Annotated in this window: 103 protein-coding genes and 1 CRISPR repeat array (1 of these 104 running past the window's edge); of the genes, 63 read left to right on the forward strand and 40 right to left on the reverse strand. The window is 42.6% G+C overall.

Annotation, left to right across the window (positions count from 1 at the left end):
- Positions 1-36 precede the first annotated feature (36 nt).
- From H6G32_RS08960 to H6G32_RS08970, 3 genes are all read left to right on the forward strand, one after another.
- Positions 37-147, forward strand: a complete 111-nt coding sequence (locus H6G32_RS08960) for a hypothetical protein (protein ID WP_242046538.1) — start codon at positions 37-39, stop codon at positions 145-147.
- Positions 148-367: 220 nt separating this feature from the next.
- Positions 368-1,114, forward strand: a complete 747-nt coding sequence (locus tag H6G32_RS08965; protein ID WP_190457265.1) for a Uma2 family endonuclease — start codon at positions 368-370, stop codon at positions 1,112-1,114.
- 240 nt (positions 1,115-1,354) lie between these two features.
- Positions 1,355-2,164 (forward strand): Uma2 family endonuclease, encoded by an 810-nt coding sequence (locus H6G32_RS08970; protein WP_190457266.1) that lies wholly within the window; start codon positions 1,355-1,357, stop codon positions 2,162-2,164.
- A 186-nt stretch (positions 2,165-2,350) separates the two neighbouring features.
- Here the strand turns inward: H6G32_RS08970 and H6G32_RS08975 are convergent, their stop codons facing one another.
- The 3 genes from H6G32_RS08975 to H6G32_RS08985 form a co-directional block, all read right to left on the reverse strand.
- The gene (locus tag H6G32_RS08975; protein ID WP_190457268.1) at positions 2,351-3,481 is read right to left on the reverse strand and encodes a CO2 hydration protein; all 1,131 of its coding nucleotides are present in this window, start codon (positions 3,479-3,481) and stop codon (positions 2,351-2,353) included.
- Positions 3,482-3,630: 149 nt separating this feature from the next.
- Entirely contained in the window at positions 3,631-5,133 is a 1,503-nt protein-coding gene (locus H6G32_RS08980; RefSeq protein ID WP_190457270.1) for an NADH-quinone oxidoreductase subunit M, read from the reverse strand.
- Positions 5,134-5,196: 63 nt separating this feature from the next.
- Positions 5,197-7,053 carry an NAD(P)H-quinone oxidoreductase subunit F gene (locus H6G32_RS08985; protein ID WP_190457272.1) on the reverse strand — a complete coding sequence of 619 codons (1,857 nt, stop codon included), beginning with the start codon at positions 7,051-7,053 and terminating at the stop codon, positions 5,197-5,199.
- A gap of 666 nt (positions 7,054-7,719) precedes the next feature.
- Between H6G32_RS08985 and H6G32_RS08990 the strand changes: the two genes are divergently transcribed.
- From H6G32_RS08990 to H6G32_RS09035, 10 genes are all read left to right on the forward strand, one after another.
- Positions 7,720-8,028 carry a carbon dioxide-concentrating mechanism protein CcmK gene (locus tag H6G32_RS08990; RefSeq protein WP_015209255.1) on the forward strand — a complete coding sequence of 103 codons (309 nt, stop codon included), beginning with the start codon at positions 7,720-7,722 and terminating at the stop codon, positions 8,026-8,028.
- Between the two features lie 91 nt (positions 8,029-8,119).
- On the forward strand, positions 8,120-8,464 hold the full coding sequence (locus H6G32_RS08995) for a carbon dioxide-concentrating mechanism protein CcmK (RefSeq protein WP_190457274.1): 345 nt from the start codon (positions 8,120-8,122) through the stop codon (positions 8,462-8,464).
- A 6-nt stretch (positions 8,465-8,470) separates the two neighbouring features.
- Positions 8,471-8,773, forward strand: coding sequence for a EutN/CcmL family microcompartment protein (locus H6G32_RS09000; RefSeq protein ID WP_190457276.1), 303 nt, complete (start codon positions 8,471-8,473; stop codon positions 8,771-8,773).
- A gap of 140 nt (positions 8,774-8,913) precedes the next feature.
- Positions 8,914-10,557 (forward strand): ribulose bisphosphate carboxylase small subunit, encoded by a 1,644-nt coding sequence (locus H6G32_RS09005; RefSeq protein WP_190457279.1) that lies wholly within the window; start codon positions 8,914-8,916, stop codon positions 10,555-10,557.
- Positions 10,558-10,656: 99 nt separating this feature from the next.
- Positions 10,657-11,421: a transferase gene (locus tag H6G32_RS09010; RefSeq protein WP_190457281.1), complete on the forward strand. Its 765-nt coding sequence runs from the start codon at positions 10,657-10,659 to the stop codon at positions 11,419-11,421.
- A 180-nt stretch (positions 11,422-11,601) separates the two neighbouring features.
- Positions 11,602-12,390: a BMC domain-containing protein gene (locus H6G32_RS09015; RefSeq protein WP_190457283.1), complete on the forward strand. Its 789-nt coding sequence runs from the start codon at positions 11,602-11,604 to the stop codon at positions 12,388-12,390.
- 295 nt (positions 12,391-12,685) lie between these two features.
- Positions 12,686-13,627, forward strand: a complete 942-nt coding sequence (locus tag H6G32_RS09020) for a LysR family transcriptional regulator (protein ID WP_190457285.1) — start codon at positions 12,686-12,688, stop codon at positions 13,625-13,627.
- A 153-nt stretch (positions 13,628-13,780) separates the two neighbouring features.
- On the forward strand, positions 13,781-15,406 hold the full coding sequence (locus H6G32_RS09025) for a mucoidy inhibitor MuiA family protein (protein WP_190457287.1): 1,626 nt from the start codon (positions 13,781-13,783) through the stop codon (positions 15,404-15,406).
- Between the two features lie 76 nt (positions 15,407-15,482).
- Positions 15,483-16,223 carry a hypothetical protein gene (locus tag H6G32_RS09030; protein ID WP_190457288.1) on the forward strand — a complete coding sequence of 247 codons (741 nt, stop codon included), beginning with the start codon at positions 15,483-15,485 and terminating at the stop codon, positions 16,221-16,223.
- A 118-nt stretch (positions 16,224-16,341) separates the two neighbouring features.
- A complete protein-coding gene (locus H6G32_RS09035) occupies positions 16,342-17,010 on the forward strand; it encodes a Uma2 family endonuclease (protein ID WP_190457290.1) in 669 nt (222 codons plus the stop codon).
- Here the strand turns inward: H6G32_RS09035 and H6G32_RS09040 are convergent.
- On the reverse strand, positions 17,007-17,207 hold the full coding sequence (locus tag H6G32_RS09040) for a hypothetical protein (protein ID WP_190457292.1): 201 nt from the start codon (positions 17,205-17,207) through the stop codon (positions 17,007-17,009). The genes H6G32_RS09035 and H6G32_RS09040 overlap by 4 nt on opposite strands.
- Positions 17,208-17,497: 290 nt before the next feature.
- On the opposite strand from H6G32_RS09040, the gene H6G32_RS09045 reads away from it, so the two are divergent.
- Complete coding sequence (locus tag H6G32_RS09045; protein WP_190457294.1) at positions 17,498-18,286, forward strand: hypothetical protein; 789 nt, start codon at positions 17,498-17,500, stop codon at positions 18,284-18,286.
- A gap of 38 nt (positions 18,287-18,324) precedes the next feature.
- Complete coding sequence (gene mnmE / locus H6G32_RS09050) at positions 18,325-19,716, forward strand: tRNA uridine-5-carboxymethylaminomethyl(34) synthesis GTPase MnmE (RefSeq protein ID WP_190457296.1); 1,392 nt, start codon at positions 18,325-18,327, stop codon at positions 19,714-19,716.
- Between the two features lie 280 nt (positions 19,717-19,996).
- Here the strand turns inward: mnmE and H6G32_RS09055 are convergent, their stop codons facing one another.
- Positions 19,997-20,161, reverse strand: a complete 165-nt coding sequence (locus H6G32_RS09055) for a hypothetical protein (protein ID WP_190457298.1) — start codon at positions 20,159-20,161, stop codon at positions 19,997-19,999.
- Between the two features lie 477 nt (positions 20,162-20,638).
- Between H6G32_RS09055 and H6G32_RS09060 the strand changes: the two genes are divergently transcribed.
- From H6G32_RS09060 to H6G32_RS09100, 9 genes are all read left to right on the forward strand, one after another.
- Positions 20,639-21,982 (forward strand): aspartate aminotransferase family protein, encoded by a 1,344-nt coding sequence (locus H6G32_RS09060; RefSeq protein WP_190457300.1) that lies wholly within the window; start codon positions 20,639-20,641, stop codon positions 21,980-21,982.
- Between the two features lie 261 nt (positions 21,983-22,243).
- A complete protein-coding gene (glk, locus tag H6G32_RS09065) occupies positions 22,244-23,215 on the forward strand; it encodes a glucokinase (protein WP_190457302.1) in 972 nt (323 codons plus the stop codon).
- Positions 23,216-23,343: 128 nt separating this feature from the next.
- Positions 23,344-24,006, forward strand: coding sequence for a hexitol phosphatase HxpB (hxpB, locus tag H6G32_RS09070; protein WP_190457304.1), 663 nt, complete (start codon positions 23,344-23,346; stop codon positions 24,004-24,006).
- 415 nt (positions 24,007-24,421) lie between these two features.
- Positions 24,422-25,444: a DMT family transporter gene (locus tag H6G32_RS09075; protein ID WP_190457306.1), complete on the forward strand. Its 1,023-nt coding sequence runs from the start codon at positions 24,422-24,424 to the stop codon at positions 25,442-25,444.
- 45 nt (positions 25,445-25,489) lie between these two features.
- Positions 25,490-27,190 carry an alkaline phosphatase D family protein gene (locus H6G32_RS09080; protein ID WP_242046535.1) on the forward strand — a complete coding sequence of 567 codons (1,701 nt, stop codon included), beginning with the start codon at positions 25,490-25,492 and terminating at the stop codon, positions 27,188-27,190.
- A 34-nt stretch (positions 27,191-27,224) separates the two neighbouring features.
- Entirely contained in the window at positions 27,225-28,232 is a 1,008-nt protein-coding gene (locus tag H6G32_RS09085) for a zinc-dependent alcohol dehydrogenase family protein (protein ID WP_190457308.1), read from the forward strand.
- A 104-nt stretch (positions 28,233-28,336) separates the two neighbouring features.
- On the forward strand, positions 28,337-29,050 hold the full coding sequence (locus tag H6G32_RS09090; RefSeq protein ID WP_190457309.1) for an SDR family oxidoreductase: 714 nt from the start codon (positions 28,337-28,339) through the stop codon (positions 29,048-29,050).
- Between the two features lie 56 nt (positions 29,051-29,106).
- Positions 29,107-30,150 carry a tagatose 1,6-diphosphate aldolase gene (locus H6G32_RS09095; protein ID WP_190457312.1) on the forward strand — a complete coding sequence of 348 codons (1,044 nt, stop codon included), beginning with the start codon at positions 29,107-29,109 and terminating at the stop codon, positions 30,148-30,150.
- Complete coding sequence (locus H6G32_RS09100; protein WP_190457314.1) at positions 30,147-30,689, forward strand: DUF1349 domain-containing protein; 543 nt, start codon at positions 30,147-30,149, stop codon at positions 30,687-30,689. The genes H6G32_RS09095 and H6G32_RS09100 overlap by 4 nt, the downstream gene beginning before the upstream one ends.
- A 183-nt stretch (positions 30,690-30,872) precedes the next feature.
- On the opposite strand, the gene H6G32_RS09105 is transcribed toward H6G32_RS09100, so the two are convergent.
- Positions 30,873-31,760: an alpha/beta hydrolase gene (locus tag H6G32_RS09105; protein WP_190457316.1), complete on the reverse strand. Its 888-nt coding sequence runs from the start codon at positions 31,758-31,760 to the stop codon at positions 30,873-30,875.
- Positions 31,761-32,125: 365 nt separating this feature from the next.
- On the opposite strand from H6G32_RS09105, the gene H6G32_RS09110 reads away from it, so the two are divergent.
- On the forward strand, positions 32,126-33,022 hold the full coding sequence (locus H6G32_RS09110) for a lysophospholipid acyltransferase family protein (RefSeq protein WP_199328048.1): 897 nt from the start codon (positions 32,126-32,128) through the stop codon (positions 33,020-33,022).
- 195 nt (positions 33,023-33,217) lie between these two features.
- Here the strand turns inward: H6G32_RS09110 and H6G32_RS09115 are convergent, their stop codons facing one another.
- Entirely contained in the window at positions 33,218-34,855 is a 1,638-nt protein-coding gene (locus tag H6G32_RS09115; protein ID WP_190457318.1) for a hypothetical protein, read from the reverse strand.
- A 105-nt stretch (positions 34,856-34,960) separates the two neighbouring features.
- On the opposite strand from H6G32_RS09115, the gene H6G32_RS09120 reads away from it, so the two are divergent.
- The gene (locus H6G32_RS09120) at positions 34,961-38,116 is read left to right on the forward strand and encodes an alpha-mannosidase (protein WP_190457320.1); all 3,156 of its coding nucleotides are present in this window, start codon (positions 34,961-34,963) and stop codon (positions 38,114-38,116) included.
- A gap of 198 nt (positions 38,117-38,314) precedes the next feature.
- On the opposite strand, the gene H6G32_RS09130 is transcribed toward H6G32_RS09120, so the two are convergent.
- Together H6G32_RS09130 and psbN are read right to left on the reverse strand one after the other, a co-directional pair.
- Positions 38,315-38,548 (reverse strand): hypothetical protein, encoded by a 234-nt coding sequence (locus H6G32_RS09130; RefSeq protein WP_190457322.1) that lies wholly within the window; start codon positions 38,546-38,548, stop codon positions 38,315-38,317.
- 611 nt (positions 38,549-39,159) lie between these two features.
- Positions 39,160-39,557: direct repeats of the CRISPR family, unit length 36 nt; unit sequence CTTTACATCACCACTTCCCCTAACGGGGATGGAAAC.
- A 320-nt stretch (positions 39,558-39,877) separates the two neighbouring features.
- A complete protein-coding gene (gene psbN, locus H6G32_RS09135; protein ID WP_015209230.1) occupies positions 39,878-40,009 on the reverse strand; it encodes a photosystem II reaction center protein PsbN in 132 nt (43 codons plus the stop codon).
- A 286-nt stretch (positions 40,010-40,295) separates the two neighbouring features.
- Between psbN and psbH the strand changes: the two genes are divergently transcribed.
- The 3 genes from psbH to pth all read left to right on the forward strand — a co-directional run bounded on the left by psbH (position 40,296) and on the right by pth (position 41,602).
- On the forward strand, positions 40,296-40,499 hold the full coding sequence (gene psbH / locus H6G32_RS09140; protein ID WP_190457324.1) for a photosystem II reaction center phosphoprotein PsbH: 204 nt from the start codon (positions 40,296-40,298) through the stop codon (positions 40,497-40,499).
- 155 nt (positions 40,500-40,654) lie between these two features.
- On the forward strand, positions 40,655-40,927 hold the full coding sequence (locus H6G32_RS09145) for a TatA/E family twin arginine-targeting protein translocase (protein WP_190457326.1): 273 nt from the start codon (positions 40,655-40,657) through the stop codon (positions 40,925-40,927).
- A gap of 33 nt (positions 40,928-40,960) precedes the next feature.
- On the forward strand, positions 40,961-41,602 hold the full coding sequence (pth, locus tag H6G32_RS09150; protein WP_190457328.1) for an aminoacyl-tRNA hydrolase: 642 nt from the start codon (positions 40,961-40,963) through the stop codon (positions 41,600-41,602).
- A gap of 214 nt (positions 41,603-41,816) precedes the next feature.
- Here pth and rpsU (H6G32_RS09155) read toward each other — a convergent pair whose 3' ends face one another.
- The 4 genes from rpsU (H6G32_RS09155) to H6G32_RS09170 all read right to left on the reverse strand — a co-directional run bounded on the left by rpsU (H6G32_RS09155) (position 41,817) and on the right by H6G32_RS09170 (position 44,074).
- The gene (gene rpsU / locus H6G32_RS09155) at positions 41,817-41,996 is read right to left on the reverse strand and encodes a 30S ribosomal protein S21 (RefSeq protein ID WP_190457330.1); all 180 of its coding nucleotides are present in this window, start codon (positions 41,994-41,996) and stop codon (positions 41,817-41,819) included.
- A 235-nt stretch (positions 41,997-42,231) separates the two neighbouring features.
- Positions 42,232-42,576 (reverse strand): hypothetical protein, encoded by a 345-nt coding sequence (locus H6G32_RS09160; RefSeq protein WP_190457332.1) that lies wholly within the window; start codon positions 42,574-42,576, stop codon positions 42,232-42,234.
- A gap of 184 nt (positions 42,577-42,760) precedes the next feature.
- Positions 42,761-43,618: a 16S rRNA (cytidine(1402)-2'-O)-methyltransferase gene (rsmI, locus tag H6G32_RS09165; RefSeq protein WP_190457334.1), complete on the reverse strand. Its 858-nt coding sequence runs from the start codon at positions 43,616-43,618 to the stop codon at positions 42,761-42,763.
- A 12-nt stretch (positions 43,619-43,630) separates the two neighbouring features.
- Positions 43,631-44,074, reverse strand: coding sequence for a DUF29 domain-containing protein (locus tag H6G32_RS09170; protein ID WP_190457336.1), 444 nt, complete (start codon positions 44,072-44,074; stop codon positions 43,631-43,633).
- 50 nt (positions 44,075-44,124) lie between these two features.
- Here H6G32_RS09170 and H6G32_RS09175 point away from each other — a divergent pair, with 50 nt between their 5' ends.
- The 4 genes from H6G32_RS09175 to rpsU (H6G32_RS09190) all read left to right on the forward strand — a co-directional run bounded on the left by H6G32_RS09175 (position 44,125) and on the right by rpsU (H6G32_RS09190) (position 46,922).
- Positions 44,125-44,985, forward strand: coding sequence for a sugar kinase (locus H6G32_RS09175; protein WP_190457338.1), 861 nt, complete (start codon positions 44,125-44,127; stop codon positions 44,983-44,985).
- A gap of 68 nt (positions 44,986-45,053) precedes the next feature.
- Positions 45,054-45,914, forward strand: a complete 861-nt coding sequence (locus H6G32_RS09180; RefSeq protein ID WP_190457341.1) for a 3'(2'),5'-bisphosphate nucleotidase CysQ family protein — start codon at positions 45,054-45,056, stop codon at positions 45,912-45,914.
- 384 nt (positions 45,915-46,298) lie between these two features.
- Positions 46,299-46,604, forward strand: coding sequence for an RNA recognition motif domain-containing protein (locus H6G32_RS09185; protein WP_190457343.1), 306 nt, complete (start codon positions 46,299-46,301; stop codon positions 46,602-46,604).
- A gap of 123 nt (positions 46,605-46,727) precedes the next feature.
- Complete coding sequence (gene rpsU, locus H6G32_RS09190) at positions 46,728-46,922, forward strand: 30S ribosomal protein S21 (protein ID WP_190457345.1); 195 nt, start codon at positions 46,728-46,730, stop codon at positions 46,920-46,922.
- Between the two features lie 157 nt (positions 46,923-47,079).
- On the opposite strand, the gene H6G32_RS09195 is transcribed toward rpsU (H6G32_RS09190), so the two are convergent.
- The 3 genes from H6G32_RS09195 to H6G32_RS09205 form a co-directional block, all read right to left on the reverse strand.
- The gene (locus tag H6G32_RS09195; protein ID WP_190457347.1) at positions 47,080-47,967 is read right to left on the reverse strand and encodes a hypothetical protein; all 888 of its coding nucleotides are present in this window, start codon (positions 47,965-47,967) and stop codon (positions 47,080-47,082) included.
- Positions 47,968-48,020: 53 nt separating this feature from the next.
- Positions 48,021-48,533, reverse strand: coding sequence for a hypothetical protein (locus H6G32_RS09200; protein ID WP_190457349.1), 513 nt, complete (start codon positions 48,531-48,533; stop codon positions 48,021-48,023).
- A 130-nt stretch (positions 48,534-48,663) separates the two neighbouring features.
- The gene (locus H6G32_RS09205; protein WP_190457351.1) at positions 48,664-49,317 is read right to left on the reverse strand and encodes a class I SAM-dependent methyltransferase; all 654 of its coding nucleotides are present in this window, start codon (positions 49,315-49,317) and stop codon (positions 48,664-48,666) included.
- A gap of 139 nt (positions 49,318-49,456) precedes the next feature.
- Here H6G32_RS09205 and H6G32_RS09210 point away from each other — a divergent pair, with 139 nt between their 5' ends.
- The 4 genes from H6G32_RS09210 to H6G32_RS09225 all read left to right on the forward strand — a co-directional run bounded on the left by H6G32_RS09210 (position 49,457) and on the right by H6G32_RS09225 (position 54,133).
- A complete protein-coding gene (locus H6G32_RS09210; RefSeq protein ID WP_190457353.1) occupies positions 49,457-51,115 on the forward strand; it encodes an ArnT family glycosyltransferase in 1,659 nt (552 codons plus the stop codon).
- A gap of 78 nt (positions 51,116-51,193) precedes the next feature.
- Positions 51,194-51,661, forward strand: coding sequence for a MarR family winged helix-turn-helix transcriptional regulator (locus H6G32_RS09215; protein WP_190457356.1), 468 nt, complete (start codon positions 51,194-51,196; stop codon positions 51,659-51,661).
- 150 nt (positions 51,662-51,811) lie between these two features.
- On the forward strand, positions 51,812-53,095 hold the full coding sequence (locus tag H6G32_RS09220; RefSeq protein ID WP_190457358.1) for an MFS transporter: 1,284 nt from the start codon (positions 51,812-51,814) through the stop codon (positions 53,093-53,095).
- Between the two features lie 186 nt (positions 53,096-53,281).
- On the forward strand, positions 53,282-54,133 hold the full coding sequence (locus H6G32_RS09225) for an SDR family oxidoreductase (RefSeq protein WP_190457359.1): 852 nt from the start codon (positions 53,282-53,284) through the stop codon (positions 54,131-54,133).
- Positions 54,134-54,234: 101 nt separating this feature from the next.
- Here the strand turns inward: H6G32_RS09225 and H6G32_RS09230 are convergent, their stop codons facing one another.
- Together H6G32_RS09230 and acs are read right to left on the reverse strand one after the other, a co-directional pair.
- Positions 54,235-55,032, reverse strand: a complete 798-nt coding sequence (locus H6G32_RS09230; protein WP_190457363.1) for a hypothetical protein — start codon at positions 55,030-55,032, stop codon at positions 54,235-54,237.
- Positions 55,033-55,232: 200 nt separating this feature from the next.
- On the reverse strand, positions 55,233-57,203 hold the full coding sequence (gene acs / locus H6G32_RS09235) for an acetate--CoA ligase (protein ID WP_190457366.1): 1,971 nt from the start codon (positions 57,201-57,203) through the stop codon (positions 55,233-55,235).
- Positions 57,204-57,485: 282 nt separating this feature from the next.
- Here acs and H6G32_RS09240 point away from each other — a divergent pair, with 282 nt between their 5' ends.
- Positions 57,486-58,181, forward strand: a complete 696-nt coding sequence (locus tag H6G32_RS09240) for a hypothetical protein (RefSeq protein ID WP_190457368.1) — start codon at positions 57,486-57,488, stop codon at positions 58,179-58,181.
- A 68-nt stretch (positions 58,182-58,249) separates the two neighbouring features.
- Positions 58,250-58,702 carry a hypothetical protein gene (locus H6G32_RS09245; protein ID WP_190457370.1) on the forward strand — a complete coding sequence of 151 codons (453 nt, stop codon included), beginning with the start codon at positions 58,250-58,252 and terminating at the stop codon, positions 58,700-58,702.
- Between the two features lie 155 nt (positions 58,703-58,857).
- On the opposite strand, the gene H6G32_RS09250 is transcribed toward H6G32_RS09245, so the two are convergent.
- The 3 genes from H6G32_RS09250 to H6G32_RS09265 all read right to left on the reverse strand — a co-directional run bounded on the left by H6G32_RS09250 (position 58,858) and on the right by H6G32_RS09265 (position 60,933).
- Entirely contained in the window at positions 58,858-59,298 is a 441-nt protein-coding gene (locus H6G32_RS09250) for a GNAT family N-acetyltransferase (protein ID WP_190457372.1), read from the reverse strand.
- A 253-nt stretch (positions 59,299-59,551) separates the two neighbouring features.
- A complete protein-coding gene (locus H6G32_RS09255) occupies positions 59,552-59,980 on the reverse strand; it encodes a hypothetical protein (protein ID WP_190457374.1) in 429 nt (142 codons plus the stop codon).
- Positions 59,981-60,381: 401 nt separating this feature from the next.
- On the reverse strand, positions 60,382-60,933 hold the full coding sequence (locus tag H6G32_RS09265) for a glycosyltransferase family 39 protein (RefSeq protein WP_190457378.1): 552 nt from the start codon (positions 60,931-60,933) through the stop codon (positions 60,382-60,384).
- A 942-nt stretch (positions 60,934-61,875) separates the two neighbouring features.
- Here H6G32_RS09265 and H6G32_RS09270 point away from each other — a divergent pair.
- On the forward strand, positions 61,876-62,598 hold the full coding sequence (locus H6G32_RS09270; protein WP_190457380.1) for a TerC family protein: 723 nt from the start codon (positions 61,876-61,878) through the stop codon (positions 62,596-62,598).
- Positions 62,599-62,687: 89 nt separating this feature from the next.
- Here H6G32_RS09270 and ndk read toward each other — a convergent pair whose 3' ends face one another.
- Entirely contained in the window at positions 62,688-63,137 is a 450-nt protein-coding gene (gene ndk, locus H6G32_RS09275) for a nucleoside-diphosphate kinase (RefSeq protein ID WP_190457382.1), read from the reverse strand.
- A 217-nt stretch (positions 63,138-63,354) separates the two neighbouring features.
- On the opposite strand from ndk, the gene speA reads away from it, so the two are divergent.
- Positions 63,355-65,373, forward strand: coding sequence for a biosynthetic arginine decarboxylase (gene speA / locus H6G32_RS09280; protein WP_190457473.1), 2,019 nt, complete (start codon positions 63,355-63,357; stop codon positions 65,371-65,373).
- A 93-nt stretch (positions 65,374-65,466) separates the two neighbouring features.
- On the opposite strand, the gene H6G32_RS09285 is transcribed toward speA, so the two are convergent.
- The 3 genes from H6G32_RS09285 to H6G32_RS09295 all read right to left on the reverse strand — a co-directional run bounded on the left by H6G32_RS09285 (position 65,467) and on the right by H6G32_RS09295 (position 68,809).
- Entirely contained in the window at positions 65,467-66,636 is a 1,170-nt protein-coding gene (locus H6G32_RS09285; RefSeq protein ID WP_190457384.1) for a sugar phosphate nucleotidyltransferase, read from the reverse strand.
- Between the two features lie 237 nt (positions 66,637-66,873).
- On the reverse strand, positions 66,874-67,701 hold the full coding sequence (locus H6G32_RS09290; RefSeq protein ID WP_190457386.1) for a segregation/condensation protein A: 828 nt from the start codon (positions 67,699-67,701) through the stop codon (positions 66,874-66,876).
- Between the two features lie 34 nt (positions 67,702-67,735).
- Positions 67,736-68,809: an AI-2E family transporter gene (locus H6G32_RS09295; RefSeq protein WP_190457387.1), complete on the reverse strand. Its 1,074-nt coding sequence runs from the start codon at positions 68,807-68,809 to the stop codon at positions 67,736-67,738.
- Between the two features lie 111 nt (positions 68,810-68,920).
- On the opposite strand from H6G32_RS09295, the gene pdxH reads away from it, so the two are divergent.
- Positions 68,921-69,565: a pyridoxamine 5'-phosphate oxidase gene (gene pdxH / locus H6G32_RS09300; protein ID WP_190457389.1), complete on the forward strand. Its 645-nt coding sequence runs from the start codon at positions 68,921-68,923 to the stop codon at positions 69,563-69,565.
- 48 nt (positions 69,566-69,613) lie between these two features.
- On the opposite strand, the gene H6G32_RS09305 is transcribed toward pdxH, so the two are convergent.
- From H6G32_RS09305 to H6G32_RS09330, 6 genes are all read right to left on the reverse strand, one after another.
- Positions 69,614-70,429 carry an Rpn family recombination-promoting nuclease/putative transposase gene (locus H6G32_RS09305; protein WP_190457391.1) on the reverse strand — a complete coding sequence of 272 codons (816 nt, stop codon included), beginning with the start codon at positions 70,427-70,429 and terminating at the stop codon, positions 69,614-69,616.
- A gap of 266 nt (positions 70,430-70,695) precedes the next feature.
- The gene (locus H6G32_RS09310) at positions 70,696-71,562 is read right to left on the reverse strand and encodes a DUF3153 domain-containing protein (protein WP_190457393.1); all 867 of its coding nucleotides are present in this window, start codon (positions 71,560-71,562) and stop codon (positions 70,696-70,698) included.
- 45 nt (positions 71,563-71,607) lie between these two features.
- Positions 71,608-72,129, reverse strand: coding sequence for a tetratricopeptide repeat protein (locus H6G32_RS09315; RefSeq protein WP_190457395.1), 522 nt, complete (start codon positions 72,127-72,129; stop codon positions 71,608-71,610).
- Positions 72,130-72,262: 133 nt separating this feature from the next.
- A complete protein-coding gene (argB, locus tag H6G32_RS09320; RefSeq protein ID WP_190457397.1) occupies positions 72,263-73,159 on the reverse strand; it encodes an acetylglutamate kinase in 897 nt (298 codons plus the stop codon).
- Between the two features lie 371 nt (positions 73,160-73,530).
- Entirely contained in the window at positions 73,531-74,085 is a 555-nt protein-coding gene (locus H6G32_RS09325) for a shikimate kinase (protein ID WP_190457399.1), read from the reverse strand.
- A 6-nt stretch (positions 74,086-74,091) separates the two neighbouring features.
- On the reverse strand, positions 74,092-75,723 hold the full coding sequence (locus H6G32_RS09330) for an NB-ARC domain-containing protein (protein WP_190457400.1): 1,632 nt from the start codon (positions 75,721-75,723) through the stop codon (positions 74,092-74,094).
- A gap of 423 nt (positions 75,724-76,146) precedes the next feature.
- Between H6G32_RS09330 and H6G32_RS09335 the strand changes: the two genes are divergently transcribed.
- Entirely contained in the window at positions 76,147-76,341 is a 195-nt protein-coding gene (locus H6G32_RS09335; protein ID WP_190457402.1) for a hypothetical protein, read from the forward strand.
- Positions 76,342-76,349: 8 nt separating this feature from the next.
- Here the strand turns inward: H6G32_RS09335 and H6G32_RS09340 are convergent, their stop codons facing one another.
- From H6G32_RS09340 to H6G32_RS09350, 3 genes are all read right to left on the reverse strand, one after another.
- Complete coding sequence (locus H6G32_RS09340) at positions 76,350-77,012, reverse strand: LapA family protein (protein WP_190457404.1); 663 nt, start codon at positions 77,010-77,012, stop codon at positions 76,350-76,352.
- 156 nt (positions 77,013-77,168) lie between these two features.
- On the reverse strand, positions 77,169-77,789 hold the full coding sequence (locus H6G32_RS09345; protein WP_190457406.1) for a flavin prenyltransferase UbiX: 621 nt from the start codon (positions 77,787-77,789) through the stop codon (positions 77,169-77,171).
- A gap of 17 nt (positions 77,790-77,806) precedes the next feature.
- Positions 77,807-80,158 (reverse strand): ribonuclease R family protein, encoded by a 2,352-nt coding sequence (locus tag H6G32_RS09350; RefSeq protein WP_190457408.1) that lies wholly within the window; start codon positions 80,156-80,158, stop codon positions 77,807-77,809.
- Positions 80,159-81,161: 1,003 nt separating this feature from the next.
- Here H6G32_RS09350 and H6G32_RS09355 point away from each other — a divergent pair.
- Positions 81,162-82,025, forward strand: a complete 864-nt coding sequence (locus H6G32_RS09355) for a hypothetical protein (protein WP_190457410.1) — start codon at positions 81,162-81,164, stop codon at positions 82,023-82,025.
- Between the two features lie 63 nt (positions 82,026-82,088).
- Here the strand turns inward: H6G32_RS09355 and clpP are convergent, their stop codons facing one another.
- Entirely contained in the window at positions 82,089-82,694 is a 606-nt protein-coding gene (clpP, locus tag H6G32_RS09360; RefSeq protein ID WP_190457412.1) for an ATP-dependent Clp endopeptidase proteolytic subunit ClpP, read from the reverse strand.
- A gap of 1,015 nt (positions 82,695-83,709) precedes the next feature.
- Here clpP and H6G32_RS09365 point away from each other — a divergent pair.
- Both H6G32_RS09365 and H6G32_RS26695 read left to right on the forward strand, forming a co-directional pair.
- Positions 83,710-85,800 (forward strand): thioredoxin domain-containing protein, encoded by a 2,091-nt coding sequence (locus tag H6G32_RS09365; RefSeq protein ID WP_190457414.1) that lies wholly within the window; start codon positions 83,710-83,712, stop codon positions 85,798-85,800.
- A 720-nt stretch (positions 85,801-86,520) separates the two neighbouring features.
- Positions 86,521-91,053: a HEAT repeat domain-containing protein gene (locus tag H6G32_RS26695; protein WP_242046536.1), complete on the forward strand. Its 4,533-nt coding sequence runs from the start codon at positions 86,521-86,523 to the stop codon at positions 91,051-91,053.
- Between the two features lie 165 nt (positions 91,054-91,218).
- Here H6G32_RS26695 and H6G32_RS09385 read toward each other — a convergent pair whose 3' ends face one another.
- Positions 91,219-91,884, reverse strand: a complete 666-nt coding sequence (locus H6G32_RS09385) for a hypothetical protein (protein WP_242046537.1) — start codon at positions 91,882-91,884, stop codon at positions 91,219-91,221.
- Between the two features lie 185 nt (positions 91,885-92,069).
- On the opposite strand from H6G32_RS09385, the gene H6G32_RS09390 reads away from it, so the two are divergent.
- Positions 92,070-92,666 (forward strand): molybdenum cofactor guanylyltransferase, encoded by a 597-nt coding sequence (locus tag H6G32_RS09390; RefSeq protein WP_190457416.1) that lies wholly within the window; start codon positions 92,070-92,072, stop codon positions 92,664-92,666.
- Positions 92,667-92,888: 222 nt separating this feature from the next.
- Complete coding sequence (locus H6G32_RS09395) at positions 92,889-93,809, forward strand: ABC transporter substrate-binding protein (RefSeq protein WP_190457419.1); 921 nt, start codon at positions 92,889-92,891, stop codon at positions 93,807-93,809.
- 96 nt (positions 93,810-93,905) lie between these two features.
- Here the strand turns inward: H6G32_RS09395 and H6G32_RS09400 are convergent, their stop codons facing one another.
- The 4 genes from H6G32_RS09400 to H6G32_RS09415 form a co-directional block, all read right to left on the reverse strand.
- Positions 93,906-94,874 (reverse strand): FTR1 family iron permease, encoded by a 969-nt coding sequence (locus H6G32_RS09400; RefSeq protein WP_190457421.1) that lies wholly within the window; start codon positions 94,872-94,874, stop codon positions 93,906-93,908.
- A gap of 87 nt (positions 94,875-94,961) precedes the next feature.
- Positions 94,962-95,396: a ferritin-like domain-containing protein gene (locus H6G32_RS09405; protein WP_015209168.1), complete on the reverse strand. Its 435-nt coding sequence runs from the start codon at positions 95,394-95,396 to the stop codon at positions 94,962-94,964.
- A gap of 180 nt (positions 95,397-95,576) precedes the next feature.
- Entirely contained in the window at positions 95,577-96,620 is a 1,044-nt protein-coding gene (locus H6G32_RS09410) for a ComEA family DNA-binding protein (protein WP_190457422.1), read from the reverse strand.
- Between the two features lie 309 nt (positions 96,621-96,929).
- Positions 96,930-97,955: a multicopper oxidase domain-containing protein gene (locus H6G32_RS09415; RefSeq protein ID WP_190457424.1), complete on the reverse strand. Its 1,026-nt coding sequence runs from the start codon at positions 97,953-97,955 to the stop codon at positions 96,930-96,932.
- 328 nt (positions 97,956-98,283) lie between these two features.
- Here H6G32_RS09415 and H6G32_RS09420 point away from each other — a divergent pair, with 328 nt between their 5' ends.
- The 15 genes from H6G32_RS09420 to H6G32_RS09490 form a co-directional block, all read left to right on the forward strand.
- Positions 98,284-98,970 (forward strand): energy-coupling factor ABC transporter permease, encoded by a 687-nt coding sequence (locus H6G32_RS09420; protein ID WP_199328055.1) that lies wholly within the window; start codon positions 98,284-98,286, stop codon positions 98,968-98,970.
- Positions 98,957-99,268: an energy-coupling factor ABC transporter substrate-binding protein gene (locus H6G32_RS09425; protein ID WP_190457428.1), complete on the forward strand. Its 312-nt coding sequence runs from the start codon at positions 98,957-98,959 to the stop codon at positions 99,266-99,268. Before H6G32_RS09420 ends, H6G32_RS09425 begins: the two co-directional genes overlap by 14 nt.
- Positions 99,252-100,070, forward strand: coding sequence for a cobalt ECF transporter T component CbiQ (cbiQ, locus tag H6G32_RS09430; RefSeq protein WP_190457430.1), 819 nt, complete (start codon positions 99,252-99,254; stop codon positions 100,068-100,070). Before H6G32_RS09425 ends, cbiQ begins: the two co-directional genes overlap by 17 nt.
- A 142-nt stretch (positions 100,071-100,212) precedes the next feature.
- Complete coding sequence (locus H6G32_RS09435; RefSeq protein ID WP_190457433.1) at positions 100,213-101,040, forward strand: energy-coupling factor ABC transporter ATP-binding protein; 828 nt, start codon at positions 100,213-100,215, stop codon at positions 101,038-101,040.
- 407 nt (positions 101,041-101,447) lie between these two features.
- Positions 101,448-102,371 carry an energy-coupling factor ABC transporter permease gene (locus H6G32_RS09440; protein ID WP_190457434.1) on the forward strand — a complete coding sequence of 308 codons (924 nt, stop codon included), beginning with the start codon at positions 101,448-101,450 and terminating at the stop codon, positions 102,369-102,371.
- A complete protein-coding gene (locus H6G32_RS09445; protein ID WP_190457436.1) occupies positions 102,364-103,032 on the forward strand; it encodes an energy-coupling factor transporter transmembrane component T family protein in 669 nt (222 codons plus the stop codon). The genes H6G32_RS09440 and H6G32_RS09445 overlap by 8 nt, the downstream gene beginning before the upstream one ends.
- 23 nt (positions 103,033-103,055) lie before the next feature.
- Entirely contained in the window at positions 103,056-103,820 is a 765-nt protein-coding gene (locus H6G32_RS09450; protein WP_190457438.1) for an energy-coupling factor ABC transporter ATP-binding protein, read from the forward strand.
- Between the two features lie 348 nt (positions 103,821-104,168).
- A complete protein-coding gene (locus H6G32_RS09455) occupies positions 104,169-104,894 on the forward strand; it encodes a DUF305 domain-containing protein (protein WP_190457440.1) in 726 nt (241 codons plus the stop codon).
- A 234-nt stretch (positions 104,895-105,128) separates the two neighbouring features.
- Complete coding sequence (locus tag H6G32_RS09460) at positions 105,129-106,802, forward strand: efflux RND transporter periplasmic adaptor subunit (RefSeq protein ID WP_190457442.1); 1,674 nt, start codon at positions 105,129-105,131, stop codon at positions 106,800-106,802.
- 2 nt (positions 106,803-106,804) lie between these two features.
- Entirely contained in the window at positions 106,805-109,930 is a 3,126-nt protein-coding gene (locus tag H6G32_RS09465) for an efflux RND transporter permease subunit (protein WP_190457445.1), read from the forward strand.
- A 45-nt stretch (positions 109,931-109,975) separates the two neighbouring features.
- Complete coding sequence (locus tag H6G32_RS09470; protein WP_190457447.1) at positions 109,976-110,470, forward strand: hypothetical protein; 495 nt, start codon at positions 109,976-109,978, stop codon at positions 110,468-110,470.
- 292 nt (positions 110,471-110,762) lie between these two features.
- Positions 110,763-111,458: a two-component system response regulator RppA gene (rppA, locus tag H6G32_RS09475; RefSeq protein ID WP_190457449.1), complete on the forward strand. Its 696-nt coding sequence runs from the start codon at positions 110,763-110,765 to the stop codon at positions 111,456-111,458.
- Positions 111,455-112,846 carry a two-component system sensor histidine kinase RppB gene (rppB, locus tag H6G32_RS09480; protein ID WP_190457451.1) on the forward strand — a complete coding sequence of 464 codons (1,392 nt, stop codon included), beginning with the start codon at positions 111,455-111,457 and terminating at the stop codon, positions 112,844-112,846. The genes rppA and rppB overlap by 4 nt, the downstream gene beginning before the upstream one ends.
- Positions 112,847-113,035: 189 nt before the next feature.
- A complete protein-coding gene (locus tag H6G32_RS09485; RefSeq protein WP_190457453.1) occupies positions 113,036-113,515 on the forward strand; it encodes a hypothetical protein in 480 nt (159 codons plus the stop codon).
- Between the two features lie 63 nt (positions 113,516-113,578).
- Positions 113,579-115,343, forward strand: the 5' end (the start) of a protein-coding gene (locus H6G32_RS09490; protein ID WP_190457455.1) for a HAMP domain-containing protein. 3,974 nt of this gene lie beyond the right edge of the window; the window shows 1,765 of its 5,739 coding nt (coding positions 1-1,765); the start codon lies at positions 113,579-113,581; its stop codon lies beyond the right edge, outside the window.

Here is a 115,343-nt window from a genome sequence, read left to right on the forward strand (position 1 = left end):
GGTGGTCACAAAGTTAAAAAGCCGCTATCTCAAAGAATGCACAACTGCCCTGTATGTCATGCGAGTTTGTGCAGGGATTTGAACGCGGCTATAAATATCAAGAACCGTGGGACACACGGTCTTAAAGCTCAATTAATGTCCTCATAGAGGAGTCGTTGAGAAGCCCACACTCACCTGGAAGGGAGTGTGTGGAGTATGTCACAGAATTTACGGTCATTAGGAATGTATCTCTCCGACCGTGTAATCAATCAAGCACTGGCGTTGGTTGGGGAATAATGTGCGATCGCTCTTTGAGCGGGCGCTCCGCGCCATCGCCTTTCCCCCTATATTGCTAAACTAAAACAAACCTCACAAAACGCGAGGGTATATGACCTCTGCAAGCAACCGCCCCTACTCAGAAACCACCCTCCCAGATCATACCCAGCTTCCAGAGTCTGACGGAACCTTTGTAAGCCAGTCGCTTGCGGGGGTTCCCCCCGTTGTGCGAACTGGCGCGAAAAATTGGCAAGAACATCCCCAAAGCATTCTCCTCACAGACTCAATCCAGCCTGTACTACAAAAACTTTATCCTGATAGTCAATATTTTATTGGACAAGATTTAGGTATTTATTGGCGCATCACTGAACCACCGGAAAAAGGTGCAGAAGCCCCCGATTGGTTTTATGTTCCCAATGTACCACCTGCTTTGAATGGGCAACCGCGACGTTCCTATGTACTTTGGCAAGAATATATTTCGCCATTAATTGTTTTAGAATTTGTCTCTGGAAATGGCGCAGAAGAGCGAGACAAAACCCCTTGGAAAGGTACATTTTGGATTTATGAACAGGTAATTAAACCCGCTTTTTATGGCATCTATGAAGTGAATAAATCCAGTGTGGAAATATATCACGTAATTGAAGGCAAATATCAGTTATTACCAGCAAATGAACGCGGACATTATCCGATTACGCCTATGGGTGTTGAGTTAGGTTTATGGCAGGGAGAATATCAAAATGCAGAATTACCCTGGCTGCGTTGGTGGGATTTGCAAGGTAATTTGTTGTTGACTGGTGAAGAAAGAGCAAATCGCTTGGCTGCACAGTTGCGTGCTTTGGGGGTTGAACCGGAAGCGTAATATTATTTTAATTTTGCACTGGTTAGCAGTAGCATCAAGTTTCTCTTGCAAGTCATCATCAAGCCGAAAACTCGTGGTACTCATGAAATCACCTATAATAATGCACATTAATATATTGTATTATTTTCAAGATAATTCACTATTCATCAACTTTCAATAGAAAGAGTTTCAGGTAAAGCATAATTCTCTGAAGCGACTCTATTGCTAAACTAAAACAAACCTCATCTAGCGCGAGGGTATATGACCTTTACCACCAATCCCCCCACCTCTGGAACCACCCTCCCAGACCATACGCAACTTCCAGAGTCAGACGGAACCTTTGTAAGCCAGTCGCTTGCGGGGGTTCCCCCCGTTGTGCGAACTGGCGCGAAAAACTGGCAAGAACATCCCCAAAGCATCTTATTGACTGACTCAATTACACCCATCCTCAAGCAATTAAATCCTGATGGTCAATATTGTATTGGTCAGGACTTAGGTATCTACTGGCGCATTACCGACCCCCCAGAACGCGGTGCAGAAGCGCCCGATGGGTTTTATGTCCCCAATGTACCGCCTACCTTAAATGGGCAAATACGCCGCTCTTATGTGCTTTGGCAAGAGTACATTGCTCCATTAATTGTCTTAGAATTTGTTTCTGGGGATGGTTCAGAAGAGCGAGATAAAACCCCTTGGAAAGGTAAATTTTGGATTTATGAACAGGTAATTCGTACTCCCTTTTACGGGATTTATGAAGTGAATAAAGCCAGTGTAGAAGTTTATGAGTTAATTGGTGGAGAATATCAGTTATTACCAGCAAATGAACGGGGACATTATCCCATTGCACCTTTAGGCATTGAGTTAGGCTTATGGCAGGGAGAATATCAGAACGCAGAATTACCCTGGTTGCGGTGGTGGGATTTGCAAGGTAATTTGTTGTTGACTGGTGAAGAAAGAGCCGAACAGGAACGCCAAAGGGCAGAATTAGAAAGCCAAAGGGCGGAAATGGAACGCCAAAAAAGCGATCGCCTAACTGCCCAATTAAGGGCGCTTGGTATTGAACCAGAAGCTTAATATTGCTGGATTTTCGACGGCATCCCTTACTGTGCCCTATTTTTAATATAAAAATTACATTCTCAATGCGTAAATATCGCACAACATAAAGTTTAAGCACATTCTCAAACTCCGGGAAGGGGAGTGTAGAGACTTATCATGCTTAGTCTCTACATTTATAGGGGAGATGAATGTAAGCGAAGTCAGCTATTTATTAACTTCCAATATTCGCGAAGTTTTTAATCTTTCCATCCACTTTTGTAAATAGACTAAATTAGTTTTTTGCTCATCTATATCTTGAGTATCTAAAGCATAAGGCATCAGTCCCAAAATCGTCGCTGTCGTCACGCAAAACATCGATTTTTGGAAACTCATACAAATTTGTACCCGCAAATCATCTTCACCGCGAGGACTGCGACGATAGATTTCGTGCAAATACTCTGGTAGATAATGACGCATATCCTGCATTAACAATGTCGGAGGAATGCCGGCGCTACCAATGGGTAAAGGATCAGCATATAATGCACCATATTGGAAACGAGATTGATCTGGGGAAACTTGATAAGCTTGGGCGTTGAGAGAAACTGTTCCCAAAAAAGGAGTTCCCCGGAAAAATACCGCTTCTACATAAGGAATTGCGGTATCTGCTAAAAAGGTTAAACCAACTGATTTAGGAATGAGTTCATATACTTTTTCGCCAATTTTGACATCGTAGGTAATGGGATTGGCAGCATTTGCCACTAAACCCGTTTTAATATGTTCTACAACTTGGCGAATCGTTTTAATTTCACCTTGATCATAGCGGTCTGATAAGCTGAGAAACATATCAGCCATAACTCGCCAAAATTGACCCAAACCTGTGTAGTAAGCAGAGACGCGTAAAAGTTCAATTAAAAAATCGGGAAATAGTTGATTAAGTCCCAGAACTAAGGGATTATTTTTAAATTTAGCAGCAATAACGGCTTGCGCTCTTTCTTGAAATTCCTTAGTATTCAAATATGTATCTAGTCCGCCGCCACCGTGCCACATCATGGTTTTCATGCAATATTCGGCATATTCAAAATTAATTCGGTCATGCCATAAATGACGGAATAATTTTTGGAAAGAAATTTCACCATTGAAGTATTTAAAGAAGGGGAAAAATACTAAAAATTGTTCTTCAGCAATATAGTTGAGATTTATTGAATAAGCATCTAAAACTACGCCATAGCTTTTGAGAATTCCCACTACTTCTAACACATTTTCTGGTGTGTCAGAAAGTAATGCTCCTCCTGTTTGCAGGCGTTTAATATATTCAGATAAAGTATTATTAGCTTTCTTCTTTTTAGTGGTTGGCATGACCTTGTCTCCAAACATTCTAGAAATTGTTGATTGGGTATTAGGAATAGGTAATTGGTGATTGATGAAGCAGGTTATGGAACTTCTGATTACCCATTACCGATTACCCATTGCCGATTACCCATTACCGATTACCGATTACCCATCATTTAGGTTTTGCTTTTTGCCTTATCTAAAGAGACTGTTGCTACTACATTTTGGATACTAACCATTGCTGTGATGGTGGGTTCAGTCCAATAGACTAACCAAGTGGGTTGGATGCCGAAAATGACAATCAGCACTGCTAAAATAATTGCTGGAGCGCGATCGCTTGCATATACCCGTGGTAAGTTGGTGACTTGTGCCGACAAACGCCCAAAAAAGGCACGGTTGACGAGAATTAAAAAATAAACTGCCGTTAAGCCTGTACCAATCATCGAGAGCAGGGTTTGCACTGGAAAAACGGCAAAACTGCCCCGAAAAACAATGAATTCGGAAATAAATCCGACCATTCCCGGTATGCCAGCGCTGGCCATGACTCCCAAAACCATCAAGCTGCCAATTACAGGTAAACCCCGTTCTGGGTTCAGCAGTCCTTGGATCACATTTAAATCGCGGCTACCGGCTTTTTTATACACAACCCCAACTAACAAAAACAGCATTGCAGAAATCAAGCCGTGGCTAATCATCTGCATCACAGCGCCCAAAACGCTTAAAGGTGTAGCTGCTGCTGCTGCTAACAAAATGTAGCCCATGTGCCCAATGGAACTGTATGCTACCATTTTCTTCATATCGGTTTGAGCGATCGCGCAAGATGCACCATACAATACGCTCACTACAGCCCAAGTTGCCAACCACGGCGCTAAATATGCCCAAGCTTCTGGCAATAAGTTCATCCCAAACCGCAGTAAGCCGTAGGTTCCCAACTTCAACAGTACCCCAGCTAAGAGGACAGAAATGGGTGTAGAGGCCTCAACGTGGGCATCTGGTAACCAAGTATGGAAGGGAACCAAAGGAACTTTTATCCCAAAACCGACCAAAATCCCCCCTAGCAGTAAAATTTGTGTCGCTAAAGGTAGAGAAGTTGTATGCAATGTTGCTAAGGCAAAATTATTAGCACCACTCAGCCAAACTATACCCAGGAAACTGGCTAAAAGCAGGATTCCGGAAATAGCAGTATAAATGAGAAATTTCGTAGCGGCATAACCCCGTTTTGCACCACCCCAAATGGCTATCAACAAATACAGGGGAATCAATTCCAACTCGTAAAACAGGAAAAATAGCAGTAAGTCCTGTGCCAGAAAAGCTCCTGTCACCCCAGCACTTAACAGTAGGATTAAAGAGTAATAAAATCTAGGACGTTGAAGGGCTTGATCGCTGCTATAAATGGCTATGCAAGTCAACAGTCCATTCAAAAGCAATAATGGCAAAGATAAGCCATCTACCCCCAGATTGTAATTCAAGCCTAGGGCATCGATCCAAGGGAGAGACTCGGCAAATTGTTGACTGGCTGACGCTGGATTGAACTGAATTGCTAGGACAATTGTCAATAAGAAAATGATACTGGCAAATGCCAAAGCTATCCCACGGGAGAGTTTTCCATTGATGTCAGAGGGCCAGAAACCGATTAAAGCCGCACCAAGCAACGGCAGCAAAATCAAGGTACTCAGCATAAGCACAAATCGTGAAAGGGAAGGGGGAATACATTTTAGAGGGCAGTGACTAACTCAGCACTACTAGAAAGGCAATTTATCTAGAAGTCCCAATGACCAGCTAATGAAAAAACCCAGGACGCTAATTACCACGAGGATAGTTAACATATAGCCTTGGGATTGACCAGAAATGCTGTATTTTAAAGTTTGCCCACCGAAGATAGCGGCAAATCCTACCAAGTTCACCAGACCATCAACCAAATAGCGATCGCACCAAGCCGAAATCTTAGACAGCAGCGCTACGGCGCTTACAATGGTTACTCGATATACTCGGTCAATGTAGAAATCATAACCTAACAAGTCTTGAAAAAATCTCCAGGCTAGAATTCTGGATCTCGACCAAGCTTTATGCAGATAAATTGTGGAACCAATACCAACCCCCAGCAAAGTAGAAGCCAGCAACGATAACAGCACATACCAATCAATGCTTTCCCAACCCGGTAGCAAGTACCATTGTTGTAGCATTAGGGGTAATAGCAGGGTCAGCACCGTCAGAGAAACCATTGGAAATGCCATTTGCCAACCAACTTCCGGGGCGCGGCGGGTCTTCGGTTGGGGGTCACCCCAGAAAACTAATCGGAATACTCTGGTTAAATTCAGTGCTGTTAAGCCATTGACTAATATTAAAACCACAATCACCCAAGGGCTAATTTTCACCAATCCATCAGCCCAAGCCAGCATGGCCCAAAAGCTTCCCAGTGGTAACAGTGTTACCATCCCCGCCGAACCAACAATAAAGGCGGTGGTAGTGGCTGGCATCCGTGACCACAAACCGCCCATTTCTGTGATGTCTTGGCTTTGAGTAGTGTAGATAATTGAGCCAGAACTCATGAATAACAGCGCTTTAGCGATCGCATGGGTTAACAATAACATCAGAGCCACACCCCCTTGCTGCAATCCCATTGCCAAAAACACTAATCCCATGTATGCGCTGGTGGAATGAGAGAGCGATCGCTTAATATCAATTTGGGCGATCGATACCAATGTTGCTCCTACCGCCGTCACTGTACCCATAACTACCAAAGCATTCAACGCTATGGGCGACAACGCTAACAATGGCTGAATTTTATACAGTATGTAAGCACCACCAGCTACCACCAGAGAATTCCGCATTACCGATGCTGGGTTAGGCCCTTCCATCGCCTCATCTAACCACAGGTGCAGAGGAAATTGGGCACATTTACCAGCAGGTCCAGCAATCAAAGCCAAACACAATAATGTCGATGTCACAGGACTTAAGTTAGCCGTTTGCGCCCACTCAGATAAATCGGAAAAGTCCAAACTGCCGGCTAAGTTAGAGAGAGCCACTACACCCATTAGCAGTAACAAATCTCCCACTCGCTTAGTCCAAAAGGCATCCCGCGCTGCCGTCACCACTAGCGGTTGAGCATACCAAAATCCCACCAGCAAGTAAGTGGAAAGGGTCAAGACTTCTAATAGAGCATAACTGAGAAACAAGGAGTCACTGATCGCTAACCCAGTCAGCGCCGCTTCAAAAAATCCGATCAGCGCAAAAAAACGTGCCAGCGACCAGTCTTTTTCCATATAACCCAGGGCATAAATTTGGGCCAACAGGCTTAGTCCCGTAATTAAAACTATTGCCCCAATACTGACTGGTGAAAGTTCTAGAGCAAAGGATAACTTGAAATCCGCAGCTTGGAACCAGGTAATCACCAAACTTTCTGGATCTTTATCCCAGATATCTTTAAATACAAACAAGCTATGGATAAAAGCTAAGATAGTCGTCAACAAATTCAAGTAGGCCGCAGGTCTTGGCCCTGTACGTTGAATTATTCCCATTCCCCACGGCAAGGTTAAAATTGCGCCTAGCAAGCTATAAAAAGGCACAAACCAACTTGTTAAATATAGAAACTGATTCATTTAAATTTCCCTTGACGACTCAGCCTGATTTTTTTTAACAGCATAAAAAAATCATCTACTAAAAAGATTATTTCCCCAGAATTCCATGTTTCTTTTAACTATTTTGCCACTAAACTTGACTAAGTATTTGTACTTTAGTTACCCTATTAAAGTTCAATAAAATATAATTTTACATACTTAAAGGCATTTATTTGTCTTATATCATCTTGAGTTTTTAGATTTGTATTTCTACTTTGAGCAAAGAACTTTATACAATATATTTGAAAAACTTATCTTTTTTTCACATAGTCCTTGTGCAAATAGCAAAAATTGAACAAAGACAGATACAGCAACCTACTGTACCGCCCCCGCTCTTCCCTCACTAGACAGGATTACCCTTGGTGATGAATGTCGTTTTTTAAATTTAAATGTAATTAAAAAAATTATAAAGCATAAGCGGCCACTCTAGGAATCCGTAAACTTTGATAGAGTAGTAGGCCGTATTAATAATTGTTAAGTTTTTTAAAAGTTTTTTATGACAAACTATTATAGTAATTTATATTGCCAGAGATGCAAAGCTTTCATAAGCTTAATTTGGAAGTGTTTTCTTAGCTATAAGATAAAGCTTTCCCCGTCAAAATTTTCTCTCTCACTGTACTGATCGGATTCATTTTTAGGAGTTCTGCGATGCCAATTGCAGTTGGAATGATTGAAACAAAGGGCTTTCCAGCAGTTGTAGAAGCTGCTGATGCGATGGTGAAAGCTGCTCGCGTGACCCTAGTAGGCTATGAAAAAATCGGTAGCGCTCGCGTTACCGTGATTGTCCGGGGAGATGTATCTGAGGTACAAGCCTCAGTAGCAGCTGGGGTAGAAGCCGCCAGAAGAGTAAATGGTGGTGAAGTGTTATCCACTCACATCATTGCCCGTCCCCACGAAAACCTAGAATACGTCTTACCGATTCGGTACACGGAAGCTGTGGAACAGTTCCGCACCTAAAAGTAGTTTAAACGACGTAATTAATACTCTTTGGCTAATTGAAGCCTTACTTGCGTCTAAGTCTAAAAACTTGATTTAAGGATGAGAACTAATGTCAATTGCAGTCGGAATGGTTGAAACGCTAGGCTTTCCAGCAGTTGTAGAAGCTGCTGATGCGATGGTGAAAGCTGCTCGCGTAACCCTAGTAGGCTACGAAAAAATCGGTAGTGGTCGGGTTACAGTCATCGTTCGAGGTGACGTTTCGGAAGTACAAGCTTCCGTGGCCGCAGGAGTGGAATCAGTGAAGCGAGTCAACGGCGGACAAGTGTTGTCTACCCATATCATTGCTCGTCCTCACGAAAACTTGGAATACGTCCTACCAATTCGTTATACAGAAGATGTAGAGCAATTCCGGGAAGATGTGAACGCTATTCGTCCTTTCGGTAGAAGACCGTAAATCGTAATGCAAGTTGCCAAAGTCCGTGGCACAGTAGTCAGCACGCAAAAAGATCCCAGTCTTAGAGGTGTGAAACTGCTGCTGTTGCAATTAGTAGATGAAAACGGAAACATCCTCCCAGAATATGAGGTAGCAGCAGATATTGTGGGTGCAGGAGTAGATGAGTGGGTGCTTGTCAGTCGTGGTAGTGCCGCTCGTCAAATTCTTGGTAATGAACAACGTCCGTTAGATGCAGCAGTAGTGGCGATCATAGATACTATTCACGTTGAAGATCGCGTCATTTACAGCAAAAAAGACCAATATCGATAGTCAATGGTCATTAGTCATTAGTCAATGGTCATTAGTCAATGGTCACTAGTTGAATAAAAACAACTGACAACTGACAAATGACGACTGACAAATGACCACTGAACATCTGACAAAAAGCTTATTTCAGGAGGAATCTCGCGATGGTAGTCCGCAGCACGGCGGCACCCCCAACTCCTTGGTCAAGGAGTTTAGCTGAACCCCAAATCCACCCAAGCGCTTTTGTACACTCTTCTGCCAACATTATTGGGGATGTGCTGATAGGTGCAAATGTAATCGTTGCCCCAGGGACTTCGATTAGAGCGGATGAAGGTACGCCCTTTTATATCGGTGAAAACACCAATATTCAAGATGGTGTGGTCATTCATGGGTTGGAGCAAGGCCGAGTAGTTGGCGATGATGAAAATCAATACTCGGTATGGGTTGGCAATAATGCTTCCATTACCCACATGGCTCTAATTCATGGGCCAGCTTATGTAGGGGATAATTCTTTTATTGGCTTTCGCTCTACGGTATTTAATGCCAGGGTGGGTGCAGGTTGCATCGTGATGATGCACGCCTTGATCCAAGACGTAGAAATTCCCCCAGGTAAGTATGTGCCTTCGGGAGCGATAATCACTAGCCAGCAGCAGGCTGACCGCTTGCCAGATGTTCAAAAGCAGGATCAGCAATTTGCCCATCATGTGGTTGGAATTAATCAGGCATTGCGATCTGGTTATCGCTGTGCTGCGGATAGCAAGTGTATTGCACCCATTCGGGATGAAATAGCTAAATCTTATACAAGTATTACGGTTGAAGAATTGGAAAGGAGTAGTGAAGTGGCCAGCAAGAGTTTGGGTGCAGAAACGGTAGAGCAGTTGCGCTATCTATTAGAACAAGGGTATAAAATTGGTACAGAACACGTAGATCAAAGACGGTTCCGTACGGGTTGTTGGACTAGCTGTCAGCCGATTGAACCGAGATCAGTCGGTGAGGCGATCGCCGCTTTAGAAAGTTGTCTGGCAGACCACAGCGGCGAGTATGTCCGTTTGTTTGGCATTGACAACGGTAGACGGCGGGTGTTAGAAACCATCGTCCAACGTCCCGATGGGGTAACTACAGTAGTGTCTGGCTTTAAAGCTCCTGGGAGTCAGTCCAATGGCAGTTACAACGGTAACGGTAACGGCAACGGCAGCAGCGCGAGTAGTGCCAAAATCAGTACTGAAACCGTAGACCAAATCCGCCAACTTTTGGCAGGTGGCTACAGAATAGGTATGGAACACGTAGATGAGCGGCGTTTCCGCACAGGTTCTTGGACTAGTTGCCAGCCAGTGGAAGGAACTTCGATCAATGAAGTGATTTCTGCTTTAGAAGGTTGTATAGAAAGCCATCCAGGGGAGTATGTGCGGTTAATTGGCATTGATAGCAAAGCCAAACGGCGGGTATTAGAAACCATTATTCAACGACCCAATGGTCAAGTTAGTTCACCTGGTAGTCAGAAATCAGTTGCTAGTAAATCATCAGCCACTACCTCAGTTGTTAGTAGCAGCTTGAGTTCTGAAGTAGTGGAGCAACTGCGGCAACTATTAGCTAGTGGTTATAAAATAAGCGCCGAACACGTAGACCAGCGGCGGTTCCGGATGGGTTCCTGGGCTAGCTGTGGTCAAATTCAGACTACATCAGACCGAGAAGCGATCGCGGCATTGTCCGGCTACCTCGCTGAATATCAAGGTGAATATGTGCGCTTAATTGGCGTTGACCCCAAAGCGAAGCGCCGGGTATTGGAAACAATTATCCAACGTCCATAGTAATGGCTAATGGGTAATCAGCACTCCAATAACCAATAACCAGTTACCAATTATCCCTTACCATTCAAATTTTTTCCGGCTTCCGAGGTTACAAATCCCATGTCTGTGCCGCCACTGCGCCTCAGCAACAACTTTGATTCTTATATTAGTGGCGAGGTGACTATTCACGAGAGTGCAGTACTCGCACCAGGAGTAATCCTCCAAGCGGCTGTAAACAGCAAAATTATTATCGGTCCAGGAGTCTGTATTGGCATGGGAACAATTCTCCAAGTCCATGAAGGCATCCTTGAAGTAGAAGCAGGGGCAAACCTGGGAGCCGGTTTTTTAATGGTTGGCAAGGGGAAAATCGGTACAAATGCTTGCATCGGTTCAGCGACAACAGTTTTTCACTGTTCTGTTGAACCGGGACAAGTAGTTCCACCCGGTTCAATTTTGGGTGACACCAGTAGACAGATTAGTGAAACAGAACAACCGGAAGCATCCGCCACTAGCCCCACTTCTACAAGTACTGAGAAGCCAGAAGAAAATGCCCAGGTGATTTCCTCAAATAACCTCTCGGCATCAGCTTTTATGGAGTTAAAGTACCAGTCTACTTTCATGTCCAAGTCTTCTCCCACTCCTGGGAGCCAGTCTCCTCCTAAAGGGGAAGATACCAAGGTTGCTGACTCCACCCTAGAAGAAGATGCCCAGAAGGCAGCTACAGAAGTCGAAACTCAGGAATCAGAACCCAAACAGCCTGATGCTGAATCCCCTAATATTTTCGGGGCGCAAATTTATGGGCAAAGCAGCATCCAAAGGTTGTTGTCCACATTGTTGCCCCATAGGCAATCTTTGAGCAACCCAAACAACAATCAGTTTGAATAAAAATGTCGTGCTTTTTGGGGTTTCATTAAAGTTATCCAATTTTGGACAGGTTGTTCCCAAGGGCAAAGCCGATCATCTAGAGCCAGTCAGATCGTGTTTCCGGCCAAATTAAATCCAAGAAGCCTTTCACCGAACCCTACTTCTTTGTAAGTTATCAGTTTTGTGAGTATCCTGGATAGTATGGAGACATATAATCAACTTTCTATTAGTACCATCCAGGCATCCCGTCGTCGAGACAACCACAAGGATACTGCCTTGGGTTTAGTCTCTACCCGCAGCTTTCCAGCTATAGTTGGCACAGCGGATATGATGCTGAAATCGGCTGGGGTTCACCTAGTTGGGTATGAAAAAATTGGTGGCGGCCACTGTACTGCTATCGTTCGGGGTGGAATTGCTGATGTGCGTCTAGCTGTAGAAGCTGGTGCCCAAACTGCTGAACAGTTTGGTCAGTTGGTTTCTAGCTTAGTGATTCCCCGACCTTATCCCAATCTTGAAGTAGTGCTGCCGATTACCAATCGCCTCAATCAAATAATGCAGGAAGGTAATTACAGCCGTCTGAGCAATCAAGCAATTGGCTTAGTGGAAACACGAGGATTTCCGGCTATGGTTGGCGCCTGTGATGCGATGCTCAAATCTGCTAATGTCCATTTGGCTGCTTATGAAAAAATTGGTGCTGGTTTGTGTACAGCAATTATTCGCGGCTCTGTGGCAAACGTTGCGGTAGCAGTGGAAGCGGGGATGTTCGAGGCAGAACGCATTGGAGAGTTGAATGCAGTCATGGTGATTCCTCGACCACTGGATGATTTGGAGCAAACATTGCCCCTAGCAAGTTGCTGGATAGAAGAACGTCAACCGTTAAATTTGCCAGTGAATATCAAGGAGCAAGTTGCCGAATTAGAGGTGCTAAAGTTGCCAGATTTATCCACTTTACCTGTCAAAGTTCCTGAAGAATTATGGAATGATGAATGATGAACCAGAAATGGTGAATGATCAATGATGGATTGCAGGCAATCTTCATTTAGCACTCGCTATTCACTATTCATCATTCACCGTTTGTTAAAAGGCATCTTACGCTTTGCTCATATTTCTGATGATAGCTTCTCCAATCCATAAGTCCAATACCCATCTTCTAATAGCGGGCATAGATTTTTATCTATACTAAAACTCGTAACTTTAAATGAGTAACTCTAGATGATTTGCTAGTGTTCAGTGATACTAAATATATATCTATGAATCGCTATTAGCTATTAGAGGAGAATCACTCTTGAATCAAGCGACGCTGCACCAGCTGAAGGTGTTCGAGGCGGCGGCACGGCATAGCAGCTTTACTCGTGCTGCTGAGGAATTGTTTCTCACCCAACCTACCGTATCGATGCAAATCAAGCAACTCACAAAATCCGTAGGGTTGCCATTATTTGAGCAGGTGGGGAAGCGCTTGTATCTGACGGAGGCTGGACGGGAATTATCTGTAACTTGCCGTCAGATATTTGAAACCATAGCCCAATTTGAAATGAAGGTAGCGGATTTAAAAGGGCTAAAACAGGGACAATTACGCTTGGCAGTAATTACCACAGCAAAATATTTCATACCGCGTTTGTTAGGGCGGTTTTGCCAACTTTACCCAGGAATTGATATCTCGCTGCAGGTAACGAACCACGAGGGGATTTTGGAGAGGATGGCCAGTAATATGGATGACTTATATGTTATGAGTCAAGTTCCAGAGAATACTGACGTCACTTTTGAGCCATTTTTAGAAAATCCTTTGGTAGTTTTTGCACCCATTAATCATCCCTTATCCCAGGAAAAAAATATTCCTATACAACGCCTGGCCGATGAACCTTTTATTATGCGAGAACCTGGTTCAGGTACACGGCGTGCTACTCAAAGTCTCTTCGATGAACATGGAGTCAAGGTAAAAGTTAAGCTGGAATTGGGGAGTAACGAAGCAATTAAACAAGCGATCGTTGGGGGTTTAGGAATTTCTGTTTTATCTCGCCATACCTTATTAACAGATGCGTTAGAGTTCAGCATTTTGGATGTCCAACACTTTCCCATTCCGCGACATTGGTACATGGTTTATCCATCCGGCAAACAGTTATCTATTGTTGCTCGTGCCTATTATGAATATCTACTAGAAGCGGCAAAGGAAATTGTGACACGAGACACTGCTATTACTAGTGCTATGGTTGGGAAAATTCAAGAGTAAAATCTGAAGGATGAAGGCTGAAACCCTACCTCCATCCTTCAACCGCTACTACATCACCTTGTTTGGATACAAAATAGCCAATGGCTTGACGGTGAGACCAAGAAGTATTAAAAATTAACCAGCGGAACCATTATAAATTGGGGAAAACTGGAAGTGGTTAACCCGGAAAAATCGTCTTGGTGTAAAACAGTACAAAGCCAGATTGTTGCTGTGACCGTGTATGCTGACAAAGCCCTAGTTACACGGCGGGGTGTGGTGTCTTTAACAGGACTGGAACGGGAATTAGTGATTACACCCCTGCCGTTGACTGTAGAAACTGAATCTGTGAGGGTGAGCGGTACGGGTACAGTAGGAGTGCGCTTGCTAGGAGTGAGTAGCGTGAGCCTCTACACCACCGAACCCACTGCCGAGGGAGTGGCACAGTTGACGCGCCAAATTCAGCAACTAGAAGCCGAAAAACTCCACCTGCAAGCTCAAATACAAGCTTTGGCATTGCAATCTAGTTTTATTGCAGGATTGCGCGAAAAAACAGAGCAACCCTTTGCTCAGAGTCTAGCGCGGAAAAATATCAGCCTCAGTGAAACTTTGGATTTCCTCAACTTTGTCGGTAGCCAATATAGTGAATATGCGATCGCTTCTGGGGAGTACAAAAGCCAACAGCAGGAATTAGACAAGCAGTTACAAGTACTCCGCACCGCATTACAAAAAATCCAAACTCCCAATATCCAAGAAAGCCTGAGCTTAATTGTGGCAGTTGAAGTCTCAGGTGTGGGTGAGTTTGACCTAGAGGTTTCCTATGTGGTGAATCGCGCTAGCTGGAGTCCGCTTTATGACTTGCGGGTCGATAGCATCAGGGATATCGTACATCTGAGCTACCTCGCAGAAGTTACCCAAAGTACCGGCGAAGATTGGCTAGGTGTGGCCCTTACTCTTTCTACAGCCAAACCAGGTTTAGGAACACTCCCACCGAAACTTGTACCTTGGTATATCAGCACTCCACAGCCATCAATAGGACGACGTCGAGAAGTTATGCTTCCACCTGCAGCTGCTATGATGGCTCGGTCTGCTCCCCCTGGTGAAGGAAGTTGGGAAGCAGAAGAGGAACCAGCAGAGGTAAATTTCATCCCAGCGGAAATCGTTGTGGCTGAAGTCGCCAAAGAAGGAGGTGTAGTCACTTTTAAATTGAATAGCGGCGGTAACATTAAGAGTGATGGTACACCCCATAAAACGACAATTTTTAATGACGATTATCCTTGTAACTTTGAGTATGTGGCAATGCCACGTTTAGTAAGCTTTGCTTATTTGCAAGCCAAGGTGAAAAATAGTCCCAACGGGGCGACTTTGTTACCCGGTAAGGCGAATATTTTTCGGGATAATACTTTTGTTGGTACAACTGAGTTAGAGAATATTGCACCAGGGCAAGAATTCAAACTTAACTTAGGAATTGACGAAGGTTTGAAAATTGAGCGTAACTTAGTTGAGCGTCAGGTTGACAAAAAACTGATGAGCAAACAACGCCGCATTACTTATGGTTATCGGTTAATAATTACTAATTTACTCAATCTAGAAACCCATCTGAAATTAACTGAACAATTGCCAGTCAGTCGCAATGAAGAAATTAAGGTGCGCCTCAACCAAAGCAACCCGCAAATTCAACTTAGTGAAATGGGAATTTTGGCATGGGGATTAACTCTTCCACCCCAGGAAAAACGAGAAATATATTATCAATTCACCGTTGAGCATCCGCCGGAATTAACCGTGGTGGGATTAGATATTTAGTATTTGTCTTTGTGGTGTAAAAATTGGTTTTTAACGAACCGCAGAGACTTGAATTATAAAAATTAATCATAGGGAAATGGCTGAAAATTCCTTTAATTCTGATAAACTCATTTCGGAAAACCAACCAAATCCTTCTACCGGCTTAACAGACTCGCAACGACAGCGTTTACAACAGCGACATGATATACTTTCGGCAGAGTGGCAGCTAAGAAGTGACAAGTTGAAGAAACTGCGGAAGGCTTCTGCAATTGAGGCAGGCGAAGCCATTAAGTTTAACTTAGAGCAACAAATTCTAGAAGAGGAAACTCAACTGGCACAGTTAGAGAAAGAGTTGGATGAAATTGAGCAAAATCTAAACCTTGGTGCAGCATTTTCTAAAAATTTAGCCCAACCTATTTTCAATAAACCTAATAAAGTCTGCAATGCACTTGCTAGACAGGGGCTTCATTCTCAATCATGGACTTATGATGAACTGGGGTATTGCTGTTCTACTCAGTGGCTTGATATTGGGAGTAAAGGCCCATTTGGGTTAGCAAATAATATTGCTTTGTATGCTGAGTCAGAAATTGCAAGTACTGTTCAGATAATCAAGCTAGTTTTAAATATCAATAATGAAGCTAGTAAACCGATAGCTATACATCAATTTAATAAATTTACCTTGGCTCTATTTGAAGAATTGAGCTTACTTATACCTGACAGATTAATGCCTTCTATTCATGAAGAAACACCAAATAGGTTTAACCAAGATTACGGCATAGTAGAGCTAAAATTGGAAATATATAGAATTAAAACTTGGAGTGTCATCATCAAGTTTTAAAGTATCCCGTTGTCTTAACTAGCCTTTCTGACAATTTGAAGATAATATCGCAATATTCGTCAACAACAATCCACCTTCACCGATGCGCTAAACTTATAGCACTGAGACAATTGCTGCCATGACTGTCGCCCAAGATTTACCAATCCCAAAAGATGTTATATTTCCCCCAGGTGATTTATATAGTGACGAACCGCCCTTGGAAAGTGACTTACATCGGTTACAAATGACGCTACTCATCCAATGCCTTGAGTGGTTGTGGCAAAATCGTCATGATTTCTATGCATCTGGTAATATTACAATTTACTACAGCCCACGCCAGCTAAAATCTTCTGATTTTAGGGGGCCTGATTTCTTCGTGGTGCTGGGGACTGAACGCAAACCGCGCAAAAGTTGGGCTGTCTGGGAAGAAGATGGTAAGTATCCGAATGTGATTATCGAAGTGCTATCAGATTCCACAGCCGCAACAGACAGGAATTTGAAAAAGCAAATTTACCAAGATACGTTTCGCACACCAGAATACTTTTGGTTTGATCCCAATAATTTAGAGTTTGCTGGGTTTGTCTTGGTAGCTGGTAAGTATCAAGCTCTAGAAACTAATCCCCAAGGCTGGTTATGGAGTCAGCAGCTAGAGTTATTTTTGGGAGTTTATAAAGAAAATTTACGCTTGTTTACGGCTGAAGGAGAATTAGTTCCGACACCGCAAGAGGTGGCTAAACAGGAAAAAGAACGTGCTGATCGCATGGCAGCAAAATTGCGAGAATTAAATATTGATCCAGATGCTATTTAGGGATCTTCGGGCAAAATCCATTTTGGTGGTTCCGTCATTTTTTTGCGCAGTCGTTCTTCTGCCAATTCCAGCATTTTGTCTAAGGAAGTCTCTTCGATAAACTTTGAGGCTTCTGCTCTAAACTCGGTATTAGGGCATTTATCCCCTAAAACGCAACCGTTGACACAGGCTTCAGCGCAGTTAATCTTTTGTTCCACGGTCAATTCCTCTCTTTCTCTTTAGGTCGTTACGTCCTGGACAAAACCCTCCAGATAAATTTTACCTTGCCAGTTGCCATGCCAGTTGCCATCCAGTTAGGAATTTTGCATCACTTACCTGCTTGCTAAGGTATGGGAAACAGCCAAAGCACTGTGAGGTAAAATCTGCTAGTTCCAGTCACTTACGTAGCCTACTATGCTGGTATTTAGGTATGAATTTTACATAAATATTAGGAGTATTTGCTTGAGCAGTACGTATTTTTTTTACTCGCAGTCTTGCACAAGAACTGATGGTGGGAATTTTAGCGATCGCCTGCTTGGTAAAAGCTTATGTAACGAGCCAACCACCACCGCCGGTTGCAATCATGTCTCAGCATGATGACACTAACCAAATCCTCCCAACCAGTAATCAACTAGATACCTTCCAGGGGATTGGAAGTAGGGAATGCCAACTTAACTTGGCAAATGTAAAATTATACCCAGCAAGTGGGGCTGATGCTGAAGTAAAAAACAATCATCTTCCCTGTTCCCTAAAAAAAGTCGGTGAATACGGTAAAACTATCTACAATATGGCTAAGGTAGGGAAATGGAGAGAAGTCACAGCTGATTTATTGTCTTTGAAAGAAGTAGCTAAAGGTCTTAGCAGCGAAATTAAGGGTAATAAAGTACAATTAGCAAGGCTAAATTCCTCAATTACCAAACTTGATCAAGCGATCGCCTCTCAAAATCGTCAAGTGGCAATGGATGATGCTAATCGGATAACCCTAGTTGCTGCTAAAATGAGTATAGGGTTTCAGATGCATGTACCAGTTGAGGTAATGTTACTGAGCTACTACGGATGGGAGTTAGAAATTTGGGCACAGATGGGAAACCCTGCTTGGTTGCATAAAACTGCTAAAAATCTTCGTCACAGTTCGGATGTATTACGTCCAACTGTGTTAGCCAGTGGAGGGACAGCCCTTGGTCAGAGGTTTGAGGTGCTGGTTGCTGATGTGGAAAAAGCCTCATTACCTAGTCAGTACAGCCGTCTTGCTGCTCTGATACTTGATGAAGTAGATAATCTTGAGCGGATTTTTTAAGCTAACGATATATATGCAATGTTTTAAAAAGGGCGCTGATGTCGGAACTATTGGCTAACACTGGCACGATCGCAGCGATCGCTACTGCTATTGTTCCCCAACAAGGTAGCGTGGGGATTGTGCGGGTTTCTGGTTTCCATGCAATGGCGATCGCCCAAACTCTGTTTTACGCACCAGGGCGTCAAGTTTGGGAAAGTCACCGGATTCTTTATGGTTATATCCGCCATCCCCAAACCCAAGCAATAGTAGATGAAGCCTTGCTGCTGATGATGAAAGCACCCCGTTCTTACACCCGTGAAGATGTGGTAGAATTCCATTGTCATGGGGGGATTATGGCGGTTCAGCAAGTATTACAACTCTGTTTAGAAAGCGGTGCCAGATTAGCCCAACCGGGAGAATTTACCCTGCGGGCCTTTTTGAATGGACGATTGGATTTAACCCAAGCTGAAGGTATAGCGGATTTAGTGGGAGCGCGATCGCCTCAAGCAGCGCAAACCGCTTTAGCTGGTTTACAGGGTAAATTAGCTCATCCCATCCGGCAATTACGCGCTAACTGTTTGGATATTTTAGCAGAAATTGAAGCCAGGATAGATTTTGAAGAAGATTTGCCACCTTTGCATATTAGTTCTATGATCTCAGAAATTGATCAAATTGCCGCAGAGATTACCAGACTAATAGCCACAAAAGACAAAGGGGAACTCCTCCGCACAGGGTTAAAAGTGGCGATTGTCGGGCGTCCAAATGTGGGAAAATCCAGCTTGTTGAATGCTTGGAGTCAGAGCGATCGCGCCATCGTTACAGACTTACCTGGTACAACCCGTGATGTGGTGGAATCTCAGCTAGTTGTGGGGGGAATTCCCGTCCAGGTGCTAGATACAGCCGGGATTCGGGAAACAGTGGATCAAGTAGAAAAAATCGGTGTTGAGCGATCGCGCCGTGCAGCTAATGCAGCTGATTTAGTCTTACTCACCATCGACGCCGCAGATGGTTGGACTCAAGGCGATGAAGAGATTTATGCACAGGTGCAACACCGTCCGTTGATTCTGGTAATTAACAAAATTGATCTTGTGGAAACGGGTTTGATTACATCCTGGCCCTATCCCAAAACAATTAATCAAATAGTTACCACATCAGCAGCACAAAATCAAGGAATTGATGGGTTAGAAACGGCAATTTTAGAAATAGTGCAAGGGGGGAAAGTCCAAGCGGCTGATATGGATTTAGCAATTAACCAAAGGCAAGCAGCAGCATTAACAAAAGCGAAGATTTCTTTAGAACAAGTGCAAGAAACAATTACCCAGCAGTTACCCTTAGATTTTTGGACAATTGACTTACGAGGTGCGATTCAAGCACTAGGAGAAATCACCGGAGAAGAAGTTACAGAATCAGTTTTAGATATAATTTTCAGCAAATTTTGTATAGGTAAATAGCGTCGAACTTCAACTCTAAATCGGACAACATCGCGGAAAGATCCGCAGAGAAGAAAGCATTCTCGCCCCTGGTGCGGTCTATCAGCTATTGGTGTAGATGCTAACCATTAAATAGAAGAAGTCCTCTTTGGTGTAACTCTGCGAGGGGTTACTACAGGAGAAACGCATCTAAATTATCTTGACAAACTACAATATTAATGTATCAAGTATTACCCTTTTCCTGTATTCATATAAGTTACATTTTGTCAAAATAAATTAGATGCGTTTCCCCTGGGGGTTACTACTGTAAAATGCCGCGACTGGCAAAAGGCATTATCCAACCATTTTGAAAATAAAAATCGCAGACAATCAAGCCAGTCAGTTTTGCCCAAGCTAGAATTCCCAAGGTATGGGGGTCAGAAATAGCTACAAGATTGTTGCTTGCTAATAAGTAGAATAAGTGCAATACTTTGTATATTCTAATAATACCTTTGCCAACTGACGAGTATTAGGATAGAGCAAGCCTAAATAAAGTAGTCTTGTTTTTGCCTTATGGCAAAAAGCTGAACCAATAAAATCCTGTATGCTTTTTGTGGCAGGAATTTATATTGTCCTCTCAGTCTGGACTGAGTTTGAGCTTTTAAGAATGTCCTAACCGCCTTGTCCACTGCTATACAACCCGAAGAGCCTTCTTTTATATTGCCTATTGCCTACCTACGTAAGTACAGCACTTTGCAAGTAAATCAAGTACCAATATTACCAGTTACACTCTTGTGGTGTGAGCCGGACAGCCCGCCATTGTGTACCTTATTTTGATGTAATTGGCTGTACGTTCAGTAATCAAATCCGATTCCTAAAGTCAATTGTTAGCAAGTACAATTGCCTGGGTTCAACAAACCGCAAAATAGTCTGTTTTTAAAGTATGAAAAGGTTATAGTTTTCTATGCATTCTTTTGAAGAAGTATCGTCAAATCTAGAATCTGAGTTTGAAAACAACTCTCAAGCAGCCCTTGCCAAAATGATGAATTTAGAACCAAATATTCATCAGCTAATTTATCACCATGTCAGCGACATTAAGATGGTAAAGGGTAAAGGAATATTTGTTTACGATTCAGAGGACAATCGTTATATTGACTGTGCAGCAGCAACATTCAATTTATCTTTAGGTTATGGTCATTCAGAAGTTCTCCAAGCAGTAAAAGAACAAGCTGAACAGTTAATTCATGTCACTTCAACATTTCAAACTGACCCAATTAACGCCGTTGTCAGAAAGTTAGTAGAAGTTTCCCCGGAAAACCTGACCCTAGTACATCCCAAAGTTTCTAGTGGTTCTGTAGCAAATGAGGGTGCGATTAAAATTGCTCAACGATATACAGGAAAAAGAGACGTCATTACATTATTTCGCAGCCATTTAGGGCAAACAATGATGATGACAAGCATGTCAGGCAATGCCTTTCGTAAAGAACCTTTTCCTAACTTGTTTCCTGGAAGTATTCAGGTACCCGATCCATATTGTCACCGCTGCTTTTACAAACAAAAACCTAAGACATGTGACTTTTTGTGTGTAGAACGAATCCATGACTTTATAGAGTATGGAAGTTCTGGAAGTGTTGCCTGTATTGTTGTCGAACCTATTTCTGGTAATGGTGGTAATATTGTCCCACCTCCAGGATATTTTCAAGCCCTCAAAAAACTCTGTGATGAGCAGGGCATCATTCTGATCTTTGATGAAATTCAGACTGGTATTGGTCGAACAGGTAAAATGTTTGCTGCCGAACACTTTGGTGTACAACCTAACATTATCACTGCGGCAAAGGGTCTTGGTGGTACAGGGTTTCAGTTTGCCGCTATCTTAACTGAAGAAAGGTTAGGTGGTCTTGAGGGACACCACCATTCTTTTACTTATGGTTCAAATGTTCTTGCCGCTGCTGCCGCTGCCAAGACTCTTGATATTGTCAGCCAACCTCAATTTCTCAAAAATGTCGAAATTGTTGGTAAATATATCATGGAGCGCCTTCGCAAAATGCAAGAAAAATACACATTTATTAGTGATGTTCGTGGTGTAGGATTGATGATTGGAGTTGAGATTTCTGATGCTGAGGGTAATCCAAATACGGCTCTAACTAACTATATTGCTGAAGTGGCAATGAAGCGCGGCTTGATTATTAGAACTTCTCGCTATGGTTATGGTAATGTTTTCAAGATCCGCCCGCCATTGATTATCACATTAGAAGAGTCTGAACAGTTATGCGATCTGCTTGAAAAAGTTCTCACAGAGGTTGGATGAAGGACGATATTTTGCGGGATAAAAATCAACAGTCATGTGTCGCAGCATCAAATTTAGAGTTGCATGAGAAATTGCTAGAGAGTATCCCCTGGTAGGGCTTGTGGCAGTGCGCTAACTCTACATTAGGATCATCCAGATGCCAGGGTCGAGATGAAGTGTGAACAATTTAACTAAAAATGACAGGTTTTGTCGGTAGATGCCAGCGCTGCCGTATATTAGGACTTTGATGAAACACTGTGACAACACCATGTAGGAGACAGTATGATTCTGGCGGGTGATATTGGTGCAACAAATAGCCGCTTGGCAGTGTTTGACGATAATCTTGTAGTCGTCGAACAACAGGTATATAAAAGCCAAGAGTACAAAAGTTTCAAGGATATAGTTTGTAAATTTCTGGAAAGTTACAGCTATCCGATTAAAGCTACTTGTTTTGGCTTACCCGGCCCAGTAAGAGAGGGTAAATGCAAGTTAACAAATGTACCTTGGGAAGTCGTTGACGCTACTGAACTGTCGGAAGTGGTTAATAGCCCGGTTGCTTTACTCAACGATGCGGAAGCCAATGCTTATGGCTTGGAAACATTGCGGGATGACGAGTTGGTGACATTGAATGCTGGCAGCAAGATACCGGGGGGAAATCGGGCTGTGGTAGCAGTGGGTACTAGCCTGGGAGAAGCTGTCCTGATAGAGGTAGAAGGTCGATTCCACGCACTCGGTACAGAAGGCGGAAATGCCGACTTTGGTCCATTTGACCAGCTGCAATGGGAACTAATTCGTTACACCCAAAGCAAGTACAAACGTGTAAGCTATGAAGTGGTTCTAGGCGGACAAGGTTTAGTACAAATTTATAATTTTCTCCGCGATACAGGTTATGGTGTCAGTCCCCTCTGGCTGGAGCAGGAGATGCAGGTAGGAGATAAGGCAGCAGCCATCAATAACGCTGCTCAGAGCGGTGAATGCCAGTTATGCGTGCAAGCACTGGATATGTTTGTATCTATTTTGGCGGCAGAATGTGGAAATGCTGCTGTGAAGTATTTCAGTACAGGGGGTATCTACCTCGGTGGCGGCATGGCACCCAATATTCTCAAAAACCTGCGTCAACCCTTGTTTGTAGAAAACTTTATCAATAAGGACAAGATGCGTGAGTTTTTGCAGGCGATCCCTGTATATGTAATTCTCAATCAATATACAGCTTTACAGGGTGCAGCTTGGTACGCTAAAAGAGGTATATCTTAACACTAAGAAGTTAATATGATGCGTTGTGTTATCAAATATAACTGATAGCACAATCCCTGATATTAATTACCCCTAATCCAGGGGAATCGATAAACCTGTTGTTGATCTAAGCGCTTAAAGAGGAAATCATGATAGACGCGGCAGTCATCTTTGATATGGACGGTTTGCTGATCGATAGCGAGCCTTTTTGGTGCAGAGCGGAAGTCGAGGTGTTTAATAGCTTGGGAGTGCCACTAGAAGAGAGTATGTGCAATCAAACAATGGGTTTGCGTAGCGATGAGGTCGTCAGCTATTGGTATGCACGGTTTCCTTGGGTGGGTACGAGTCAGTCTACAGTAGCGGAACGGATTGTCAGTCATGTCAGCGAACTTGTAGCGACTGATGGCAAGCCTTTGCCTGGTGCAGTTGAAATTGTCCAACTGTGTCAGCAAATGGGTTTGCCCTTGGCATTGGCTACCTCATCACCTATGTTTTTAGTTGAGTCGGTGCTAAATAAGCTGGGTTTGCAAGATGCATTCGGTATTTTAAGTTCTGCCCAGACAGAGGAATATGGCAAACCTCATCCTGCGGTGTATTTGACAACTGCCCATCGCCTCGGTGTGAGTCCGCAAAAGTGTGTGGCGTTTGAAGACTCAATTCGCGGCATCATCAGCGCTAAAGCGGCTTCTATGCGATGCATCGCTGTTCCAGCAGCAGCAGAAAGAGAAGATCACCGATTTGCGATCGCAGATGTCAAGCTAGATTCACTTGAACAGATCAACGAGTCGTGGCTGAAGGAGTTTATAACCTGATCTCGCTGGAGTAATTTACCAGATGCCAGCAAAAATCAAGGGTTAATTATCTCCCTCATCTGGGGAAACCCCCTTGGTAGAGTATGTGAAACAGCTTGGTCAAAAGCATCCAAAAAATCTGGAAGACGGGATTTTTAGAATTGCAGTCCGCGTTTACTCACTTAAGAAACTGTTTTTCCTCGAATTCATGATTTTATCGATGCTTTCAACCGTCAATCAGCCGCAATTTTTTGCTAATTTTTACTTAGAATTTTAGGCTAAATATATTACTATAAAAAATATGTAAGCGTAAATATTTACTATTAAATGATACCATATATCAGGTTAAACTTACTCAATAGCCTCACTTGTATGCTGAGATCACTCTTTTTGTTTTCTGACTGGTCAATCACTCTTTATAATGAGCAAAATCTAAATGACAGCTAACAAACAAGAAGTACTAGAGAGCGAAATACAACAGAACAAACTACAAGTAGAAGTTATTCCATTTATCTTGTTACTTATAGCCTTATTCGCTTTATCCATAACAGGAATATTAGTCAAGTTTTCTTTGAGTGAAATGAGTATCAACGTCACACTATTCAATCGCTCTTGGATAGCAGCTGTGATATTTGCGTTGTGGAATGGAGTTTATCAATTACGCACTCAACAATCAGACGAGCCATTCATACCACAGCAACGTTACCAAGTTCGTGACTACGCACTATTACTAGGAGCGTCTCTGGCTTATATGCTGGGTCGTCTGCTCTGGACTTGGTCGCTGACTCAAACAAGCATTGCTAATGCTAATGTGCTAGGTGGTTTAAGCCCAGTATTTACTACCTTGGGAGGGTGGCTGTTATTCAAGCAGCTTTTTGACCGGAAATTTCTGATCGGAATGGCCCTGGCAATACTAGGAGCGGTAGTTTTGGGATTGGATGATCTACTAACATCTGAGAACAGTCTCGTTGGTGACTTCGCTGCTCTTGGGTGTGCGGTGTTATATGCAGTTACCTATTTAATTCTAGAGTACCTAAGAAGTAAGTTTTCAGTTGAAACTGTATTGATGTGGCGCTGCCTGGTTGGGTCTGTATTGACTTTACCACTCGTACTGATATATGAAGATCAAATCTTGCCAATTTCTTTGTCAAGCTGGTTAATAGTATTTTCTCTAGCTATTGTCTGTGAAGCTTTAGGTCATGGGTTGACAGTATATAGTCTCAAAAGCTTTTCCTCAACATTCGTTCTGATAGTGTTTCTGCTTGACCCAGTGATTGCTGCAACTCTTGCTTGGATACTTTTCTCAGAGAGCTTAAGTCTTTTGAACTTGGTGGGTTTTGCTGTGATTATCGGAGGTATTTATCTAGCAAAAACTGGCAAAGGTGCCGATAAAGACCGTAGCTCAGAGGTTGGAAAAATTGAAGAACAAGATGTAATTTCAACGGAACCGGGTTTGTAAGACCTAAATAAGATTCCTTCTGCCTTCTACTTAATCAGTAAACAAATGGATAGACGGACATTTCTGAAAAGCTCCCTGGCAATGGGCATTGTGATCTGGCCCGGAGAAAAACTTCCGAAACAGTTAGAAATAACTGAAGCTCAAGTCAAAGAGTTGTTTACTGTAGAGCCTGCCAATTCTGCCACATCTATCTTTCCCCAGAGTGTGGCATCTGGGGAGCCACAGCCCCAGGGGATTACTCTATGGACTCGTGTTGTTTCACCACAAGCTGATTTGATTCAGGTTGGTTTTGAGGTTTCCGCAGATCCTGAGTTTAAGGCGATCGCTTTACGAGGTGTAACACAAACGGATGCATCAAAGGATTACACCCTGAAAGCTAGTCTAAATTCCCCGTATCTAAAACCCGCTACCACCTACTACTACCGATTTATCTACAAAGGAACAGCTAGCAGAACCGGTCGTTTTCAGACGCTCCCTGCTTCCATATCTGAAGTCAACAGAGTTCGCTTCGCATACATTAGCTGCCAGGATTACACTAACGGCTACTACAATGTCCATCGCTTTTTGGCAGAAGAGGAGATTGATTTTGTGGTATTTTTGGGCGATTATATCTACGAATCTGTAGGAGACAGCAGTTTCCAAAGTGGAATCCGTCCCATCCAGCTACCTAGTGGTCAACCAGTCGCTGCTACCCTTGAAGACTATCGATTTCTCTATCAGACCTACAACAGCGATCGCAATTTGCAAAAGCTGCGGGAGCGCTTTGCCTTGATCAACATTTGGGATGATCATGAGTTTGCCAATGATTGCTTCGGGACGAATACTCCTAATCAAGTTCCCTTCTCTAAATCAGAGCTTCGTCAGTGGGCAACTCAAGCATGGATTGAACACATCCCGACTAGCATTCCTTTCCAAGCTGACAAGGAGCCACTGGCTGCGGTGCAAATCTATCGCGCATTCAAATTTGGCAACTTGCTGGAACTGGTAATGACAGATGAACGCCTTTATCGGGATAGTCCCCCCGCTGACAAGCTTGAGGTGCAGCAGCAGCGGTATCTTAAACAAAACCGATACATGATTCCAGACTGTGCCGAACGGAATGATCCAAACCGTACTATGCTGGGACACACACAGCGCCAGTGGTTCTTAGATAAAATGCTCAATTCTTCTTCCACCTGGAAAATTTGGGGGAATGAAGTGCTAACTCTGCAACTCAAGTATTTATCGGCATTGGCCACAAAGTTTATCGGGCAATCAACCCCAGATTTGTTTATGTCGCTTGATCAGTGGGATGGTTATCCTGCTGAACGTGCGCTACTGTTTAGTACCCTCAAAGAGGCTGGAGTGAAAAACTTTGTGACGATTACTGGCGATTTCCACACCTTTGTGTCTGGGTATCAGAAAGTGAACTTTGATGACCCGCAGGAGGAGCCGATAGGGGTGGAGTTCCTCGTTGGCTCAATTTCTTCTTCTAACTTCGCAGAGACTGATAATTCAAGTTCCCAGGAGGGATTTTTTCCACCAATCGACGTGATGACGCAAACGCTCACGGCTAGTAATCCGCATATTCAGTACTTTAACTCTACAACCCACGGTTACAACCTTGTTGAAGTGACGCCATTAGCGCTAACTTGCACATTGAAAGCAGTTAGCGATATTACAACACCGGGGGGAACACTCTCAACTCTCAAGGTTTTTCGAGTACCTCGCGATCAAGTGTTAATTGAAGATTTGACATCTGCTTAAAATTTGGACATTAGTCATAATATTGGAGTTTTTTATGAAAGCTGTTGTTTTTTCCCAACCTGAAACCGTGGTTGTCGAACAGGTAGCCGATCCCAGGTGTGAAGCCGGTGAAGTGATCGTGCAGGTAAAGCGGGCGGGTATTTGTGGAACTGATTTGCATATATTCCACAATGAATACCTGTCTAATTTCCCGTTGATCCCTGGTCACGAATTTGTGGGGATTGTTGTTGAAGTTGGTAGAGAAGTGGTTGATGTGCAACCAGGCGATCGCGTGGTCGTTGATCCAGATTTGTACTGTGGTCATTGTTTTTACTGTCGCAATCAACAAGCCAATCATTGTCTGAATTGGCAAGGTATCGGAGTCACAAGACCTGGCGGCTTCGCTGAATACGTTACGGTTCCAGTGCGTGCGTGTTACAAGCTACCAGACACAATTTCTGATACACAAGCCACATTTATTGAACCGCTGGCTTGTGTGATTCATGGACTCAATCGTTTGCAACCACATCCAGCCGACGAAGTGTTAATTTTCGGTGCTGGGCCAATTGGACTACTGTTACTGCAAGCATTACAAAATAGTGGTGCAGCTAAGATTGTGGTCGTAGAAAAGCACGCCAACCGCAGAGCATTAGCCAGTCAACTTGGAGCAATTGCGATCGCAGCTGATGAAAATCAAACAGCCGCATTGCACGAACTTGCACCTTACGGCTTCTCGATTGTTGTCGATGCCACCGGTGTCCCAGCAGTCATCCAACAGGCTCTCAATTATCTCCGCCCTAGAGGAAAATATTTACAATTTGGTGTTGCTGCTAGCAATGCCACAGTTACATGGCGTCCCCATGATATTTTTCGGAACGATTGGACTATTCTTGGCAGTTATTCCCAATGTCTCACCTTTTTACCTGCCATTAAATGGTTAGAAAATAACAAAATTGATGTGGCATCCTTGGTTAGTCATACTTTCCCCTTGACTGATTTCCCAGATGCATTGCAACGCTTTGCGCGTGGTGAAACCCTGAAAGTTCATCTTCAGATTAGTTAAATATCATTTTGCGCGATCGCCTTTGAAAAAAAGATTTTTGGTTCCATGCTAGTCAAGTTTTTGCACATCTTGCATACATATCAGCAAACCGGAGGAAACATTCTATGCGCTTGAAAAATCAAGTTGTGATCATTACCGGCGCTAGTCGCGGTCTGGGTCAAGCTATGGCCTTACTTTTTGGCAAAGAAGGAGCGCACATCATTGCCGCTTCCCGGACATCAAGTGAAATTGAGCATACCGCAGAGCAAATTCGTGATCACGGAGGGTCGGCTCTGGCTATTCCCACAGATATTACTGACTTAGCACAGGTTTCCGACTTGTTCCGGCGTGTAGAGGAAGATTACGGCAAAATAGATATTCTGATCAACAATGCCGGCATCGGTCTGTTTGGTTCGGTCGAAGAATTGACACCAGAGGCACTTGACCAGATGTTAGCAGTCAATGTCAAAGGCACAGTCTACTGTTGTCAAGCAGCATTCAAGCGGATGAAAGAAGCTCGTAGTGGGCATATTATCAATATCTTATCCACTGCTAGCAAAGTAGGTCGAGCCAATGAAAGTGGTTACACTGCTTCCAAATGGGCACAAGCTGGATTTACAGAAAGCTTGAAAGCCGAAGCCAAGCCATTTGGTATTCGTGTCACCTCGTTTTGTCCAGGTGGGATGAACACACCATTTTGGCAAACTCCTGAGAACCAAGCACATCAGCAACAGGCAGAACAGTTTATGAACCCACAGGCGATCGCTGAACTCCTGCTGCATATTGCCACATTTCCAGCAGCAATCAACATCGACGATATAGTCGTTAAGCGAATGTAGCTGCTGCACTCCTGAAAAGTTTTCTTGTTAATTCCAGCGTAGGAGGTTGATAAATTATGATTAATGTACAGCAAGGCGCGCAGACAAGTATCAGCGCTGGTAAATTCAAAGGGTTAAGTGCGATCGCTGATGAACGAGGCATCATCACTGCTGTAGCCACAGATCAACGCGGTTCCTTAAAAAAGGCTCTTGCCGCTGCCACGGGTAGTGAAGTGAGCGCAGCTTTACTCACAGAAATTAAACAAAGTTTCGTTGAAGTGTTAGGAGTATACGCCAGTTCCCTGTTGATAGATCCTGAATATGGTCTGCCTACAATTGAATTACGCCCCCCACACACGGGAATATTTTTAGCCTATGAACGAACAGGCTTTAATCCACAAATCAAAGGGCGTTTACCAGAACTACTGCCAAACTGGTCTGTACATCGGTTAGTCGAGCGTGGTGCGAATGGCATTAAAATCTTGTTGTACTACGATCCTGACGACACTTCAGCAATCAATGAAGTCAAGCATAGCTTTATTGAACGTGTAGGAGCTGAGTGTCGTGCTTATGATGTGCCCTTTTTTCTTGAGCCAGTCAGCTACAGCGATGCTATCAATGATGAAAACTCACTTACATTTGCACAGGTCAAGCCAGATAAAGTCAAACAATCAATCCAAGAGTTTTCCCAGCCCCACTATGGTGTGGACGTCCTCAAAGTCGAATTGCCTGTAGATGTGCGCTACATAGCTGATTTCCCAGCTAACACCACAGGGCAAAGCGCCTACAACTATACTGACGCCATCAAGCACCTCCGTGAGGCAGCGACCTTAGCGAAAGTACCATTTATCTACCTGAGTGCATCCGCAACGGCTCCGATATTTGCCCAGACGCTGACGCTAATTACCGAAGCTGATACCGCATTTTCTGGTGTACTATATGGGCTTGACATTTGGCGAGATTGCATCGTTGCCTATGGTCAGGGTGGTATTACAGGATTAAATGATTGGCTACAGCAAAACACTGTGCCAACGCTTCAGAAATTTAACCAAATAATTACTCAGTCTGCCACCCCCTGGTGGGATGTGTACGATCAGGGTGTAAAAAACACCCAAATATGATGAAAAAATGGCACAATGCACCACCTGTTTGGAAACAGCAACAACAGACGCTTACAGTAACTTCAGGGCTAAACACAGACTTTTGGCGTAAAACTCATTACGGTTTTATCCGCGACACTGGACACTTTTATTATCAAGAAGTGACAGGCGATTTTAGCGCTGTTGTGAAAATCACCGGACAGTATGAGGTGCTTTACGACCAAGCAGGGCTGATGATCCGCGAAAACGATTTGACGTGGTTAAAAAGCGGAATTGAGTTTGTAGAAGGTGTGCAATACGCCAGTGTTGTAATCACACGTGAGTATTCTGACTGGTCTGTGGTACAGTTACCTCAAAATCCGACTTCTTTGTGGCTAAAGTTGGAACGAAGGGGAAGCGCCGTGGAGGTGAAATATTCCCTCGACGGTGAACAATACACGATGATCAGACTGGCTTATTTGACTGAAGCGGAAACAGTGCGCGTTGGCCCGATGTGTGCTTCGCCTGAAAGGGAAGGTTTTCAAGTGGTTTTTGAAGACTTCCAAATTACACCTTTGTAGGAAGATTAAGCTAGCTGATCGCGTTTTTAATTTGGGCGTTGCATATTTACGGGATGATTTTTCTCATGCAGAGGAGGACACTTGCATGGACGGGTTTCCCGAATTGAGCATCGCTTCCATCGCTTTTTCACAGCCTGATTAATGGTCAGTATCCAAAAACAACTGACCACTAAATATTACCCATTACTCATTACTCATCATTGACTCCAACTGCACCACCTCAGAAGGTAAGTGTTGATCTAGCCAATTCCCTAAATTAGTCATTACCTCTTGGTAATTGAGGTCAGCATGAAGTTCGTGATAGGCTTCTGGATACTCGATTAGTAGCTTATCTGGATAGGATACTTTTTGGTAAAAGGCTTGGCTTCCCGCTGGTTTTGCCACTTGATCAGCCCCTCCTTGGAGAATCAACAAAGGTACTTGCCAATCACCAGCGTGGGCATAAATCCAATCCCGTGTTGCAAAGAATTCCGTAGACAGACGGGCAGTACCGAGGGTATGCTTGAACTCATCCTGGGCAATGGCGGCTACAACCTTTTCATCCCGTGAACCAGGAATACTCTTAAGACCCGTATTCATAGTGAAACGTGGCCACACCCGTGAGAGCATCTTTCCTATGAACAGGCGCAAAGGTGATACCCCAACTTTCCCGATACTTGGCGCTAAGGCAATTACACCCTGCAATGGGGGTGCATCTTTGGCATATCGCAGCGCGTAATCAAGGACGATTACACCGCCCATGCTATGACCTAAAAGAAAAACTGGGACTTCTGGCTGTTGCTGGTGAATTAACTTGAAGAGCGATCGCAAATCTTCTCGATACTCAGCCCAAGCATTAATATAGCCTCGCTGACCGGGGGAGCGTCCATGACCGCGCATATCCACGCCATAGATGGCATATTGCTTGGGTAGCAAATGCTCAACTATATTACTGTAGCGTCCACTGTGTCCTCCAAGCCCATGCACAACAGCTAATACCCCCCGTACCTTAATATCTGGAATCCAGCTTTGGTAATACAGGTCAAGCCCCCCAACACCTTTAAATTTGCCGTCGCTGTGGTAAATTTTCATGGTTATTTTTTTACGCTCTTTCCCAGCAAGCTACTAGCCTATAAACGTACATTGTAGGAATAATAGCTTCTAACCGTGGGAATGAATACAGATAAATTGAGTTACTGTGACAGATTTAAACAAAAATTGGCTTTTTCTCAGAAAAATCAAGCCTCAAGCTTCTGACTCTAGAGTGGTTTAGATGATGCCGTCAAAGACTATTATTTGTTTATGCGTTCAAAGAGGATGTTATCGAAACTTCTTCGAGTAAATCTGGTTCTGAAAGCAGCATTGGTGAGGTAACTTCCCAAGTTCACCTAAATGGAAAAACAGCAGACAAGACATCGATCCATCAGCGGTCAAATCAAACAGAATCAGAAACCCCTTTGCCCTTAACTCATGCAGCCATCAAGCGGGTGTGGGAAGGTGTAGCAGCGGCAGGCAGCAGCGCAGTGCGTCACGCTATCGAGTCCAATCTCCAGCAGCTGTCAACCATTAATGATCAACAAACAGAGAAGAGAATTGATGCTAGAATCCGGCGCTTTGTATTGCGATCGCTCATTCATTCTCTATTTCGGGTGCGAGTCGAACATCTAGAAAGGATACCACCAGAACCCGCCATCTTATCTGCCAACCATCTCCACCACATCGACCCCTTACTCCTGCTGGCAGAACTACCCACCCAACCCCACTACTATATTCTGGGGGATGCTCGCACCCTCTACAACAAGTGGTGGAAACGTTTGATCTTGGGTTTTGCTGGGGGTGTCATTCCTTTAGAACGGATTTGGAAAGAAGAACTCGCCGTCATCACCGCAGCCAAAGCTGGACAGCAAGACCTCCTAGAACTGGCTACAGCCATTGAAAAGACAGTACACACAGGCGGAGATATCCAGACACTGCGCCAGATAGACCGAATTGTTCTAGCAATTTTAGCCCGTGGGGATGGAATGATTCTGTTTCCCGAAGGAAGACTAGGAACCAATGAGGGTCAATTACATCTCCCACTCAAGCGAGGAACTGTGATTTACGCCTTACGGGCTGGAGTGCCAATAGTACCAGTAGCGCTGATTGGCACTTATGACCTCTTTTTGGGAAAAGAGTTAACCATTCGGGTTGGTGAACCATTATACTTTACCCCCGATTCCAGACCGAAGCGACAGGAAGTAGACGCAGCCTTAGAAAAGTTGCAGCAGGCAATGTTGGATCTATTGCCCACAGACTATCAAGAACCAACCGGGACAAAGCTGTTTCGCCATTTTCTCAACCACATGTTTTGGTGAAAATATTTAAAGCAGTTGTCATTTATTTAAACCACATCTGTCCCAGGGGCACAGCAACGCTAAATCAGGATTTATAGGATTGGAGGATTTACAGGATAATTTCTGATTCAGACAGGAGGATTTACAGACTCAAACAATCAAGCCATCCTGTTCATCCCCTAATCCTGTAAATCCTGATTCAGACAATTTTGGGCGTTATTTACCACGTAACAGCCCCTGGAAGAACTGAAAAATATTCACAAATATTTGTTCTAGCCAAAGCATAGCCCGATCCAGCCATGCCAGCAATACCTCTAAGGGGTGTTTTTCATACCCCAACAATGTTGCTGTAGTTTCTATCCAGTCTGGTTGTGCTTCAACTTGAGTGTTTTGGCGCACTTGCATCTGATAAAGTTCCCTTTTGTTTTTCTCACTTCCACCTTGAGAAATACGGGATGTGGTTTTTTTGTTGGCGGGGACTTTTGCCGATTTTTTGGGATTTGAGCCGCGATTCTGGGTTAATTTTTTCCCTTCAAAAAACCCTAATCCTGATTTTAAGTTTTGTAGCAAATCTTGGGCGCTATGATTTAAATCATCTGGCGGAGAATTTTCTGCTGATGGACTAGATGCGATCGCCTGATTTATGCTGGAAAATGGTATAATTACCTCATCAGGACTCGCCTCAGCATCACCAAACAAATCATTTAACGTCAGCCAAGGATCTACAATAACATACCCTTGCTGTACTTGTTCATTTTTGGGCAATGCCTTTCTAGAACTCTGGTTTAATACTTTACCTTGTAGCTTGACCTTCGTTTCTGTAGGCTCAAGTTTCTTACCAGTTCTATCGCCAAAAAAGTACTTTACAGCCGCCTCAATCAAAGCCTGAATCTTCAGCGTTTGAGTTTCCAACCCATCAGCCGAAACTGCGATTTGTCCCCTCGCCTCTAGTTGTTCTTTGCCGTACAGAAATATATTTAACTGAGTTTGGGCAGTTTGCATAATTTCCCGGCTGTGTTGCTGTACAGTGACTAAAGCATTTGATTCTACCTGAGCTAATGCTGTATCTAGCAATGCCAAAACCTTACCAGGATTTAGTAAATATTTATTCTCTCTACCATCTGCTGCAATTTTTCCCGCAGCTAGTAATGGCGTATTTTCCCGATTTGTCCCAGTCAATTTAGCTAATATGCGGTCAATTTCTGGTAATAGCGCTGCTTCTTTTTTAGCTTCAGCTAATTGCCAAGAATGCCAATAATCAGCCACTTCGCCAATAATTCTGTCTGCTAATTTTGCTTGTTGCTGGGGTGTTAAAATGTCGAGAATTTGATTCTCGGCGGTAACAAGTACCAAATTACGATTCCCCAAATGTGTAGCAATTCCCCGTATTACTGGCAGATGCCCCTTGAGAGTATTTTCTGTCTCTACCGCTAGTTTGTCTGGAATCCTTAAGGATTTCGGCTGATGATTGGGAACAAATTTCTCCCAAAAAGACCCCAAAACCGCCAAGAGGTTAAAAGTCTGAGATGTTTTTGCGGGTGTGGTTGTGGGTTCTTCCGTTGAAAGATTTTGGACAACTTCTAGTATGTGCTGAATCGGTGTGTCAGCAGGTGGCGGAGTTTCGGGTTGTAACTGTCGTCTGGGTTGTGGTTCTTTGGTGTGTAGTCGTTTCCCAGCCAATTCATCTGACTGAAACATCTGGTACACCTGGTAAAGTAGTGCATCCACACCCAATTTAGTGGCAACTTGCAATTGCCGGAAGGTGTTTTCCCACTGTTCTGTCAACCGCCGAGATTGCTGGTGGACAAAGTTAAAGAGTTTGCTTTGATAACGACCAGAGTAACCAGAAGACATGATAGTGATTTATTCTTTATAGCTTTGTTTAGTCTTGAGACCCCCACCAAACAATAAAAACGCCAAACTGTTAATTATCGTCAGTCACCCCATCTTAGCGAAAATATGACTCCTGCTGTATCTTCATCTTCTAGCAAATTGATCTCGGAAGCAATTGAGAAGTTACGCTCTTGCTGTCAAGTTAATATACAGTCTACATGGCTACATCGAGAATCTGATTCGGTAATTACTGCTATTGCTGCCTCTGATTTGTCTAATTGGCAACCTGTTGAGCTAAATGCTAAAGGACATATTGCTTGGACTGGGGGAAAAACGGTGCTGTGGCTGGTGCAAAAATTGGTGGTTCCCCAAAATTTACAGGGTTATCCTTTGGCTGGGTTGTCTTTGCGGTTGGCGCTGGTTTGGTGGGCTGATTCTGCGGAAATTTATGTGAATGGGGAGTTGGTGCTGGAGGGGGATTTATTTGATTGTTCGCCGAGGGTGCTTCTTAGTCAAGGGGTGAGTCCTGGTGAAGAGTTTGTTGTGGCTTTGCGGTTGGTGAGTCCGGGACATGATCAGGGTGCGTTGGTGCGATCGCTCTTCGTTTATGAGTCAATGGATTATAATATCCCTGATCCGGGTTTTGTGGCTGATGAGTTGGCTGTGGTTCAGCTTTATTTGGAACGGTTTTCACCTGAGAAGTTGGCTGTTTTGGCTGAAGGGGTGAGGGAAGTAACGAACCGCCAAGACGCCAAGGAAGAGTGGGAAGAGTGGGAAGAGTGGGAGAAATCAGTTTTGTCTTTACGGGAAAATCTGATTCAATCTAAAATCCAAAGTCTAAAATCTAAAATATATTTGTTGGGTCATGCTCATTTGGATTTGGCTTGGTTATGGCCTGTTAGTGAAACTTGGAATGCTGCACAACGCACTTTTGAGTCGGTTTTACGGTTACAGGTAGATTTTCCGGAGTTGATTTTTTGTCATTCGACGCCGGCGCTTTATGGTTGGATTGAGGAACATCGTCCAGATTTGTTTGCAGCTATTCAAGGACGGGTGGCTGCTGGACGTTGGGAGGTTATCGGCGGTTTTTGGGTGGAACCGGAACTTAATTTGATTGCTGGTGAATCTATTGTCCGTCAGCTATTGTATGGTCAGCGCTATTTTCAGGAGAAGTTTGGCAAGGTTTCGTCTGTGGTCTGGGTTCCTGATTCTTTTGGTTTTTGTGCAACTTTACCGCAGTTTTTCGTTAATGCGGGAATTGAGTTTTTTGTCACCCAAAAGCTACGCTGGAATGATACTACTAAGTTTGATTATGGCGCTTTTTGGTGGCGATCGCCTGATGGCAGTGAAATATTTAGTTTGATGTCTGCACTCATCGGTCAAACTATTGACCCTGTTAAAATGGCAGAATACGCCTGTGAATGGCAAACCCAAACTGGCTTAGAAGATGCTCTCTGGCTTCCTGGTGTGGGCGACCACGGCGGCGGCCCCACCCGTGATATGTTAGAAGTTGCCCAACGTTGGCAACAGTCACCTTTTTTCCCTGAGCTAGAATTTACAACAGCAGAAAAGTATTTACAGCAGATAAAATCCCAAGTTCAAAATCTCCCTGTTTGGGAAGATGAACTCTATCTAGAATTCCATCGCGGTTGCTATACTAGCCACGCAGACCAAAAACGCTGGAATCGTCGTTGCGAAAATTTGTTGTACCAAGCTGAACTGTTTGCTACTTTGGCAAATATTACCTGTGGGGTGACATATCCTCAAGCAGAAATCGAAGCAGCTTGGAAGCAAGTGTTATTTCAACAGTTTCACGATATTTTACCCGGTTCTTCTATTACCCAAGTTTATGATGATGCGTTAACCGAGTGGCAACAAGTAGAAGAGGTGGGAACGAAGATATTAAACGAGTCCTTGGGTGCGATCGCATCTCACATCACTCTACCAGAACCCCCACAGCCCAATAGTCTATCTGTTATAGTTTTTAACTCTCTCAATTGGTCGCGTTCTGAAGTCGTCTCTGTCACCTTACCCACACCTCACCAACCATGGCAGGTTTTCGATGCTGCTGGAAATCAGCTTGACTCTCAGTTATCTGAACCATCAACCCTACTATTTCTCGCAACTGATATCCCACCTGTCGGTTACACCATATTTTGGATTTCTCCCACAATTCTCCCCATCACCCCCTCACCCCTTCCCTCAGACTGGGTGCTAGAAAATGAATTTTTGCGCGTTGTCGTAAATCATCAAACAGGCGATTTAGCAAGTGTCTTTGACAAAATTCAACAAAGAGAAACTTTAAGTGGTGCCGGAAATCAACTCCAAGCCTTTAAAGACAGTGGTCAATATTGGGATGCTTGGAATATTGACCCCAATTATGCCCAGCATCCCTTACCCCCAACCCACCTTAAATCTATTCAATGGCTAGAAACCGGAAGAGTGCAAACTCGTGTGCGTGTGGTGCGTCAGTTGGGTGCATCGGAATTTTGCCAAGACTATATCTTGCAAGCTGGTGTACCCCTATTAAAAATTTCCACCACTGTTAATTGGCAAGAAAATCAGGTATTAGTAAAAGCAGCCTTTCCCCTCAACATCACAGCAGACTTTGCTACCTATGAAATTCCCTGCGGTGCTATTCGTCGCCCCATAAATCCCCAAACCCCCGCCGAAAAAGCCAAATGGGAAGTTCCCGCCTTACGTTGGGCTGATTTAACTGGAGAGACAGAAAGCGGTATTTACGGAGTCAGTTTACTGAATGATTGTAAATATGGTTACGATAGTCAACCCAATCAACTACGGCTAACATTACTCCGCAGTCCCAACTGGCCAGACCCAGAGGCTGACAGAGGCTATCATGAATTTACATATTGCCTGTATCCCCACGCTAATAGCTGGGAATCAGCCCACACAGTACACCGAGGGTATGAATTAAATATCCCTTTACAAGTAATCTTAAATCCACCCAGCACTCGCAACTCCCCACCCAGCAATCTTACAAGGGCGAGTTTCTTAGATTTATCAGCCGAAAATTTAATCTTGATGGCACTGAAACCAGCAGAAGATAACCCACAAACATATATTCTCCGTTGTTATGAATGTCACGGAGAAACAGCTGAGTTATCTTTACAAAGTGACCTGGGTTTAACCTTAGACCATGCTGTAGATTTATTAGAACGTCCCCTCACCAATCAACTTGTACCCTCAACGATACAGCCTTGGAAAATCGCCACCTTCCAAGTCAGGCTTGACGATAAACTTCTCTCCGATGTCCGATTTTGACAACAGTTACCACTAATACATCATCCTGAATTTGATACAAAATTCGATAACCGTTTTCTGTATCTTTTAGCTTAACAACACCATCGGGAAGTGGTTATTTTGCTAATGCTTGGATTTTCACCTCTATCTTTTCTCGAATGTCTTCTGATAACTTTTTTAACTGCTTTAATGCACCTCTTGATATTTCAATTTGATATGTCACGCAATTTCCCTTTTTGCTTGTAACCAAGGTATCGTGCCGTTAGTTTTTATATCTTCTAGGGCTGCATGATATTCTTTGATATCTTCTTCATCCTCGCTTCTCCGAATTTTTAGAAGTTCTAAAATCTCTTCTAGGGTGTCTTCATAAGCATTTTCTAACTCTACATAAATTGCTTTGAGTAATGCTTCCTTAGTGCTTGTAGCTATATCTTCCGATTGTGCATTTTTCATAAAAAATACCCCAATATTTGTTAAGATGATTACTTGTAGCAACCACCATATAACAATCTTATGGTATGGCTTCAGCAGAAGCTATTGTTTTTGGGGGGTTGGCTCCGACCTACGGTGTACACACAAGTCTCTTTCAATGCAATTTATGGTTGTGCGAACACGCCGATTCAAAACCTCACCCTGGTTCTGCTACGCACAACCTGTCCCTCTCCTTGCCAAGGAGAGGGATGTCCGTCAGGACAGGGTGAGGTTTTTCCAGACTTTTGGGTATGGAAACGAGATTTTAAAAGGGTTTCTGCTTACGTTGATACTCATGAACAATGTTGTCTACGATAATCTGTACCTCACCAAGTTGCAAAAACTTCAGTAAGTCAAATTGACAAAAATAGTAATACGTTATAAGCTTTTATACAAATGTGTTGAAGTAAATCGACACACCCCGCCCGAACCTTGAAAACCGCATAATTCCGTTGAGGTGTGTCGATACTTTGTGCAGTAAGGCTTTTAGGCTGCCAAATTGATAGATTTTTGAAATTGTTTTGCCATTTTCAAGAGGTGTGTCGATTTAGAGGTCTTAAACCCTTTCCCAGTAAGGCTTCCAAAGGTGAACTCTTTACATCACCACTTCCCCTAACGGGGATGGAAACGTGAAAGAAAAACAAAAAACAACCGAGGAAATACCTTTACATCACCACTTCCCCTAACGGGGATGGAAACTTCACAAGGGAACGACTGACCCTCAACAGAAAAGACTTTACATCACCACTTCCCCTAACGGGGATGGAAACAATGCCGGGCTATCAAAGACCGGATTAATGTTGAACACTTTACATCACCACTTCCCCTAACGGGGATGGAAACAATCCGAAGCGCTCGATTTACGTCGAAAACGACATAACTTTACATCACCACTTCCCCTAACGGGGATGGAAACTTGTCTTTGAATCCCCACGAAGGTGAGGTCTGTCTGATGCTTTACATCACCACTTCCCCTAACGGGGATGGAAAGACATAATTTTGAATTAGGGAATAGAGAAAACTCAAAAACTATAGGACTTACTTCCTTTGGAGATTCATCCTAATATTGGGCATTTTTAATCGTGTTTTTATGCGTTAGCTGTAGGGTGCGTTCCCTAACGCACCGATTAAGATTTTCAATGAATAAAACCAGCCTACATATTTAGCATTGTTTGTCAATGCGTAAGTCCTAAACTATTCTTAATGCAATAACATCTCAGAAACGGTGCGTTAGGAACGCACCCTACGGGTTAAGATGGTTTTTTCTTCCCTGGTTTGACAAAAGAGGTTAAACGGAAATAGACAACTTTTCTAGTCTTCGTGGTCGTCAAACGGGTCATCGAGTTCTTGAGCAGGAGGCCCAAATGAGGTATAAATGGCCCAGCCGGTTATTGCTACCAGTGCAGCGCCAAAGGAAATGCTAAGAAATATTGCGGGTTCCATAAATTAGGGATAAATTATGATTTCTATTATTAATAGAGTATTACAAAATTTGAAGCAAAAGCCGACAATTATTAACCAACCCAAGTTGAGGTAACACTTTCCTTGGTATTATGGTCATGGCTAAAAGCTATGGTATGCGCTCCGCGTACCGATAAGTACGGGCTGCAAGACCTATAATCAGGGCAACCTGAAAGAGGCAAGTTCAGCCCAAAAATCTCAACCCCTCAAGGGCTGGGAATTTCCCAAAAAATTAAAAAAAGCTTTGGCAACAAATCTTAGGTGAACTATGGCACTACGGACTAGGTTAGGAGATATCCTCAGACCCTTAAACTCTGAGTATGGTAAAGTGGCTCCGGGTTGGGGTACTACCCCAGTAATGGGTGTTTTTATGCTGCTATTTTTGGTGTTTCTGCTAATTATTCTGCAACTTTACAATAAATCACTGTTGGTTCAGGATGTACTTGTTGATTGGCGAAGCTTAGGCGGCTAAGTGATATAGAACTATCAAACTTGGATAACAAGTTAACTTACACCCGGCTTGTCCGGGTTTTTTCGTCGGTTGTAATTTGCCACTGACCGCTAACTATTGATTAGACTACAGATGTAAGTTGCCGCAGTGGTTTTAGAGTTTACAGGAGATAAACAATGAATATCTTTGGTATAGGTCTGCCGGAAATGGGTCTAATTATGATAGTGGCGCTGTTAATCTTTGGCCCGAAGAAGCTACCAGAGATTGGGCGGAGTTTGGGGAAAACCATTCGCGGTTTTCAAGAAGCTTCTAATGAATTTCAAAACGAGTTTAAGCGCGAAGCCGAAAATTTAGAACAAGCGGTGAAGACTACCGCTGAACTGGAACCCAAGCAAATCGAGGCTGTGACATCCCAGCATGATACCCCTAGTTCTTCCCCAACTAACTAGGAAGGTGTTGCTTAGAGATTGCCTTGAGCCAAAATGATAGAAGCTGTTAAGCAACCAGCTTTGGTGATTCCCCAGCTAATTGTCGGGTTGGGGAATCCTGAGCCTAAGTATGACCAAACTCGCCATAATATTGGCTTTGCTGCTATAGATGCTCTCTCCCGTTTCTGGAAAATTCCCCTCGCGGAAAATCGCAAGTTTCAAGGGGAATATAGCGAAGGAATAGCAGCCGGTGGCGGAAAAATTCGCCTGTTGAAGCCGTTGACTTATATGAATCGCTCAGGACAGTCAATCCAAGCGGTGACAAGTTGGTATAAGTTGCCGCCAGGGTCGGTGTTGGTGATTTATGATGATATGGATTTACCTTTGGGTAAAACTCGTCTACGCTTGTCTGGTTCTGCTGGGGGGCACAATGGGATGAAAAGCATCATCGCTCATCTGAATTCCCAAGACTTCCCCCGTTTACGCATCGGCATTGGTAAACCAAAAGGTGCAGCTAATAGTGATGATTCAGAAACTGTCTCTCATGTACTGGGGCGATTTTCTGGCGCTGAAACTAAATTAATGTCTCTTGTGCTTGAGTTCGTGGTTGAGTGTGTGGAACTCAGCCTTAAGCAGGGAGTCGAAAAGGCGATGAATCGTTGTAATAGTCGGACTATTGATGTTTCTGAGGGTTAGGTTATTTTGGTTGATGGGCAGCTTTTTGAGCCTGCCCCATCCAAACCAGGATAAAATCCTTGACGCACCCTATGCATGAGCAAAAAAAAATTCACTCACACTGCAATTCAGGGTACGGTAAATCTTGCGGAAATTTTTGTAAAAATAATGGTAAACCGCAGTTACTTGTTTCAGATTATATCCTCAAGAAACAACAGTACTAAAGCACAGAGGGTTATTTAAAACGGCGTTTGCGTCTAGCTTCCACTCCCTTACGTTTACGCTTTTCCTGCGGGGTTTCAAAGTGCCGATGATATCTAACGTCAGCCAATATACCAGCTTTGGAAACCTGGCGTTTAAACCGACGAAGGGCTGAGTCTATTCCTTCGTTTTCGCCTAGAAGCACTTGGGTCATTCTTATTGTGTCCTCAATTTATCGACAATTTACATTGTAATATCAGCCTCAGAGTTAGCAAAACCCCCTAGACTAGTCCGGGGAGCAAGAGGCAATTCATCAACACACTCAAGAGCGAGATTCGAGAAACTGGGTAAATTATACTGCCAAATTTTTGCCGATGTACGACAATTTAACTTAAAACGTAATTTAGATTACTAAGAAAAGTGAGCAGTTATTATTATTTTTAACGATTTTAAAAGTTTATTTTACCTTCGTTGAGTAATTTATATCCGGTGGCTAGGGCGGTAAAAGCAACGCAGAAATTCCATAAGCTAGTGGATTTTAAAATCACTCCACCGCTTAAGAAAACTAGCACTATACCAAGGCATAGTAAAACCCAGCCAAATTTACGAGTTTCTCTCCCAAAAAAGACTAATGCAAATATACCTGCCATAATTGCTAAAACTGAGGCGGTCGCAGGTAATGTGCGGAAGGATAATCTATAGTAACTGCTAACAAATATGATGTTTTGACCAAAGAAGTATATGCCTATAAGAAGTAGAAATAATCCTATAAGTTTGATGAATGCTCTGCCCATGTTTTTTGATATTTATCATGCTTTAACTTAATTTAAACTATTATGTAATTTGATGTCTCTAAGAATTACTGAATTTTGTGTAAATTCTCATTAAAGATTAGATGAAAATTACGGTGAATATACTTATGTTACTTCGGTCTATGAATATAGGATAAACCAGAATTAAATACTACTAGCTGAATCATCACTCTTCACTCAGCACGATAGATAGGGCTAGTTGATAAAGTTGGCGACGGGGTAGGTTGGTGACTTTTGCTAACTGACGACTAGCTTGCGATCGCGAAATTCCCTGACTGATGATCTGTTTTAATTCGGCTTTGAGTTGTTCTTCTGTTAGTTGCAGTTGACTGGGTGGATTTCCTGCCACCACGAGAGTATATTCCCCTTGGGGTTCTCGCTGGTTGTAATGGGCGATCGCCTCGGCAATTGTCCCCCGCCAAAATTCCTCATACAATTTAGTTAATTCCCGCCCTAGCACGATTTGGCGATCGCCTCCCCAAACCTCCCCTAAATCTTGTAAAGTTTCCCGCAAGCGGTGGGGTGACTCGTAAAAAATTAATGTTCGAGATTCTGCTTGCAGAAATTCTAAATATTCTCGTCGCTGTTGACTTTTCGCTGATAAAAAGCCTTCAAAGCTAAACCGATCTGTTGGTAGTCCAGATGCACTTAAAGCTGTAATTGCCGCACTAGGGCCAGGAATGGGAACTACTGTGATCCCCGCCTGAATACAAGCTATCACCAGTTCATATCCCGGATCAGAAATTCCTGGCATTCCCGCATCACTCACAAGTGCGATCGCCTTATTATTAGCTAAAAGCTCTAATAATTCTGGTACACGGCTGTGTCGGTTATGCTCGTGGTAACTCATCTGGGGCGTCTTAACTTGAAAATGTTGTAGCAACTTCCCCGTGTGGCGTGTGTCTTCCGCTGCAATTAAATCCACCGTTTGCAAAATTCGCACCGCCCGAAAAGTCATATCTTCCAGATTGCCAATTGGTGTGCCGACAACATAAAGTGTTCCTGGTTTTGGATCAGTTTGCATAATTTTTATATTTTACAAATTTTCGTTTTCACTGGGTAAAAATTCAGGCGTTAAAATTTCTGTTAAGCCATAAGGACAAATTTCAGGAAATGAAGATAATCCTGTTTCTCTTTCGGCGCTAATGGTAGCAAGTTGATAAGTTTTATCGAGTGACTCGGCTAAAAAGGAGCTAAGACTGGGGTTTTCCTGAAGCAGTTTCTCTAAGCGTAAGCGTTGCTCCTTGATGGTTAATTGCCAACTCCGAGAGCGTAAGTTAGGCTGAAATTGCCATTTGAGTAGGTGCATCAGTAATAGTTCTAATCGGCTTTCTAATTCCCGTTTTTCAGAACGTCCCATGTCTTCAATTTCTTCAGCGATCTGATGGAAATCAATTTGATTAAATTGTCTTGTTCTCAGCAAGTGCGCTTGTTCTTGCGTCCAAGCATAAAAATCATTGTTGTGGGTAGCTGGATTCATAAATTATCCTGGAATTCAGTTAATAATTCGAGAAAGTTACCTTTTGCCCAATGACTAATTTTGGCTTATTTGTTGGTTTAGTAACCTTAGATTTAATTTACCTTGCTGAGTCTGCCCCCAAAAATAATCAGAAACTAGTTGCTACTGACTATACTGTGGCAGCAGGTGGCCCGGCAACAAATGCAGCTGTAACCTTCAGCCATTTGGGTAATCAAGCTACAGTCTTGGGTGTGGTGGGTTCTCACCCAATGACGCAGTTAATTAAAACAGATTTGGCAAATTACAAAGTGGCGATCGCCGATCTTTACCCCAGCACCAATGCAGCCCCGCCCATCTCATCTATCATTGTTACCCAAGCTACGGGCCAAAGGGCTGTAGTTTCCATTAACGCTGTCAAAACTCAGTCCACAAGTGAAGCTATCCCACCAGATATTTGGCAAAATGTCGATATTGTCCTAATTGATGGGCATCAGATAGCAGTTAGCAAAGTCATAGCCCAAATTGCTAAAAACCAGAATATCCCAGTTGTGATTGATGGCGGTAGCTGGAAGCCAGGATTTGCAGAACTTTTGCCTTTTGTGGATTACGCCGTTTGTTCAGCTAATTTTTATCCCCCCAACTGCCATACTGGAGAAGAAGTTTTTACCTATCTCAACGCCTTGGGTATACCCCACATCGCCATCACCCACGGAGAAAAACCCATTCAATATTTAAGTGGTGGTAAAACTGGTGTTGTCAATGTGCCCATAATTCAGCCAGTTGATACACTGGGAGCAGGAGATATTTTCCACGGTGCATTCTGCCATTACATCCTAGGGAAAAGCTTTACCGATGCCTTGACAAATGCGGCTAATATTGCTGCCACTTCCTGTAAATTTTTTGGCACACGCCGTTGGCTCGATTCAAAGTAGACTTAGTGTATTCCAGGAAACAAATTAATTTCAATTTGCCACCTTTTCAGTCCAAATTTGACTCAGCAATGAAAGACCTACAAGAAATATTAGAAATTGCCCGTGATGTCGGTAGGGGGGCAGCAAATATACTGCGGTCTTATTACCACGGAACAGCAAAAAATCCAAACCTCGACATCCAATATAAACAAAATGAGCCAGTTACCGTTGCAGATGTAGCCGTCAGTCAATATATCTTGCAAAGGCTACAGGCAGCTTTAGGTAATGAAGATTTTGCCTATATCAGCGAAGAAACCTATAAATCTCCACTGAGTAGAGATAGCTCTAAGTGGGTCTGGATCATTGATCCTTTAGATGGGACGCGAGACTTTATCGACAAAACTGGGGACTATGCCATTCACATCGCTTTAGTGCAGGAAAATCGCCCAGTGTTAGCCGTGGTAGTCGTACCAGAGGCGGAAAAATTGTATTACGCAACTATTGGCGGTGGTACTTTTGTAGAAACTAGAGATGGCTCTATCCCTTTACAAGTTTCTGCTGGTAAACTAGTTAAGGATTTAACCCTGGTTGTGAGTCGTTCTCATCGCAATGAACGGTTAAATTATCTACTGCAAAACCTACCCTGTCAAAATCAACAAGCGATCGGCAGTGTGGGTTGTAAAATCGCCGCCATTGTCGAACAACAGGCAGATATTTATATTTCCCTTTCCGGCAACTCTGCCCCCAAAGATTGGGATCTCGCAGCTCCCGAACTAATTTTAACAGAAGCTGGTGGTAAGTTTACCCACTTCGATGGCACTCCCTTACAATACAACACTGGTGATATAAATCAGTGGGGCGGAATGCTGGCTAGCAACGGTCAGTATCAAGAGGCACTGTGTAAGCAAGCAGAAAACATACTAACACAATACACTTCTGGATCAAGGTAAGAAAGTTTGTGGGAAATTAGTTTTCAGACAATTAGTTATGCTATAGTTACACCCACGACTAACGAATATCCTTATCCGTAAAATTCCTCAGCATTCAGCCTGGCTTTTGAGTTACTAAACTAGCAAGATATCGCTGGTTTCTCAAAACCATTTTCACAAATAGAATTTGTAGAACGAACGAGATACAGCCTTTTATTGGCAGCCTTTTAAGCTAAACTGACCAATTTTATAATTGGATATTACTCCGTATGGGGACATATTCCAAGGCTATGCTATACTTCTCGATATAAGGATTATTTTCGGTTGAGTAAGTCGTTTTAAGTTTTTAAATGCGTCTCTCCGAATCTAACTCTCTACACTCTCTGGTTTGGGAGACCCTCCTCTATGTCGATTTACGTTGGAAATTTGTCCTATCAGGTAACAGAAGAAGACCTGAAGCGGGCTTTTGCTGAGTACGGAACCGTTAATCGTGTGCAGTTACCCAGTGATCGGGAAACAGGCCGTCCACGTGGTTTTGCCTTTGTGGAAATGGAAACCGACGCACAAGAAACTGCTGCTATTGAAGCCCTTGATGGCGCTGAATGGATGGGGCGTGATTTAAAAGTGAATAAGGCTAAACCCCGCGAAGAAAGAAGTGATTCCTCTCGTGGAAGCTGGGGCAATAATACCCGTAATAACCGACGTTACTAAGCCTGTTTCTGCAAATATCACATTTAGAGTCTCCAGCAGATCAAGCCAAAGGCTCATTTCTGCTGGAATATTTTATTTTGTTTCTAGCCGGCAACTATATATCTACATCTAGGAGGAATGAGAATGACCCAAGTAGTTTTGGGGGAAAATGAAGGTATTGAATCAGCTTTACGAAGATTTAAACGGGAAGTTTCCAAAGCAGGAATTTTCCAAGATATGCGAAAGAAGCGTCACTTTGAGACGCCGATAGAAAAAGAAAAGCGTAAAGCAATTGCTAGGCACAAGCAACGCCGTAAACAACACACTCGCTTCAAGTAATTAACTCCAGGCTAATTTTTCGCTTCGACTTAAATCCAGTCAGTATTTTTCTTATCTGGAAAAAGAGCAAAGCGCGGTTGCTAGATTACCAAACACTGAGGCACGGCTTAAGCCGTGCCTTTGAGTATCAGCTTAAAATCCCCGCACTTTTAAGAGGCTAAATCTCAGCTACTGCGCGTTCAATTAAGCGCCGAGCTAAAGTTTGCGTACCTGTGTGCTCATAGTAATTCGTTGATACATCCAGGAATGCTGCCAGGTAGTCTAACTTATCATCAGCAAGTTGGACAAAACTTTGCAGGTTACCGACGACTTTTTGGGGCGTTAAATTATTGGCGCTGACGATACCACTCATCCAACCTTTAACTGAGTCAAAGCTTTCGCCAATAAAGTTGAGTTTGCCAGCATCATTATTACCGGGAATTGAATCTTTGATGTTTTGGAAAGTTGAGTTTTGTGCTAAATCCTGTGGACTTGTCTGATTAATCCCAGATAATGCTTTGTTGATGAAGTCTGGGCCTAGGGGGATCAAACCATCAACGCAAATCAATGCCACCATTCGGATGAGAGACTCACCACTATACTCACCCAAAGAGGCGACAAAATCCCCAATGCTGTCTCCGGGAATACCGTTAATTTGGCAGAAGGCTACCAATTCAACAACTAATTTCAATGTCAGATCAATAGTTTGGGCTTTGTCTGGTTTGGGAGTAAGGGAGTTTAAAAAACCCAACAGGGGAATGTTCTCACCAACTTTGTTAGCCAAAGCGGCTGCACCTAAAGCTTTATCCGTGCCATCAACAGTTTGATAAAGCCATAAAGCTCTTTGGTAGCCTTGGGATTTGTCGTTGAATAGATAAATTGCTCGTTCGCCAATTTGCTGAATTAGGTCTTCGTCATCTTCACCAGTGACAGTTTTAATGGTATTGACAAAGCCAACGGTGTTTTGCCACTCCCCAGGAGCGACAAAATCTAGGGCTTTCAACATAGATACAGTTAGGTTACTGGTTGGCAATTCATCAACTAACTGCTGAATTGGTTTACTCACAAAAATCTCCTTATTTTGTTTGTTTTTTTATCTGACATGATGCGATGTGCATCTTATTTCAACTTCGCCAGACCAGCAAGATTAAATTTCTCGATCCAATCTGCGCGATCGCTTGCTGTAAATGATGGGTCTTTAGAAATCACTTTCACTTGGTACTTACCCACCAAAACAGAAGTTTGAGTTTTTCCTAGTTCTACGGCTGGATAACCGCCAATTTTTTTGGTGCTACTAGCAAATTTTGCCGCTGCGTTGGGAGTGCTAGTGGTGTCAGAAATAGCAAGTTGCGCTAAGGTTTTACCGCCTTTTTTCAAGTTCGCTTCCGAGAAGCCTTTTTTCTCTTGAGTATAAACGCGCTGGTAGCCGTCTCCCGCAGGTGGGAAGAACTTATTCAATTTACTACCCTGAGTTGCGTCTTTAGAAACGGCTAGACCGCTTTTCTTCTTGGTGCTTTCCTGTTGTACCTGGTCAAAACGACTGGGTGCTGATGTAGAACAAGCTGTTGTAGTCAGTAATAAAACTGACAGCAACACAGCAGCTAAAATTCTGCGTCCACGGGGTAAAGTCACGGAATTATTCTCCTAAATGCTATATGTGTGAGGCAATTATCTGTGCTTGTTTGGTGTTTAACGCAGAAAATTTACTTTTCGATAATTATTGCTAGTTCGTCAGGTGAATAACTGTTAAACAAATAAATGGCTATTGTGCTTCATTGCGGTAAGCTACCACAGCATAGAACGGATCTCCTCCAGCTGCACCCAACCACTGCAAGAAGTTCGGTACTGTTGACTTATGGGCAATAACTTCTGGGGTAGTAAATCCCGGTACTGAGGTAAAATAGCGTTTGACTAGTTCAACTCTAGTGGCATCTGTGCCATCCCGCCAAGCTTGAATCGCTTTTTGAAAAAACATCCTGTTAGAAAAGCTGATAATTGCGACGCCACCAGGTTTGAGGATGCGGTGAATTTCGGAAAATAATGCCTCTGGATATTGCATATACTGCACAGAAACGCAGTTAAGAACAGCATCAAAATCTTGATCTGGTAAAGGTAACTGGGGATTTTCGTTGAGATTTTGCACAAAGTGATGATTTAACCGAGGATTACGTGCGAGTTCCTCAGCGTTGAGTCCATGTCCTTCAACATGATCAAACTGTAATTCTTCTGGCAGATGAGACACCCAGCTGCTCATCATATCAAGGATGCGCGTATTGGGTTTTAGTCGCTGACGATATAATTCTGTTAGCTGTTGAATAAAGCTTTCATCGACATGGGTGACAAAGCGGGGATAGGCATAAAAAAGTTTGTCGTCTGTATCATCTAACTTCAGGCGTTGATTCGGTCTTAGTAGCATAAATCTAGATTGTGGATAACTTTTTGCCAAAGTTCTCTTAATTCCGGGTATTATTCTAACCAGAATTATGTAATATATGTTAATAATATCAGGACAATTAAACTAGTCCAAGCAGCAGCGTTCTTTTGTACTCAATTCAATGTTACATAAACTAAACTTCTTGCAGCTGATTGGGCGGCAAATGCACCTAGCTGTGGCATTACCATATATCAGTTTGTTAGGTTGGATACTCCCCTTATTAATCTTCAGTTCTGGAGAAAATAGCCTAATGGCACATGATGAGGGGCTTTACGCTTGGCGAGCACGCCAGATGTTTGACTCTGGGGACTGGATAGCGCCTTGGAGCAATGCCCATCATAAAACCCCTGGCCCCTATTGGTTAATTGCTAGTTCCTACAAGCTGTTTGGTGTTAGTGAATTTAGTACCCGACTGCCTGTGATGACGACTAGTATTTTTGCCTTACTACTGATATATGAAATTGGCAAAATCTTTTTGGGAAAGAGGGTGGCTTGGCTTGCTAGTGCAATTTTGAGTGTGGAATTTCTCTGGCTGCAATACTGTCGCTTAGGTACGCCAGATGTGCCAATGATTTTATTGGTACTTTTAGCTATTTGGTCTTTATTAAAAGCGGAATTAAATCCTAAATATCGCTATTTTTGGGGTTTTATTGCGGGGGCAAGTTTTGGTTTGGGCTTCTTAGTCCGAAGCTTTATGATTATGTTACCAATTATAGCATTGTTACCTTATTTAATTTGGGAACATCGCCGCCATCGTCATTTTGCCAACCCAACTTTATATTTAGGTTTGGTGGTAGGTTTAATTCCCACTTTGGCTTGGCTGTGGTTAAATTGGCTACGCTACGGTAATCTAAGTTTTGGACAGTTGTTAAATTTTGTTGTGGATCTAGGTTCTAAAGAACGTAATCAAAATGGATTTATATTTTATTTCTGGAACGTCCCTTTAAAATCTTTTCCTTGGTTTTTGTTCAGTCTTTTCGGCTTATTTTTAACAATCCGTCGTCCGATTTCTCGCTATCAGTTGATATTAGTTGGTTTTCCTCTTGTCTTATTTGGGGAACTTAGTATCTTCTCAACTCGTTTATCTCACTATAGTCTGAACCTTTATCCCTTTATAGCTTTGTTGGCAGCTGTGGGTTTAAATAGGCTGGGCCAAGTTTATTGTCTGATGGGGGAAACTCCCAGCCCCTCCTATATGGAAATTAGGAAAGAACCACTTTCTCGCTATATCTGGACAATTCCCCGTGACCTTAGTTATGTCTGTGGTGTGTTAGGAGTTTTACTTGTGCTAGGGGCTATGGTGGCTTTAGTTGCGGGTAGTGGTGAGATTCGCAAGTATGCAACTATTGGCTTAACTATGGGCTTAGGTTGGTTAATTTTGCCTGGGGTGTGGATTGGTCGTTACCACTTTGGTTATAAGTGGTTGACTTCTGATTACTGGGTAGCTGGTTGGCTAATTCCCTGTTGGCTGGCCTTGGCTGTGGCTGGTAGTGTTGGTGTTTTAGGGGACTATAATCCTGTTGTTAGAACTTTTATCCAACAACCGGCGATCGCTAAAATACTCCAAACTCATCCTATCTACTTTGTGCAAATAGGGGGAAAAACTGCCGTGTTACTCAATTTCTACACTCCTGTTCACGGTAAAAAAGTAGATTCAATTTCCGAATTGCCGGCATTTAGCTATGCTTGGATCTCTGCACAACAGTCTGCTGAATCACCCACACCTCACCATGTTCTTGGTAGTATGCAAGAGTATCAGTTGATTCAAGTCATACCGTAGTTTAGATGGAATGCATTTGTTGTCAACATATATCATCTGTTAACATAATAATATTCCGCACACTAAATAGTTTTTCAAATGCTTGTTCAATCAGATTATTCCCCTGGATTGGAATCGTTTCAGCAAGTTCTCGCACCATACAGTATGGGCTACAGAATCAAATTGCTATCACAGCTAATCACCCGCAACTTTACTGAAAAACTAGAACCCTTTGGACTAACGCCATTTCACTGGTTGGTTTTATGCTGTTTGTGGCAAGAAGATGGTTTGCCGACTTCCAGCATTGGGGATAAACTTCAGCAGGTGGGGGGAACCTTAACGGGGGTTTTAGATCGGATGGAAGAACGCGGTTTAGTGCGTCGAGAGCGCGACTCTCAAGATCGCCGGATCTGGCGGATTTGGCTAACTAATGCAGGTAAGGAACTAGAAACAGTATTGCCTCCTATTGCAGCGGAGTTGGGTGATGAAGTGATGCAAGGCATGTCTTTTGCTGACCGTGAAATATTTTCCCGAATTTTGAATCAGGCGATCGCCAATCTTTCTTAAAGATTATCCCATAATCACCCAATTGGCTGAAATATCGTTGTTCCCTTTTCTGGGAATAAATTACGCCTACTAAATGAATGATTACTAATCGAACCATTAAAGCAGTGACTTAAAAATACATGGACAATACCATTTACCATTACCAAATATATGAACACAGAAACAACTCCAAAGCAGCAAATATTACCTGCATTTAGATCAAGAAACTACCGACTATTTTTTGCTGGACAAGGTATATCCCTGATTGGAACGTGGATGACACAACTTGCCACAATTTGGCTAGTTTATCACTTAACAAAATCTCCCTTAATGCTGGGAATTGTGGGATTTACCAGTCAAATTCCTAGCTTCTTTCTCGCTCCTTTTGGTGGGGTATTTGTGGATCGATTTTCTCGGTATCGTACCTTAATCGCTACACAAATATTGGCGATGATTCAATCCTTATTGCTGGCTGGGCTAGCGTTGACGGGGGTCATTCAAGTCTGGCACATCATCGTTTTAAGCTTGTTACAAGGATTTATTAATGCCTTAGATGCACCAGCGAGGCAAGCATTTGTACCAGAACTGATCGAGCGCAGAGATGATTTAGCCAACGCGATCGCCATCAACTCAACGATGTTCAATGGTGCACGGTTAATTGGCCCGGCAATTGGGGGGTTACTGATAGCTGGCATTGGAGTAGGTTACTGTTTTTTAATTGATGGACTCAGTTATATCGCCGTAATTGCTTCTTTATTAGCGATGAAAATTCAGGAATCGCAAATCCCCGTCACTAGCGGTAATGTCTGGCAAAAAATCAAGGAGGGATTTGTTTACTCATTTAAGTCTCCACCCATTCGCTCTATATTATTGCTATCAGCTTTAGTCAGTTTTATGGGTATGCAGTACATGATTTTTATCCCGATATTTGCTGACAAAGTTCTCAATAGTGGGCCAGAAGCCCAGGGTTATTTGATGGCAGCATCAGGAGTGGGAGCTTTAGCAGGAAGCATTTATTTAGCTACGCGACAAACAGTAGTAGGACTAGGTAAAGTATTAGCATTTGCTCCAGCAACTTTAGGAATTGGGTTGATTGGCTTTTCTTTATCCCGCTTCTTACCACTTTCTTTAGGCACAATGTTAGTTGTTGGCTTAGGAACAATCCTCCAATTTGCCTCTGGTAACACAATTTTGCAAACCATTATTGAAGATGATAAACGCGGAAGAGTGATGAGCTTATATGGAATGGCATTTTTGGGAATGATCCCCTTGGGTAATTTATGGGGAGGCGTTTTAGCAAATTACATCGGCACTACCAATACATTAATTATTGATGGGATAGCTTGTATCTTAGGGTCGATTATGTTTCACAAACAATTGCCTAATTTAAGGCAAATTGTTCGTCGAATTTATGAACAAAAGGGAATTTTAACCAGCGGTAAATCTGCTGGGTAAATAACCGTAGATAAATCCAAATTAAACTGGGCTAATACTGTACCTAATATAGGTGCAAAACATCACAAGGACGAAATCCTGCCCTACCACTTAGAAACCAGGTTTCTCTGCAAGTTCACTAATTAACATGGCTATTCCTTGAATCTGGAGTATACAGTAAGAGTTAAGTCAAGAGAAACTTTCAACATGAACTCTATCGTAATTACCGGAGCTTCTTCAGGCATTGGTTATGGGGCGGCAAAAGAATTTGTAAACAGTGGGTATCACGTATTTGGTAGTGTGCGTAACGAAGCAGATGCTGAACGACTCAGGGCTGAATTTGGTAGCAAATTTACGCCACTACTATTTGACGTAACTAATCAGCAAGCTATCCAACAAGCAGCTTTATCGGTGGAAGCGATAGTGGGTGAAAGCGGTTTATCTGGGCTGATTAATAATGCTGGAATAGCGACAAGTGGCCCGTTAATGCATCAATCTCTTAAGGAAATTCGGTTACAGTTTGAGGTGAATGTCATTGGTCAGATTGCCGTTACTCAAGCATTTTTACCGTTACTGGGAGCTATAAAAAATACAAAACATCAACCAGGAAGAATCATCAATATCAGTTCGGTTGGCGGCAAAATAGCTTTTCCATTCATCGGTGCTTATGCAGGAAGTAAACACGCGATTGAGGGAATTTCTCATAGTCTACGGAGAGAACTTCAGCTTTATGGAATTGATGTCATTATCATTGCCCCCGGTGCAGTCAATACTCCCATTTGGGATAAAGAATCTGCCCAAGATTTCAGCGAGTATGCTGAAACAGATTATGCAGAAGCAACAAATTTTGGTCAAAAATATTTGTTTAAGCTAGGCAAAGCTGGATACTCTCTTGAAGAGGTGGGAAAATTCATCAGAAAAGTCTTTGAGACTCCCAAGCCTAAAACTCGATATTCTCTGGTACCGAATTCAATTATGAACTGGGTAATTCCCAAGATGTTACCTGATCGTCTGTTGGATAAACTCATTGGAAAGAAGCTGGGAATATTGCCAAAGTAATCATAAATACTGTTTCTGGAAATAACCGTAGGATGCGTCCCCTGACGCATCAAAAAAATATAAAATATGCTTAATGTTCGCTTAACAGAATTTTTCCACAATTAATCAACATGAGCCCTAGCTAAATCTTTATTAGAATCGCTTTCTATAGCTTTGTCCATAAAAGCCCGAAGTCTATTTATATATTGTGGTTGACCTACTTTCCTACCATTTATTTCATGATCAAGTGCTGGAAAAAGCTCATCTGCAAGTCCTTCAATAAGTCGTCTACAAGAAGTTAAAGCGTGTGACCATTCTTCTGAATTTTCACTAGAGACAGACTTCAAAGCAATCATGAGCTTTTCTGCTAGTTCAGGATTTAAGTCTAGAAGTTTATCATCAACTTCTTCTTTGAGAAAATCAAAGGTTGTTTGTGGTGCTTCTGTGTATACATATTTATTAAGGAGGTAGATAGCTTTTTCTTGAGCTTTTCTTCGTACATGGTTTATTCTTTCTGATAAATATGGCTGAATCAGCGACTTTCCTAATCCATGTAATATATCTGCTGATTTATTTTTTGCTAAATCTGTATACTGATTTTCTACTATACTTATACCCAAAAGTCCAATACTTTTCGTATTACATATGATATTAATATCATCCTGATCAATGTGTAAACCAACTTCTAATCCTGAGTCGTTTAGAAATATCTCAGCTGCCAAAATTTTTTCATTTGCTAATATATCGTTTTTGTCTTTTATAGAATTTAAAATTTTTACATAATGTCTAAGAAGGTCTATATAATCTTGCTTACCCAGCTGAATATCACACCACACTCCTATTTCCTCCTCATTGAGCATTCGAGCAACACGCAAGAGTTTTTGAACACCTGAAGCAACACTACCCTTTTGTGATTCCAATTCATTTAAAGCCTCTTTCAGAAGTGCGATCGCTTCCTGTTTTGCATTAACCCTAAAAATAAACGTAGTTGGGAGTTATTAAACAGCCTTAGATTTCTTAGTATAACTAGAGACTTAGTATTTTAGCTTAATTTTGCTACAAGAAAAGACGCAAAGACTCTAAAAACCTTTGCGTCTTTGCGCCTTTGCGTGAGACTCTCCTAATTTCCTTCCCGCAGCTTATCCAAAACACCGCGATCTTCTAAGGTTGAAGTATCACCAGATACCTCTTGACCGGCTGCTAGATTCCGCAGCAAGCGCCGCATAATTTTACCCGATCGCGTTTTTGGCAAAGCGTCAGTAAAGCGAATCTCACTCGGACGGGCGATCGCACCAATTTCCTTGACAACGTGCTGCTTTAACTCCTTACTCAGTTCCTCACTCGGCTGATAAGTGCCTTCTAGAGTGACAAAAGCAAATACTTCCTCACCCTTCAATTCATCCGGTTTACCCACCACCGCCGCTTCTGCAACCGCTGGATGAGACACCAATGCTGATTCTACTTCCATCGTTCCCAGACGGTGCCCCGATACATTCATCACATCATCAACGCGCCCCATCACCCAGAAATAGCCGTCCTCATCGCGTCTGGCACCATCGCCGGCAAAGTAAATAAATTTGCCATCTTTAGGGGGGATATGCTCCCAGTAGGTGCGACGGAAGCGTTCAGGATCGTTGTAGACTGTCCGCATCATTCCTGGCCAAGGATGGCGCACTGCTAAATAACCGCCTTCGTTGTCGGGTAAAGAGTTGCCTTCTAAATCTACGACATCAGCGATAATTCCAGGGAACGGACGAGTTGCGGAACCGGGTTTAGTGGCGATCGCACCCGGCAATGGTGTAATCATAATTCCCCCAGTTTCTGTTTGCCACCAAGTATCAACAATTGGGCAGCGTTCACCGCCAATTACTCGGTGATACCACATCCAAGCTTCTGGGTTAATCGGTTCACCGACGCTTCCCAGCAACCGCAGAGAAGAGAGGTTGCGCTTTTTGGGATGGTGTTCGCCCATTTTAATAAAAGCCCGAATTGCCGTAGGCGCAGTATAAAAAACAGTAACGCCGTATTTTTCAATTATATCCCAGGTACAACCGGGATTTGATGCACGGGGCGCGCCTTCATACATCAGGGTGGTTGCCCCATTAGAAAGAGGCCCGTAGACAATGTAGCTATGTCCTGTAATCCAACCTACATCGGCAGTACACCAATATATGTCAGTTTCTTGGAGGTCAAAAATCCATTTGGTGGTGATATGGGTATATAAGTTATAACCCGCAGTTGTATGGACAACCCCCTTTGGTTTGCCTGTACTGCCAGATGTGTAGAGGATGAACAGCATATCTTCACTATCCATCGGTTCGGCGGGACAATGGGCAGAGACGCCTTTTTGCAAATCGTGCCACCAATGATCTCGCCCTGGTTGCATGTGGGTTTTTTGCCCTGTTCGCTGCACCACTAACACATCTTTGATGTTGGGAACAGCGCCATCAGCTAAAGCTTTATCTACTTGTTCTTTGAGAGGGACGATCGCATCTTTGCGCCAACCACCATCAGCGGTGATCACCAATTTAGCCTCAGCATCAATTAAGCGATCGCGCAAAGCTTCTGCACTAAAACCACCGAAGACAACGTTGTGGGGTGCGCCAATTCTGGCACAGGCTAACATGGCGATCGCCGCTTCGGGAATCATCGGCATATAAATCCCAATGCGATCGCCTTTTTTTACCCCCAATTGCTTGAGCACATTAGCGAACTGGCAAACCTCCCGGTGCAGTTGGGCATAAGTCAGAGTGCGCGAATCCCCTGGTTCCCCTTCCCAAATCAGCGCCGCTTTATTCTTGCGCCAAGTAGTCAGATGTCTGTCAAGACAATTGTAAGAAATGTTAATTTTACCGCCAGCAAACCACTTAGCAAAAGGTGGTTGCCAGTCTAGCACCTTGTCCCAATTTCGGAACCAGTGCAACTCAATTTCCGCTAGATCCGCCCAGAATTGCTCAGGATCTTCTTTAGCTTGATCATAGAGGCGCTGATAGTCTTCCAAACTCCTAACATAGGCATTTTGAGAAAATTGAGTAGTGGGATGGAATAGGCGCTTCTCTTGTAGGATTGATTCTATAGTTGGTTCAGACATGGTTATGAGTGCAATTGGTATTGTTACTTAAGACTGTTTTTAGCCCAGTTGTACCAGACAGTATTTAGATTTTCGTTAAGCTGCGCGGAGTAGCTCGGTTATCTCAACCCGACAAAATGCTCCTCCTATAACGGTAATCTGTTTCGTGACTTCCTCATGAATAGCGGCTCAAAAACTTAGATGCCTAGCGGCTAATCTCCAGGTAGCACCGTCCAACAAAAATACTGAGAATAGGTATAAATTTGTAAGAACAGCGTTAGTTACTGAAAAGTAGGGCATAGTTTGCAAGCAAAAGAAATTAAGGATAAGCTAAAGTTACTCATCGAGCAAGCCTCCTCGATAGACCCGAACTTAGCTAGAAGATTAGATCAAATCAACCGCTGGGTAAAAGATATCAAACCAGGCTCACTGACTGCTAAACCATTTGTCCTAGCTTTCCTCCTAGAGGTGATTACGGATTCTACAATTTGGCTGGTAATAAAATCTCTACCTTCCGAAGTAGAACAACAATCAAAGTTCGAGCAAATGACACCTAACGAAAGATATTGGTACAGTTACCTGTTTCCTAAGTGGATAAATGCCAGCGACTCCAAGTTTTATATTTGGAAGAAAAAAATGATGGCAGGGGAATTTAATCAGGTTGATGGTGGTATTATTAAATTAATAGCTCAAGATATTGTCGGTCGTGGAGGGAGTTTTTGGCAGCGCTATATTGCCGACCTTTCTATGGCAACTGATTTAATCATCAGTAATCATCAACAGAAACCACTGTGTATTCAAATTACTAGTGTGGGCGAAGAATTTAATCGTCAAAAGTATCAAGACTGGCACAACACACTCCAATTATGGGAAATAGAACGAGGAATGTTCTTAAGTTACAACCCCGGAGATGACAACTTTATCAACCAGTTAGTCAACCTGACACTATACAACAGTGATTATCTTGGTGATGGAAAATATTTAAATTTTTCTACATGATATCAAATCTTTGATATCGAAATATTGGTCTTGTACTCTACATCCTTAACCCGCGCCAAACAGCATTTATGCTTAATCAAAAAGAAGTCAACAGCAACGCTCAACTAGATACATTTGCTGAAGCTTTAGCCGCCGCACGCAAAATGCAGCAGGAATGGCTAAACTACGGGCTTGATTTTGTCAATCTTTATGTTGAAGATGTAGATGGAGATTGGTTAGAAACTTGGGGAAGTGATGAAAATACAAGTGCTTCTACATTAGATTCTATCAAAGAATTTCTAGTCAGTGATGATGCTGTAGCCGTCAAAATTAGGCATAATTTAGGAGAACGTTCACTTTTTGAGCTAGCAGTAAACCTAGAAGAATCCTGGAGTATTACTGAAGCAAATCTCCGGAGATGTTCTGTGCGAAATTTGTTAATGGGTGGAGGAAATAACCATGAAACAAATTCCCAAATAAATGATATCGAGTTCTGGGATTTAGCAGATAATTTGTTGGCAAAGTTCGCAGAAATATTGTGATATTTCAGCCCTCAGACTTCAGTCTGGGGCTACTCAAATAAAGCCTGAGGAAATTGATTCATCTCGTTATATTGATCAGGCTTGAATATTGAATCAATTGCTTACTTTTTATAATTAACTGGATGTGAATTTATTCTGCTTGATTTTTAGAAAATCTAAAAAACTTTATAAGAATAACTCAGCCATTCAGTTCCTGTACAATAATAATTGTATAGTTTTTGTGCAGTCAAGTTGTCAATGTGTGTCACCCATTTCATTATACTTATTTCCCGTGTCTTCAGATAATTAATACAATGTTCTATCAAATGTCGTCCAAATCCTTTTCGACGAAGATTTTCTACTACGTACAAATCGTTCAATATAGCAACTTGTTCAGCAATAGTACTCGAAAATGAGTAGTAAATTGTGGCAAATCCAATATAAACATCCCCCTCTCGTATAAGAAATAGTTTACCTAAGTCTTCATTTTTCATTATTTTTGCTAGGTGTTGACGATTTTTCTGTTCATCAATATTCTGCACTTGATAAAATTGTTGATATTGTTTAAAAAGCTCCAAAGCTGAATCAATATTTTCCAGGTTTAACTCTTCTATCATTTGGCTGCTCCTAAATAGTAAAAAATAAAGTACCCATTATTAATTCTGATTTTTTATGGTGCTTTATGTCTTGTATGAGCGCAGATTTTTTTCAGCAATTGTCATTAATTACAGATTGTGAAATAAAAAAAGCTATGTAATGATTTCAACTTTTACTAGTACAGGTTCTCACCAGCAAGCCTACCATTACGAAAGAGCCAGAAATTTTTGTTTACACCCTTGCAAAAGGTAGGCGTATTTACGCCGCGCGGTACTAAGGGACAACTACAGTTTTTAATTCTTGGATGTGTTTTTTATAAACAAACCAGGTTGGCTTACCTTCACTTAGCTGATCGCATGAGAGCGGTTGCTCAAATGTTACTTCCCAGTAATCCCCGATGCGCTCACTATTACCTTTAGGAGGTGTCGGACTATTACTAATACTTCTTCTAATAGAAGAGACAAAAAACTTCTCACCTTGTCTAACAGAGCATTTTTTGTCATTTGATATCTGAGATGCTTGTTGATACCAGCTATCTCGCAGCTTGAAAGTAGTACCTCCCGTAGCCGTAACCCTAACAATGCGTACAGGAATAGTTTGAGAAGATACGGTATCGGGACTCACCACACCCAAAACCCCACAAACCACACCCAGACACAAAAGTAATCTTTGTGGATGCAACTTAGTCTTACCAATATTCATATTAGATTTCCTTAGTGTCTAGTAGTTAGTCGGATAAAGAGTGGTAGAGAAAAGTGTGAGTAAACTTTGCTGGTGATATTACCGAGCTAAAGATCAGGGTTGATTGTCCATTATCTTTATTTAATCATACTTACGGATAATTTGCCATACTGGAAAAGCACTGCTAATAGATTTGGTAGTATACTTGTTGCTGCTGTTGATTTGTGTAATTAAATCATTATCAATACCTATAAAGAAAACACTATTATGCTCTAGTGGAAGTATGGGAATTTGGTGATTTTTAATAGGTAACAAGTATCCGTCCTCTGGCAAACTATGTCTTAAGGACAAGGTAACTTTGAAAACAGAACTATTCTCAATAGTGAGAATTACAAGATTATTAGATTGATTAATTGTTTCCATCACGGATAAAATACCATCCACAAACAATATTGACGCGCTTCCTGTGCATAGAAAACATCTAACGGTGAAACTGCCATAATAGCCATTACTATCCATCCTACAAGTTGGGAATTAAATAACTCCCAACATAGCCAATAGGCACTAGGAAAAATTAATAAACTAATCACGGCTGATAAACTTCTGACTTCTGCGGGATCAGTACCAAACAATTGTGACCATAATCTCACCATGAGATAGTATAAAGGTGGATGTTGAGGATCTGAAGTTGCCAAATATCTCAGAGTATCAACAAAAGTCCTTCCTTCAGTTATTTGTGTGAATTTATTAAATTCAGATATAGGAAACATTTCCTGATGACTACGTATATCTTCTAAAACTTCAGTGAGAGTATGACCTGAAATTGCTAAAGAAGTGAAAGATTCATCATACCAATAAAATTTCCCTCCAATATTAGCAAACCGAAATAAAATTCCTAATAGTAATAAGCAAATTACCAAGGCTTTTAACCAAGTTGGGGGCTGTGGCTGAGTTAATGATTGTAGGTTATTCATTACTTTCTCCCTGGAAAGTATTGTTTTAAACAGCTTTCAAATCTTGAAATTTTAGATATGCTTTCAGAGTGAAAAAGTTCCGACTCTAATACAAGCCGGAACTTTACGTCTAAAAAAGCTTTATTTTCAGCATAAAAAATCTGTTCTATTGTCACAAACAGTGCGAATTGCCTAAACAATGAAGTTGATTCGGAACTTTATTTGGGAGTTGGCACTTAGTTATACCAACCCTAACACTATTCCTAATTGGCCAATTTTTGGCTGCTTGACTACCAAAGGTTTTTTTGATTGTCATCTGGCCAACCCTTGGCACTTGATGTAGCGATTGATATATCAAGGCAAATGTTATCAGTTGACAAACTTCTATAAACCAACAATCTATTGAGATTTTATATTTTCTATTCGGAGAATAATAATACTTTCTATGATTAAATCCTAGTACTTTTGATTAAGTAATTGGTTTGGTTGATTAAGTAGAGGCATACGCTTTTAAGTACATTGAGGGTAGGGACTGCCGCGACTCGTTCAAAAATGTAAAAAATTATTAAGGCTAGAGTTAATTCATGTAAGTATTAGCACATTTATACTATTTAGTTAGTATCTACGGTAGACTGCACCATTCCCTCTTGGGGCGCACCCCATACTTCCCTCCTAAACAAGAATCCCCCAGTGCGATATTTCATCATTATTAATTTATGTGTACTCTTACCAATTATTATAAAATGTGTCGATGAATTCCATTCGCCTAATGTTTTTGCTTATTCCCTTGCCAATATATTCAGTAGTAGTTTATACATAAATTTTTTAGCTGTATGGATGCCACTACTTTCAGAATGCACCAAAATCACGTTAAGCTAGATTAAAGTAGGGATGTATTGTAATTTTTAATATAAAAATCTCCGCTCCTGTTAATTTTTAATTTTTCCTGCTTGAGAAACCTGGATGCTAGACCGAATTTTTGATTACCTGAACTTTCATTTCAGCATTGAAGCCTTGATAGTCCTGCTAATATTGGTGATGTTAGAGGCGGTGCTATCTGCTGATAATGCGATCGCCCTCGCGGCTATCGCCCAAGGACTGGAAGACAAAGAACTTGAGAATAAAGCCCTCAACATTGGTTTAGTCTTTGCTTATGTGTTGCGAATCAGCCTGATTCTCACAGCCACTTGGGTGCAAGCATATTGGCAATTTGAACTATTGGGCGCTGGTTACCTGCTGTGGCTAGTATTCCAACACTTTACTTCTGACGAAGGTGAGGAAAATCACCATCACGGGCCGCGGTTTAAGTCGCTGTGGCAGGCAATACCAGTGTTAGCCTTTACAGATTTGGCATTTTCTTTAGATAGCGTCACAACTGCGATCGCCGTTTCTCAAGAAAAGTGGTTGGTACTTACAGGGGCAACACTAGGCATTATCATACTGCGGTACATGGCGGGATTGTTCATTCGCTGGTTAGATGAATATGAAAACCTAGAGGATGCAGGTTACATTACTGTGGCTTTTGTCGGCTTGCGTCTGTTGTTGAAAGTGATCAACGATAATTTAGTACCGCCAGAATGGATTGTGATTAGTGCGATCGCCCTCATCTTCATCTGGGGATTTTCCAAACGCACTGTCGTTGAATTAGCCCCAGAAGAACCAGAGAAAACCGAAGTGTTGAAATAAGCAGGTGGGTAATGGGTCATGGGTAAGAATGTTTTCCTCTTGCCTTTTTCCCCATTACCCATTACCCATTACCCATCACCTAGCCTAAATTACTCGTGCAACCAAGGTGTTAATTGCGGTTGCCAACTGACTAATTCTTCATCCTTAAACCATAGAGCAACTTCTTTTTGTGCTGTTTCTGGAGCATCAGAACCGTGAATCAGATTGCGCCCAATATTAATTCCCAAATCGCCCCGAATCGTTCCTGGCTCTGCTGTTAAGGGGTTTGTAGCCCCAATAATTTTTCTAGCAGAGGCAATTACACCATCACCTTCCCACACCATCGCTACCACGGGACCGGAAGTGATAAATTCGACCAAACTAGCAAAAAAGGGTCTTTCCCGGTGAACACCATAGTGTTCTTGTGCTAATTCCTGGCTGACTTTCAAGAACTTCAAGCCAACGAGGGTAAAGCCTTTAGTTTCAAAGCGACCGATAATTTCCGCTACCAGTCCCCGTTGTACTCCATCAGGCTTAATTGCTAAAAATGTGCGTTCCATTGCTGTTTCCCAAAACTTAATAAAATTTTTGAATTAGTCCTTTGTCTTTTGTCCTTAGTCCAGTAATTGAAGCATCTTGCACTCCTAGCTAATGACTAATGACGGCGGACTGTTGACCAATTCAGAGTTTATCTCAGAAATTATCTCGTTAGTGGATATCCGTTATCAGATGAATGCGTTAAATTGTTCGTGGGTGAAACACAGAGGTCAGGAAGAAATGGGTGTTGAGTCAAGTGCTACATCGGATGAGGTGGTTAAACTACCGACCAACGGACACAAGTCTGAAGTCAAAAATCATAAGCAAAAAAAGCTGCTACCACCTAGTAGTACCGCAGGAGAATTACCTCGCTCTTGGAAAATAGAGGATAGCGAAGACCTTTACCGGATTGAAGGTTGGGGACAGCCGTATTTCTCGATTAGTGCTGCTGGTCACGTGACCGTTTCTCCCAAGGGCGATCGCGGCGGTTCTCTAGACTTGTTTGAATTAGTCAATTCCTTGAAGCAGCGTAATTTGGGGCTACCGATGCTGATCCGCTTTTCCGATATTTTGGAAGACCGGATTGAGCGGTTGAACGCTTGTTTTGCCAAAGCGATCGCCCGTTATAATTACCCTGGCGTTTATCGCGGTGTGTTTCCCGTCAAATGTAACCAGCAACGGCACTTAATTGAAGATTTAGTCCGGTTTGGCAAACCCCATCAATTTGGGTTAGAAGCCGGTTCTAAGCCAGAATTGATGATTGCTCTGGCTTTGCTGGATACCCCAGGAGCTTTGTTAATCTGCAACGGCTACAAAGACCGAGAATACATTGAAACAGCAATGTTAGCCCAAAGACTAGGGCAAACGCCAATTATTGTTTTAGAGCAGGTTGAAGAAGTTGATTTGGTGATTGCTGCTAACCAGCAATTGGGGATTAAGCCAATTTTGGGGGTTCGTGCTAAATTAAGCACCCAAGGTATGGGACGCTGGGGAACTTCCAGCGGCGATCGCGCTAAATTTGGGCTAACAATTCCCGAAATTATCGAAGCAGTAGACAAGTTACGAGATGCTGATCTGCTGGATTCCTTGCAGTTGTTGCACTTCCATATCGGTTCGCAAATCTCCGCCATTAATGTCATTAAAGATGCCATCCAAGAAGCCAGCCGCATCTATGTGGAGTTGGCGATGCTGGGCGGAAATATGAAATATCTCGATGTCGGTGGCGGCTTGGGTGTCGATTACGATGGTTCGCAAACCAACTTCTACGCCTCGAAAAATTACAACATGCAGAACTATGCCAATGACATCGTGGCAGAGTTAAAAGATACCTGTGCAGAACGGCAAATTCCCGTACCAACACTGATTAGCGAAAGTGGACGTGCGATCGCCTCCCATCAGTCAGTGCTAATCTTTGACGTTCTCAGTACCAGCGATGTCCCCCTTGATCTCCCAGAACCCCCAAAAGAGGGAGAATCCCCAATAATTAATTACCTTTGGGAAACCTACCAATCCATTAACAAAGAGAACTATCAGGAGTTCTACCACGACGCCGCGCAATTCAAAGAAGAAGCCATCAGCCGCTTCAACTTAGGAATTTTGCGCCTCAGAGAACGAGCCAAAGCAGAGCGACTCTACTGGGCTTGTTGTCAAAAAATTCTCACCATCACTAGGCAGCAAGAATACGTACCAGACGAACTGGAAGACCTAGAGAAAATCATGGCTTCCATCTACTATATCAATCTTTCTGTGTTTCAATCAGCACCAGACTGTTGGGCGATTGACCAACTATTCCCGATCATGCCAATACACCGCCTAGATGAAGAACCAACACGGCGAGCAATTTTAGCAGACCTCACCTGCGACAGTGATGGCAAAATCGACCGCTTTATCGACCTGCGTGATGTCAAATCGGTTTTAGAACTGCACACCTTTAGGCCAGGAGAACCCTATTACATGGGGATGTTCCTCAATGGAGCTTACCAAGAAATCATGGGCAACTTGCATAACCTCTTTGGTGACACTAACGCCGTTCATATCCAATTAACACCCAAAGGCTATCAGATTGAACACGTTGTCAAGGGTGATACAATGAGCGAAGTAGTAAGCTACGTGCAGTACGACTCCGAGGATATGGTGGAAAGAATCCGTCAGCGTTGCGAAAAAGCTTTAGAAGAGAAACGCATCACCCTAGCCGAATCCCAGAGACTGCTACAAACCTACGAGCAAAGCCTCCGAAGATATACGTATTTGAATAGTTAGTTAGAACTGGTAATTGGTAATGGATAATTGGTAATTGGTAATTGGGGAAAAGGAAAAACCATTAGCCATTAGCCATTAGCCATTACCCATTACCTAATTAGCATTTGTGCCCAACAATTCAGCGATCGCTTGTCGCTCAACAGGGGTATTTGATGGTGGCGTCTGGCGGGCATCGGTAATCAACCAGTCCAAAGCAGCAGCTTGGACATCTATCGCTGCCCCGGTCTTATCCACACAGTAACGTCCAAATACCAGCTTATCAACCAAGCGGACTCCCGGACCTAAGCGCGACCATTCAAAAATCACACTGTTTTCTACAGTTGCACCACTACAAATCCAGCAATTGGGGCCGATCATTGCTGGGCCGACAATTTTCGCTCCATCTTCGATTCTCGTCATCCCACCAATATAAACTGGGCCTGTGATCTCCACTTTGTCCCAATTCACAGCCACATTTAAGCCAGTGTAGATCCCAGGAGCAACTTCATGACCGGGAATTTGCACATTTTTGATTTCCCCTAGCAATACACCGCGAATCGCTCGCCAGTAATCTGGTACTTTACCAATATCTACCCATTCAAAATCCATCGGGATGGCGTAGAAAGGGGCATTATCTTCCACCAATTTGGGGAACAGCTGGCCACCAATGTCATACTCTACTTTCGAGGGGATATACTGAAAAACCTCTGGCTCAAAGATGTAAATACCTGTGTTGATGTTGGTGCTAAGAGCTTCTTCTGTTGAGGGTTTTTCTTGGAAAGCTTTGACGCGATTATCTTCGTCAGTGACAACTACCCCATAGCTAGAAACTTCTTCCCGTGGGACAGATTTCGTGATGATGGTAGCAATTGCTCCCTTGGACTTATGCCACTTAACTGCCTCAGTTAAATCTAAGTCAATTAAAGCATCACCGCACAACACCACAAAGGTATCATCAAAAAAGGGCGAGAAGTCTTGGATGCGCCGCATCCCCCCAGCAGAACCGATGGCTTCCCCTACAAGTTTACCGTCGTCATCAATTTTGCCTTCAAAAGAATAGGCAATTTGCACGCCAAACCGCTGACCGTCACGGAAATAATTTTCTATTTCCTCAGCCAAATGGCTAACATTAACCATAATCTCGTCAAATCCATGCCGGCGTAACAGCTCCAGTAAAAATTCCATCACTGGCTTTTGAAGGATGGGAATCATCGGTTTGGGAATTGTATAGGTAATAGGACGCACACGAGTACCCTTACCTGCCGCGAGAATCATCGCTTTCATAATATTTTATTCCTCAACCACAAACCAGTTTGCTTTTATCGAGTGATACTTAATCATCAGTTTTTATTTCTACTCTAAAATAACCCCTGAAAACGGGAATAACAGGAATTTCCTGGTTGTCGCAACCATCGGTATGACTAGATGACCAGCGATCAGTTATCTTTTAAATTTACTCGGATTCTGGATTTTGTTGAAGCAAAAATCCGTAAATTATCTGTATGGCTGGTTTAGACAGACTCAGTTTATCGGCTGCTCCAAGGGTTTGCAGCTGTTGGCTGATTCTGTGATTAAACGAATTTTTATCTCCTGGTAAAAGTCTTCTTGTAATAGCTCTACCTTGGATTGAGCACAGAGAAGTAGTAGCGCCCAAAAAACGCTAACTAGGTGGCTGTGTTCTGACTCATGGGCGGAGCTATTCTGGTATGGTTGCTTTGTTTGAGTCCACAACTGTACAAGTTGTTCTAAATTCAACCAATTATGTTCTAGATGTAGCTCCCTTGCCCAAAGATGTAAAACCTGCTCCAGTTCAAGAGCTACTTCCGTCAGATTTTCTTGGTGAGCTAACTCTAGTGCCTCCCGCATAGTTTGGACACTAGGCTGACGCTTGAGACGGTTAGGTTTGCTGACTTTATGTACAAGTTTGAGCTGATCCGCCATGATCTGCAATTGAGCGATTAACTCTTGCAGGGTGACACGGCGTTTTGGTGGTGGCATTGCGGCTGTGCGGCGTCGCAAGTGCCGCTCTAATTGTAGGCGATGAGCCTGATGTAATACCCCATCTTCACCAAAACTTGTATTATCTATTGCAGCTTCTTGAAACTCGTCTACGGTTGACAATTGCACCAAGGTATTAGCCTTGAATAATACTAGCATTGATGCTGATAAAAAAGCCTGTCCAGATTGAGACAAATCAGCTTCATAACCTCTTGCTGTTGCCTCCGGTGCCATTAGTTCTAAGTAACGGTCAATCACCTCAATCACTTGGACATCCCAAGGGTCAATTTCCCCTCGTTCTGCTTGGTCAATCAGGAGTGTAATTGTTTCTAATAGCTCGGAAGCATCCATTTTTAACTTTTAACTTTCTGTCTTAATCTCAGGTTCAGTTATGACCAATAGTCACAGTTGATACAAAGCTATTAGACTTACTGCTCCTGATAGCATCGAAGGTGCCTTTGATAGTACCAGCAATTGGCACAGCAACCAGTGTCCCCAGTAATCCAGCAATCTCATATCCCATTAAAATAGCCACAAAAATCCAAATGGGATTCAGTCCGATAAAGTCCCCCAGTAATTTGGGGGCTAACAGATTATCTTTAATTTGCTGCATGAGAATGGCCATTGTGGCAACTGGCACCGCTAACCACCAATTTTGCAGAAGTAACAAAATAGTCACTAAACCAATGCCTAGAGTCGCCCCAATAAAGGGAATGAGTTCACTCATACCGATGAGTATGGCAAACAACAGGGCAAATGGCACTCTGAGAAATAAGAAAATTGGCGTCAGGGTGATGATCATAAACAGCCCTAGCAATAATTGGCTGAGGAAAAAATTCTGGAAATTTAGCTGTAAGGATGCGGTTAAGGGGGCACCAATACTAAATGGTAAGAGATTAACTAGACCAGACCACACGCGATCGCCATATAGCAGCATATAAAATGCCAGCACGACCACTAAGACCATGTTAAGCAATCCTGACAACAGCGTGCCCGCAAATCCCACTGCACCAGAAGCTATCTGTTGCACCAGATTTTGAATATTGGTGTTGATTTGATTACTCACAATCCGCAGGTCAAGGGGTAAACGCCGCTGCTTGGCCAAGGACTCAAATTGCTCTAGGTTAGCTTGACTTGTGGCTAACCAATCAGGAATCTTATTTAAAAGTTGGATTGTTTGGTCAATTAACAGCGGTACGAGGGTGACACCCAAAATAATCAACAGGGTTAAAGTTAAAAGCAAAACGATGATTACTGCTTGAGTGCGAGTAATTCGCGCCCGTTCAAAGAACTTCACCGGGTAATTGAGTAAAAAAGCCAAAATTGCTGCAATACTCAAGATGGTAATTGGATGTTGAAAATAGCGAAAAAATACAGACAGCAGCCAGATATTAAGAGCGATAATCGGGCCGCTCAGACCATAGACTAGCAGGCGTTGAACGGAGGCAGAACGGCGCATCTGATGCAATCTCTTTTTGAGAGTCCTGAAGACAATTTGCTCAACTGGCGTTGGCGCTGATCATTATCATAGATATATTTAACAAAACGTGTATAAAGTAAAGCAAGCACAATGGACAAAACTATATCTGACCTCCGCAAGGACTATAGCTTACAGGACTTGAGTGAAAGGGAAATTGACCCCAATCCCTTTAGACAATTTAAAATTTGGTTTGATCAGGCACTAGCAGCCCAACTTCCTGAACCCAATGCTATGACTATTGCCACCGCCACACTAGATGGTAGTCCATCGGCGAGAATGGTGCTGCTGAAAGATTTTGATCAACGAGGTTTTGTTTTCTTCACCAACTACAACAGCCGCAAAGGACAAGAACTAGCAGCTAATCCCCAGGCGGCATTAGTTTTTTGGTGGGCGGAACTGGAGCGCCAGGTGCGGATTGTGGGGACTGTGGAGGAAGTTTCCTCTGAGGAGTCTGATGGGTATTTTAATATGCGTCCCCCGAATAATCGCCTGGGTGCATGGGCATCTAATCAAAGTGAGGTGATTGCTAGCCGAGAAGAATTAGAACAGCGGTTGCAGCAATTCCAGACTCAATATGCAAATCAGGAGGTTCCCCGACCACCACATTGGGGAGGCTTGCGAGTGATCCCCAAAGAAATTGAGTTTTGGCAAGGACGCTCTAGCCGTTTACACGATCGCTTGTTGTATACTCCCTTAGATGATGGGGGATGGAAGCTAGAACGGTTGTCACCTTAATTTTAGATCCCTTACCAATGGCGGACTTTTCGTCCCGCACCACTTTCTTTACTGATTTTCAGACTTTGGCTGTATGGCTTGCTGAACTTGGGCAATATCCAACTCTAACGCCTGTGCTATCTGTTCTACAGTTAAGCCCAGTGCTAATAATCTAGGTACAGCTTCTAATTTTGCTTTTTGTTTACCTTCTTGTTCACCTTCTTCTCTACCTTCTTCTCTACCTTCTTGATAAACCCGTGTTTGTTTCAACTCGCTTAAGCTAAACATTGCTTCTATCTCCTTTCGGCTCATTTGCGGAAATTTGTAAACCAAGATAGTCTCTATCAATTCTAATAATTGTTGCTGTGGGAATGGTAAATTTACCGCTTGCTGGGTGCGGTTGATTAATTCCCTGGCGGTGCTAATTGCTGTCTGTTCATCTTCAATTACTAATTTAATAGTAGCAATACCTATGGGAAGTGATGCAACTGCCCCTAATTCATCTAAATAAATTCTACTGATGCGTTGGCTGAGGAAAAATTCTAAACAATCTTCTTGATCGCCAATGTCTATGTTTCTACTAGGATAAATCACCACCCCTCGCCAAGAGTTGCGGCATCGATTTTGCCGGAGATATAAAAAAGCTTCCGAAACTAGGCGTATGTAAATATCAGAGTCTGGTTGAAATTGGACTTCGACAAAATAAATCTGGCTTTCTTGATCTTGGGTGGGAAGAAATACACCGTCGATTCTGAAGGCTGTTTGCTTAATTTCAACGGAAGAAAATTGATAGATATTTGCAGTTTCGGGAGGGTTGCCAATTAGTTCAAAGAAAATGCTGGGAAAATCTTGAAATAGGCGATAAAAGATGCTGTCTGTTTTCACGCTGAAATTTAGGCGCGGTTTATAGTTGTGATGATTTTATCATCTCTACGCGGTGGTTGATGAAGGTGGAACCTCTAGAACAAAATTGTTATTAGGGGCTTCTTTCTCATACAGTAGGTGAAGCGGTAGCAAATGCAGGGACAAAAAAATACAAACAAAAATGGATTGTTCAGCAAACTATACAAAATGAAGAAATAGACAAGGTTAATCCTCTCTCATCTTGTCTATTCAAGAGTTTCAAACTTTCATCATTCAGCATTTAGCATTCATGACTGTTTAGGTGCAAACTGAATTCTGGGATCGGGCATGAAAGTATATCTGAGATATATTCCTCCCCAGACAAACAGAATAATGAATACAGCCCCAATACCAATCGGGCTAGGAAGCCAAAAAACTACTTCTAGATGATTTAGTTCACCAGACTTGAGTTTCCACACTAGTTGCTGACCATTTTTTTCTGGCTGGATAGCATCTTCAGTTTGTTTGATGTTCCTCGCTCCCCAAGGGGTTTTTAAGCTAAACTCCAAATCGAGAATTGAACCAGCATTAGCCAAAACGTTACCTTTGCTGGCAATTACAGAAAGCGATCGCAAATCCAAATCATAAATCAACCGATTTCGGACTAAAAGTAAAAAATGATTCTGCTCTAAGAGCAAGTTTGAGGCGATTTTTGGCAGTTCTGAATCCGATTCGCCTGGGGATGACTTAGAGTTTTGAGGATTGCGAGAGTTGAAAAATTGGTTAAACTTCTCTTGTAATTCCTGACCATTAGTGAAGGGAATTTTGACAATAATTTCTTCTGGGGAAACTCGTTGCGTTTTTCCATCCAGATTGCGGGCACGACGCTCTATACTGTTTAACCAATCGTAGACATAATCGCCACTAAAACTGGTGAGTTTTTCTGCTAACTTAATATGCTGGACTAGTTCACCGCTGTTGGCGTTGTTAAAGTTAACCCCCAAATCGTACTCTACACAACCAGACAGCAGCAGAGATGCTGATAGTACCAGCAACAAAATAGGTTTGGGTGTTTTTGCTCCCGATTGTTTTTGACCAGTAACTATTTTTCCTAACACCACAGCAAATGGTCTGATTAACCAAGCTAAAATCTTGCCGAAGATAGATGTATTCATGATTGGGGGATTGGGGATTAAGGACTGGGCGTTTTTGGCAAAGTCTTAAAAACTCAACCAAACCAAATACGAGATAGTTAAACCAACAGCAATCAGGGCTATCCAGATAAAGCGATTATCGCTGGTATTGACTTGGCTAAGATCAACATATTCTGGTTCAACAGGCTTCTGCTGTCCAGAAGATTTTTTTGCACTGAGAGTGACGCGAGTTTTCGATTCATTGTCAGCAAGTACGCCCAAGTCGGGAATTTCGGTCATCCACTCGCTTGGTCTAACTAGCTTTGGTGCTTGTAAGATGTAAAGCAAATGCCGCGCTTGTTTGCTGGTTTCAAAGTGGGGATGGCGTTGGAGTTGTTGGCATTGAGCGATCGCATCTTCTGTACGCCCAGCAGCTTCAAAAGCCGTCACTAGCCATATTCCTACCTCACCCCCTAGGCGAGAATTACGATTCAATAAGGCGATCGCCTTTTCCAAATTTTCCACAGATTCTCGGTATTGCCCATTTTCAAAGGCAGCTTTTCCCAGTTGATAGCGAGTTTTGGCGATTTCTAAACTTTCTGCACTCACGATTCCCACATAAATTAACTCTGTTTTAATTGTGCCAATGCCAGGGAGATTTTTGGCATCTTTTCCGATGCTGGCAAGATTAAGTTAATTAAAAATATTAGTTTCTAGGTGGGCAAGTCGCCCACCCAAAGGTTTAAGAGGTGAACTGGGAACCAAGAATCATCGTACCGATCCCCACGTCAGTAAAGATTTCTAGAAGCAGGGCATGGGGAAGGCGTCCATCAATGATATGTGCTGCACGGACACCTTGAGCAAGCGATCGCACACAACAATTAACCTTGGGAATCATCCCACCACTAACTACACCACTGGCAATTAGCTCACGGGCTTCCCGAATATCTAGTTTAGGAATCAAGGTAGACGGGTCTTTGTAATCTTTTAAAATACCCTGAGTGTCAGTTAGTAAAATCAACTTTTCTGCCCCTAATGCGGCAGCAATTTCTCCAGCCACAGTATCAGCATTAATGTTGTAAGCTTGTCCGGTCTCGTCAGCAGCGACGCTCGACACTACAGGAATATAGCCATTTTTAGACAAAGTATCTAAAATCTTGATATTCACATTACTCACATCCCCCACAAAGCCGATGCCTTCTTGACCTTGGGGACGGGCTGTAAATAAGTTACCATCTTTGCCGCAAAGTCCCACTGCCAGGCCTCCCGCTTGGTTAATCAGCGAAACAATTTCTTTATTGACTCGACCGACTAGCACCATTTCCACCACGTCCATTGTGGCGGCATCAGTGACTCGCAGACCATTCTTAAATTGCGCCTCAATTCCCAGTTTATCTAACCAACTATTAATTTCTGGCCCACCGCCATGTACTAATATTGGTCGCAAGCCGACACAAGATAAAAATACAATGTCGCGGATGACTTTATCTTTAAGGGTGCTTTCTTTCATCGCTGCGCCACCATACTTGACAACAACAGTCCGACCAGCGAATTGTTGAATGTAAGGTAGTGCTTCGCTTAAAACACGCACACGAGTGGCTTCAGCTTGCCTGATGTACTCTCTATCATTATCCATCATGAGGAGCTGTTGAGACTTAAAACTTATCAAGTCAGTGTAGAAGACTTTGGAACTTGTAACAATCTCTAACACCAAAATCGAGTAGCAATTTTACTGCTGGTATATTTGCCGACCGACTACAAAGAATAAGATTCCGAGAAGTCGGGAATCTGAGAGCCACTTCATTTTCACCAATCAAATAGGATTACTTTTGCTGAAGTCGGGGATAGCCGGGATTGTGTTCTACTCGGCTCAAAAACTCGGACAACACTTGCAGAAATCTTTCTGTTTCTTCCAATTCAAATAGTACCCACTCTATTAATTAAGGTGCAACCAAAGAGCAATTCTCCCACTGGCTAAGACTTTGTACCTTTGTAGAGAGACGATGGGGATCAGCCGTTAGCATGAGAAACTTGTGGTTTGAGAACACTGGGAATTGCTTCCATAATTCTAGAGGCAGTTTGTTCTGGTGTTTCTCCCTCTTGAACAGTGATTCTGAGATCCCCTTGGGAGTAAAGTGGTTTTCGTTGTTCAAGAAGCGATCGCAACTTACCTTGAAGATCAGCATCTTGCAGCAGAGGTCTTGTGGTATCCTCAGCTAAACGGGCCATAATTAGTTCCAGTGGCACATCTAGCCAGACAATCAAGCCGTGGTGCAAGTAACCCCAGTTTTCTCGCCGCAGCACAATGCCCCCGCCAGTTGCTATAGTCAACTTAGTAAAAGCACAGACTTGGGCAAGTACATCACTCTCTAACTGGCGAAATGCTGCTTCACCTTCATCAGCAAATACTTCATTGATAGATTTACCCGCTGCTTGAACAATTACACTATCGGTATCCACAAACCCATAACCAAGCTGTTGAGCGAGTAAGCGCCCTACCGTCGTCTTACCCACGCCCATCATCCCAATTAAATACAGGTTGACTCCTTTTAATAAGCTACTCACGCTACTCTATATCTCCCCATTCAGGCGATTTTTTCCGATATGGTTTTTGATCTGTGCTGCAAAAATTGTATGATTAATGAATAGGCTGTTATCTTCCTCTTTACTTAATTTAAACTTTTCCTCCATCAAGCGTTCAGTTACATACTCTATCAATAGTGGGGTTAGGTAAAAGCTGGATACCTGTTTTTCAATAGGTGTAGGTGCAGCCTTCTCGATTAGCGATCGCCTTTGTAATAACTCAATCGCCTCTAGCATTAATCTTTGAGACAGTCTGGGCGATAACTCTGGTATGATATCATTTGCTAAATCCTGCAAAAAAACAAAATCTTGGTTGAGTGCCAGCCAGTATATCAAGCGCTTCTCTAACACAGATAAACGATTGAACTGCTCGTCTAAAATCCCGCGAATGTCGCCAAAAACCACAGTTCCCTGGGATAGAAACTCCAAAATACTCCCATCAAATAATTCTTGAATAGTAGTAGCAACTATTTTAATAAATAGCGGGTTCCCAGCATACCAGTCAGTTAAAGCGCTGCATTCCTCCTGTTTGAAATCAGAAAATCCCTTGGTTTTGAGGATCAAGGTGCTTTCTTGCTTACTTAAGCCAGTCAGTTTCAAAGAGTGGACAGGTAGTTGATCTCCTTCAATAGCAGCAGTTTCTGGTGGTTTATCCCGACTGGTTAATAATAAACAGCTTTGATGCTGAGATTCTCCCACCCGTCGAATTAACTCCCCATAACCCTCATAACCTGGGCGATAGCGAATCTGTCCAAGGGCGTAAATGGAAGTATTTGCTGGTGTGGTAGATTGTGATAAGTAGTCATCTGCATCATCACTGCACAAAATCGAGTCAAAATTATCAAACACCAAAAGACAACGGGAAAGACGCAAACAATCAATCAGTTGGGAAATTTTTCCCTCTATGGTGTCTGCGATGTTCCTCTGGGTTTTTGGGGATAAAATTTCTTGCACTTGATCTAATATCATCCCTAGGGGGGGTGCGAAACGTAGCGATCGCCAAATGACATATTCAAATTTATCTTGAATCTCTTCTGCCAGCTTAACGGAAAAAGCTGTTTTACCAATTCCACCCATACCCAAAACTACCACCAACCGACAGCGCTCTTGGAAAATCCATTCTGTAACTGTGGCTAATTCTGTCGTCCGTCCGTGGAATAGGCTGACATCAATTGCTTCACCCCAATCTTGGACTGTTGCTGATTTAATTTTGAGTAAATCAGTCTCTTGATCTCTGGTAGTTTTGATCGGGGTGATGATTGATTGTACCTGAAACCAATTTTTCTTATAACCAGCTTTTTCTAGCAAATGAGTCACGCGACTCCAGCTTTTCACCTTGACTGAGTGTCCTACTTGGTTACTCAGCATTTCTTCTATATATTTATAAATTCCATTAGAAAGATAAACCCTAACAGTACTGCTACTACGACTTTTATAGACTATGCTAGCAATTTCCGCAGGACTACAACCACAAAGTAAACCTCTAAGGAATTTTTTTTCTACAGGTGTTAGGGCTTTCCCCTTTACTGAAGCCAAATCTACGTATAGCTTTTCTAACTCCCAATTATTTTTAGCTTCGATAAATTCTGCTTCTATTTGAGTTGAATTAGCTGCCAGCATTAGCTTTATTTATGTAATTAAAGTAACTCAAAATAATATACTAACGATTCTTCAATGAAGCCAGAATAAATAAACGATGAATTTATAACGAATTTAATAACTGTCGTTAGGTGAATTGGCAGATGCTGTTTAGGTATCGTTATGCTTAACGGAAATTTTATATAGCTTGTTTGAAACTTTAAGGAAATAAAGTCTGTCAATAGGAGAAAGCAAGACTACCGCTGATTGTTGAATTTTAGTTGCATTTAATACTTTGTGATTACCAGCACAGTGTTATTATTGCAAAATTTACTGCTAGCCCCCAATCAATAAGTGTTTCCGCAAAAGTGGTAAAAATGAGTAACTTTCCGAGATTGTACCAAGAAGCTTTTCTCCCCTAAGTAAGACCAAATCAATCAATGTGGTATGAATGAGGTCTCAGCCATGAATCGAATTCGTGACGTTGTGCAAAAAGCTTTGGCAACTGGCTATTTGACTGTCGAAGCAGAAAATCAACTACGACAACTTTTAACTACTCAGTATGAATTGGAAGATTTTAATGCTTTTATGATTTTGCAGGAAGCTGCCATGACTGGTAAAGTCAAGCAGGAGTCTCGAGAGCAGTGTGGCATTAAATAAACTAAGCTTCACCGACGAGGGGGCTGATCCTGCTCCTCATCCTCATCCTCAAAAAAATCCCAATCATCTTCATCGGCTTGATTGGTAGTCGGTGGTTGATAAGGGGGGATGATGACTCGATAATCAGCATCGTAAACAGATTCCGTTTTTCCTACAGCCGTATTTTTTGGCTCCTGGTAACTGTAGGAGTAAACTGAACCAGATTTCGAGCTACTTTTGGGCGTCTGTTCCCGTTCGTAGGTTTTGCCAGTAGGTGCTTGCTCTGCCTGTTCTTCAAAGTCCCAATCATCATCTTGATTAGAAGTCTCCCAATCATCAAATTTTTGACCGCTAGTGTACTCAGTTTTACCAGATGGAGATGGCGGACTGGCAGAGTAGGGTGTAGGTTCTTTCGTCCTATTTGCCGAACTACGCGGTGAAGCTGGGGCTGATGGCGATGGGTTTTTTTGTGGTTGTCCAACAAATAAATCGGACAATTTAAACAAGGTGGTAATCAATATAGATGTGAAAGCACCAGCGGCAGTACTGAACAAAATCCACAGCGCCAGTGGTAATGGTTGACTCCCCATACCCAAAAATACAAGTGGGAGGACAGGCGACCAATTTTGGGCTAACAACAGCGTTAGTCCTCCCAGTATTACTACCAACAGAATTAAGCGAATTACAGCCATAAACAATTCAAAATTCAAAGTGAGAAAATGGAATCATGGCAAGCATCTTGGCTAGTAATTGAATACAAATTAAAAAAGATAAACAATAAAGGATAAAGTTGAAGGATGAAGAATGAGCAATTTTTATTTCACACTTCATACTTCACACTTCACACTTTAGCGACGACCTTGCCAACGCTGGATGGGAATGCAGTCAATATCTAGTTGATCTAAAGCACGGGCAACTACAAAATCAACTAAATCCTCAATGGTTTGGGGATTGTGATACCAGGCGGGAATGGCGGGGACAATTCTCACTCCAGCTTCTGCTAGGGTTGTTAAGTTACGCAGGTGAATCAGGCTAAAAGGAGTTTCACGGGGGACTAAGACCAGCTTGCGTCCTTCTTTAATCTGGACATCTGCTGCCCGTTCTAGTAAGTCAGAACTTAAGCCTCCTGCTAGCTTGGCCACTGTACTCATGCTGCATGGCATAATTATCATCCCCAGAGTCCGAAAGGAACCACTAGCGATATTGGCGCCGACATCACTCCAAGGATGGCAGCGGAGTTTACCTGATAGTGGGACTCCGGCTTGGCCTCGCCAGAATTGCTCTTGCCCTGCTGGTTCTGGTGGCATCCGGATATCTTGCTCTGCTTGCCAAACCATATAGCTTGATTTTGAAGCAACTAGTTCAATCGGATACTCTGCTTCTAGCAGAAATTTGAGAGCGCGAACGGCGTAAATTAGTCCTGATGCACCTGATACGCCTAAAATCAAAGCCTTAGTATTATTGGGCACTAAATTATTCTGGATATTTACTCATCCTCAGCATAAGGTTCTAAGTCTCTAGGCTCAATGTCATTTGCTAAGTAAATGTCTGATATATCTCCATTAGGAGCGCTAACTCCTAAATTTTTGGCTATACCATCACTGCCTACGGTTACTAAATCAATTTGCTGACGGTAGTAATCGACACTCTTAACTTGCACGGCGACGCGATCGCCTAATCTATAGGAAGCGCGATTTTTCCGACCAAATAGGGCCTGCTGTCTGGCGCGATATTCATACCAATCGTCTTTGAGGGAACTGACGTGTACTAGCCCTTCTACTCTCAAAGGTATACCAGGGTTAGCGCCTGTCTCAACTTCTGGCGCTGGGACTTCAATTTCTACAAAGAAACCATAGGATTGAACACCAGTAATCACCCCCTGAAATACCTGACCGATGCGCTGTTTCATCAGTTGGGCTTTTTGCAGTCCGGCTAAATCGGCTTCGGCTTCTTGGACTTCTTTTTCCCTGTCGTTGATCTGGACAATTACTCTAGTCAAATCGCTTTGGAGTTCTTGTTGCAGTTCTGGGGGAAGGACGTTCCAGTTAATTTCGGCGTGACAAGAGGAGTGACGGAGGTTAACACGCTCTTTTACACGGGTGTTGCGGCGATCGCGTCCTTGCTCTAGTAGTGTATGGTATACCCTTTGCATGAGCAAATCTGGGTAACGTCGCAAGGGGGAGCAAAAGTGGATATATTGTGGCAGAGCCAGACCAAAGTGCATTCCTTTGGTGGTGCTGTACACAGATGGCTTGAGAGTATCTTGCAACAAGTAGGTAAGAACTTGCTCAGATGGCGATTCCCCAAAAGCGCCGGTCAAGTGTTGATAATCTAGGGGTTGGATATCTACTTCTGGATCTAGTGACAGTTCCACACCTAAATTAACGGCCAATTTCAGCATTTCTTGGACATCTTCGGGATCGGGTGTACCTTGGACTCGCCAGATAGCGGGAACTCCTAGGGCGCTTAAGTGATTTGCTATCAGTTGATTCACCAACAGCACCAACTCTGTTAGGAGCGATCGCACAGGTAAATCATTTACTACCACAGCCCCCAGAATCCCTTCATCATAGTAGGGGTTTTGGCTCGGTGGCAGATTCAACTGCAAGCTACCGCGATTCAACCGGGCTTGTTTGACTGTTTTTCTCAGGGTTTCCAGGTCTTGTAATATCTGGATAACTGCTGGAGATTGATCTGTGGGTTGACCGGTGAGAATGGCTTGGGCTTGTGATTTACTCAGGGCGGTGTCTACGCTGATGATACTGGGTTGAATTTCCCATTCTAGAACTTCACCCGATTGTGGCTCGATGGTAATCAAAAAAGACAGGGTTAAGCGATCGCTTCCTGGTACCAAAGAACAGCGTTCTATCACCGCCTCTGGCAATATTGGCAACACTAACTCCCCTAGATATACCGCCTTCCCTCGCTTGAGTGCTTCTCTGTCTAGAGGTTCATCTGGTTGGACATAGTGAGAAACATCAGTAATATGAACGCCCAAACGCCAATGTCCTAGGGGTGTTTTTTCCCAGCTAAAAGCATTTTCCACCGTGGAGTCACCGTTGACCGATTCAATGGTCAGGGTAAACAAATTACGTAAATCCACCCGATTTTTTATGTCTATTTTCAGCAGCTTTTTCGGCAACTTCGCCGCTGCATCCAGGACATTATCCGGTAAATTACGGGACAAATCATGCTTACAAGTTACTAAGTCTATATCGGCAGCAGCTTCGGCATCGCTACCGAGAATTTGTACCACCCGACCCAATGGGGGATATTGGGCTAGGGGGTAACGCAAGACTTCTACATGGGCCAGGTGATCGATCGCCTCTTCCAACTTCATGCCGTTTATTTGCAGCTTGAGTTCAAACAGCAGTCGATCATCTAAGGGGACAGCCCGAAACCCGCCCTCTACTTGCTTAATCCGTGCCAGTAAAGTGTGATTGGAACGTTCCAGAATCAACTTTACCTCACCTTCGGGAGAGCGGCGACGACTACCTTCTTTGAGAACTCTCACCAAAACGCGATCGCCGTTCCAGGCATTACTCAAATGGCTTTCGCGGATATAAATATCCTCTGCCCCCTCCACATCTTGAATAGCAAAGCAAAAACCTTTACTAGAACAACGGAGTTTTGCTTCGATCAGCCCCTCTTCGGACACGCGGCGATACTTACCCCGTTCTTTCACCAAAATCCCGATCTTTTCCAGAACCTCCAAGGCAATGTAAAGTTTTTGTAAACTTTTTTCATCCTCGCAACCAAGTTTCTTTTCTAAAACCTTACGAGCTACCAATTTATCATCGGTGAAATTGGCAAGGAGTGTAGCGATTGAAAATTCCATGCAGTGAACCGACCTTTGGTCAAAACATCATTTTTTGAGGACACTTGCGTGCAGGAGTTCCCCAAAGTTGAGGAGCCAGCGCCATGGGCGGGTTTCCCGACTTGAGGAGCCACTGCGTTGCTCTGGGGAACCAGAGTTGTAGCAAGTGGCGTGTGACTGGCGTCAAAGTGTCCGGCTTAATCTGGTTCTTCCCTGTATACCCTCACGGTCTACAGAACACGCTTGGTGCAAACGAATTGCCCGGAGGCAAGGCTGCCGAAGTTCCGATCAGAGGAAGCCTCATCTCGGACTTCTCACTGCACGACACTTAAAAGAGTTCACCTGGGTTCAAATCCCGGAACCTAACCAATCTGACAAAGCACTACTGATACTCGATTCCGCCCCACTAGGTAATTACGCAACGGGTTTTTGAGAGGCTTAGTTTGAAGAACTCTCCACGCTGCCTAAAAGCGCTATGCAGGGGCAACCACGGGTGTTTGATTGTCTAGATTTCAGGTAATTTTACGCCATGAGACTCTGATTTTTAACTAGGAGAAACTGCCGATAAACCCAATTTTTCCATATGTAGAATCGGTAACAATTAGGTAAGCAGCTTAACGAGCAGTGAGGGCGAACCTTATCTTCATTATTGTAGATTTAGAGTACACTTCCAGAAAATAGTTCTGGATATCGAATTGGGTATTTAGTATAGCATTGAAGGGAAGACCACTCAGAGTAAGTCAGCAGTAGCCAAAAATTTGCTTTAAACAACTGCTGCTACAATCGGGAAACATTGCTTAAGGCGCGAATAGCACCTTAGAGTCTCACTGGTAGACGTAAAATTAAAACAGATCCAGATATCCACTCTGAGCAAGGTTGGTCATCTCTCGTCATATTTTCACATCTAGCTGTGCTGCATTTGAAATTTGAGTTTGAGAGGAGATCACAAAGGGATGCTACGTAGGTTATAGAAACAAGTAGCATCAACCCCGTAATTAAACAGACTTAGATTGGTGGCAGTATTATGTTGGCTCAATTCCAGAGCTTGTATCCCAACGGCAGTCTTATCTCGGAATTATTGCAAATTTTTCAAGGAAAATATATCGTCCGGGCAAGCGTGCAAATTGAAGGCGTTACCCGCGCCACTGGTATAGCAGCAGCAGAAACAGTGGAAACAGCCGAAGACCAAGCCAGAAATAGGGCACTGATGGTTTTGGGAATCACGAATGCACCAGGGGACACAGGGGTATTTTCTCCAAAACCCATCTCCCACGTGCAGCTAAACCCCTCCTTGAATACCACAGGTGGATTACATGAGTCCGCCTATGCTTCTAAAAAAGACAGTGATTTTGTCAGTAGTCAATGGTCACCAGTTAGTGGCAAAGAAACATCCACCCCACCCCCCAGTGCAGCGGAGATCAAACCAGATTTAGTCACCAATGACCCAGACAGCACAACTAAAATTGATACCCATAAACAAGACTTAGGTCAACGCTTTCCTGTAACGAGCAACTGGGAAACCCAATTTGATACCCCTGTTAGCAAGGGGGGCATTGTCTCTGGTAACGAGGCTGACAATCAACCCTTACCAGGAATTGCTACTAGTAATGTCACATTATTTGCACCGCGCAATTATGGTCATCAAGAAGACTTGGGGAATCTATCAGGGACAGGAAACAGAAAAAAGAAAAGTGAACCCGTGAATTTGTCTGATGTAATTGCCAAAACAGATGTCGAAATTGAGCGCTTAGGTTGGACAAAAGAGCAGGGAAAGGAACATCTCAAAAAAACCTACGGTAAGTTAGGACGCTCTTTACTCAGTGAAGAAGAATTACTAGATTTTCTCAGACACCTAGAATCTCAGCCAGACCCCATAGCAGGATTTTAAAGAAAGTCAGTGGTCAGTTATCAAAGAACTCGTTACCCATGACTAATGACCACTGACTAATGACTAGACTACAACCATCGGTCGGCTACCTGCAGCGTGACGGTCAATTACTTGGTCAATCAAGCCATATTCCCTGGCTTCCTCTGGCGACATGAAGAAGTCACGTTCAGTATCTTCAGCAATGCGCTCAATTGGCTGACCAGTGTGTTCGGCTAGATAATCATTGAGCCGTCGCTTGTGGTATAAAATTTCCCGCGCCTGAATTTCAATATCAGTCGCTTGACCTTGAGCGCCACCTAAAGGTTGATGAATCATAATCCGCGAATGGGGTAGACTCATCCGCTTACCCTTAGCACCAGCGCTGAGGAGGAAAGCGCCCATACTCGCCGCCAGTCCGGTACAAATTGTACAGACATCGGGGCGGATGTGCTTCATTGTGTCAAAAATACCCATGCCAGCTGTCACCGAACCACCGGGAGAATTGATATATAGATAAATATCTTTCTCCGAGTCTTCAGCATCTAAAAACAGCAGTTGGGCAACAATCAAGTTAGCGATACTGTTATCAACCTGTTGTCCCAAAAAGATGATGCGCTCACGCAACAGCCGTGAGTAGATGTCAAAGGCGCGTTCGCCGCGACCCGATTGTTCAATAACGATGGGAATCATAAAGGCAAGGTGAAATGAACGGATTCAGCAATTACTCAGTTTTTGCGTACTAAAAAATGTACTGTGTTGGGGAATTAGCAATCAAGTTTTCAGTCGCCAATAAAAGTACCATTTTTGTACTCAGAAGGTTTCATCTTATTTTGGCATTTATTTCCCTGGCTGTGTTTGTAGCAAAGGCTGGCTGAAAATCAAAATCAACTAAATACTGTTGCAATTATTAGTATTTAATTTTACTGAAATAAATAAGAGCCATGGAGCATACTATATGCTTGGCAGAAACAATTAATTCTGACGGGCACTTTTTGGCGATGGGTAAGGTCTAAGTAGGTATGCTCATCTGGACAGAGAAAAATTAAAAAATCTCCAACTGTCCCCAAGTCGCCCCCCAAGTCACCTTTGAGGGATTGAGACTAACGAGGGGATATGGGGAATGTCAGAAAAGTAATCACCTTGTCCCCTCGTCTCCCATTCTCTATATCAGTCATTTCTTGGTTGACAAACTCCTAGTCCAGGGTTTGGTGCACAACTTTAGTAGCGCAGTAACTAGACCGACAACTGAGATACCAATTTCTCAAGGGCTTTGTCAGCTATTGGTAACTTTTCCCACATTTTTTAACTGTCGTTGTGAGCAATTATCCGGATATTCTCGCCAACTCCGGTAAATCAATAGTACGAAGTGTATTTAGAATGACTGGTTTTACTTGTAATACTATCCATCCTCCAGAGAAATACTATGCTGGAAAAACTTATGCAAGCTGCTTTTATCACCTTTTTGCTCCACCTGATTGCAGGATTGAGCGTTAATCCTCAAATTCCTAGAGAGTCGGTATCACCTGTGTCTGAAAGGTCAGCGTCAGTCCTCAGCTCAGTGATTCACTCTTTTGAGTAAACTACACACGCACCCAAAGGAATAAGTCGGTTGTCGGGTTTTTAACGTGTGTATGTTAGATCCCCAGGCTAACAATCTTGGGAAAAGGCTAGACTGGGCAAAGAAGGCAACTATCCACGTTTGATCATGACTAATCGCCTTGCTCTAGCCAAGAGTCTCTATCTTCGCAAACACGCAGAAAACCCCATTGATTGGTGGCCTTGGTGTGATGAAGCACTGGCCACTGCTAGGGAGCAAAATAAACCCATTTTTGTCTCCATTGGCTACTCTAGCTGCCACTGGTGTACTGTCATGGAAGGGGAAGCTTTTTCTGATTCAGCTATTGCTGAGTACATGAATGCTAATTTCCTGCCTATCAAGGTAGATAGGGAAGAAAGACCTGACCTGGATAGCATCTATATGCAGGCTTTGCAGATGATGAGTGGTCAAGGGGGTTGGCCTTTGAATGTTTTTCTTTCTCCAGAAGATTTGGTGCCGTTTTATGCTGGGACTTATTTCCCTGTAGAGCCTCGCTACGGTCGTCCTGGCTTTTTGCAAGTGTTGGAAGCCCTGCGCCGCTACTATGATACAGAAAAAGAAGATTTGCGCGATCGCAAAGCTTTGATTATTGAGTCCCTTCTCACCTCTGCGGTATTAAAAAATGGCCCAGCGGATGAGTTACAAGATCATGAATTACTCCGACAGGGCTGGGAAACTACCACGGGGATCATTACTCCTAAGTCATCCGGTAACAGTTTCCCGATGATCCCATACAGCGAATTAGCATTGCGCGGAACTCGATTTAATTTTCCATCTCAATATGATGGCAAGCAAATTTGTACCCAACGGGGACTAGAATTAGCACTGGGGGGAATTTATGATCATGTGGGTGGAGGCTTTCATCGCTACACTGTTGATCCCACCTGGACTGTACCCCATTTTGAAAAGATGCTTTATGATAATGGTCAGATTTTAGAGTATCTGGCTTCTTTGTGGAGTACGGGAGTAAAAGAACCAGCTTTTGAGAGGGCTGTTGCTCTTACTGTTCAATGGCTACAACGGGAAATGACTGCACCAGAGGGTTACTTCTATGCGGCTCAAGATGCTGATAGCTTCTTCAACTCTACGGCTGTTGAACCGGAGGAAGGGGCTTTTTACGTCTGGAGTTATAGCGAACTGGAGCAACTGCTTACCCTAGAGGAACTAACAGAATTACAACAAGAGTTTACTGTTACCCCTAACGGTAATTTTGAAGGTAAAAATGTTTTGCAAAGGCGTCAGTCAGGGGAATTGAGTCTAAGGCTGGAAGTCGCACTGGGTAAGCTGTTTACTGCTCGTTATGGTACTCCCCCTGATTCACTGGCAACTTTCCCCCCAGCTCGCGATAACCTGGAAGCAAAAACCACTAACTGGACTGGTCGGATTCCTTCGGTGACAGATACTAAGATGATTGTCGCCTGGAATAGTTTGATGATTTCTGGTTTGGCTAGGGCTGCTGGGTTTTTCCAACAACCTTTGTATTTGGAGTTAGCAGCAAAAGCGGCAAATTTTATTCTGGATAATCAGTTTGTGAATGGGCGTTTCCACCGACTTAATTATGGTGGTGAAGCGACTGTGTTAGCTCAGTCGGAAGATTACGCCTTTTTTATCAAAGCATTGCTAGATTTATCCCAAGTTTCGGTAGATAGCAATCAGCGCTCTTTTTGGTTAGAAAAAGCAGTAACACTTCAAGAAGAATTCGATGAATTTCTCTGGAGTGTAGAATTAGGTTGTTACTTTAACACATCTAGCGATAATAGTCAAGATTTGATTGTGCGAGAGCGGAGTTATGTAGATAATGCTACACCATCAGCCAATGGAATGGCGATCGCCAATCTTGTCCGTCTTGCCCTCCTCACAGATAATCTGCATTATCTAGATTTAGCAGAACAAGGTTTGAAAGCCTTTAGAAGCGTAATGAGTAGCACTCCCCAAGCTTGCCCCAGCTTGTTCACAGCCTTAGATTGGTATCGTAACTCAACCTTAATTCGCAGCACCACCGACCACATTAACTCGCTGATTCCCAAATATCTACCTACATCTGCCTTTGCAGTAGCAGCACGGTTACCAGAGAATAGCATCGGCTTAGTTTGCCAAGGTTTGAAGTGTCTTGCACCAGCAGAAAGTGTAGAACAGATGTTGCAGCAAGTCCAGCAAAGCCAAGTAAGAGGTTGTTTGAAAAGTATTAGGCGAATATAATTCGCTACTACACTAGCATTGTCCACCTCCGTGGACTAACGCAAAATCAAGGGTTTTCTAACCCACGGAGGTGGGTTTTGTCTGTGTAGCCAAGCCACTGCGTTGGGCGGCTCCGCCGACTTGAAGCATGTGGCGCGCGACTTATAGTCGCCAGGGCTAGTAATAAATTAGACTTTTCAAACATCCTCTAAGAGCCTAATCAGCTAAAACACATCTAACTTTGCACATCTAAATTTAATGAAAATCTTGTGGGGTGGGCATCTTGCCCGCCCTAATCATACAATTTAAATGTGAAACAGCTTACTAATATCTTGCACCAGTTCCAAACCGCCTCAGAATTCATTCTGAGGAACCAATAACAAAAGCCGTCTAAAGACGACTGAGAAAGGTTTTCAGTGCGTTTCAACATACTTGAGCTATTAGCCTGGGAATTCATTCCCATGTGGGTGAGGGGGCTAACCGAGAATGCTGTAATAAGCTGTTCGCTATTTAATATACATTAATTGGGCGGGCAAGATGCCCAACGGCAGTCGCTACAACGGAGGGAACCTCCGCAACGCGCTGCCTCCCCCACAAGAGTTTTAGTTAATTTGATTAGGCAAATTAGATGATTTTCGGCTTATTTCTGAAAATTCATTCCCAGGTGGACTGTTAGAAATGCCACAATAAAAAAGCATCTTCCCGCAGGAAGATAAAACCCATTAGCTCAACTCGCTGAACATGGTGAATTGGAGTGAATATCTAGAGTCAGTTCGCCTAACTTATGCCAAGTGGTGGAAAGTTTATACATTTACAGATGTAGTCGGACGCCGGCAGGTAGAACAGGAAGCATTAATTCCCCTGTGGAACTTTGACTTGCAGGTGCAGACAATTAAACCGCGAGATGAGCAACAGAAACAACAAGAAAAAATTGAATACTACAGCGTCTTGGAAGGTTTGCGGAAATATAAATCTGACCATCTGCTGTTAGTAGGAAAACCAGGTTCAGGAAAATCAACAGCGCTGTTGAAGTTGTTGCTAGAAGAAGCAGAAAGACCTCTCCCCCAAACCCTCCCGGAAGCGGAGATAGAAGAATTAGCTCCCCATTCCCTAGCACTTAAGGGGGCTGGGGGGTTAGGTCAGATACCCGTGTTGGTAGAGTTGCGCTATTACGAAACTTCAATAATTGATTTGATACGAAATTTTTGCAAGCGCCATCGGTTGTGGTTAGAGAATGCCGAAATTGAAAAATTACTATTTCAAGGAAAATTCTTACTACTGGTAGATGGTTTAAACGAATTACCCTCAGAAGAAGCGCGGCAGAATTTACAAGCATTTCGCCAAGACCATCGCCAAACCCCGATGATTTTCACCACCAGAGATTTAGGGATAGGTGGCGATTTAGATATTGGCAAAAAGCTAGAAATGCAACCCCTGACAGAAACACAAATGCAAGATTTTGTTTGTGCTTATCTGCCAGAACAGGGTGAAGAAATGCTGAAGCAGTTGGGTACAAGGTTGCAGGAATTTGGACAAACGCCTTTGCTGTTGTCGATGTTGTGTTCTGTTTTTGTGCAAAATCAGAATAAAGTGCCCTCAAATTTGGGTTCTGTATTTCGGTTATTTACCAAAAATTTTAACGAAAAACCGATTTCGGAAGATTTTCCCCTTTGGAGTTCCCGACTTTTGCAACAATTAGCCTGGGTGATGACTCAGGGAACAACAAGAACAGATTTAAAAGTTGCTATTCCCAGAAGCGAAGTTGAAGAAATTCTGACAGAATTTTTTCAGAAAGAAAAATTTGATAGACCTCGTGACCGTTCTTTAAAATGGCTACGAGATTTACTCAATCATCATCTAATTCAACTCGGTGCAAATGACCAAATTGAATTTCGCCACCAACTGATTCAGGAATATTACACGGCAGAATATTTGCTGAAGCAGTTACCAAAACTCAGCGATGATTGTTTAAAACGAGATTATTTAAATTATTTGAAATGGACTGAACCCCTAGCGCTGATGGCAGAGTTGATAGAGAATGAAGTGCAAGCCGTGCGAGTGGTGAAGTTAGCCTTAGAGGTAGATTGGCAATTAGGGGCAAGGTTAGCAGGTGAGGTAAAATCAAAGTGGCATGAGCAAACAGTTAATTTAATTGCTGATTTAAAACTTCCTCAGCTATTGGAAATCAGACTTTTAGGTATTACCAAATCAGAACAGGCCGCGGCTGGTTTAATTAAACTTTTAGAACAGCCAGATTCTCATGTTCGTTCGAGAGCCGCAGATGCTCTTGGAAAAATAAAATCACAAAAGGCGATAACTGGCTTAATTCAACTTTTAGAAGACCCAGAATCTCATGTTTGTGAGAGTGCTGCATATGCTCTGGGAGAAATTAAATCAGAACAGGCAATTCCTGGGTTAATTAAACTTTCAGAAAATACAAAATATTATGTTCGTAGCGATGTCGTATATCTTCTGGAACAAATCAAATCAGAACAGGCAATTTCTGGGTTAATTAAATTTTTAGAAGACCAAGACTCTGTTGTGCGTAGGAGTGCTGCATCTGCTCTGGGAAGAATCAAATCAGAACAGGCAATTTCTGGGTTAATTAAATTTTTAGAAGACCAAGACTCTGTTGTGCGTAGGAGTGCTGCATCTGCTCTGGGAAGAATCAAATCAGAACAGGCAATTTCTGGGTTAATTAAACTTTTAGAAGACCAAGACTCTGTTGTGCGTAGAATTGCTGCATCTGCTCTAGGAGAAATCAAATCAGAACAGGCAATTCCTGGGTTAATTAAACTTTTAGAAGACCAAGACTCTGTTGTGCGTAGAATTGCTGCATCTGCTCTAGGAGAAATCAAATCAGAACAGGCAATTTCTGGGTTAATTAAACTTTTAGAAGACCAAGACTCTGTTGTGCGTAGAATTGCTGCATCTGCTCTAGGAGAAATCAAATCAGAACAGGCAATTCCTGGGTTAATTAAACTTTTAAAAGACCAAGACTTCTTTGTTCGTAGAAGTGCTACATCTGCTCTAGGAAAAATCAAATCAGAACAGGCAATTCCTGGGTTAATTCAAATTTCAGAAGACCCAGGCTATTTTGCTATTAGGAGTTCCGCAGATGCTCTGGCAGAAACCCAACCAGAACAAGTTCCTGGGTTAATTGAACTTTTAAAAGACCCAGAATCTGACATTCGTTTGATAACTGCATCTATTCTCGAAAAAATCGAATCGGAGCAGGCAATTCCTAACTTAATTGAACTTTTAGAAGACCCAGAATTTGATATTCGTTTGATTGAATATGCTCTGGAACAAGTCAAGCCGGAGCAGGCAATTCCTGGGTTAATTAAACTTTTAGAAAATACAAAATCTGATATTCGTAGGAAAGCCGCATTTATTCTGGGAGAAATTGAATCAGAACAGGTAATCCCTGATTTAATTGAACTTTTAATTCTTGATAGATTTGTAATTGCTAATAATGGGGATACATTCGACATAGGTATAGAGGTAATTAAAACTATCCAAGAACATTTTAAATTCTACAATCCTTTGTTAAAAAATATGTCACTGAGATCGCAATTAATAGACTTCTTGTTAAATTCGTCAATTCTTAACACAGAGAGAGAACGCCAAACATTATTATTATACTTCGGCTACGATTCCCTAATGAAAAAAATAACTTTAGCAGGCACTCCGCTAGACTTCACTGTTAATTTAATTCAAGTGCTAGAGATGGAAGGACGAGATACACTACTAAAGTTTATTGATAACTTAGCTAATAGCGACTTTCTAGGAATCGAGAATAAAGAGAAACTAACTAGATTAAGTGCAGACATCAGAGCTATTACTGCCGAAAATTGGCGTAGTGAATTTATAGGCGCTCAATTACAGCTTAAATCAGAACCAATTTCGATTATTAAACCAAATATATCTACCACATTAATTAATATCCTCCACCTTTCAGACCTGCATTTCAGCAATTCCCAACAAGCTCAACTTTGGTCTAACCAATTAGCAGAAGATTTACGTCACGACCTCAACATACCTCATCTTGATGCTCTCATTCTTTCCGGTGACATCGCTAACTTTTCCACCCCCGAAGAATACCAAGCGGCTGAAGAGTTTATTGTCAACCTCAGCCAAGATTTACCCCTCAAACCTGAGCAAATTATCATTGTTCCAGGGAACCATGACCTAAATTGGAAAATTGCAAAACAAGCTTACCAACTATTTGACCGCGAAGAATATGAGAGTATGTCTGAAAACTCTATTAAATTAAATGAAATTGGTTCAAAAAGCTTAACAGAGGCACAACGAAAACGTTTAGAACAGCGACAAAATACGCTTCAGACACAGTGGCAGCTAACAATGGACAAGTTGACACAACTGCGGACAGACTATGCAATTCAGGCAGGTACAACTGTTAAGTTCCAGTTACAGCAAGAAATTCAATCTGAAGAAACTCAACTGTTACAGTTAGATGCAGAGTTGAAACAAATTGAGCAAAATCTAAGCCTCGATACAAGATTTTCTCCTGTTAAAACATCCTCTAAGAGAGAACTCAAAGAAGGTCATTACATCGAAGAAAGTGCCACCGTTATTCGAGTGCGAGATGAAGAGAAATATAAACAGCGGTTTGCCAATTTCAGCAACTTCTACCAAGCTATAAAAAATCAACCCTATCCCCTAGAATATCGCCAGCAATACACCTTAGACTATCTCCCATCCCAAAACATCCTCATACTCGGTCTAAACTCGGCTTGGCAATTAGATCACCATTACAAATCCCGCGCTAGTATCAATATGGATGCTCTGAGCAATGCCCTAACTGATATTCGCCGCCATCCAGAGTATAAGAATTGCATTAAAATTGCTGTCTGGCATCATCCCCTTGATAGTGCTTGGGAAGACCGGATAAAAGATAAAGGTTTCATGGAACAGTTAGCTGTGGCTGGGTTCCGCTTCTTCCTCCACGGTCACATTCACAAAGCAGAAACCAGCTTATACCGTTATGATATGAGTCAAGGGGGGCGAAAATGCGTAGACGCAAAGCGGCTTGTCGTCAGACATCGCATCTGTGCAGGAACATTCGGCGCACCCACCAAAGAACTCATCCCCGCTTATCCCTGGCAATATAACCTGCTACAATTTGAAAGCGATAAATTAACAGTCCGCACCCGTCGCCGCGAAGAAGAAAATGGTGCCTGGAAACCAGATGCGCGTTGGGGTCAAGGTGCGGGGAAATCTTCGCTGGATTTATACACTATTGAGTTATAGGGCAAAAATGCCGCACGAATGAAAAAAAACGCCAAACGAATGGAATTCGCGGCTACCAGAACAAAGTCCGCCTACGCGGACTCAAAAAAAAATCAAGGTCTTTAACCCGCGGAGGCGGGTTTTGCCTGTGTAGCAGCGATTTCTAATCGCCAGGCCTTCTGTATATCATCCCAAAAAGTCACCGCAAACAATCTTTTTTACCTTCCCCTTTTCCAGGGTGAAATTAAAATATGTAGGACTGGAATAATCAACAGCATAACTTAATCTAGTAGTATCGCCAGATTCTGGTTTACCGTAGATTCTCGTTACTTTTGAGGTGTTATCGCCTACTTTTATTCCATCTACAGTGGCGTATTTAGAACTTGTTGCTTCTATTTCATAAACAAAATATTTACCTGTTGGCTTAATATCTTCCAGTAACTTAACTGTAAGTCCTGAATATTGGAGAGTGCGCGTTTTACCAGCAATTGCTTCATAGCCATTTTTCGCACTTAGAGGTTTACCTAGAGCCTTTCTGACTTGCGTCTCAGACATCCCAAGGCTTACACTACCTATTACTAAGCGTTTATAAGGTAGTTTTTTAAATTGCTGATTATTCTGGGAAATTTGATAATTAGTATTGGTGCTAGTAGATAGAGCTTGCACCGCTAATGGTTGTACAAATAAAGATGCCAAGCTTAAGATAGTTCCAGCGCTAAATAAAACTTGCTTGAATTGATTTTGATAATGATAGTTAGCTGTTAGTTTCATTTCTTCAACTCTTTGTAATACAGCAAATTGCAGGTAAATGAGGTACAAATATAAATAATAAAACTCTTGTAGGGTAGCCATCTTGCCTGCCCTTGTGTATTTCGCTCAGATCAAATGTGCTGTATGTAGGCAGAGACAATTAAATGTAAAATAAAATTTTTGTTCGTAGTCAGCGATAAATATTTCAGTTCAAGGATTTTAAGGACTGAAGTCCTTACTACAAGCTTTAATTTAATTCTCCTATTTAGTCAGGCTTAAATTAAACTATGACTAATGACTGTAGCAAATTAACTGCCATTGTCCTAGCCGGTGGAAAAAGTTCTCGCATGGGTGAAGATAAAGCGCTAATTCCAATTCAAGGAGTGCCTTTGTTGCAGCGGGTTTGCGGCATTGCTCAAGGTTGCGCTGATACTGTTTATATCGTTACTCCCTGGCCAGAACGTTATCAAAACTTGCTTTTGCCTAATTGCGAATTTATTCGAGAAGTCCCTTTGTCTGGAGACACTGGTGGCCCTCTTGTGGGTTTTGCTCAAGGACTAGGGCAGGTAAAAACAGATTGGGTGTTGCTGCTAGCTTGCGATTTACCAAGGTTGCGGGTTGAGGTGTTGCAAGATTGGGCAGGTAGACTTGATACTGTGGGGAATGAGGCGATTATTGCATATCTGGTACAACATCCTAAAGGCTGGGAACCTCTGTGTGGCTTCTATAAGCGTCGCTGTCTACCGCTGCTACTGGATTTTATCACTCAAGGGGGGCGATCTTTTCAGCAATGGCTACAGCATCATCAAGTGGAAGCTTTGCCTTTATCAGAACCTGATATGCTTTTTAACTGTAATACACCAGAGGACTTGACTTTAAGTTAATAAATACCTATGCCACTTATTGACAATTTAAATAAATTTTGGATTTTAAATAATTTATTGTATTCCTAGTAACAGATTAATAGCTAACTGGGTTTTATGCTTATCTCCCTACTATAAACCAAAGGCTATAAACAAAGTAATTATCTAAAAATAAATTAGATTTTTTAATCTTTAACTTCTTGCCGCTGTTGCTTTTATTACTATCCTGGAGAGAATTATAATATGTATCGTCGTTGGATATCATCTGCTTTAGCAATTTTGTTGAGTATAGTTTTAGTTGCTTGCACTACTGCAACAACTCAGCCACCACAGGCAAAAGTTGCAAATACGAATGAGACAAGTAACACAGATTTTCAGCAATCAGCAAAAAGAGTTGTTGCTCTCTCTTCTCTGGCTGCTGATATTATCTATCAACTTGATAAAACAAAACTTATAGGAATTACAGGCAGTAGATTATTTAATAATGACCCAAGTTTCCAGGATATACCCCGCGTTAGCGAAGGTCAAAGCCCTCCTAATTTAGAAAAAATTGTATCTCTAAAACCAGATTTAGTTATTGGTGCAGCGGGTTTTTCTGACGTACCTATTCAAAAACTCAAACAGCTAGGTATTTCAACTTTTCTCACCCAAGTTAAAAACTGGGAATCTTTAGAAAAACTTACTCAAACACTAGGTCAATTAATTGATGTTGATCCCCAGCCTTTGTTGAACCGTTACAAAAACTTTTTACCAGCTAAACCGAATCAAAGTCCTTCTACTCTAGTCCTGGTTAGTCGTCAACCAATTTTAGCGCCAAATAAAAATAGTTGGGCTGGGGATTTACTGGCTAAATTTGGGGCTAAAAACCTAGCAGCAGAATTACAAGGTAAAAGTCCGATAGGTGGATATGTGACGCTTTCGGCTGAGAAAATTTTAGAAGCAAATCCAGAAGTGATAATTGTAGTTAATCCTCCCCAAGGAGGTTCTGAAGCAGCACTTTTAGCATCTTTTAAAAAGGAGTCTTTTTGGCAGCAAATAAAAGCAACCAAAAATAACCGAATTTATGTTTTTGATTATTACGGTCTTGTGAATCCGGGCAGTATAAATACAATTGAAAAAGCGGCTCAACAGCTTAGGGAGGTTTTGTCTGCACCACAACGTTAGATTGAATGACGGGCAAGACTTTGAATGATTTGAATGACAGGCAAGATGCCTGTCCTACAATTGTATTTTAGGAATTTATCCAAAATCCAATATTGTTTAATCCTTGAGAGAACCAATTTGGTTCTGCATAACTGGGCTATTTTTTTTAGGTTGAGGAGAACTGCCAGTAATGCTGCGAAAATAAAGCCCGCCGACGCTGACTAAAAACCCTGCATATCCTACTGCTTGCAAGACATAGAGGTTGTCTCTGTAGCCAAATAAAGATTTGAAAATAATGCCGGGTAATTGTTCATCAGGCAATATTTTGGAAGTATTCCAAACCATTGGCCCCAAAATGCAGGAGTGAACTTTGGTAAAGCGTTCATAATAAAAACAAAGGCTTTCGGAGGCGCGATTGCTGAGAGCCAGGTTAGACACTGCTGTGTCAAAATGACTCAAAGCTGAAACTACCAAACCGGCGACAATCAATACTAAAAAAACGCCCATTACCTGGAAAAACTGGCGGATATTAATTTTGACACCCAATTTAAATAACAGCACACCAATGCCTACTGCTACTGCCAAACCACCAAGGGCGCCAATAGTTGGCATTAAACCCTGTTGAAAATTTGCAGCAATGAACAGAACAGTTTCAAAGCCTTCACGCACAACGGCAACTAAAACTAAGCTAAAAACGCCCCAACCAGCATTTGAGTTTTGTGTCAGTGCGTCTGTCACCGCACCTTCAACTGTAGCTTTCATAAATCTGGCTTGTTTAGTCATCCAGATTAGCATCCAACTGAGCATGGCGATCGCAAATACACTAAATACACCTTCTAGCATTGGTTCAACTATCGGGGTGTATTGAGGATTAACAGATCCTAAGTATTGAATTAGCCAACCGAACAGCACACCTATCAAGGCACTAATAACAATGCCTACCCCAACACCAGCATATACCCAAGGGTTGAGTCGGGACTGTTTGGCTTTTTTGAGCAAAGCCAGCACGATACCAACAACAAGGGCAGCTTCCACCCCTTCCCGGAGCGTAATTACAAAAGTAGGTAAGGCTGTACTAAAATTCATAATCAGTTGTTATTTAGTCATTTTAGTTATTTAGTCAATAGTCATTAGTCCAAAAATATTAGACTAGTGACTATTGAGCATTGAATACTAGCTGAAATCGCGTAACATTTTTTTCAGTTCAAGATTATGCATTTCTTCTTGACCAATCATGTTACGGGCGAATTCTTCCAGATAGATGCTGGCATTAGTGACAATTTCTAGCAGACTTTTATACAACTCCAGCGCCTTGCTTTCGTGGGATAAGCTTTCTGCCAAAATAATCTTGACGTTATGTTGGTAAGTCTCTTCCATTTGGGCAATTTTCAGGGAGGGATGCCCATCTAAACCTGTAATAATTTCTCCCACTTGCTGGGCATGAAGTAGTGACTCACTCGCCTGTGCTTTGAAAAAAGCCACAATTGGAATCCGGTTGGGGCCAGTCACCATCAAAGAATAATGGGTATAGCGTACTACCCCTGCTAGTTCAAATTCCATGATGGAGTTAAGTAGGTCAATGGCCTTTTTTTGGTCAAGCTCTTGCATCAGTTGTTAAGTTAGGAAAAATTACAAATGGAGAGGATTGAATTATGAGTTAAGAGTGAGCAGTTATACTTTTTTCAGGTATTAAAAAACCAGATTATCCTGACTCTTAACTTTTAGCTATTTCCTCTCTTATTACTTATTTTAAACTGCCCATTCTGGGTTTCCAATAGTACTAGGCTGCTATTTTTGTGCCTGAGTGTTGAATTGATCAATCACTTTTTGAGAGTTTTGCTCAATTGTTGTTACCAGCTTGGTCACATCAGCAGGGGTTTTGACTGCTTGCGCGGGTGGGATGGCGGCGGGCCAAACTTTGAGTAGTTCAGCAAGATTAGTGCTGATCGCTTTGTCCGCTTCCGGATTTCCTTGAGCAACTTGGCTAGAAATCCCTTTATATAGGTCATTAGCGTAGATCACAAAGCCACGGGAGTCTTGATACTCAATGGGTGCAGCTACTTTGCCATTGGCGATCGCCGCGCCGTATTCTGAGTTGGCTGCATCTAGTAACCCACTAATCACCTGTAGCACAAATCCTGGTTTTGAGCGTTGAGTATCTGGTAAAGCGGCGATCGCTGCATCAATTGCTTGCATGGAAGCAGTGAAATCAGTTTTCAATTTGGGATTCTTGGGATTAGATTTGACTAAATCTTGTAAACTCACCAAACTTGTCTTAAATTCTTTGACTTTGCGCTCATTTAGCTGGTCTTCTACATCAACATAAATCTCTTCAACTGGATGCCCAATATGAGGTTCTGCTTGCTTTGGCTGATTCAAATCTAAAAGTTCTTGTGCTACAAAAAGATGCCCTTTCATCAATGCCAATTTAGTCATGTAGTCAATATCTTTGGCATCACCTGTAAGCACTACTTCTTGAATAGTCACCGCTTCTTTAATTTGGTCAAACTGTTCTTGAGTAATGACTTTCTTGCTAACTAAATCTTCAGGACTGGCGTAGGGACGATTCGCCTGAATTTTGTTCGATAATGCCGGCACACCTAGCTGGGCTTCAAATTTATCTAACTGCGATAAGATAGCAGTATTAATGTTAATTTTCGCCTTGCCACCATGACCGCTGTGACTGTTTTGACTAACTGCTTCTGTAGTTTGGGGGCTAGAGCTAGCACTTGGCGCGGTTGAATTTTCTGTGGTGGGCGTACTGTTACAGGCGCTCAGGGTAACTATTGCCGTACTAGCGACAGCTAAACAGAGATGCCGAAATTTTAACATTTTTACTCCTTTTATACTTAGAATGTCTAAATTGCAATTTTGCAACTTATTAGCAGCATTTAGGTTTGACCCTATGTCATAGATTTTACTTTTGCATATAATGACACTATTTATCAACTAGTAGCTAAATTATTAAGTAGAATTTAATAAATTTTCTCAAAAAAAATTGAAAAAATTAATCTTATACCAATTTAAAAAATGATGGCGACAGATGGACAGGGAAAACCCAGATACACCAAACGGCTTCCAATCCAAAATGGTATTATTCCTGGGACTTGCTATCTTTGGGAAGTTAATTAAAAATTTTTGTCAGGATTTGTTCACAGGTTTTGTTGAGTCGTTCTTGGCGATGACTTCAAATTGACCCATACATCCTTTTTCTGCGATCGCATCTTGATGGGGATGAAACATATACTTACCCGGATAGCGAAAGGCAAATTCCAAAATATGTCTTTCTGCTATACCCATCGTTAGAACATCGGTTTTCTCGCTGGGAGTCATACTCATCCCTGAACGATAAACATCAAAGAAGTTGGCGTGGAGGTGAAAAGTTACGGCCGTCTCGTATTCAATGATGTTCAGTACATACAGCCGAATCAATTGATCTTGGTAAATCTGGACAGGATGATGCATGTAGTGATGGGGCAGACCATTGAAGGCGTAATATTCATTATGTCCATCATCATTCACGTCATAGCCAGACATCACTAACACAATCTCATCAGCCGGGGGGCGCGGTTGGGGTGGATCGATGATAAACATACCGTACAAACCCTTAGCGATGTGGCGGGTGACGGGTTCAATATGGCAATGATACAAGTGAACGCCATAGGGTTCAGCATCAAATTCATAAATTGTCGCTTTATTATGACCAATTGGGCGTATCCCATCCATTTCTGCCGGATGAACACCATGAAAATGTAGAGAATGGGAATGTCCTGCTCGGTTGAGAAACAATACCCGCACTCTTTCGCCCTGTTTCGCCCGTAGGGTGGGCCCTGGGATGCGGCCATTTAAATCCCAGATATTGTAAGAGACGGCACTGTTAAGTTGAATTATGGAGGTATCCGCAGTCAACTGAAATTCTCGGATAGTCCGGCCATTTTCTTGCTTCAACGTCCCATAATCAAAGTCGCGTAGTACCTGCATAGGTTTGGCAACGTCGTTAGAAGTTACCATCTCCATCGGTGGTACTCTGACTATTGATTTATTTTTGGCATTCAGCATCTGCCAAAGTGTAGCTGCACCCGCGACACCAGTGCCGGCTAGTCCCAGCTTCAGCAATTGCCTACGGTTCAAAAGGTTTTCTTTACTTTCAGCAAAGTAGTTGGGCATGAAATTAGTTTCGGTAAGCGCAAACAGGATGTTGCAAATATTTACAGTGTATCCTATAGGACTTAAGAATTATTGTCAATAATCCTCAATAGTAGGAAAACGACTGACTGTGTGTTGGTAAGCTCTCGTGGGTTTCCTGGGGAATTTTTAATTTTTAACTTTTAATTGTCTCTCTTGGTGTGCGCTGATCTAAACTAAGTCCTTGAATTACAGCTGCGAGGGCTAGACTGTGCCGAGCAATATTCTCAAATCAAAACCTACATCCCTAATTTTAATTGGGGTTATAAGCTTTTACATTATCGTTAGCGCTTCCTCACCAGCTTATGCGATGCACATTATGGAAGGCTACTTACCACCAAGTTGGGCAGTTTTTTGGTGGGTAGTGGCGTTACCGTTTTTTGTTTTAGGATTGCGATCGCTAACTCGCATTACCCAAACTAACCCAGAACTCAAGTTACTCCTAGCATTGTCGGGAGCCTTTACCTTTGTGTTATCGGCGCTGAAAATGCCTTCGGTTACTGGGAGTTGCGCTCATCCTACGGGGACAGGGTTAGGAGCAGTACTATTTGGTCCTCTAGCCATGTCTGTCTTGGGAAGTCTAGTACTGTTGTTTCAAGCGCTGCTATTAGCACATGGTGGTTTGACGACATTGGGGGCTAATGCTTTTTCAATGGCGATCGCCGGGCCTTTTGCAGCTTACTGGATATATCGGCTGATCATGCGGTTCAGTGGTAAGCAAAAAATCGCCATTTTCTTCGCCTCCGCTTTGGGCGATTTACTCACCTATACTATTACTTCAGTGCAACTCGCCCTAGCTTTTCCCGCACCTGTAGGTGGTTTTATGGCTTCATTCACCAAATTTGCGGGGATTTTTGCCATTACTCAAATTCCTCTAGCAATTAGTGAAGGATTGCTGACTGTGTTGGTGTGGAACTGGCTACAATCCTACACTGCTCCAGAACTAGAAATACTGAAATTAATCAAACGGGAACCTCAAACCAATGAATCAATCTAAAAAAGGGTTAAGCAACTGGTTTTTAATAGCAGGAGTAGTCTTTTTAGCAGTCGTTCCCTTAATAGTTGCCCGTAACGCTGAATTTCTCGGCGCAGATGACAGAGCAACTATTGCCGTTACAGAAGTAAATCCTGGCTATCAACCTTGGTTTAAACCACTGATGCAAGTGCCTAGTTGCGAAGTGCAAACCTTTTTATTTGCTGCTCAGGCGGCTTTAGGTGCCGGAGCGCTGGGGTATTTTATTGGTTTGTCCAAAGGACGTACTGAACAGCGAAAAAATCATGAACATTCAGATTGACACCCTAGCTTACACAAATCGCCTGCGGTGGTTAGCGCCAGAACAAAAACTACTATTTGCGATCGCACTGCTAATCATCACAGCCTTTGTTCATCCCCCAGTGCAAATTTTAATTGCTGTCTGGATGAGCATTTGGACAGTCGTTTATGCCGGGATTCCCGCCAAAATTTATGTGAAATTAGTCTATATTGCCGCTCTATTTTGGTTAACAAGTTTACCAGCTTTAGTGATCAATGGTGTAGACATTCCTCACTTGCATTTAGTACAAACTGACTCAGTAGCAGGGTTGACTATTGGCTATTATTATGTATACATCAGTAGCCATGGAATTGAGCAGGGATTAACAATCTTAACGCGAGCGATCGCTTCTCTTTCCTGCTTATACTTTGTGATGCTAACTATCCCCTTTGTCGAACTTTTACAAACCATGAGTCGCGTTGGTTTTCCCGTATTGTTAACAGACCTTTTATTGCTGATGTACCGCTTTATTTTTGTCCTCTTAAACACAGCATCTGAGTTATGGACTGCTCAACAATCTCGTGGTGGCTACCGCACTTTTAAGATAGCAATGAAAAGTTTGTCTCTGTTAATTGGACAATTACTTAAGCGCACTTTAGAAAATTATCGTCAAGTTTCCTTAACTTTGGCATCACGAGGCTTCAATGGCGAATTTCAAGTTTGGCATTCTCATCGCTATCATTTATCTAAGCGATATGCTCTTGAAGCAATTTTCGGATGTGCAGTATTAATAACATTAGACATTTGGCAAAAATCAATTTTAGGAAAAGCTCATTACATCTAAACACGCCCTGAATTATCTGTGTTTATTTGTGGTTAGAAATAATCAACCAGGATTTTTGCAAGAACTTTATTGGAATGGAACAGTTCATTTTTTCAGTGGCATTAAAAAAGATTGGCAATGCTTTAATTAAAACGGTATGATAATGCAGCAATGGTTACTCGAATTTGAGCAGGTGCATTACACCTATTCAGGTTCACAACAATCAGCTTTAAATAATTTAATATTGAAGATTCCTGCTCATAAAAAATGTGCATTAATCGGTCAAAATGGTTGTGGTAAAACCACATTATTTTTATTGGCAAATGGTTTATATAAACCCCAAAAAGGCAGGATTTATTGGCAAAATCAGGCTCTACAATATGACCGTAAATCCTTGGTACAATTACGCCAAAATGTAGGGTTGGTTTTTCAAGATCCAGAGCAACAACTGGTAGCCGCTACTGTTGAGGAAGATATTTCTTATGGCTTGTGTAACTTGGGTTTGCCTGTAGCAGAAATTCAACAGCGAGTTGAGCAAGCTTTAAGAGAATTTGGATTAAATGAATTAGCCCAAAGACCAGTACATCATCTCAGCTTGGGGCAAAAAAAGCGAGTTTCTATTGCTGATGTAATGGTGCTAAAACCGAAACTGTTGTTGCTAGATGAGCCTACGGCATATTTAGATCGGCTGCATACCCGTAACCTGATGGAAACCCTCAAAAAAATTCATGCTGATGGTACAACAATATTAATGGCAACCCATGACCTTGATTTAGTTTATCGCTGGGCAGATTGGATTTTTGTGATGGATAAGGGAAAGTTAGTGTTAGAGGGAACCCCCCAAGATGTGTTTACCCAACGGGATATTCTTGAAGAGTTGCAGCTTGGTGTGCCATTGATATATGAGATGTTATTTGCTGAAGAAGTATCTGGAGAAGAACCTGTTTTAAAAAAGTTGCGTCAGAGAATATTAAACCTATTTAATTACTAGTACTCTGTGAACCAAGGTTTGAAGGATAAAGGAACAAACCGCAAAGAGCGCAAAGGAAGAAGGGAAGAAGAAAAATAGAAAGATTTATTTACCTGTCAAAATATATTTGACAGACTACTAGGATTGTGCATAATTAACCAGATTCCCGACTTCTTTAAGAAGTCGGGGATCTGTGGCTTTCACACGTTTAGCGATAATATTAAGATAAAATTAACAAAAATTAATATTTTAGAAAATCAATATATTATCTTGTCGTATATTTTATTGCAATTACACCCTCAGTGAGATGAGGAAATCCCCCAATAGGGCATTGCGTTAAACGGGGAATTCTTGTTTGTTATTAGTTTGATGCCGTAGTTTTATTGCTTATCTTTGTGTGAAGAAACACATTAAATACAGGGGACATCATGCATATTCCTGATGGATTTGTTTCTGTGCCGGTGGCGGGAGCTACTGGTTTAGCGAGTGTGGGAGCATTATTAATTGCATTTAGGCGATCGCAAGAGGCTTTTGGTATTCGTCGCGCCCCCATCCTGGGTTTAACCACCGCCTTTATCTTTGCTGCTCAGATGATCAATTTTCCGGTAGCTGGCGGCACCAGTGGGCACTTGTTGGGAGGCACCTTAGCGGCGATCATCTTGGGTAGCCCTTGGGCGGGGATGTTGTGCATTGCCACAGTGTTAATTATTCAAGCCGTACTGTTTGCCGATGGCGGCATTACAGCCTTGGGAGCGAATATTTTGAATATGGCAGTAGTTGGAGTTTGGGTTGGCTGGGTGTTAACCCAAACTTTGCAACGGTTGTTTGGGGGAGCTAAAGGGCGCTTACCGCTGGCGGCAGGTATTGCGGCTGGCGTTAGTGTGGTAGTAGCATCTATCGCTTGTGCCCTGGAGTTAGCTCTTTCTGGTACAGCACCAGTCAACATAGTTTTAGCAACTATGGCTGGTGTACATCTTCTAATTGGTATTGGGGAAGGGTTGATTACTGGTGGTGTGCTGACTTACTTAGCCACAGCACGACCAGATTTGTTACCAGGAGAGCAGCAGCAGTTTCGTGGCTGGTTGGTGCCTGTCGTCAGCATTATTCTGGTTGCCGGTGTGCTGTCGCTGTTCGCTTCGGCATGGCCTGATGGTTTGGAAAAGGTGGCGGAAAACTTAGGCTTTATTAACTTAGCTGAGAACGTGCGGGTAATTGTGCCCACGCCGTTAGCTGATTATGGGATTCAGGGTTTGGGTGCAATTGGTACAAGCATTGCTGGGCTGATAGGTGCGACGATTTGCTTTACTGTTGCCTTTGGGATTGCCAAAGTGATGAAACCGAAGAATGCTTAAAATTTCTTTGCCGTTACGCTTGCAGCTGTCTTTAGTGATTGTGATTGGGGCAGCTTTGTTAAAGCATCATGCTTGGTCTAATTTAGCTGTGTATGGTGCGATCGCACTTTTTTGGGCCTGGCTATTACGCGTCCCTATCCGCCAACTGGGGGGATTAATCGGTACCGAATTGATTTTTCTCTCATTGGTGGCGTTACCATTGGGGTGGGAGCGAGCTAGTTTTTTGCTAGTGCGATCGCTGATTTGTCTAATCACCATGAATAGTTTTTTGTTAACTTTACCGCCCCACAGTTTCGGCATTGCTCTCAAAGGTTTGCCTGTACCAGGGCCATTAAAAGAAAATTTGCTATTGGCTGGCCAATATCTAGAAATTTTGCTTTCAGAAGTGACGCGAATGCAACGCAGTGCTCAATTACGGGGTCTAAATGGTACTGGGGGATGGCTACGCTACGCTAGTGCTGCGATGATTGGTGCCCTATACCTCCGCAGTTTGGACAGGGCCGAGCGAGTTTACACGGCGATGATTGCTCGTGGTTATAACGGAGAATTACCCGTAGATGCGACCATTAGACCAAAAGAGCGTCTGGTTGTGCTAGCAGCTGGGGCGATCGCCACTTGTTTAACCCTAAGTTCTTATTTCCAGAGTTTCGTTAAAATTTAACTGTGAATTTCGAGTTGTGAATCTTGACATCCTTAACTTCTAATCCCCAAAATTCCCTCTCTAACCCCTGCACTGCTGTGGTTGAGGTGCGAAACTTGGTGTATGCCTATTCCCAGCAAGAGCCAGTATTAAAAGAAATTTCCTTTACCTTGAACAGAGGCGATCGCGTCGCTTTAATGGGTGCCACAGGATCAGGAAAAAGCACCTTGCTGGAAACCCTGATTGGCTTAAAACAACCGCGAACCGGGGCAATTTGGATTAACGGCATCAAGGTGGAACCAAAAACCCTGCCCCAAATTCGGCGACACATCGGTTTTGCTTTCCAAGATGCCAACGACCAACTGTTTATGCCCACCATCTTAGAAGATGTCACATTTGGGCCTCGTAACTACGGTGTGCCACCAGCACAGGCAATTGATCGGGCGCGGCAATTATTAGCTGATTTTGGTCTAGAAGCTTACGCCCACCGTTCAGCCCACGAGCTTTCTGGGGGACAAAGACGCCTAGCCGCCCTAGCAGCGATTCTCGCCCTAGATCCGGCAATTCTGATTTTAGATGAGCCGACTAACGGACTTGATCCAGCATGGCGGCGACATTTGGCGCAAGTATTATTAAAGTTGCCCGTGCAGGTCATCCTCATTGCTTCCCATGACCTACATTGGTTAGGTAGAGTTACGCAACGTGCTTTAGTGCTGTCTGGTGGTCAAATTCAAGTAGACAGCAATATTCAACCACTTTTGCAAGATGGGAATACTTTAGAAAAGTTAGGTTTGCCCATAGATTGGTAATTCTGCCAGAGAGAGCGGAAAGATACCTTCTGCTTTCTTTGGCTCTAGAGTAATCTATGAAATAAATGATAGAAACACTGTTGAAATTGTTTAGTGGCTCCAGAACAAAGCCAGCCAAAGCCGACTAATTATTACGTGCATTCGTATATCTGTAGGACTACCACCAACCTTTGATTTCATCCTGATTTCATTTTTAGCTGTCAAACTAGTAAATGCAACAGTCGCTTTGTGAATAACTAGTTATCTGGGCAATTTTATGACCCAAGCAAAAGATAAATCACTAAGGGCTTAACACTCCAGCTAACTGGAAATTTCAAAATGAAATTAGGAAATATTTAGATTATCCCTATGCAAATTTCTACTCTGAAAAACAGCTTTTTATCATTGCCCTTGTTAGCGATCGCCTCTTTTGCTAGCAGCGTTCTCATAGCTTGTTCTACAACCACTTCTCCAAACCAAAGCCAAGCACCAAACCCTACTACCACCACCACCGATACTAGTAATAAGCAACCCATGAAGCATGACGGCATGATGAATCATGGTAGTGGCATGATGAATCACAGCATGGTAATGGATTTAGGGCCAGCCGATGCTAACTATGATTTGCGCTTTATTGATGCAATGATTCCACACCACCAGGGAGCAACGGTAATGGCAAAAGAAGCACAGCAGAAATCGAAACGCCCTGAAATCAAAAAGCTAGCAGACGAAATTATCAAAGCACAAAACCAAGAAATTACGCAGATGAAACAGTGGCGTACAGCTTGGTATCCCAAAGCGGGAGATAAACCAATGGCTTATGATGCCAAAATGGGTCATGACATGGAGATGTCATCTGAGCAAATGCAAGCCATGATGATGAACATGGACTTGGGTACAGCTGATGCAGAATTTGACTTGCGCTTTATCAACGCAATGATTCCGCACCATGAATCAGCTGTAATCATGGCAAAAGATGCCTTACAAAAGTCTCAGCGTTCTGAAATTAAAAACTTGGCTCAAGAAATTATCAAATCGCAAGATGCAGAGATTAACCAAATGAAACAGTGGCGCAAAACTTGGTATAACAAGTAGCCTCAAGCTTCAATGTCTATTTAGAAAAGGGTGCAAAGTTTGCCGACACAATTGTTCTCAATTTCATGCCAATTTCATTTTGAGATGAAAGAATGAAAATCAGGTGCAGAAAAATCCCCCAAAACAAAGCTAGTGCAACGCTGCAAAAATAACTAACCAGTGAGATTCAACTAAAAAGCTAGTGGAATCTACTTTTTTAATTTTTAATTGTTAATTTTTAATTCCGAGAAAGTGATGCCCAACTCTCTGCGTTTCCAACCAATTGTAACTATGCGTTGTGTTTCTGGTACACTTGTGAGCCTGCTGTTATTGGCAAGTCCCATAGTAGTTTTAGCCCACAGCGGACACGGAAATGAATTTCAAGGAGAAAGTGAAGCCGCCCCAGCAACTGCTTCTATTGAAGTTGACGCTCAAACTGCCCAACGGTTAGGAATTAAAGTTGAGCCAGCTAAACGCCAACAACTAGCTATTGGGATTAAAACTACTGGGCAAATTGAAACTTTACCCAGCCAAAAAGTGGAAGTGACTACCCCAATTTCAGGGGCGAAAGTGGTTGAGTTATTAGTAGAACCCGGTGCAAAGGTTCAAAAAGGCCAACCTGTAGCTGTTTTATCTAGTCCTGACTTAGTAGAACTGCGGGTTAACTCCCAGGAAAAACTGGCTCAAGGTGAAGCTGATTTACGGCAAGCGTTAGCTGATTTAAAGTTAGCGCAACAAAATCGCGATCGCTATCAGCAAATAGCCGCAGCTGAAATAGCTCAAGCACAGAGCCAAGTGGCATTTTTTCAGGAAAAGTATAACAAAGACAAACAGTTAGCTGATGCTGGTGCATTGGCACGTCGCACAGCCCTAGAATCCCAAACCCAATTAGCAGAAGCTAAAACTAAATTAACCACAGCTAACAGCCGCCGCGATGTGATTGAGGCTGAGGCCAAACTCAAAACGGCTCAGTCATCTGTTGAACTAGCAAAATCAAAGATTCAACTGAGTAACACTACATATCAAACTCGGCTTTCTCAACTAGGAAACAGCGCTAATGCTCAAGGACTGGTGACAGTAAATGCTCCGATTACTGGCAAGGTTGCTGATAGGGAAGTTACTCTCGGTCAAACATTCCAGGACGCGGGTGGTAAGTTAATGACGATTATTAATGACAGCCGCGTTTTTGCCACAGCGAATATTTATGAAAAGGATTTAGACAAAGTAAAGACAGGTCAACGGGTAAGCTTGAAGGTAGCTTCTGTACCTAACCGCACCTTCACCGGACGAATTGCCGTAATTGAATCTGCGGTAGCAGGAGATACACGAATTGTGCCTGTGAAAGCAGAAATAGATAACTCAAGTGGAGTTCTCAAGCCAGGAATGTTTGCAGAACTAGAAGTCTTGACAAATCAAACATCGTCAGATGTCCTAACTATTCCGACTGCGGCTGTGGTAGAAGCAAATGGCAAGCAACAGGTTTATTTGCAAAATGGTAATGCCTACCAAGTGGCTGAAGTTACCTTAGGTCAAAACTCTGGGGACATGGTTGAGGTAAAAACTGGCTTATTTGAGGGAGATATGATTGTTACCCAACGTGCAACCCAACTTTATGCTCAATCTTTGCGGGGTGATACCAAGAAAAAAGCAGACGAACACACCGAAATTCCTGCACAAACAACAGAGACTAAAACACTTAGTTTGCCAGTACCTTGGTGGATTGCAGCAGGGGGAGGAGCGGCACTAACTACAGTAGCTTTTATGGCAGGTACTTTCTGGGCTGGTCGTCGCAGCAAATCTCAATTAGGGACAGAAAGCTACGTGATAGAAGAACATCTCAATAGTTCCGCCCAAGTAGATGCAGCCCTAGAATTCAACGATAACCACCGTGTGGCGAGTAAAGATTCAGAAGTCAAGATAGAGAAATAACAATGCTGAGTGCCATTATTAAATGGGCGATCGCACGCCGTTGGTTAGTCATACTTGGTACAATTATCCTGACTATTTGGATATTCCGCACAATTATCCAAATGCCCTTGGATGTTTTCCCTAGCTTTGCACCACCCCAAGTCGAAATTCAAACTGAAGCACCAGGACTCGCTCCCGAAGAATTAGAATCCCTGGTAACTTTACCAATTGAAAGCGCGATTAACGGTACTCCGGGAGTAACAGCAGTACGCTCATCTTCATCTGCGGGAATTTCTGTCGTTAAAATCATTTTTAACTGGGATACTGATATTTATCAAGCTCGTCAGTTAGTAACAGAGCGATTACAACAAGCACAAAGTAAATTGCCATCAGGGGTAGAAACTCCGCAAATTTCCCCGACAAGCTCCCCCATCGGCACTGTATTACAATATGCTTTCACTTCCCAAAGCACTCCTTTAATGGAAGTGCGGCGCATTGTTGATTGGCAAGTAACAAATCGTCTTTTGGCTGTTCCTGGTGTTAGTCAGGTAGTGGCCTATGGTGGCGATGTCCGCCAATATCAAGTATTAGTTGATCCAGCGAAGCTAAGAGCCTTTAATGTCACTTTAGAAGACGTAGAACAAGCAGCATCTGCCGCTAATGTCAATGCTCCTGGTGGCTATTTAATTACTCCTGACCGAGAAAAGTTAATTCGGGGGATTGGGCGGATTGAATCTATTGAAGAATTACAGCAATCAGTGATTACTGCCCGCAATGGTACGCCTGTCAATATCTTAGATGTTGCTGATGTGCAAATTGGTGCAGCTATTAAACGAGGTGACGGCAGTTTTAACGGTGAAAAGGCGGTTATTGTCATGATTAACAAACAGCCTCAAGCCGATACTCCAACTGTCACCCGTGCCATAGAGGAGGCGATGGCAGAGGTAAAAGCGGGATTACCTAAAGATATCAAAATCACCCCAACTTTTCGTCAAGAGAACTATATTGATTCCTCTATTGAAAACGTTAGAGAGGCTTTAATTGAAGGCAGTATTATTGTTGCCTTGATTTTAATTCCTTTTTTAATGAATTGGCGGAATCTGGCTATTTGTTTAACTGCCCTTCCGTTATCTTTATTATTAGGAGTACTACTACTAAATTGGTTAGGACAAGGTTTAAATACCATGACCTTGGGAGGGTTAGCAGTCGCCATTGGTTCAGCGGTTGATGATGCGATTGTTGATGCGGAGAATGTTTACCGTAACCTGCGAGAAAATAAATATTCTCCTCATCCGCGTCCAGTTTTAGATGTTGTATTTGACGGTTGTCAAGAGGTACGCGATTCGGTATTTGGAGCTACCATCATTACCATAGTTGTGTTTTCTCCAGTTTTTGCTTTGGCTGGTGTAGAAGGCAGCATTTTTATCCCAATGGGATTAGGCTATATGGCAGCAGTTATAGCCTCTAGTATCACAGCATTAACGATAACTCCGGCTCTATGTGCAATATTATTACCTTATGGTCGCTTGCCAGAAACAGAACCTTGGGTAGCGAGATTTTTTAAGCGGCTGTACTATCCTCTATTAACATTTTCCCTCAAGCATTCGGGAATTATTTTAGTTTTAGCGATCGCTAGTTTGGTAGCTGCGACTATAATTGTCCCCTCCTTTGGCAGAATATTTTTACCAGAGTTTCAAGAACAGACTTTGGTGAACACTATAACTCTCTATCCTGGTGTATCTCTAGAAGCTACTAATGCAGCTGGTGAAGCACTCCAGCAAGCACTCAAGGGAGACTCTAGATTTCCTTATGTGCAATTGCGTTCTGGACGTGCGCCAGGAGATGGGGATGCGGCGGGGGTGAATTTAGCACACTTGGATATCGAGTTAAGCGAAGCAGGAATGAAAGACAGGGAGGGGACAATTGAGAAGTTACGGGAGGAATTCGCTAAGTTACCAGGGGTAGCACCGAATATTGGTGGTTTCATCTCTCACCGCATGGATGAGGTGTTGTCTGGAGTCAGGAGTGCGATCGCAGTCAAAATCTTCGGTCCCGACTTAGAACAACTCCGCACCATTGGAAAGCAAGTTGATGATGTCATGAAAACCGTTAATGGGATTGTAGATTTACAACTAGAACCCCAAATACCGATTGAACAAATACAAATTAAGTTTAACCGTTCTGCCGCTGCGCGATATGGTTTAACGGTGGGAAAACTTTCTGAAATTATTGAAACTGCTCTCAATGGAAGAGTAGTGTCTCAAGTTTTAGAGAAACAACAAACTTTCGATTTAGTTGTATGGTTAAAGCCAGATACAAGGCAAAATTTGGATTCTATTGGCAATTTGTTAGTTGATACCCCCAATGGACAAAAAATTCCTTTATCACAGGTTGCCGCAATTGAAAATGGTACTGGGCCTAATACTATAAATAGAGAGAACGTATCCCGATTAATTGTTGTTTCTGCTAACGCTAATGGTAGAGATTTGCGCTCTATCGTCAATGAAATTAAAGACAAAGTTAATCAACAGGTACATCCACCCTCTGGTTACTATATCCAGTATGCGGGACAATTTGAAGCAGAAGAAAGAGCAACTCAGAATATTTTAATATCGAGTGCAATTGCTTTTGTCGCAATTACAGTAATTATGTACCTTTCTGTCAAATCTATTCCTTCTACTGCCATGATTATGATTAATTTACCTTTGGCTTTAGTGGGAGGAGTATTTTCGGTAGCTTTGACTGGCGGTGTTATTTCTGTTGCTTCTTTGGTTGGCTTTATCACTCTATTTGGAGTTGCTACCCGCAATGGTTTGTTACTTGTGGATAATTACAACACCAAATTCGCGGTCGGTATCCCAATAAAAGAAGTTTTGATAACAGGGACAATGGAAAGGCTTAATGCCATATTAATGACAGCTTTTACCTCAGCTTTAGGATTAGCACCTTTGATAGTTGAGAGCGGGCCTGGAAAAGAAATTTTGCAACCACTGTCGATAGTGGTGTTGGGTGGGTTGTTTACTTCAACAGCACTTACACTCATGGTTTTACCAGCTTTGTATGCTAAATTTAGTAGACTTTTGCTGCCTAAAAAAACTCTGTTAGTTGTAGAGGATAGCAAGTTATCAGGAGTAATTTTTGAGCAATAACACATATCACAATCATTCTATGATTTTCAAATAAGGAGTCAATTAATGAAAACACTAAAATCTGGCTTGATTATTATCGGAAGTATCGGGCTACTTTCTTTGGGAGCTTGTAGTAGCGGTAATCAAGCAGCTAATACAGAAAATACTCCAACTGCTTCTACTTCAACTACTGAAAATAAATCTGCTCCAGTTTCACCAGCAGCTAAAACAAATAGTCAGCATGGTGCATCTCAAGGTGGTCAAGTTGTAGAAACAGGAAAATATCATTTAGAATTCGTTCCTGAAAAAGAAGCCAATGGAACTCATTTAGATTTTTATTTGCAAACTGGAGATAACCACGAAACAGTACCTAATGCCAAAGTAACGGCGCAAGTTCAGTTACCTGATGGCAAACAAAAGACCGTTCTTCTTCCTTATGATGCCAAGAATAAACACTATCATGGTCTACTGAGTGAACAAGCATCTGGTCAGCATCAAGTAAAAATTACGGCAGATATTAAAGGTGAAAAGGTAAATGGGCGGTTTAATTTTAATCGGTAATTTTCTGGATTAGAAAACATCGAATGCTTGTATTTTCTATCGAATAAGTATGAAAAAATATAGAGATATTTTAGGCAATATCTCTATATTTTTTCTGGATAAAGTATATTGAAATTTAGCTAATATCGTAAGAATACAGAATACAGAATTAATGAGAGTTTTCCAGTGATTCTTGATAATTGATGAAAAAACTTGCTCCTGTGGATTCCTACTACACACAAATATTCTGACTCCTGACTCCTTACCTAATATCTATGGAATTTTGGATTTTGAATTTTTATTATTGAAGCTTATGAGAATCCTACTAGTTGAAGATGAACCAGATTTAGGTGCAGCTATTAAGCGAACTCTTACCCAGCAGAAGTATTTGGTTGATTGGGTACTAGATGGTAATGATGCCTGGGCATATCTAGAAAATAAGTGGACACAATACACCTTAGCTATTTTCGATTGGATGCTGCCAGGAATATCAGGTTTAGAGTTATGTAAAATGCTCCGTTCTCACAAAAGCCCTCTGCCTGTATTGATGCTGACGGCTAAAGATAGAATGGAAGATAAAGTTGCAGGGCTAGATGCAGGTGCAGATGATTACTTAGTAAAACCATTTGGTATGGCGGAATTACTGGCAAGGTTGCGTGCATTGCAGAGGCGATCGCCGCAATTTCAGCCACAGGAATTAACTGTTGGCAACTTGACTCTAGATTATGGCAACAATATAGTTGTCAGTCAAAATACTGCGGGGAATAAACAGGAGATTTCCCTGACTAATAAGGAATTTCAGCTACTAGAATATTTTATGAAGCACCCGAATCAAATTATGACCACCGAACAAATTCGTAATCAGCTTTGGGTGGTGAGTGCAGAACCCATAAGTAATGTGGTAGCTGCTCAAATGCGTTTGCTGCGTCGTAAACTAACCAATAGCGGCTGTGAGAACATCATTGAAACTTTGCATGGTACGGGATATCGTCTCAATTTCACACCATGAATCAAAATAAACTGTTTCAGCAGACCCGCCTGCGTTTAGCATTGTGGTATGCCCTCGTCATGGCTTTGATTTTAAGCTTTTGTGGATTCGGTATCTACAGAGCTATTGCACATGCACATTGGATGACATTAGACCGAGAATTGGAGTTTGTTGCCGGTACATTGCACGACAGTATTGAACTGAAATTACAGCAACCTGGTAAATTAGAACCAGTTATACAGGAGCTTTTACCCAATATTTGTGTGGTTGATAAAAGCTGCATTGAAGAGCAGTTAAGTTCCAAACGCCATATTTTAAGCCCAATCAATCAAGGTAATTACTATGTGCGGTTTTTCGATGATTCTGGACGCTTGATTGCTGTAGCAGGAACTTATCCAAAAGGATTATCTCAGATTTTTAACAAGGAACTTTGGCAAACTCTAAAAGATAGTAAAGGACACCTCTATCATCAGATTACCTTTATTCTGCACACTCAAAAAAATCGCGATTGGGGTTATATTCAAGTAGGGCGAAGTCTGGCAGATTTCAATAGTTATCTTGTTGCTGTAAAACTCACTTTAGGATTGGGATTACCAATTATCATGGTTGTGGTTGGTGTTGCTAGTTGGTGGTTAGCAGGATTAGCAATGCAGCCGATTTATCGCTCATATAGACAAATTCATCAATTTACAGCAGATGCCGCACACGAATTGCGATCGCCTCTAGCAGCAACACAAGCGACAGTAGAATCAGCCCTTTTGATGCCACAACTAGAGGAAATCGAGGCGCGGGAAATTCTGCAAACTCTACAGCGTCAGAATCAGCGACTCACAACTCTTGTTACAGATTTATTACTGCTGACTCGCCTGGATCGTCAATCTGTGCCAATGCAACGAGACCTTTGCTGCTTGGATGATATTGTTAACGACTTAATAGAAGAATTTGCGGCGTTGGCAATCGCCGAAAGTGTCACGCTGACATCTTCAGTACGGGGGTTAACTCCTTTGGATGTCATTGGTAATGAAGATCAGCTTTATCGCTTGTTTTCTAACTTAATTATCAATGCCATTCAATACACACCACAAACAGGAAAGGTAACCGTTTGCTTAGACCGCGGTGACAATTATGCTGTGATTCAGGTTCAGGATACGGGCATTGGTATTCCGCAGCCGGATCTGACTCGGATTTTTGATCGCTTTTATCGAGTGAATAGCGATCGCTCTCGTAGCACTGGCGGTTCTGGATTAGGATTGGCGATCGCACAAGCAATTGTTCAGGCACATCACGGTAGCTTAGATGTGCAAAGTGAATTAGATCAAGGTAGCACTTTTACTGTTAAGTTGCCCTTCCCTGTCCGCCCACTTAATTATTCCCGCAGGGGGATGACACAAGCACTCTCGAACAGCTAAGAAAGAACTTTTTACAGGAGTTTTCATACCTCAGTGTAGAGATGTTGTACAGCTACAGGAGAGATTGTATCTATTTATCTACGAGATCCAGAGGGTAATTTGATTGAAGTTTCCAATTGCTGAAAGTTAGATCAAAACTAGTTAAATATTGGTTAATATTATTTGGGTTTTACTGCTGTTGGGGTTTGGATGTTAGTTTTACGTAAGTATATTGTTATTGCTCCTGTGAGCCTGTGCATCGCTTTATTGGTTACTGGTTGCAACGAGAGTAAAGTCTCCCAGTGTCAGCGGCTAGTTAAAATTGTAAATGAAGGCACATCTTTGATTGATACAAATAAAGGAAAGCAGGTAACAACCAGCTTACAACTCTCGAAAGACTTAGAGACTGTTAACAAATCGATTGCGGAACTGAAGATCACAGATCCCAAGCTGCAAGAATTTCAAAGTAGTTTTGTTAAAGTATTTGAGAACCTCAGTCAAGCGATAGCCAAAGCGGCTAAGGCCCTTGGTACAGCCAAGACAGCAGAAGCCTCACCGGCTGGTAGGGAAAAAATCCAAAGTGCTAGAGCCGAAATAGACTCAGCACTAGCAGCAGCTAAAACTACTGGTAAGCAATCTGATGCCCTAGGTAATCAGCTTAATAAGTACTGTAGCCAGACTACTAATTAACCATCTCCCAGCTTCTAGCTAGGGGATTCATCAAACAGACAAAAATTCCCAAAGGATTAAGCTATGGCAACTGAACAGTTAACTAGAGATAGCGATCATCTAGATTTAAAACAGTTACTGACAACGCTGAATGCCGTCAAACAAGGTGACTTTTCTGTTCGGATGCCCATAGACCAAACTGGCATGGCGGGGAAAATAGCCGATACCCTCAACAATATTATTGACCAAAATGAGCGCATGGCTACAGAGCTACAGCGGATTGGCAATGTTGTTGGTAAAGAAGGCAAAATATCCGAACGTGCCTCTTTAGGAAATGTTCGCGGTTCATGGTCAGATTGTGTTAGTTCTGTGAATATTCTCATTACAGATTTAGTCCAGCCAACAGCCGAAACTACTCGTGTGATCAGGGCTGTAGCCAATGGCGACCTATCCCAAACCATCGCTACAGAAATTGACGGCAGAGGTCTCCAAGGAGAGTTTCTTCAAACTGCCAATATCGTCAACACAATGGTAGATCGCCTTGGTTCCTTTGCCTCGGAAGTAACGCGAGTTGCTAGGGAAGTGGGAACTGAAGGCAAGCTGGGTGTACAAGCAGAAGTTAAGGGAGTAGCTGGTACTTGGAAGGACTTGACCGACAACGTCAACTTGATGGCGGGTAATCTCACTGGGCAAGTTCGCAACATCGCCGAAGTGGCAACTGCGATCGCCAATGGTGACCTTTCCAAAAAAATTACTGTCGATGTTAAAGGCGAAATTCTCGAACTAAAAAACACCGTCAACACGATGGTAGATCAGCTTAACTCTTTTGCCTCAGAAGTGACGCGGGTTGCTCGTGAGGTGGGAACCGAAGGGAAGTTGGGCGTTCAAGCAGAGGTGCGCGGCGTAGCTGGCACTTGGAGGGATCTGACCGAGTCCGTGAATATGATGGCAGGTAATCTAACAGCACAAGTACGTAATATTGCTGAAGTGACTACAGCAGTAGCTAACGGCGACCTCTCCAAGAAAATTACTGTTAATGTCAAAGGCGAAATTTTAGAGTTGAAAAACACCGTTAACATCATGGTGGATCAGCTCAACTCCTTTGCATCAGAAGTGACGAGGGTGGCCCGTGAGGTGGGTGCAGAAGGAAAGTTAGGCGGTCAAGCGGAAGTCCGGGGGGTAGCGGGTACATGGAAGGACTTGACCGATAGTGTCAACTTCATGGCGGGTAGCTTAACGGCACAAGTGAGAAATATTGCCGAAGTGACAACAGCTGTGGCCAACGGCGACCTTTCCAAAAAAATCACCGTCGATGTCAAAGGCGAAATTCTAGAACTCAAAAACACCATTAACACAATGGTGGATCAGCTAAATTCCTTTGCATCGGAAGTAACACGGGTTGCTAGGGAAGTGGGAACAGAAGGTAAGCTGGGTGTGCAAGCAGAAGTCCGGGGAGTAGCGGGAACCTGGAAAGACTTGACCGACAACGTAAATTTGATGGCAGGTAACCTCACTGGACAGGTGCGGAACATTGCTGAAGTGGCAACTGCGATCGCCAATGGCGACCTTTCCAAAAAAATCACCGTCGATGTCAAAGGCGAAATTTTTGAACTGAAGAACACCATCAATATCATGGTGGATCAGCTCAGTTCCTTTGCATCGGAAGTAACGCGGGTGGCTAGGGAAGTGGGGAGTGAAGGTAAGCTGGGCGTACAAGCAGATGTAAGAGGTGTAGCTGGCACTTGGAAGGACTTGACCGACAGCGTCAATTTTATGGCGGGCAGCTTAACGGCACAAGTGCGGAATATCGCCGAAGTGACAACAGCTGTGGCAAATGGCGACCTTTCTA

Source organism: Cylindrospermum sp. FACHB-282 (assembly GCF_014697195.1).
Classification (GTDB): Bacteria; Cyanobacteriota; Cyanobacteriia; order Cyanobacteriales; family Nostocaceae; genus Cylindrospermum.

Excerpts from the sequence above, each read along its gene's own strand:
- H6G32_RS09130 (WP_190457322.1), bottom strand. The coding sequence starts at position 38,548 with ATGAAAAATGCACAATCGGAAGATATAGCTACAAGCACTAAGGAAGCA.
- H6G32_RS09175 (WP_190457338.1), top strand. The coding sequence starts at position 44,125 with ATGACTAATTTTGGCTTATTTGTTGGTTTAGTAACCTTAGATTTAATT.
- H6G32_RS09000 (WP_190457276.1), top strand. The coding sequence starts at position 8,471 with ATGCAAGTTGCCAAAGTCCGTGGCACAGTAGTCAGCACGCAAAAAGAT.
- H6G32_RS09355 (WP_190457410.1), top strand. The coding sequence starts at position 81,162 with ATGTTGGCTCAATTCCAGAGCTTGTATCCCAACGGCAGTCTTATCTCG.
- H6G32_RS09270 (WP_190457380.1), top strand. The coding sequence starts at position 61,876 with ATGCTAGACCGAATTTTTGATTACCTGAACTTTCATTTCAGCATTGAA.
- H6G32_RS09220 (WP_190457358.1), top strand. The coding sequence starts at position 51,812 with ATGAACACAGAAACAACTCCAAAGCAGCAAATATTACCTGCATTTAGA.
- ndk (WP_190457382.1), bottom strand. The coding sequence starts at position 63,137 with ATGGAACGCACATTTTTAGCAATTAAGCCTGATGGAGTACAACGGGGA.
- H6G32_RS08975 (WP_190457268.1), bottom strand. The coding sequence starts at position 3,481 with ATGCCAACCACTAAAAAGAAGAAAGCTAATAATACTTTATCTGAATAT.
- rpsU (WP_190457345.1), top strand. The coding sequence starts at position 46,728 with ATGACCCAAGTAGTTTTGGGGGAAAATGAAGGTATTGAATCAGCTTTA.
- H6G32_RS09100 (WP_190457314.1), top strand. The coding sequence starts at position 30,147 with ATGATGAAAAAATGGCACAATGCACCACCTGTTTGGAAACAGCAACAA.
- acs (WP_190457366.1), bottom strand. The coding sequence starts at position 57,203 with ATGTCTGAACCAACTATAGAATCAATCCTACAAGAGAAGCGCCTATTC.
- H6G32_RS09170 (WP_190457336.1), bottom strand. The coding sequence starts at position 44,074 with ATGAATCCAGCTACCCACAACAATGATTTTTATGCTTGGACGCAAGAA.
- H6G32_RS09385 (WP_242046537.1), bottom strand. The coding sequence starts at position 91,884 with ATGGCTACCCTACAAGAGTTTTATTATTTATATTTGTACCTCATTTAC.
- H6G32_RS09435 (WP_190457433.1), top strand. The coding sequence starts at position 100,213 with ATGCAGCAATGGTTACTCGAATTTGAGCAGGTGCATTACACCTATTCA.
- H6G32_RS09265 (WP_190457378.1), bottom strand. The coding sequence starts at position 60,933 with ATGAATAACCTACAATCATTAACTCAGCCACAGCCCCCAACTTGGTTA.
- H6G32_RS09160 (WP_190457332.1), bottom strand. The coding sequence starts at position 42,576 with ATGGGCAGAGCATTCATCAAACTTATAGGATTATTTCTACTTCTTATA.
- H6G32_RS26695 (WP_242046536.1), top strand. The coding sequence starts at position 86,521 with ATGGTGAATTGGAGTGAATATCTAGAGTCAGTTCGCCTAACTTATGCC.
- H6G32_RS09095 (WP_190457312.1), top strand. The coding sequence starts at position 29,107 with ATGATTAATGTACAGCAAGGCGCGCAGACAAGTATCAGCGCTGGTAAA.
- H6G32_RS09250 (WP_190457372.1), bottom strand. The coding sequence starts at position 59,298 with ATGATAGAAGAGTTAAACCTGGAAAATATTGATTCAGCTTTGGAGCTT.
- H6G32_RS09060 (WP_190457300.1), top strand. The coding sequence starts at position 20,639 with ATGCATTCTTTTGAAGAAGTATCGTCAAATCTAGAATCTGAGTTTGAA.
- H6G32_RS09365 (WP_190457414.1), top strand. The coding sequence starts at position 83,710 with ATGACTAATCGCCTTGCTCTAGCCAAGAGTCTCTATCTTCGCAAACAC.
- H6G32_RS08980 (WP_190457270.1), bottom strand. The coding sequence starts at position 5,133 with ATGCTGAGTACCTTGATTTTGCTGCCGTTGCTTGGTGCGGCTTTAATC.
- H6G32_RS09455 (WP_190457440.1), top strand. The coding sequence starts at position 104,169 with ATGCAAATTTCTACTCTGAAAAACAGCTTTTTATCATTGCCCTTGTTA.
- H6G32_RS09080 (WP_242046535.1), top strand. The coding sequence starts at position 25,490 with ATGGATAGACGGACATTTCTGAAAAGCTCCCTGGCAATGGGCATTGTG.
- H6G32_RS09090 (WP_190457309.1), top strand. The coding sequence starts at position 28,337 with ATGCGCTTGAAAAATCAAGTTGTGATCATTACCGGCGCTAGTCGCGGT.
- H6G32_RS09445 (WP_190457436.1), top strand. The coding sequence starts at position 102,364 with ATGCTTAAAATTTCTTTGCCGTTACGCTTGCAGCTGTCTTTAGTGATT.
- H6G32_RS09145 (WP_190457326.1), top strand. The coding sequence starts at position 40,655 with ATGAATATCTTTGGTATAGGTCTGCCGGAAATGGGTCTAATTATGATA.
- H6G32_RS09105 (WP_190457316.1), bottom strand. The coding sequence starts at position 31,760 with ATGAAAATTTACCACAGCGACGGCAAATTTAAAGGTGTTGGGGGGCTT.
- H6G32_RS09225 (WP_190457359.1), top strand. The coding sequence starts at position 53,282 with ATGAACTCTATCGTAATTACCGGAGCTTCTTCAGGCATTGGTTATGGG.
- psbN (WP_015209230.1), bottom strand. The coding sequence starts at position 40,009 with ATGGAACCCGCAATATTTCTTAGCATTTCCTTTGGCGCTGCACTGGTA.
- H6G32_RS09415 (WP_190457424.1), bottom strand. The coding sequence starts at position 97,955 with ATGCCCAACTACTTTGCTGAAAGTAAAGAAAACCTTTTGAACCGTAGG.
- H6G32_RS09425 (WP_190457428.1), top strand. The coding sequence starts at position 98,957 with ATGAATCAATCTAAAAAAGGGTTAAGCAACTGGTTTTTAATAGCAGGA.
- rsmI (WP_190457334.1), bottom strand. The coding sequence starts at position 43,618 with ATGCAAACTGATCCAAAACCAGGAACACTTTATGTTGTCGGCACACCA.
- H6G32_RS09075 (WP_190457306.1), top strand. The coding sequence starts at position 24,422 with ATGACAGCTAACAAACAAGAAGTACTAGAGAGCGAAATACAACAGAAC.
- H6G32_RS09010 (WP_190457281.1), top strand. The coding sequence starts at position 10,657 with ATGTCTGTGCCGCCACTGCGCCTCAGCAACAACTTTGATTCTTATATT.
- H6G32_RS09460 (WP_190457442.1), top strand. The coding sequence starts at position 105,129 with ATGCCCAACTCTCTGCGTTTCCAACCAATTGTAACTATGCGTTGTGTT.
- H6G32_RS09290 (WP_190457386.1), bottom strand. The coding sequence starts at position 67,701 with ATGGATGCTTCCGAGCTATTAGAAACAATTACACTCCTGATTGACCAA.
- H6G32_RS09255 (WP_190457374.1), bottom strand. The coding sequence starts at position 59,980 with ATGAATATTGGTAAGACTAAGTTGCATCCACAAAGATTACTTTTGTGT.
- H6G32_RS09180 (WP_190457341.1), top strand. The coding sequence starts at position 45,054 with ATGAAAGACCTACAAGAAATATTAGAAATTGCCCGTGATGTCGGTAGG.
- H6G32_RS09215 (WP_190457356.1), top strand. The coding sequence starts at position 51,194 with ATGCTTGTTCAATCAGATTATTCCCCTGGATTGGAATCGTTTCAGCAA.
- H6G32_RS09395 (WP_190457419.1), top strand. The coding sequence starts at position 92,889 with ATGTATCGTCGTTGGATATCATCTGCTTTAGCAATTTTGTTGAGTATA.
- H6G32_RS09205 (WP_190457351.1), bottom strand. The coding sequence starts at position 49,317 with ATGCTACTAAGACCGAATCAACGCCTGAAGTTAGATGATACAGACGAC.
- H6G32_RS09045 (WP_190457294.1), top strand. The coding sequence starts at position 17,498 with ATGGTGGGAATTTTAGCGATCGCCTGCTTGGTAAAAGCTTATGTAACG.
- H6G32_RS09015 (WP_190457283.1), top strand. The coding sequence starts at position 11,602 with ATGGAGACATATAATCAACTTTCTATTAGTACCATCCAGGCATCCCGT.
- speA (WP_190457473.1), top strand. The coding sequence starts at position 63,355 with ATGGGTGTTGAGTCAAGTGCTACATCGGATGAGGTGGTTAAACTACCG.
- H6G32_RS09120 (WP_190457320.1), top strand. The coding sequence starts at position 34,961 with ATGACTCCTGCTGTATCTTCATCTTCTAGCAAATTGATCTCGGAAGCA.
- H6G32_RS09115 (WP_190457318.1), bottom strand. The coding sequence starts at position 34,855 with ATGTCTTCTGGTTACTCTGGTCGTTATCAAAGCAAACTCTTTAACTTT.
- H6G32_RS09390 (WP_190457416.1), top strand. The coding sequence starts at position 92,070 with ATGACTAATGACTGTAGCAAATTAACTGCCATTGTCCTAGCCGGTGGA.
- pth (WP_190457328.1), top strand. The coding sequence starts at position 40,961 with ATGATAGAAGCTGTTAAGCAACCAGCTTTGGTGATTCCCCAGCTAATT.
- H6G32_RS09295 (WP_190457387.1), bottom strand. The coding sequence starts at position 68,809 with ATGCGCCGTTCTGCCTCCGTTCAACGCCTGCTAGTCTATGGTCTGAGC.
- rppA (WP_190457449.1), top strand. The coding sequence starts at position 110,763 with ATGAGAATCCTACTAGTTGAAGATGAACCAGATTTAGGTGCAGCTATT.
- argB (WP_190457397.1), bottom strand. The coding sequence starts at position 73,159 with ATGATGGATAATGATAGAGAGTACATCAGGCAAGCTGAAGCCACTCGT.
- H6G32_RS09030 (WP_190457288.1), top strand. The coding sequence starts at position 15,483 with ATGGCTGAAAATTCCTTTAATTCTGATAAACTCATTTCGGAAAACCAA.
- H6G32_RS08995 (WP_190457274.1), top strand. The coding sequence starts at position 8,120 with ATGTCAATTGCAGTCGGAATGGTTGAAACGCTAGGCTTTCCAGCAGTT.
- glk (WP_190457302.1), top strand. The coding sequence starts at position 22,244 with ATGATTCTGGCGGGTGATATTGGTGCAACAAATAGCCGCTTGGCAGTG.
- cbiQ (WP_190457430.1), top strand. The coding sequence starts at position 99,252 with ATGAACATTCAGATTGACACCCTAGCTTACACAAATCGCCTGCGGTGG.
- H6G32_RS09405 (WP_015209168.1), bottom strand. The coding sequence starts at position 95,396 with ATGCAAGAGCTTGACCAAAAAAAGGCCATTGACCTACTTAACTCCATC.
- rpsU (WP_190457330.1), bottom strand. The coding sequence starts at position 41,996 with ATGACCCAAGTGCTTCTAGGCGAAAACGAAGGAATAGACTCAGCCCTT.
- hxpB (WP_190457304.1), top strand. The coding sequence starts at position 23,344 with ATGATAGACGCGGCAGTCATCTTTGATATGGACGGTTTGCTGATCGAT.
- H6G32_RS09035 (WP_190457290.1), top strand. The coding sequence starts at position 16,342 with ATGACTGTCGCCCAAGATTTACCAATCCCAAAAGATGTTATATTTCCC.
- mnmE (WP_190457296.1), top strand. The coding sequence starts at position 18,325 with ATGTCGGAACTATTGGCTAACACTGGCACGATCGCAGCGATCGCTACT.
- H6G32_RS09330 (WP_190457400.1), bottom strand. The coding sequence starts at position 75,723 with ATGCTGGCAGCTAATTCAACTCAAATAGAAGCAGAATTTATCGAAGCT.
- H6G32_RS09335 (WP_190457402.1), top strand. The coding sequence starts at position 76,147 with ATGAATCGAATTCGTGACGTTGTGCAAAAAGCTTTGGCAACTGGCTAT.
- H6G32_RS08970 (WP_190457266.1), top strand. The coding sequence starts at position 1,355 with ATGACCTTTACCACCAATCCCCCCACCTCTGGAACCACCCTCCCAGAC.
- H6G32_RS09410 (WP_190457422.1), bottom strand. The coding sequence starts at position 96,620 with ATGTTAAAATTTCGGCATCTCTGTTTAGCTGTCGCTAGTACGGCAATA.
- H6G32_RS09350 (WP_190457408.1), bottom strand. The coding sequence starts at position 80,158 with ATGGAATTTTCAATCGCTACACTCCTTGCCAATTTCACCGATGATAAA.
- H6G32_RS08990 (WP_015209255.1), top strand. The coding sequence starts at position 7,720 with ATGCCAATTGCAGTTGGAATGATTGAAACAAAGGGCTTTCCAGCAGTT.
- H6G32_RS09340 (WP_190457404.1), bottom strand. The coding sequence starts at position 77,012 with ATGGCTGTAATTCGCTTAATTCTGTTGGTAGTAATACTGGGAGGACTA.
- pdxH (WP_190457389.1), top strand. The coding sequence starts at position 68,921 with ATGGACAAAACTATATCTGACCTCCGCAAGGACTATAGCTTACAGGAC.
- H6G32_RS09420 (WP_199328055.1), top strand. The coding sequence starts at position 98,284 with ATGCACATTATGGAAGGCTACTTACCACCAAGTTGGGCAGTTTTTTGG.
- H6G32_RS09470 (WP_190457447.1), top strand. The coding sequence starts at position 109,976 with ATGAAAACACTAAAATCTGGCTTGATTATTATCGGAAGTATCGGGCTA.
- H6G32_RS09245 (WP_190457370.1), top strand. The coding sequence starts at position 58,250 with ATGCTTAATCAAAAAGAAGTCAACAGCAACGCTCAACTAGATACATTT.
- H6G32_RS08960 (WP_242046538.1), top strand. The coding sequence starts at position 37 with ATGCACAACTGCCCTGTATGTCATGCGAGTTTGTGCAGGGATTTGAAC.
- H6G32_RS09485 (WP_190457453.1), top strand. The coding sequence starts at position 113,036 with ATGTTAGTTTTACGTAAGTATATTGTTATTGCTCCTGTGAGCCTGTGC.
- H6G32_RS09400 (WP_190457421.1), bottom strand. The coding sequence starts at position 94,874 with ATGAATTTTAGTACAGCCTTACCTACTTTTGTAATTACGCTCCGGGAA.
- H6G32_RS08965 (WP_190457265.1), top strand. The coding sequence starts at position 368 with ATGACCTCTGCAAGCAACCGCCCCTACTCAGAAACCACCCTCCCAGAT.
- clpP (WP_190457412.1), bottom strand. The coding sequence starts at position 82,694 with ATGATTCCCATCGTTATTGAACAATCGGGTCGCGGCGAACGCGCCTTT.
- H6G32_RS09285 (WP_190457384.1), bottom strand. The coding sequence starts at position 66,636 with ATGAAAGCGATGATTCTCGCGGCAGGTAAGGGTACTCGTGTGCGTCCT.
- rppB (WP_190457451.1), top strand. The coding sequence starts at position 111,455 with ATGAATCAAAATAAACTGTTTCAGCAGACCCGCCTGCGTTTAGCATTG.
- H6G32_RS09085 (WP_190457308.1), top strand. The coding sequence starts at position 27,225 with ATGAAAGCTGTTGTTTTTTCCCAACCTGAAACCGTGGTTGTCGAACAG.
- H6G32_RS09210 (WP_190457353.1), top strand. The coding sequence starts at position 49,457 with ATGTTACATAAACTAAACTTCTTGCAGCTGATTGGGCGGCAAATGCAC.
- H6G32_RS09440 (WP_190457434.1), top strand. The coding sequence starts at position 101,448 with ATGCATATTCCTGATGGATTTGTTTCTGTGCCGGTGGCGGGAGCTACT.
- psbH (WP_190457324.1), top strand. The coding sequence starts at position 40,296 with ATGGCACTACGGACTAGGTTAGGAGATATCCTCAGACCCTTAAACTCT.
- H6G32_RS08985 (WP_190457272.1), bottom strand. The coding sequence starts at position 7,053 with ATGAATCAGTTTCTATATTTAACAAGTTGGTTTGTGCCTTTTTATAGC.
- H6G32_RS09310 (WP_190457393.1), bottom strand. The coding sequence starts at position 71,562 with ATGAATACATCTATCTTCGGCAAGATTTTAGCTTGGTTAATCAGACCA.
- H6G32_RS09005 (WP_190457279.1), top strand. The coding sequence starts at position 8,914 with ATGGTAGTCCGCAGCACGGCGGCACCCCCAACTCCTTGGTCAAGGAGT.
- H6G32_RS09185 (WP_190457343.1), top strand. The coding sequence starts at position 46,299 with ATGTCGATTTACGTTGGAAATTTGTCCTATCAGGTAACAGAAGAAGAC.
- H6G32_RS09465 (WP_190457445.1), top strand. The coding sequence starts at position 106,805 with ATGCTGAGTGCCATTATTAAATGGGCGATCGCACGCCGTTGGTTAGTC.